97 protein-coding genes, 4 tRNA genes and 11 pseudogenes (2 of these 112 cut by a window edge) are annotated in these 115,343 nt (G+C 35.2%); 46 read left to right on the forward strand and 66 right to left on the reverse strand.

The features are described from left to right. Positions 1 to 813, forward strand: the 3' portion of a protein-coding gene (locus tag ABWU67_RS05870; protein WP_341813885.1) for an IS5 family transposase. Its footprint begins 144 nt before the window's first position; 813 of the gene's 957 nt are visible here — the last part of the coding sequence; the start codon falls outside the window, past its left edge; it ends in the stop codon at positions 811 to 813. A gap of 366 nt (positions 814 to 1,179) precedes the next feature. Then, positions 1,180 to 1,647: a Holliday junction resolvase RuvX gene (gene ruvX / locus ABWU67_RS05875; protein WP_010082183.1), complete on the forward strand. Its 468-nt coding sequence runs from the start codon at positions 1,180 to 1,182 to the stop codon at positions 1,645 to 1,647. Positions 1,648 to 1,691: 44 nt separating this feature from the next. Here the strand turns inward: ruvX and ruvC are convergent, their stop codons facing one another. The 4 genes from ruvC to ABWU67_RS05895 are packed head-to-tail and all read right to left on the reverse strand — an operon-like array spanning position 1,692 to position 4,347. Next, on the reverse strand, positions 1,692 to 2,180 hold the full coding sequence (gene ruvC / locus ABWU67_RS05880; protein ID WP_353281918.1) for a crossover junction endodeoxyribonuclease RuvC: 489 nt from the start codon (positions 2,178 to 2,180) through the stop codon (positions 1,692 to 1,694). After that, positions 2,181 to 3,008, reverse strand: a complete 828-nt coding sequence (locus ABWU67_RS05885; protein ID WP_006279354.1) for a cytochrome c oxidase subunit 3 — start codon at positions 3,006 to 3,008, stop codon at positions 2,181 to 2,183. A 47-nt stretch (positions 3,009 to 3,055) separates the two neighbouring features. Beyond that, positions 3,056 to 3,715: a TenA family protein gene (locus ABWU67_RS05890; RefSeq protein ID WP_010962391.1), complete on the reverse strand. Its 660-nt coding sequence runs from the start codon at positions 3,713 to 3,715 to the stop codon at positions 3,056 to 3,058. Positions 3,716 to 3,759: 44 nt separating this feature from the next. Then, entirely contained in the window at positions 3,760 to 4,347 is a 588-nt protein-coding gene (locus tag ABWU67_RS05895; RefSeq protein WP_223823049.1) for a TenA family protein, read from the reverse strand. A 115-nt stretch (positions 4,348 to 4,462) separates the two neighbouring features. Here ABWU67_RS05895 and ABWU67_RS05900 point away from each other — a divergent pair. Beyond that, positions 4,463 to 5,295, forward strand: a protein-coding gene (locus ABWU67_RS05900; RefSeq protein ID WP_353281801.1) for an IS5-like element ISWpi1 family transposase whose coding sequence is annotated in 2 segments (ribosomal slippage) — positions 4,463 to 4,832 and positions 4,832 to 5,295 — 834 coding nt in all. Because the reading frame shifts where the segments join, the coding sequence is not laid out codon by codon here. Between the two features lie 55 nt (positions 5,296 to 5,350). Here the strand turns inward: ABWU67_RS05900 and ABWU67_RS05905 are convergent. After that, positions 5,351 to 6,210 (reverse strand): IS630 family transposase gene (locus ABWU67_RS05905; protein WP_156518142.1). Its coding sequence is split into 2 segments (ribosomal slippage): positions 5,351 to 5,886 and positions 5,886 to 6,210, totalling 861 coding nucleotides; the frame shifts between segments, so codons are not numbered across the junction. Positions 6,211 to 6,256: 46 nt separating this feature from the next. After that, positions 6,257 to 6,450 (reverse strand): annotated as a pseudogene (locus ABWU67_RS05910) (IS4 family transposase); the annotation flags it as partial. 216 nt (positions 6,451 to 6,666) lie between these two features. Here ABWU67_RS05910 and ABWU67_RS05915 point away from each other — a divergent pair. The 4 pseudogenes from ABWU67_RS05915 to ABWU67_RS05930 all read left to right on the forward strand — a co-directional run. Then, a pseudogene (locus ABWU67_RS05915) lies at positions 6,667 to 7,533 on the forward strand (IS110 family transposase); the annotation flags it as partial. 211 nt (positions 7,534 to 7,744) lie between these two features. After that, positions 7,745 to 8,263: pseudogene (locus tag ABWU67_RS05920) on the forward strand (IS110 family transposase); the annotation flags it as partial. A 104-nt stretch (positions 8,264 to 8,367) separates the two neighbouring features. Beyond that, positions 8,368 to 8,658: pseudogene (locus ABWU67_RS05925) on the forward strand (transposase); the annotation flags it as partial. A gap of 104 nt (positions 8,659 to 8,762) precedes the next feature. Further along, positions 8,763 to 8,897 (forward strand): annotated as a pseudogene (locus ABWU67_RS05930) (IS110 family transposase); the annotation flags it as partial. 362 nt (positions 8,898 to 9,259) lie between these two features. Here the strand turns inward: ABWU67_RS05930 and ABWU67_RS05935 are convergent. After that, entirely contained in the window at positions 9,260 to 10,324 is a 1,065-nt protein-coding gene (locus ABWU67_RS05935; protein WP_006279559.1) for a 5-(carboxyamino)imidazole ribonucleotide synthase, read from the reverse strand. Positions 10,325 to 10,423: 99 nt separating this feature from the next. Between ABWU67_RS05935 and apaG the strand changes: the two genes are divergently transcribed. From apaG to ABWU67_RS05960, 5 genes and pseudogenes are all read left to right on the forward strand, one after another. Then, positions 10,424 to 10,825, forward strand: a complete 402-nt coding sequence (apaG, locus tag ABWU67_RS05940) for a Co2+/Mg2+ efflux protein ApaG (protein WP_179951370.1) — start codon at positions 10,424 to 10,426, stop codon at positions 10,823 to 10,825. A 177-nt stretch (positions 10,826 to 11,002) separates the two neighbouring features. Next, positions 11,003 to 11,248 (forward strand): annotated as a pseudogene (locus tag ABWU67_RS05945) (PD-(D/E)XK nuclease family transposase); the annotation flags it as partial. Positions 11,249 to 11,881: 633 nt separating this feature from the next. Then, positions 11,882 to 13,429, forward strand: a complete 1,548-nt coding sequence (ltrA, locus tag ABWU67_RS05950; RefSeq protein ID WP_353281921.1) for a group II intron reverse transcriptase/maturase — start codon at positions 11,882 to 11,884, stop codon at positions 13,427 to 13,429. Beyond that, a complete protein-coding gene (locus tag ABWU67_RS05955; protein WP_353281923.1) occupies positions 13,426 to 14,136 on the forward strand; it encodes an Rpn family recombination-promoting nuclease/putative transposase in 711 nt (236 codons plus the stop codon). The genes ltrA and ABWU67_RS05955 overlap by 4 nt, the downstream gene beginning before the upstream one ends. A 34-nt stretch (positions 14,137 to 14,170) precedes the next feature. After that, positions 14,171 to 15,029 (forward strand): annotated as a pseudogene (locus tag ABWU67_RS05960) (IS630 family transposase). Between the two features lie 28 nt (positions 15,030 to 15,057). Here the strand turns inward: ABWU67_RS05960 and ABWU67_RS05965 are convergent. Continuing rightward, positions 15,058 to 15,285: pseudogene (locus tag ABWU67_RS05965) on the reverse strand (ankyrin repeat domain-containing protein); the annotation flags it as partial. 577 nt (positions 15,286 to 15,862) lie between these two features. Here ABWU67_RS05965 and ABWU67_RS05970 point away from each other — a divergent pair. Then, positions 15,863 to 17,518: a hypothetical protein gene (locus ABWU67_RS05970; protein WP_353281925.1), complete on the forward strand. Its 1,656-nt coding sequence runs from the start codon at positions 15,863 to 15,865 to the stop codon at positions 17,516 to 17,518. Between the two features lie 32 nt (positions 17,519 to 17,550). Then, positions 17,551 to 18,552 (forward strand): hypothetical protein, encoded by a 1,002-nt coding sequence (locus ABWU67_RS05975; protein WP_353281926.1) that lies wholly within the window; start codon positions 17,551 to 17,553, stop codon positions 18,550 to 18,552. A gap of 628 nt (positions 18,553 to 19,180) precedes the next feature. Here ABWU67_RS05975 and purD read toward each other — a convergent pair. Next, positions 19,181 to 20,452: a phosphoribosylamine--glycine ligase gene (purD, locus tag ABWU67_RS05980; protein ID WP_353281928.1), complete on the reverse strand. Its 1,272-nt coding sequence runs from the start codon at positions 20,450 to 20,452 to the stop codon at positions 19,181 to 19,183. A 34-nt stretch (positions 20,453 to 20,486) separates the two neighbouring features. After that, positions 20,487 to 21,764 carry a serine--tRNA ligase gene (gene serS / locus ABWU67_RS05985; protein WP_038198549.1) on the reverse strand — a complete coding sequence of 426 codons (1,278 nt, stop codon included), beginning with the start codon at positions 21,762 to 21,764 and terminating at the stop codon, positions 20,487 to 20,489. 332 nt (positions 21,765 to 22,096) lie between these two features. Here serS and ABWU67_RS05990 point away from each other — a divergent pair, with 332 nt between their 5' ends. Genes ABWU67_RS05990 through dusB form a run of 3 tightly spaced genes read left to right on the forward strand, consistent with a single transcriptional unit; the run spans position 22,097 to position 24,020 of the window. Next, positions 22,097 to 22,255, forward strand: a complete 159-nt coding sequence (locus ABWU67_RS05990; protein WP_353281930.1) for a hypothetical protein — start codon at positions 22,097 to 22,099, stop codon at positions 22,253 to 22,255. Between the two features lie 54 nt (positions 22,256 to 22,309). Continuing rightward, positions 22,310 to 23,032: a Ulp1 family isopeptidase gene (locus tag ABWU67_RS05995; RefSeq protein WP_353281932.1), complete on the forward strand. Its 723-nt coding sequence runs from the start codon at positions 22,310 to 22,312 to the stop codon at positions 23,030 to 23,032. A gap of 25 nt (positions 23,033 to 23,057) precedes the next feature. Continuing rightward, positions 23,058 to 24,020, forward strand: coding sequence for a tRNA dihydrouridine synthase DusB (dusB, locus tag ABWU67_RS06000; RefSeq protein WP_010962313.1), 963 nt, complete (start codon positions 23,058 to 23,060; stop codon positions 24,018 to 24,020). Positions 24,021 to 24,026: 6 nt separating this feature from the next. Here dusB and ABWU67_RS06005 read toward each other — a convergent pair whose 3' ends face one another. The 13 genes from ABWU67_RS06005 to ABWU67_RS06065 all read right to left on the reverse strand — a co-directional run bounded on the left by ABWU67_RS06005 (position 24,027) and on the right by ABWU67_RS06065 (position 40,609). After that, positions 24,027 to 32,540, reverse strand: a complete 8,514-nt coding sequence (locus tag ABWU67_RS06005) for a DNA-directed RNA polymerase subunit beta/beta' (RefSeq protein ID WP_353281934.1) — start codon at positions 32,538 to 32,540, stop codon at positions 24,027 to 24,029. Between the two features lie 58 nt (positions 32,541 to 32,598). Next, a complete protein-coding gene (gene rplL, locus ABWU67_RS06010; RefSeq protein ID WP_007551887.1) occupies positions 32,599 to 33,000 on the reverse strand; it encodes a 50S ribosomal protein L7/L12 in 402 nt (133 codons plus the stop codon). Between the two features lie 26 nt (positions 33,001 to 33,026). Next, positions 33,027 to 33,545: a 50S ribosomal protein L10 gene (gene rplJ / locus ABWU67_RS06015; RefSeq protein WP_006279539.1), complete on the reverse strand. Its 519-nt coding sequence runs from the start codon at positions 33,543 to 33,545 to the stop codon at positions 33,027 to 33,029. Positions 33,546 to 33,557: 12 nt separating this feature from the next. Then, positions 33,558 to 34,211: a 50S ribosomal protein L1 gene (gene rplA, locus ABWU67_RS06020; RefSeq protein ID WP_065094732.1), complete on the reverse strand. Its 654-nt coding sequence runs from the start codon at positions 34,209 to 34,211 to the stop codon at positions 33,558 to 33,560. A 4-nt stretch (positions 34,212 to 34,215) separates the two neighbouring features. Then, positions 34,216 to 34,656: a 50S ribosomal protein L11 gene (locus tag ABWU67_RS06025; protein ID WP_006279541.1), complete on the reverse strand. Its 441-nt coding sequence runs from the start codon at positions 34,654 to 34,656 to the stop codon at positions 34,216 to 34,218. A gap of 2 nt (positions 34,657 to 34,658) precedes the next feature. Next, positions 34,659 to 35,495, reverse strand: a complete 837-nt coding sequence (nusG, locus tag ABWU67_RS06030; protein ID WP_070356705.1) for a transcription termination/antitermination protein NusG — start codon at positions 35,493 to 35,495, stop codon at positions 34,659 to 34,661. Next, positions 35,485 to 35,685 carry a preprotein translocase subunit SecE gene (gene secE / locus ABWU67_RS06035; protein ID WP_022626186.1) on the reverse strand — a complete coding sequence of 67 codons (201 nt, stop codon included), beginning with the start codon at positions 35,683 to 35,685 and terminating at the stop codon, positions 35,485 to 35,487. Before secE ends, nusG begins: the two co-directional genes overlap by 11 nt. Positions 35,686 to 35,704: 19 nt before the next feature. Next, a tRNA-Trp gene (locus ABWU67_RS06040) sits at positions 35,705 to 35,777 on the reverse strand. A 13-nt stretch (positions 35,778 to 35,790) separates the two neighbouring features. Next, positions 35,791 to 36,963, reverse strand: a complete 1,173-nt coding sequence (tuf, locus tag ABWU67_RS06045; RefSeq protein WP_010962309.1) for an elongation factor Tu — start codon at positions 36,961 to 36,963, stop codon at positions 35,791 to 35,793. Positions 36,964 to 36,974: 11 nt separating this feature from the next. Next, positions 36,975 to 39,050, reverse strand: coding sequence for an elongation factor G (gene fusA, locus ABWU67_RS06050; protein WP_010962308.1), 2,076 nt, complete (start codon positions 39,048 to 39,050; stop codon positions 36,975 to 36,977). Between the two features lie 21 nt (positions 39,051 to 39,071). Beyond that, positions 39,072 to 39,551, reverse strand: a complete 480-nt coding sequence (gene rpsG, locus ABWU67_RS06055) for a 30S ribosomal protein S7 (RefSeq protein WP_007549313.1) — start codon at positions 39,549 to 39,551, stop codon at positions 39,072 to 39,074. Positions 39,552 to 39,556: 5 nt separating this feature from the next. Beyond that, a complete protein-coding gene (gene rpsL / locus ABWU67_RS06060) occupies positions 39,557 to 39,931 on the reverse strand; it encodes a 30S ribosomal protein S12 (protein ID WP_006279787.1) in 375 nt (124 codons plus the stop codon). Positions 39,932 to 40,456: 525 nt separating this feature from the next. Beyond that, entirely contained in the window at positions 40,457 to 40,609 is a 153-nt protein-coding gene (locus ABWU67_RS06065) for a hypothetical protein (RefSeq protein WP_007549315.1), read from the reverse strand. 434 nt (positions 40,610 to 41,043) lie between these two features. On the opposite strand from ABWU67_RS06065, the gene prmC reads away from it, so the two are divergent. Then, entirely contained in the window at positions 41,044 to 41,883 is an 840-nt protein-coding gene (gene prmC, locus ABWU67_RS06070; RefSeq protein WP_341822025.1) for a peptide chain release factor N(5)-glutamine methyltransferase, read from the forward strand. 128 nt (positions 41,884 to 42,011) lie between these two features. On the opposite strand, the gene ABWU67_RS06075 is transcribed toward prmC, so the two are convergent. From ABWU67_RS06075 to ABWU67_RS06105, 7 genes are all read right to left on the reverse strand, one after another. Next, positions 42,012 to 42,844, reverse strand: a protein-coding gene (locus ABWU67_RS06075) for an IS5-like element ISWpi1 family transposase (RefSeq protein ID WP_353281801.1) whose coding sequence is annotated in 2 segments (ribosomal slippage) — positions 42,012 to 42,475 and positions 42,475 to 42,844 — 834 coding nt in all. Because the reading frame shifts where the segments join, the coding sequence is not laid out codon by codon here. A 132-nt stretch (positions 42,845 to 42,976) separates the two neighbouring features. Next, positions 42,977 to 43,396, reverse strand: coding sequence for a YqaA family protein (locus ABWU67_RS06080; protein WP_353281937.1), 420 nt, complete (start codon positions 43,394 to 43,396; stop codon positions 42,977 to 42,979). A gap of 6 nt (positions 43,397 to 43,402) precedes the next feature. Further along, positions 43,403 to 44,776 (reverse strand): cysteine--tRNA ligase, encoded by a 1,374-nt coding sequence (gene cysS / locus ABWU67_RS06085; RefSeq protein WP_010082300.1) that lies wholly within the window; start codon positions 44,774 to 44,776, stop codon positions 43,403 to 43,405. Then, a complete protein-coding gene (locus tag ABWU67_RS06090) occupies positions 44,769 to 45,425 on the reverse strand; it encodes an exopolysaccharide biosynthesis protein (protein WP_010962396.1) in 657 nt (218 codons plus the stop codon). Before ABWU67_RS06090 ends, cysS begins: the two co-directional genes overlap by 8 nt. A gap of 90 nt (positions 45,426 to 45,515) precedes the next feature. Then, positions 45,516 to 46,172 (reverse strand): exopolysaccharide biosynthesis protein, encoded by a 657-nt coding sequence (locus tag ABWU67_RS06095; RefSeq protein ID WP_010962397.1) that lies wholly within the window; start codon positions 46,170 to 46,172, stop codon positions 45,516 to 45,518. A 166-nt stretch (positions 46,173 to 46,338) separates the two neighbouring features. Then, entirely contained in the window at positions 46,339 to 46,506 is a 168-nt protein-coding gene (locus tag ABWU67_RS06100) for a twin-arginine translocase TatA/TatE family subunit (RefSeq protein ID WP_006013840.1), read from the reverse strand. 128 nt (positions 46,507 to 46,634) lie between these two features. Beyond that, positions 46,635 to 47,408 (reverse strand): ABC transporter ATP-binding protein, encoded by a 774-nt coding sequence (locus tag ABWU67_RS06105; protein ID WP_353281940.1) that lies wholly within the window; start codon positions 47,406 to 47,408, stop codon positions 46,635 to 46,637. Positions 47,409 to 47,555: 147 nt separating this feature from the next. On the opposite strand from ABWU67_RS06105, the gene ABWU67_RS06110 reads away from it, so the two are divergent. Then, positions 47,556 to 47,632, forward strand: a tRNA-Arg gene (locus ABWU67_RS06110). Positions 47,633 to 47,733: 101 nt separating this feature from the next. Here the strand turns inward: ABWU67_RS06110 and uvrC are convergent. The 10 genes from uvrC to def form a co-directional block, all read right to left on the reverse strand. Next, positions 47,734 to 49,551, reverse strand: coding sequence for an excinuclease ABC subunit UvrC (gene uvrC, locus ABWU67_RS06115; protein WP_353281942.1), 1,818 nt, complete (start codon positions 49,549 to 49,551; stop codon positions 47,734 to 47,736). Beyond that, on the reverse strand, positions 49,535 to 51,652 hold the full coding sequence (gene glyS / locus ABWU67_RS06120; protein ID WP_353281943.1) for a glycine--tRNA ligase subunit beta: 2,118 nt from the start codon (positions 51,650 to 51,652) through the stop codon (positions 49,535 to 49,537). The genes uvrC and glyS overlap by 17 nt, the downstream gene beginning before the upstream one ends. Positions 51,653 to 51,655: 3 nt before the next feature. Beyond that, a complete protein-coding gene (locus ABWU67_RS06125) occupies positions 51,656 to 52,495 on the reverse strand; it encodes a glycine--tRNA ligase subunit alpha (RefSeq protein ID WP_353281945.1) in 840 nt (279 codons plus the stop codon). Positions 52,496 to 52,539: 44 nt separating this feature from the next. Then, on the reverse strand, positions 52,540 to 53,298 hold the full coding sequence (locus tag ABWU67_RS06130) for a phosphatidylglycerophosphatase (protein WP_182364786.1): 759 nt from the start codon (positions 53,296 to 53,298) through the stop codon (positions 52,540 to 52,542). A 146-nt stretch (positions 53,299 to 53,444) separates the two neighbouring features. After that, entirely contained in the window at positions 53,445 to 54,440 is a 996-nt protein-coding gene (hemB, locus tag ABWU67_RS06135) for a porphobilinogen synthase (protein ID WP_353281947.1), read from the reverse strand. After that, entirely contained in the window at positions 54,433 to 55,458 is a 1,026-nt protein-coding gene (gene nuoH, locus ABWU67_RS06140; RefSeq protein WP_038199678.1) for an NADH-quinone oxidoreductase subunit NuoH, read from the reverse strand. The genes hemB and nuoH overlap by 8 nt, the downstream gene beginning before the upstream one ends. Next, complete coding sequence (nuoG, locus tag ABWU67_RS06145) at positions 55,442 to 57,511, reverse strand: NADH-quinone oxidoreductase subunit NuoG (RefSeq protein ID WP_341822062.1); 2,070 nt, start codon at positions 57,509 to 57,511, stop codon at positions 55,442 to 55,444. The genes nuoH and nuoG overlap by 17 nt, the downstream gene beginning before the upstream one ends. Next, a complete protein-coding gene (locus tag ABWU67_RS06150; RefSeq protein WP_006279675.1) occupies positions 57,496 to 57,708 on the reverse strand; it encodes a hypothetical protein in 213 nt (70 codons plus the stop codon). Before ABWU67_RS06150 ends, nuoG begins: the two co-directional genes overlap by 16 nt. A 943-nt stretch (positions 57,709 to 58,651) precedes the next feature. Next, a complete protein-coding gene (locus ABWU67_RS06155) occupies positions 58,652 to 59,473 on the reverse strand; it encodes a uracil-DNA glycosylase family protein (RefSeq protein ID WP_353281950.1) in 822 nt (273 codons plus the stop codon). Next, the gene (def, locus tag ABWU67_RS06160; protein WP_264329787.1) at positions 59,463 to 60,002 is read right to left on the reverse strand and encodes a peptide deformylase; all 540 of its coding nucleotides are present in this window, start codon (positions 60,000 to 60,002) and stop codon (positions 59,463 to 59,465) included. The genes ABWU67_RS06155 and def overlap by 11 nt, the downstream gene beginning before the upstream one ends. Before the next feature lie 138 nt (positions 60,003 to 60,140). Here def and ftsA point away from each other — a divergent pair, with 138 nt between their 5' ends. Continuing rightward, positions 60,141 to 61,379 carry a cell division protein FtsA gene (gene ftsA / locus ABWU67_RS06165; protein WP_006279680.1) on the forward strand — a complete coding sequence of 413 codons (1,239 nt, stop codon included), beginning with the start codon at positions 60,141 to 60,143 and terminating at the stop codon, positions 61,377 to 61,379. Positions 61,380 to 61,511: 132 nt separating this feature from the next. Then, positions 61,512 to 62,294 carry a type I methionyl aminopeptidase gene (gene map, locus ABWU67_RS06170; RefSeq protein WP_006279681.1) on the forward strand — a complete coding sequence of 261 codons (783 nt, stop codon included), beginning with the start codon at positions 61,512 to 61,514 and terminating at the stop codon, positions 62,292 to 62,294. 27 nt (positions 62,295 to 62,321) lie between these two features. On the opposite strand, the gene ABWU67_RS06175 is transcribed toward map, so the two are convergent. Next, on the reverse strand, positions 62,322 to 63,578 hold the full coding sequence (locus ABWU67_RS06175; RefSeq protein WP_353281953.1) for an MFS transporter: 1,257 nt from the start codon (positions 63,576 to 63,578) through the stop codon (positions 62,322 to 62,324). Positions 63,579 to 63,796: 218 nt separating this feature from the next. On the opposite strand from ABWU67_RS06175, the gene rsmH reads away from it, so the two are divergent. Both rsmH and ABWU67_RS06185 read left to right on the forward strand, forming a co-directional pair. After that, a complete protein-coding gene (gene rsmH / locus ABWU67_RS06180) occupies positions 63,797 to 64,741 on the forward strand; it encodes a 16S rRNA (cytosine(1402)-N(4))-methyltransferase RsmH (protein WP_006279684.1) in 945 nt (314 codons plus the stop codon). Beyond that, on the forward strand, positions 64,738 to 65,049 hold the full coding sequence (locus ABWU67_RS06185) for a hypothetical protein (protein ID WP_007548286.1): 312 nt from the start codon (positions 64,738 to 64,740) through the stop codon (positions 65,047 to 65,049). The genes rsmH and ABWU67_RS06185 overlap by 4 nt, the downstream gene beginning before the upstream one ends. A 301-nt stretch (positions 65,050 to 65,350) precedes the next feature. Here ABWU67_RS06185 and ABWU67_RS06190 read toward each other — a convergent pair whose 3' ends face one another. Next, a complete protein-coding gene (locus ABWU67_RS06190; RefSeq protein ID WP_010962411.1) occupies positions 65,351 to 65,650 on the reverse strand; it encodes an NADH dehydrogenase ubiquinone Fe-S protein 4 in 300 nt (99 codons plus the stop codon). Between the two features lie 145 nt (positions 65,651 to 65,795). Here ABWU67_RS06190 and ABWU67_RS06195 point away from each other — a divergent pair, with 145 nt between their 5' ends. Next, positions 65,796 to 66,407, forward strand: coding sequence for a 50S ribosomal protein L25/general stress protein Ctc (locus ABWU67_RS06195; RefSeq protein WP_010962412.1), 612 nt, complete (start codon positions 65,796 to 65,798; stop codon positions 66,405 to 66,407). Further along, positions 66,407 to 66,955, forward strand: a complete 549-nt coding sequence (pth, locus tag ABWU67_RS06200) for an aminoacyl-tRNA hydrolase (RefSeq protein ID WP_065094970.1) — start codon at positions 66,407 to 66,409, stop codon at positions 66,953 to 66,955. The genes ABWU67_RS06195 and pth overlap by 1 nt, the downstream gene beginning before the upstream one ends. On the opposite strand, the gene ABWU67_RS06205 is transcribed toward pth, so the two are convergent. The 3 genes and pseudogenes from ABWU67_RS06205 to ABWU67_RS06215 all read right to left on the reverse strand — a co-directional run bounded on the left by ABWU67_RS06205 (position 66,908) and on the right by ABWU67_RS06215 (position 69,583). After that, positions 66,908 to 67,834 (reverse strand): IS481 family transposase, encoded by a 927-nt coding sequence (locus ABWU67_RS06205; protein WP_410541764.1) that lies wholly within the window; start codon positions 67,832 to 67,834, stop codon positions 66,908 to 66,910. The two genes, pth and ABWU67_RS06205, sit on opposite strands and share 48 nt — an antisense overlap. Positions 67,835 to 67,856: 22 nt before the next feature. Next, a pseudogene (locus ABWU67_RS06210) lies at positions 67,857 to 68,715 on the reverse strand (IS630 family transposase). Positions 68,716 to 69,082: 367 nt separating this feature from the next. Further along, complete coding sequence (locus ABWU67_RS06215; protein WP_353281955.1) at positions 69,083 to 69,583, reverse strand: Smr/MutS family protein; 501 nt, start codon at positions 69,581 to 69,583, stop codon at positions 69,083 to 69,085. Positions 69,584 to 69,675: 92 nt separating this feature from the next. Between ABWU67_RS06215 and rlmB the strand changes: the two genes are divergently transcribed. The 5 genes and pseudogenes from rlmB (at position 69,676) to ABWU67_RS06240 (ending at position 73,852) form a co-directional block, all read left to right on the forward strand. After that, positions 69,676 to 70,440 carry a 23S rRNA (guanosine(2251)-2'-O)-methyltransferase RlmB gene (gene rlmB / locus ABWU67_RS06220; RefSeq protein WP_038199241.1) on the forward strand — a complete coding sequence of 255 codons (765 nt, stop codon included), beginning with the start codon at positions 69,676 to 69,678 and terminating at the stop codon, positions 70,438 to 70,440. A gap of 79 nt (positions 70,441 to 70,519) precedes the next feature. After that, positions 70,520 to 71,242, forward strand: coding sequence for a Bax inhibitor-1/YccA family protein (locus ABWU67_RS06225; RefSeq protein ID WP_010962942.1), 723 nt, complete (start codon positions 70,520 to 70,522; stop codon positions 71,240 to 71,242). Then, on the forward strand, positions 71,243 to 71,779 hold the full coding sequence (locus ABWU67_RS06230; RefSeq protein ID WP_010082343.1) for a cytochrome c oxidase assembly protein: 537 nt from the start codon (positions 71,243 to 71,245) through the stop codon (positions 71,777 to 71,779). It begins immediately after the preceding gene. Positions 71,780 to 71,949: 170 nt separating this feature from the next. Continuing rightward, positions 71,950 to 72,927: a quinone oxidoreductase family protein gene (locus tag ABWU67_RS06235; protein ID WP_038199239.1), complete on the forward strand. Its 978-nt coding sequence runs from the start codon at positions 71,950 to 71,952 to the stop codon at positions 72,925 to 72,927. A 66-nt stretch (positions 72,928 to 72,993) separates the two neighbouring features. Further along, positions 72,994 to 73,852, forward strand: a pseudogene (locus tag ABWU67_RS06240) (IS630 family transposase). Between the two features lie 90 nt (positions 73,853 to 73,942). On the opposite strand, the gene ABWU67_RS06245 reads toward ABWU67_RS06240, so the two are convergent. Beyond that, positions 73,943 to 74,701 (reverse strand): DsbA family protein, encoded by a 759-nt coding sequence (locus ABWU67_RS06245; RefSeq protein ID WP_341821992.1) that lies wholly within the window; start codon positions 74,699 to 74,701, stop codon positions 73,943 to 73,945. A 324-nt stretch (positions 74,702 to 75,025) separates the two neighbouring features. Here ABWU67_RS06245 and ABWU67_RS06250 point away from each other — a divergent pair, with 324 nt between their 5' ends. The 4 genes from ABWU67_RS06250 (at position 75,026) to ABWU67_RS06265 (ending at position 78,300) form a co-directional block, all read left to right on the forward strand. Then, positions 75,026 to 75,178: a hypothetical protein gene (locus ABWU67_RS06250; protein WP_007548541.1), complete on the forward strand. Its 153-nt coding sequence runs from the start codon at positions 75,026 to 75,028 to the stop codon at positions 75,176 to 75,178. A 16-nt stretch (positions 75,179 to 75,194) separates the two neighbouring features. Next, on the forward strand, positions 75,195 to 76,268 hold the full coding sequence (locus ABWU67_RS06255; protein WP_264373652.1) for a Fic family protein: 1,074 nt from the start codon (positions 75,195 to 75,197) through the stop codon (positions 76,266 to 76,268). A gap of 95 nt (positions 76,269 to 76,363) precedes the next feature. Then, on the forward strand, positions 76,364 to 77,842 hold the full coding sequence (locus ABWU67_RS06260) for a UbiD family decarboxylase (protein WP_341821991.1): 1,479 nt from the start codon (positions 76,364 to 76,366) through the stop codon (positions 77,840 to 77,842). 281 nt (positions 77,843 to 78,123) lie between these two features. Beyond that, positions 78,124 to 78,300, forward strand: a complete 177-nt coding sequence (locus tag ABWU67_RS06265; RefSeq protein ID WP_179945710.1) for a hypothetical protein — start codon at positions 78,124 to 78,126, stop codon at positions 78,298 to 78,300. A 318-nt stretch (positions 78,301 to 78,618) separates the two neighbouring features. Here ABWU67_RS06265 and ubiA read toward each other — a convergent pair whose 3' ends face one another. From ubiA to ABWU67_RS06290, 5 genes are all read right to left on the reverse strand, one after another. Continuing rightward, positions 78,619 to 79,476: a 4-hydroxybenzoate octaprenyltransferase gene (ubiA, locus tag ABWU67_RS06270; RefSeq protein ID WP_182319897.1), complete on the reverse strand. Its 858-nt coding sequence runs from the start codon at positions 79,474 to 79,476 to the stop codon at positions 78,619 to 78,621. A 3-nt stretch (positions 79,477 to 79,479) separates the two neighbouring features. Then, positions 79,480 to 79,878, reverse strand: a complete 399-nt coding sequence (locus ABWU67_RS06275; protein ID WP_006279769.1) for a ribosome-binding factor A — start codon at positions 79,876 to 79,878, stop codon at positions 79,480 to 79,482. A 9-nt stretch (positions 79,879 to 79,887) separates the two neighbouring features. After that, positions 79,888 to 82,212: a translation initiation factor IF-2 gene (gene infB, locus ABWU67_RS06280; protein ID WP_353281958.1), complete on the reverse strand. Its 2,325-nt coding sequence runs from the start codon at positions 82,210 to 82,212 to the stop codon at positions 79,888 to 79,890. 9 nt (positions 82,213 to 82,221) lie between these two features. Further along, complete coding sequence (gene nusA / locus ABWU67_RS06285) at positions 82,222 to 83,784, reverse strand: transcription termination factor NusA (RefSeq protein ID WP_353281960.1); 1,563 nt, start codon at positions 83,782 to 83,784, stop codon at positions 82,222 to 82,224. Between the two features lie 88 nt (positions 83,785 to 83,872). Continuing rightward, positions 83,873 to 86,938, reverse strand: coding sequence for an efflux RND transporter permease subunit (locus ABWU67_RS06290; protein ID WP_353281962.1), 3,066 nt, complete (start codon positions 86,936 to 86,938; stop codon positions 83,873 to 83,875). Between the two features lie 175 nt (positions 86,939 to 87,113). On the opposite strand from ABWU67_RS06290, the gene ABWU67_RS06295 reads away from it, so the two are divergent. Beyond that, positions 87,114 to 87,737, forward strand: coding sequence for a hypothetical protein (locus ABWU67_RS06295; RefSeq protein ID WP_341814938.1), 624 nt, complete (start codon positions 87,114 to 87,116; stop codon positions 87,735 to 87,737). 9 nt (positions 87,738 to 87,746) lie between these two features. Here ABWU67_RS06295 and ABWU67_RS06300 read toward each other — a convergent pair whose 3' ends face one another. Next, positions 87,747 to 88,484 (reverse strand): glutamine synthetase, encoded by a 738-nt coding sequence (locus ABWU67_RS06300; RefSeq protein ID WP_353281963.1) that lies wholly within the window; start codon positions 88,482 to 88,484, stop codon positions 87,747 to 87,749. Positions 88,485 to 88,827: 343 nt separating this feature from the next. Here ABWU67_RS06300 and dnaA point away from each other — a divergent pair, with 343 nt between their 5' ends. Next, complete coding sequence (gene dnaA / locus ABWU67_RS06305; protein WP_341822019.1) at positions 88,828 to 90,210, forward strand: chromosomal replication initiator protein DnaA; 1,383 nt, start codon at positions 88,828 to 88,830, stop codon at positions 90,208 to 90,210. A gap of 27 nt (positions 90,211 to 90,237) precedes the next feature. Here the strand turns inward: dnaA and ABWU67_RS06310 are convergent, their stop codons facing one another. Then, a complete protein-coding gene (locus ABWU67_RS06310; RefSeq protein ID WP_209473146.1) occupies positions 90,238 to 91,512 on the reverse strand; it encodes a metallophosphoesterase in 1,275 nt (424 codons plus the stop codon). A 190-nt stretch (positions 91,513 to 91,702) separates the two neighbouring features. On the opposite strand from ABWU67_RS06310, the gene ABWU67_RS06315 reads away from it, so the two are divergent. The 9 genes from ABWU67_RS06315 to ABWU67_RS06355 all read left to right on the forward strand — a co-directional run bounded on the left by ABWU67_RS06315 (position 91,703) and on the right by ABWU67_RS06355 (position 100,879). Further along, positions 91,703 to 91,790, forward strand: a tRNA-Leu gene (locus ABWU67_RS06315). Between the two features lie 29 nt (positions 91,791 to 91,819). After that, positions 91,820 to 92,902 carry a GTP cyclohydrolase II gene (locus ABWU67_RS06320; RefSeq protein WP_010082649.1) on the forward strand — a complete coding sequence of 361 codons (1,083 nt, stop codon included), beginning with the start codon at positions 91,820 to 91,822 and terminating at the stop codon, positions 92,900 to 92,902. A 72-nt stretch (positions 92,903 to 92,974) separates the two neighbouring features. Then, positions 92,975 to 93,655 carry a virB8 family protein gene (locus tag ABWU67_RS06325; protein ID WP_151807683.1) on the forward strand — a complete coding sequence of 227 codons (681 nt, stop codon included), beginning with the start codon at positions 92,975 to 92,977 and terminating at the stop codon, positions 93,653 to 93,655. Then, positions 93,642 to 94,442 (forward strand): P-type conjugative transfer protein VirB9, encoded by an 801-nt coding sequence (gene virB9, locus ABWU67_RS06330; protein WP_174515708.1) that lies wholly within the window; start codon positions 93,642 to 93,644, stop codon positions 94,440 to 94,442. The genes ABWU67_RS06325 and virB9 overlap by 14 nt, the downstream gene beginning before the upstream one ends. Positions 94,443 to 94,458: 16 nt before the next feature. Beyond that, positions 94,459 to 95,919 (forward strand): TrbI/VirB10 family protein, encoded by a 1,461-nt coding sequence (locus ABWU67_RS06335; protein ID WP_010962301.1) that lies wholly within the window; start codon positions 94,459 to 94,461, stop codon positions 95,917 to 95,919. Between the two features lies 1 nt (position 95,920). Next, positions 95,921 to 96,913, forward strand: a complete 993-nt coding sequence (gene virB11 / locus ABWU67_RS06340) for a P-type DNA transfer ATPase VirB11 (RefSeq protein ID WP_065094644.1) — start codon at positions 95,921 to 95,923, stop codon at positions 96,911 to 96,913. A 30-nt stretch (positions 96,914 to 96,943) separates the two neighbouring features. Continuing rightward, positions 96,944 to 98,947, forward strand: coding sequence for a type IV secretory system conjugative DNA transfer family protein (locus ABWU67_RS06345; protein ID WP_077188467.1), 2,004 nt, complete (start codon positions 96,944 to 96,946; stop codon positions 98,945 to 98,947). A 121-nt stretch (positions 98,948 to 99,068) separates the two neighbouring features. Further along, positions 99,069 to 99,917 carry a P44/Msp2 family outer membrane protein gene (locus ABWU67_RS06350; RefSeq protein ID WP_353281967.1) on the forward strand — a complete coding sequence of 283 codons (849 nt, stop codon included), beginning with the start codon at positions 99,069 to 99,071 and terminating at the stop codon, positions 99,915 to 99,917. A gap of 129 nt (positions 99,918 to 100,046) precedes the next feature. After that, positions 100,047 to 100,879 (forward strand): IS5-like element ISWpi1 family transposase gene (locus ABWU67_RS06355; protein ID WP_353281801.1). Its coding sequence is split into 2 segments (ribosomal slippage): positions 100,047 to 100,416 and positions 100,416 to 100,879, totalling 834 coding nucleotides; the frame shifts between segments, so codons are not numbered across the junction. A 55-nt stretch (positions 100,880 to 100,934) separates the two neighbouring features. On the opposite strand, the pseudogene ABWU67_RS06360 reads toward ABWU67_RS06355, so the two are convergent. The 10 genes and pseudogenes from ABWU67_RS06360 to atpG form a co-directional block, all read right to left on the reverse strand. Next, a pseudogene (locus tag ABWU67_RS06360) lies at positions 100,935 to 101,793 on the reverse strand (IS630 family transposase). A 142-nt stretch (positions 101,794 to 101,935) separates the two neighbouring features. Beyond that, on the reverse strand, positions 101,936 to 102,634 hold the full coding sequence (gene rnc / locus ABWU67_RS06365; protein WP_353281969.1) for a ribonuclease III: 699 nt from the start codon (positions 102,632 to 102,634) through the stop codon (positions 101,936 to 101,938). Between the two features lie 90 nt (positions 102,635 to 102,724). Next, positions 102,725 to 103,792: a quinone-dependent dihydroorotate dehydrogenase gene (locus tag ABWU67_RS06370; protein WP_007548704.1), complete on the reverse strand. Its 1,068-nt coding sequence runs from the start codon at positions 103,790 to 103,792 to the stop codon at positions 102,725 to 102,727. A gap of 121 nt (positions 103,793 to 103,913) precedes the next feature. Continuing rightward, positions 103,914 to 103,985 (reverse strand) — tRNA-Cys (locus tag ABWU67_RS06375). A 5-nt stretch (positions 103,986 to 103,990) separates the two neighbouring features. After that, a complete protein-coding gene (locus ABWU67_RS06380) occupies positions 103,991 to 104,887 on the reverse strand; it encodes a class I fructose-bisphosphate aldolase (RefSeq protein ID WP_353282239.1) in 897 nt (298 codons plus the stop codon). Between the two features lie 64 nt (positions 104,888 to 104,951). Continuing rightward, positions 104,952 to 107,258 (reverse strand): AAA family ATPase, encoded by a 2,307-nt coding sequence (locus tag ABWU67_RS06385; RefSeq protein ID WP_070357007.1) that lies wholly within the window; start codon positions 107,256 to 107,258, stop codon positions 104,952 to 104,954. A 203-nt stretch (positions 107,259 to 107,461) separates the two neighbouring features. Continuing rightward, positions 107,462 to 108,688 carry a DEAD/DEAH box helicase gene (locus ABWU67_RS06390; RefSeq protein ID WP_038199603.1) on the reverse strand — a complete coding sequence of 409 codons (1,227 nt, stop codon included), beginning with the start codon at positions 108,686 to 108,688 and terminating at the stop codon, positions 107,462 to 107,464. A 35-nt stretch (positions 108,689 to 108,723) separates the two neighbouring features. Next, positions 108,724 to 108,975 carry a cold-shock protein gene (locus ABWU67_RS06395; protein ID WP_006279919.1) on the reverse strand — a complete coding sequence of 84 codons (252 nt, stop codon included), beginning with the start codon at positions 108,973 to 108,975 and terminating at the stop codon, positions 108,724 to 108,726. Positions 108,976 to 109,149: 174 nt separating this feature from the next. Further along, positions 109,150 to 110,484 carry a TldD/PmbA family protein gene (locus tag ABWU67_RS06400; protein WP_010081974.1) on the reverse strand — a complete coding sequence of 445 codons (1,335 nt, stop codon included), beginning with the start codon at positions 110,482 to 110,484 and terminating at the stop codon, positions 109,150 to 109,152. 18 nt (positions 110,485 to 110,502) lie between these two features. Then, entirely contained in the window at positions 110,503 to 111,375 is an 873-nt protein-coding gene (gene atpG, locus ABWU67_RS06405; RefSeq protein ID WP_010081973.1) for an ATP synthase F1 subunit gamma, read from the reverse strand. A gap of 227 nt (positions 111,376 to 111,602) precedes the next feature. Here atpG and ABWU67_RS06410 point away from each other — a divergent pair, with 227 nt between their 5' ends. Beyond that, positions 111,603 to 112,553: an IS481 family transposase gene (locus ABWU67_RS06410; protein ID WP_353281701.1), complete on the forward strand. Its 951-nt coding sequence runs from the start codon at positions 111,603 to 111,605 to the stop codon at positions 112,551 to 112,553. A 26-nt stretch (positions 112,554 to 112,579) separates the two neighbouring features. Here ABWU67_RS06410 and ABWU67_RS06415 read toward each other — a convergent pair whose 3' ends face one another. The 3 genes in view from ABWU67_RS06415 to ABWU67_RS06425 are tightly spaced (each overlapping or abutting the next) and all read right to left on the reverse strand, a layout consistent with a single transcriptional unit that may run on beyond the window. Further along, positions 112,580 to 113,800, reverse strand: coding sequence for a hypothetical protein (locus tag ABWU67_RS06415; RefSeq protein WP_007548692.1), 1,221 nt, complete (start codon positions 113,798 to 113,800; stop codon positions 112,580 to 112,582). Beyond that, positions 113,797 to 114,528, reverse strand: a complete 732-nt coding sequence (locus ABWU67_RS06420; RefSeq protein WP_038250643.1) for a hypothetical protein — start codon at positions 114,526 to 114,528, stop codon at positions 113,797 to 113,799. Before ABWU67_RS06420 ends, ABWU67_RS06415 begins: the two co-directional genes overlap by 4 nt. Further along, on the reverse strand, positions 114,521 to 115,343 hold the 3' portion of the coding sequence (locus ABWU67_RS06425) for a lipoprotein-releasing ABC transporter permease subunit (RefSeq protein ID WP_070357005.1). It continues 407 nt past the right edge of the window; the window shows 823 of its 1,230 coding nt (coding positions 408-1,230); its start codon lies beyond the right edge, outside the window; the stop codon is at positions 114,521 to 114,523. Before ABWU67_RS06425 ends, ABWU67_RS06420 begins: the two co-directional genes overlap by 8 nt.

Consider the following 115,343-nt stretch of genomic DNA (forward strand, 5'->3'; position numbering starts at 1 on the left):
AGTGATAAAGTTGTGATTTTGGTGCATATAATCGTCAGTTTCTTTAGAATTGGTTTAAGACAAACAGTCGGGTTTATAAAAGGGTATTTGCAACAAATAGGAAGAGATTTGGCAGTTATCAGCTATTCACAAGCATCAAGAAGGTTTAAGAAACTTAATATTAAGATAAATGATTGCAGAATTGATAAAAATAATATGGAAGATATCGAAATTGCTATAGACAGTACAGGAATTAGTATATACAACAACACTCCTGGTCACAGCAAGGAAAATAGCACTGACAGAAAATATCGTGGCTATGAGCAAACGAGAAAATTGCACGTAATGTTGAATATAAACAACAAAAAAGCCATAGCTGTAAAATACAGTAACGGTGTCTACTCTGATCACTATGGAGCTTGTGATTTGCTAAAAGAAGTCGATTTTCAGTATGTCATAAAAGTACTATATGCAGATAGGGCATATGACAGAGAAAAGCTCTATAAGCTGTGTAATCAATATGGTATAAAAACGAAAATTCCTCCGAAAAACAACGCAGCAGAGCATCCAAAGTTAGACTATATGGCTGAGAGAAATTCTGCAGTCAAGCTCATAAAGTCATATGATGAAGATGGTATAAAGAAGTGGAAAAAAGAGATGAGTTATGGAAAAAGATCTTATATAGAAAGTTTTTTCTCGCAACTGAAACAAACATTCGGGTTTAGTTTTAGGAATAAATCTGAGACAAATAGAGAGAAGGAACTACTTGTTAAATGCTATTTGCTCAATAAGTTCACTGATATTGGTATGGCTAAATTTGAGATAGCTTCATAAATTTATTGTGCGTTACCTACTATCCGAAGAGCGATGCAACAAAGCCCGCTGGAATCCAGTTGAGCTATTTCAACAAAAATACTGCATTTTGAGATGAACGTCTATTCTCACCAGACTTATTTACAAGTATAACAATTAAAGTCTGGATTCCAGTGTCAAGCACTGGAATGACATCATAGGGGCACTGCCCTTTTGGATGGAAACCAGTGTCAGCTACTTAGATGATACCTTTTTTCTACTTAGTTTGGGTTATGCAAGAAGTCTATTGCATTCCTGAGCAATTTGATTCATTATTCTTTTTGTAAAAAATTTTCTTAACTTTCTCTCCACTTTTTTGGTAAGGTCACTTTAAAGGAAGTCTAATAGATGCTACATAGAAATCCAGATGAGTTTCTAAAGTCTATTCCAAAAGATAAGCGCATAATGTGCCTTGACATGGGAGAAAAGCAAATAGGCATAGCATTTAGCGATAAAACACAGCTCATAGCCACAGCTCATAGCATATATCACAGAAAAAATATGAGCAAAGATTTAGGTTATCTGCATAGAATATTCAAAGAAAATGAATCTGGATCAATGGTAATAGGACTACCATTAAAAATGGACGAGCAAGAAACTAAATGGTGTAAAACTATAATCCAATTCGCAAATAAAATAATAAAAAAATATAAAGTAAATATATACTTACAAGACGAAAGCTTCTCAACATCTATCGCAACTCATACACTAAAAATTACTGGAATATCAATCACAAAATCGAAAAAAATAGATGATAAAATCTCCGCATGTATTATTTTGCAACGAACGTTAGACAAGATAAATACAATCAAATAGTTTTTCCAGATCTGGAAATCTTCAAACTGAATCCCATATAAAAGTTATTCAACAAAACAAGAACCTTTCGTATAAGCATGACAAATTGCTACAGCAAGAGCGTCAGCAGCATGGTGGCATTTTATACTCAAATTTTTAACTATTTGCTTCACCATAAATATAATCTGATCCTTATCAGCATGGCCACTTCCGGTAATGCTTTTTTTTACATAGTTTGCATCATATTCATTCATAGTTAGCTTTGTTATTTTTAACGCTAAAATTACAACCCCTCTTGCATATCCTAAAGTTAGTGAAGATTTAGGATTTTTATTAACAAAAATTTTCTCCACCGCAGCTTCATTCGGAGAGTATAGGGAAATTACTTTCTTTAATTGTTCAAAAATTATATGTAGGCGTTCACCTGTACCCAATTTACCATCAGTTGATATGGTACCGCCGCCCAAAAATTCAATATTATTTTTTTCGTTCAGGCTGATAATGGCCCACCCAGTCTTGCTTATTCCTGGATCTAGACCTATTATTTTAACCACTTAATAAACGCTTAACCAATAGACAAACAAAAATAAAAATATCCAGACTACATCTACAAAGTGCCAATACCAGGAGGCAAACTCAAAGCACAAATGGTCCTGAAGTGTAAATTGGCCTTTCCGTGCTCTAAATAAACACACTGATAAAAATATTATTCCTATTATAACGTGTGCGCAGTGAAAACCGGTAATCATATAAAAATTGGATGTATAAATAAGCTTTTCTCCTGTTTCTTGTAGAGAAAAACTCGCTTCATGATACTCTATTGCTTGCACTATTATAAAAAAAACTCCAAGCAATATAGTTATGGACAGCATTTTAATCATGCTCTTTTTATCATTTTTAAGTAAAGAGTGATTTGCCCAAGTAATTGTTGTACCAGAAAGCAATAATATTAATGTATTCATGAATGGTAGTGACCACGGATCAGGTGGCAAAATTCCCTCAGGGGGCCATTCAACTTTTTTTGCAGGAGAAAACGCCTCAAATAAAAAAACTGGATCAAGCCAGGCTTTAAAGAATGAACAAAAGAACACTATAAAAAATACGACCTCCGAGAGAATAAACAAGTACATTGCAAATTTGAGTCCATGTTTTACAATGGCAGTGTGACATTTGTCATAAATGGCCTCCCTTATTACATCTCTCCACCAATAAAACAGCACCCCTGATACTGCGGAGATTCCCAAAACTAAACAAAACATTCCGACAATTTGTTTATGAAGCGCGCCAACTAATCCAAGTGCAAGAATAAGAATTGCTGCTGATACAGCAATTGGCCAAGGGCTTGGATCCACTAAATGAAAATCATGTTCTTTACTTTTCATAGCATTTTAAAAAATACTTATTAAGGATACAAATTAGCTTAAAATTGTCAATGTTCCTTAGGAAATTGATTGAATCTTGAAAAATTATATGCACCGTTCAAAAAATCTAACACAAATTGTGCAGTTATTCTAAACAACTCAAGCATTCTGCTCTTTTCGTTTTCTCTTGCTCTGCTGCAATATCCATCAACAATATTTTCCAAAATAATGCATCCAGACTTTACTGAATCACTGTAACAAAAATTAAACCAATCCCTATATCTATTATTTTTCTTGAATCTATTTTTCATGCTATCAACGACAGTCTCGTATATAAACATGCAAGAATACAAAACCGTCATAGCCTCATAGGTATTACTATGCGAGATGGATAAAAGAAAATTAGTGAAATTAAAACACTCAAGAGATTTCTTTTCGCGACTTATACCGTACATAGTAAAGTAGTAGTCATATAGCATTCTATTAACAGTCACTACTCTTTGGGCTACTTCAGCAAGCGAGATAATACTACTATAATCTTCCATTTTGGATGCAGTAATTAAGGTGGTACGAATATAATCACCTAAGAACAACGTCTTTTGTTGAGCATAGAATTTGAAGTTCTCTATATTTAGGGTGTTATTCGCTAACTCAACATTAAAAGGATGCTCAATTATATCCTTTAAAAGATTTGACCCGTAACAGCTCCTAATTATGCCACTGAACACTGTAGTTACCGATAAAAGATCAAGTTAACGTAAATAATCCGCTGCTAATATTCTTTGCTAGATATATTAGAGTAATATGCCTCATCCCAAAACATTATTTCTAATTCCAGCCCTTTCTTAAAAAACTCATACATCCTCTTTTTTTCACAGTCACTAGCTTTTTTATATAGCTTATTTGTAATATCAGTAACCTCATCAATTACAGCATTTACTGTTTCGCTACTATAAATGTTGATCCACTCTTTGTATTTGTTATTTTTAACCCCTTTAGTTGTTATCTCATTTACCATATGGCGTATAACGATTTGGTATATGTTAAAGCAAGAATAAGATGCTACTAAAGCTTCATTAACAGAATTGTGATATGCGGCACTCATGAAAAAGTCAGTAAAGGCAGAACAAGCTCTTGACTTTTTGTGATCATCAGATAGATCACAATCTTCAAAATATTTTTTATACTGTTCTCGAACATAAAATGCTCCTTGTGCCAAATTGATTAAACTACTCATCATTTCAATATCATCAACTCTAGCTGCAACAATTAAAAAAGCACGAGCGCAATCTATACAATACAGAAAATCCTGCTGAAGGTAGAATTTGAATTTTTCATAATCTAATGTATTATTTATCAATTCAACATTAAAAGGGTGTTCTTTTATTTTATCAATAAGATCAGAAAACTCTTTTAGAGGTTGTCCGGAAACAAGTAAAAGGCTATAATATCTGAAATTTTAGTACGGGGTAAAGATGAGAAAAAAGTATCCAACAGATCTAAGCGAAAGGGAATGGGCAAGAATAGAAAAACACTTCAGAGTATCATACAAGAAAGGAGGAAGGCCGCCAAAGTATAGCAAAAAAGAAATATTAGAAGCAATTTTCTATGTATTGCGTACAGGGTGTCAATGGCGGTATTTACCAAATGATTTTCCGCTATGGAAGACTGTGTATGAGCAGTTCAGGCAATGGAAGAAGCAGGGAATTTTTGAGAAAATGAATTATGAAATTACAAAATATAGTAGAAGAAAAATAGGAATGAATGAGCAGCCGAGTGCCTGTATAGTAGATAGTCAATCTGTAAAGACTACAGAAAAGGGGGGATCAAAGGCTATGATGGAAGTAAAAAAGTAAAGGGTAGAAAAAGGCATATAATTACAGACACTCAGGGTTTTATACTAGGTTGTTACGTAGGCGCTGCTAACGAAAATGATAGAGATGGTATTAAAATAGCATTAAACAATATGAGAACAAAATATACTAAAGTTAAAAAAATGTGGGCTGAAATGGGATACCAAGGAAGAAATTTAAAGAATCACATAAAGGAAGAATATGACATAGATATTGAAATTGTTAAAAGGCCTCCATGTAGATTTTGGGTGCACAAAGATACTCCACCTGAGCTACTACCAACAAGAGAACAAGGGTTTAAAGTACAGCCAAGAAGATGGGTTGTAGAAAGGACTTTTGCTTGGGTTAATAGGAATAGAAGGCTATCGAAGGAGTATGATTTACTCACAACATCCACTGAGAATTTCATATACCTAGCTATGAGTAGGGTTATGTTAAAGAGGGAATATGCTTGAATTTACTAGTTTCCGGACAACCTCTTATAGCATTTCTCATAATAGTCCGAATAGGTCATAGGAAGGCAGAATCAACAGCACGACGAAAGGATTCGAATAGAGGAATGTTTTTCCTGGCTCTGTTTTTTATAGCAAACCAATGATGCTCAATTTTGTTAAAATCTGGAGAATAAGGCGGCAGATACAAAATTTCTGCACCGACTCCTTTAGCGAGCTTGATAAGCTTATCAGACTTATGAAAAGTAGCATTATCAAGAATGACAGTTTGTCCAGGTTCTAAGATCGGTGCCAAAAATTGCTCAAACCATCCATTAAAAATATCCATATTACAGTGGCCTTCAAATGTTAATGGAGCAACTATCTTTCTTCTACTTAAGGCTGCAACCATGCTGATTCGTTGAGTTTTTTTTCCAGATTTTAGGGCATAAAATCGCTGTCCTTTCTGGCAATACCCATATGGATAGTCCTCCGTGTTATCAATCCCAGACTCATCTATATACACTAAGTTTTCTGGTTCTTTTGTTGCTATAATTTTTAAGAATTCAGCACGTTTTTCTTCGTTCCTTTCCTTGTATCCATATGTCTTTTTTTGCGCGTAAATCCAATTTTTCTGAGAGCTCGGTGGATCGTTTGGATACTAACGTTGCCCCAAAGTTTAGCCATTTCCGACAGAGTTTTTCTACCGTGTTTTTTAGCAAATTCGATAAACTTATTCCAGTCGATAATTTTCTGATTGTAACCTCCATTACCGAGTTTTTTTGACTGAAAGTCGCCTGTTTCTTTTTTTCTTTGCTGCCACTCCCACAAAGTAGTTCGTCCAATTTTAAATCTTGCTGCCACTGCTTCTCTGCTTTCCCCTTCGTCTAGTGCTTCCATTGCTTTTTTTCTTAAATCATAACTATATGCTGCCGGCATCCAACCTCCTTATCGCCATCTATCCTTAATCTTATCATATCCGGACTTCTGTGGAAAGAGCTATACATGGTAATGTTGGGTTAGCTCTTGCAATTGATGTAATAAAGAAGATCCTCCAAGCAATAATACTCATAACTGTTAGATATCTCATTAGTCTTTCTGCTATTCCAAGCCTACATTCTTCAACTTTGAGACCGGATTTAAAATTTTATGTAATATCTCTATTTTCCATCTAAGGCAATTGTAAGTTAAAAACGTGATATAAAAGAGATAAGAGAGAAAGATAACCCTGCTCACTAGGAATAGCGGGCGTGCGCGACCGAAAGGAAATTGGTATTACAACCGTTGGTATCAAGGTACGCTAGCCCTATCTCTCGATACGTTTGAATAGTTGCTTGGGACATATATATGCACCCGTTTACAATCTTAAATTAACTAAAACTATCGAGGTTTATTATGGTTACATCTTATCAAAATTTTATTGGCATTGACATCGGAAAATTTAAAAATGTCGTTGCAATTCACAAACAGAAGAATGCTGTCGAATTTGATAATAATGCTTCTGGTTGGCAACAATTATTTCAAGAGTTTTCAGATATTCTACCTAATGCTTTAGTGACTTTAGAAAATACAGGGAAATATGAGCTTGGCTTATCACATTTTCTTACCGACAAAAATATTGCCGTGCATCGAGCTAATACTCGTAAAGTAAAAAGCTTTATTTTATCTCACGGAACTTTAGCAAAGTCTGATAGATCAGATGCAAGAGCTCTTGCTCAATATGGATTTGAACGCCATAGAACTATCTCTCTATTTGTACCTACCTCTACAGAACAATCAACTTTGGCTGCACTTTGTCAACGTCGTGATGATATTACGCAAATGAGAACTCAAGAAAAATGCAGACTTGAAGCACCGGAAAATGATCATATAAAAGAAAGCTGTCAAAAGACCATTGAGTTTTTCGATAGTCAAATAAACGAACTCAATGATACTATACAAAAGATTATTGATGAAAGCCGCGAATTACAACAACACCAAAAAATTCTTAAAACAGTTCCTGGAATAGGTAAAAAGTTATCACAAGATTTTTTGTGTTTAATGCCAGAGCTTGGTTACTTAAATAGAAAAGAAGTAGCAAGTCTTGCCGGAGTTGCACCGCATCCAAAAGAAAGTGGTAAAGCTGTTGGTTACCGAAGGATTACAGGTGGTAGAAGTAACGTTCGTTCAAAGCTCTTTACAGCCGCTATGGCTGCTACAAGGTCAAAATCTATACTTGGCGCCTTTTATTCTAAGCTTGTTGAAAGTTGTAAGTTAAAAATGTGATATAAAAGAGATAAGAGGGAAAGATAACCCTACTCACTATAGGAATAGGGCTATCACGGGCGTGTGCGACCGAATGAAAGTTGGTATTACAACCGTAGCCATCAAGGTAAACTAGCCCCATCTCTCGATACGTTTGAATAGTTGCATGGGACATATGTATGCACCCGTTTACAATCTTAAATTAATTAAACTATCGAGGTTATTTATTATGATTACATCTTATCAAAATTTCATTGGCATTGATATCGGAAAATTTAAAAATGTTGCTGCAGCTTATAACCAAAGGAGCGCTATCAAGTTTGACAATGATGCTACTGGTTGGCAACAGTTGTTTCAAAAATTTTCAGATATCCTACCTAATTCTCTAGTAACTTTAGAAAACACTGGAAAATATGAGCTTGGCTTAGCACATTTTCTTGTTGATAAGAATGTTGCTGTACATCGAGCTAATACTCGTAAAGTAAAAAGTTTTATCATATCACATGGAACTTTAGCAAAGACAGATCAATCAGATGCAAGAGCCCTTGCTCAATATGGTTTTGAACGCTATAGTGCTCTATCTCTATTTGTGCCTATGTCAAAAGAACAAACCGCCTTAGTTGCACTCTGTCAACGTCGTGATGACATTACGCAAATGAGAACTCAAGAGAAATGTAGGCTTGCAGCACCTGAAAACGACTATATAAAGGAAAGTTGCCAAAAAACAATAGACTTTTTTACCAGTCAGATATAGCTCTTTTTACAATAATCCGAACAGACCGTAATATGCTACTGGCCTGCTATAGCCATAAACACATATCTTATCGCATTCGGACTATTATAAGAAAGGCTATAAATGAGTTCAACGATGCCATACAAAGAATTATTGATAAAAATCCAGAGTTACAAAAGCGTCAAAAAATCTTGAGAACAGTGCCAGGAATAGGTCTCAAGTTATCACAAGTTTTTGTGTGTCTAATGCCAGAACTTGGCCACCTAAACAAAAAAGAAGTTGCAAGTCTTGCTGGAGTTGCTCCACATCCAAAAGAAAGCGGTAAAACTATTGGTTACCGAAGGATAACAGGTGGTAGAAGCAATGTTCGTGCAAAGCTTTTCACAGCTGCTATGGCTGCTGCAAGATCTATAGCCTTTCTTATAATAGTCCGAATGCGATAAGATATGTGTTTATGGCTATAGCAGGCCAGTAGCATATTACGGTCTGTTCGGATTATTGTAAAAAGAGCTATAAATCTGCACTTGGTGCTTTTTATTCTGATCTTATTGGTAGAGGTAAAAAGAAGATGGTAGCTATAACAGCTCTAATGCGAAAAATCATAGTAATTGCCAATGCAAGACTTAAAGAAGCAATTAATATGAAATAAAAAAAAATCTGCATAGAAAATAGGTTAACGGATATGTGCGTCTACACACATTTAAAGCACATATTCGTTAACCATAAAATCTAAGCAGTGGTTGCTGTTTGATATAAATTTCTTTCTGTATAAACTAGGATCTTTGTTACCAAAATACATTTTTCAATTGAATAAAAATACAAAATTATCAACAAATGAGACTAAATTCAAAAAATTTTAAAAAACATAGTTGATGGTTACAACGTTTTCGATGAGATTATATGGAAAACTGGATCCCAGTGTCTGGGCACTGGGATGACACCCTTCCTGGCGGAGATTATTCTCATATCACAATGTTCGTACAGTTGTGGCGGTATGACGTAGAAAAACTGTTAACTTAAATCTATATTGACATGTCCCATTTTACGCTTATCTCTAACCTCTTTTTTCCCATATATGGTTAAACTAGCTTTTTCGTTGCTCAAATACTTATGAGAATCATATATATCATTACCTATTATATTTTTTGTCATACAAGGAAAGCGTAATACTACTTCCTGCATAGGTAGCCCGCATATTATCCTAACTAGCTGTTCAAATTGACTAACGTTACATGCATCCAAGCTCCAGTGGCAAGAATTGTGAGGTCTGGGAGCTAGTTCATTAACTAACAATTCGTTATCTTTAGTAACAAAAAATTCAATAGCCAGAATTCCTATTACATCAAGCGCATTTGCTATTTTCTTTGCAGCTCGTTGTACCTCTTGAGTTAATTTGCTATCTATTTTAGCTGGCACTGTTGAAGTATCAAGTATTCCATCAACGTGGTAATTTTCTGCTATAGGAAAAAAAGCTACTTTACAGTTTTTATCTCTTGCAACGACTATTGAAACCTCTTTCAGTAAATCAACACTTGCTTCAAGAATGTACTCTGTATTCCAATCAAAGGAAGCAAATTGCTTCACTTCAGAATCATTCTCAAGCACATATTGTCCTTTTCCATCGTAACCCATTTCTGTTGTTTTCAGCCTTATTGGATAGCCAAAAGCTCTACTGCTTTTCAGTAGCTCATTATAATTTTGTATACTCTTATAGTTAGCAGTTTTTATACCCAAGTTTTTAATAAAATCCTTTTCTCTCAGTCTGTTCTGCGAAATGTGTAACGCTTTTTTACCCGGATAAAAATTTACATCGATATCAATTGCACTACATGGAATATTTTCAGACTCAATAGTAACTAAATCCACACTCTGTGCAAAAGATTCAAGAGCTTTCTTATCAGAGAAATCTGCTATTGTGAAATCATCAGCAACAGAGCAAGCCGGATCGTCTTTAGCACTGGCAAAAACATGTGTTTTTTGTCCAAGTTTTGTTGCAGCGATAGCAGTCATTTTACCTAATTGTCCACCACCTATTATTCCTATTACTTTTTTGCTCAGCGCATCTGGTTCATTCATACTATAAATTGATATTTCCTAATTAAAGTATACTTGAAAAATCTATGAAAAAAGTATATAATTAGAATGTTATCTTTTTATCATGAATATTCTATAATGATTCTAGAATACACATTGACTACCAACTTTGTTGAAGTTACAGTTTTACCAATTTACATTGAAGAGCAATCCATTCCTTATGAAAATTGCTATGTATGGATGTATAACGTTAAGATAAAAAACAAAAGCCAATCAACTATTCAATTGTTAAGTCGTCATTGGCAAATAATAGATTATAAGGGCAAAGTAAATGAAATTGCCGGAGTTGGTGTTATCGGAGAACAGCCTGTGATAAAATCTGGAGAGGTATTTAAATACACAAGTGGAACCTACTTAAATGTACCGTCAGGAATAATGCAGGGTAAGTATGAATTTCTGAATGAAGAAAGCATAAAAGTTTTTGAAGTTATGATACCACCCTTTTCTTTGGATAGTCCATACATCAAAACTAGACCCCATTAACTGTCAAAATAGTTTATTTGTAACCAGACTGCATTCTGTGATTTTTAGCAAAGCACGATCTTTCATTTGAGCTTTCTTCAATTTAAAATAAATACAGAAACTAGCTATCTTCAAAAATATGGTTGAATAATTGTTAATAATAGTGTATAATTATTAATATTTTCAAGCATTTTTGCCATGGCTCTTTCAAAATTTCTCGATCCTCGCAATGATTTGTGTTTCAAAAAAATCTTTGGAACGGAAAAAAATAAGAATATCCTGATCCACTTTTTGAACGATATTTTAGGGTTTACTGAGATAAATGCAATACAAGAAGTTGAGTTTCTTAGCACTATTATGGATCCCGAAGTTGCCTCTGATAAACAAAGTATTGTTGATGTTCTCTGCAAGGATTCTCACGGAAATAGATATATAGCAGAAATGGTGCGACCTGAAAGTCTTCGGTCATATTGTTTAAAAGGAGAGGAATTCATTCAGAAAGAAACTGAAAGGATTCTAAAACTTATTAAACCAGATGTTTTGCCGTCTGAGTCTACGCATCAGTGCGAATCGGGCAACCGGTTGGTGCCAAGCGATGCGGACAATGAACCTCCTCTTGAAAAAGAAGATGCTCAATCGTGAGAGGGGCATAAACTGCAAGCATCATGTGGTTGGAGGGCTAGGCTAGTGGTATGGTGAACGTAAGTGAAGCTTTATAAGTACCGATACGATGAAAGAGCTAAAGATGCTGATAAGCTCTGACCAAAAGGTAATGTGGATAAGTTACATTTTTCATTTCTAGATGTACGCAAATAATAACTCCACCGGTATAGAGAAGCCACCTAACCCACTATTGTATGAATGGAGAAACAGGGTAAGCCTGTATTTTCGCCTACATGGCAAGCAAACCGCAAGGAATGCTGATGGAAGTGCAGGTAAAGGAGAATGGAGAAAGCGAATGCCATTTTGTAACGAAATGGATAGAATTTGTAACATTAATTCGCGTGAAAACGAGCAGACTTCCGTTTGGTCCCTCGTGACAAGAAACTTTGTTAACCACTTAAGGTAGGAAAGCAGATGATTACAAGTAAACCTGTAAGTGCATCTACCAAAAGCTTTGAAGCATGGAAGCAGTTGCCATGGAAGAAATGCCAGAAAGTTATTGTGAGGCTACAAAGATGTATTGTTAAGGCTGTCCAAGAAGGAAGATGGGGTAAGGTAAAAACTTTACAACATCTTCTCACACGCTCTTTTAGCGGAAAAGCTTTGGCTGTTAAGAGAGTAACTGAAAACCAAGGAAAAAACACAGCGGGTGTAGATCGTCAACTATGGTCAACTTGCAATGCTAAATTTCAAGGAATAAAGCAGTTAAAGCAAAGAGGATATAAACCTTCTCCGCTAAAACGGATTTATATCAGTAAATCTAATGGCAAAAGAAGACCTCTTGGAATACCCACGATAAAAGATAGAGCCATGCAAGCATTATATCTGTTTGCTCTGGAACCGATAGCTGAAACGATCAGTGATCGTCACTCCTATGGCTTTAGACCTAAAAGATCCTGTGCAGATGCTACAGTAGCTTGTCATTTGTTACTGGCAAGTCGTAATCAACTACAATGGATACTTGAAGGTGATATCAAAGGATGCTTTGACAACATTAATCATGAATGGCTTATGAAGCATATTCCTATGGAGAAAAAAATTCTGCATAGTTGGTTAAAAGCTGGCTTCCTAGAATCAAAAACTCTGTATCCCACAACTGCAGGTACCCCGCAAGGTGGTATAATTTCTCCAATACTAGACAATTTAGCCTTAAACGGACTTGAAAAGTTATTGGAAAGTCGATTTGGTAAACTCGGCAGTAGAAAAAGAAACAAAATCAGAAGTGGAGTGAATGTAATCAGATACGCAGACGACTTTATTATTTCAGGTTTCACACATGAAGTACTGGAAAAGGAAGTTAAGCCTTTAGTATCATCTTTTCTTCATGAGCGAGGTTTAATTCTGTCAGAAGAGAAGACAAAGATTACATCTATCACAACAGGGTTTGACTTTCTTGGTTGTAATGTACGTAGATATAATAAGAAGTTAATTATTAAACCTTCGAAAGAAAGTATTAAAAGACTTCTTAATAAAGCACGTACATTGATAAAAGCAAATATAGCGAACACTCAGGCTATAGTAATTAAGTCACTCAACTCTCTACTGAGAGGATGGGGAAATTACTATCACCATGTGTGTGCTAAAAAAGCGTTTAGAAAGATCGACAATGAAATTTGGCATAGTTTATGGAAATGGGCAAAGAAAGGACATCCTCGTAAAGGATTACGTTGGATAAAGAATCGTTACTTCAAAGTAATGGGTCAACGCCAATGGGTTTTTGCTGCACCCCTATGCAAGAACAAACCAAAAGAGATACGGTATTTAAGACTGCTTAAGCTGATTGATATACCTATCAGACGACATGTTAAAATCAGAGCGGATGCAAATCCCCTTGACTTAAAATGGAAAAAGTATTTTGATGAGAGAGTGAAACGAACAAGAATGTTAGCAAGCTCTTTCTCAAGAGAAGGTTCTCTACTGTTGGTGTCACCATTAAGAATGATGTTTCCTGAGGAATCATGAAGGACAAGCCGGTTCTAGAAAAGAAGAACTTAGATAAGGGGCTCAAGCGTAGTGTTGGGAAACCTGCATGCTGCGTTTCTAAGGGAGGGGGTAGTAGTAATACTGCTTCCTTACCTGACCAGCTCGCTAGAGACAAGGGCTTCGAAAAACGCGCTCAATTATATGCCGCTAAAGCCTACTCAAGACAATTAGATAAATCTGGCAACTACATTGATTTAAAGAAAGTCTTCTTTATTGCTATATCAAATTGTAACTTACTTCCTGAAGAAGTTGATTATATTTCTACTCACAATATACGTGATATAAAAACTAACGGCCATTACTTAAAAGATTTTCAGTTTGTCTTTATTGAGTTGCCTAAATTCGCAAAAAATAAAGTAGAGCAGTTAGAAAGTATAGTAGAAAGGTGGTGTTTCTTTTTTAAATACGCAGAAGAAACAACAGAAGAGGACTTAAAAGAGATAGCAGAAAAAGCGCCAATAATAAAGCTAGCATATGATGAATTAGACAAGTTTCGTTGGAACGAAAAAGATTTAGTAGCTTACGAAGAAAGGATAATGGATCTACGGAAAGAAGAAGCCATTCTTGAATACAGACTTGATCTTGCTACTGAAAAAGGCAAAAAAATTGGTAAAGAGGAAGGGAAAATTGAAGTCGCAAAAGCAATGCTGGCTAATATAGCTCTTTCCACAGAAGTCCGGATATGATAAGATTAAGGATAGATGGCGATAAGGAGGTTGGATGCCGGCAGCATATAGTTATGATTTAAGAAAAAAAGCAATGGAAGCACTAGACGAAGGGGAAAGCAGAGAAGCAGTGGCAGCAAGATTTAAAATTGGACGAACTACTTTGTGGGAGTGGAAGCAAAGAAAAAAAGAAACAGGCGACTTTCAGTCAAAAAACTCGGTAATGGAGGTTACAATCAGAAAATTATCGACTGGAATAAGTTTATCGAATTTGCTAAAAAACACGGTAGAAAAACTCTGTCGGAAATGGCTAAACTTTGGGGCAACGTTAGTATCGAAACGATCCACCGAGCTCTCAGAAAAATTGGATTTACGCGCAAAAAAAGACATATGGATACAAGGAAAGGAACGAAGAAAAACGTGCTGAATTCTTAAAAATTATAGCAACAAAAGAACCAGAAAACTTAGTGTATATAGATGAGTCTGGGATTGATAACACGGAGGACTATCCATATGGGTATTGCCAGAAAGGACAGCGATTTTATGCCCTAAAATCTGGAAAAAAAACTCAACGAATCAGCATGGTTGCAGCCTTAAGTAGAAGAAAGATAGTTGCTCCATTAACATTTGAAGGCCACTGTAATATGGATATTTTTAATGGATGGTTTGAGCAATTTTTGGCACCGATCTTAGAACCTGGACAAACTGTCATTCTTGATAATGCTACTTTTCATAAGTCTGATAAGCTTATCAAGCTCGCTAAAGGAGTCGGTGCAGAAATTTTGTATCTGCCGCCTTATTCTCCAGATTTTAACAAAATTGAGCATCATTGGTTTGCTATAAAAAACAGAGCCAGGAAAAACATTCCTCTATTCGAATCCTTTCGTCGTGCTGTTGATTCTGCCTTCCTATGACCTATTCGGACTATTATGAGAAATGCTATAATTCTATAAATTCTGGCGTATTTGCAAAAACTGCAAAGTGCATTGGTGTTAGATCATCTTTACCATGATTTTGAGTTTTTGCATTAACGTTTGCTCCATTTTTTATCAGCAATTTTGCTATTTCTAATTGTTTGCGTCCGATGGCAATATGCAGTGGCGTACGATTGCGTTCATAATGATCATTGACGTTTGTGCCACATTTTATTAGTAGTTCTGCAGCTTCAATATTATAGCCTTTCTTATAATAGTCCGAATGCGATAAGATATGTGTTTATGGCTATAGCAGGCCAGTAGCATATTACGGTCTGTTCGGATTATTGTAAAAAGAGCTATACCTTCCTGAATTGCAACGTATAAGGAAGCATATCCATCTTTTGTTTCCTCTGTCATACGAAATTGCAAACATGTTAGTTCATATATTATTAAGGATTATTATTAAGTTTTTATTAATACAATATTAATGTAGCGGGATGACGAGCTTATCGTCATCCCGCCGCGAACCGTCATACCACTGCGAACCGTCATACCGCCGCGGTATCTCTAGATCCCGCTAACAAGCAGCGGGATGACGGTTTTTCAAATTATCGTAAGTCAGTTTAGCTATAGCTACAAGTTTCATTCTTCCCTTACAAATAACTTTACTGCGTCCTTTTTTCGGATTCAGAATTAGCAAGAAACGTTCTTGTAAGGTGGTCTACTAAAATTTTGCTTTATAAAACAATGTCTGAACTATGCAATTAATACATTATCAACACAACTGATTCATAAAAGCAAATATTATAACCACGAAGAGAGAAAATGTTATGCTTAGTTTAATAAGAAAGACCTTGAGAAAAAAAATGACTCATCAGGTAAACGATTCGAAATTGAAAGAGAAAGATGAAAAAAGTATTTTAAAATTAGCATCAAAAATAGAAGGCAAAAAAAGTAGCATTGCTGAAGAACTAGAAAAAATATCTGAAAAGGAAAAACAAAGGATTCTTACTACGGAAGTAAGTAAACATCGGGGTAAAGAATCAACTATTATATCACTTGCTTATGCTATACTACGTAAAGATAGTATAGCTGTTGAGAAAATGTTAAGAGTAGCTAAAGAAAACGGTATTCTGAAAGACATTCTTGACGCAACAACAACTATAAAATATCCAGGTGGTCAGGAAGAAACTTGCACACCACTTACTTATGCCATATTATGTAAAAATAGCAAAACTATTGAAGAAACTTTAAAAGTCTCTAAAGAAAACGGTATTCTGAAAGATATTCTTAACGCAACAACAACTATAAAATATCCAGATGGTCGGAGAGCAACTGTTACACCACTTGCTTATGCTATACTATATGAAGATAGTATAGCTATTGAAGAAATTTTAAAAGTCTCTAAGGAGAACGGTATTCTGAAAGATATTCTTAACACAACAGCAACTATAAGATATCCAGATAACAAGGAAGTGACTTACGCGCCACTTGCTTATGCTATGTTCTGGAAGGATAGCAAAGCTATTAAAGAAATTCTAGTAGCAGCTGAAGAGAACAGTATTCTGAAAGATATTCTTAACACAACAACAACCATGAAATATCTAGACCGGGAAGTGACTTACACACCACTTGCTTATGTTATACTACGTAGAGATAGTATAGCTGTTGAGAAAGTGTTAAGAGTAGCTAAAGAAAACGGTATTCTGAGAGATATTCTTGACACAACAATAACTATAAAACATTTAGATAGCCGGGAAGTGACTTACACACCACTTGCTCATGCTATGTTCTGGGAGGATGGCAAAATTATTAAAGAAATTCTAGTAGCAGCTGAAGAGAACAGTATTCTGAAAGATATTCTTGACGCAACAACAACTATAAAATATCTAGATGGTCAAGAAGAAATTTACACACCGCTTACTTACGCCATATCATGTAAAAATAGCAAAACTATTGAAGAAATTTTAAAAGTCTCTAAAGAAAACGATATTCTGAAAGACATTCTTGACGCAACAACAACTATAAAATATCTAGATGGTCAGAAAGAAATTTACACACCGCTTACTTACGCTATATCATGTAAAAATAGCAAAACTATTGAAGAAATTTTAAAAATCTCTAAAGAAAACGGTATTCTGAAAGATATTCTTGATGCAACAACAACTATAAAATGTCCAGATGGTCATGAAGAAACTTGCGCACCGCTTACTTATGCTATACTACGTAAAGATAGTATGGCTGTTGAGAAAATGTTAAGAGTAGCTAAAGAAAACGATATTCTGAAAGACATTCTTGACGCAACAACAACTATAAAACATTCAGATAGCCGGGAAGTAACTTACACACTACTTGCTTATGCTATACTGCGTGAAAATAGTATAGCTATTGAAGAAATTTTAAAAATCTCTAAGGAGAACAGTATTCTGAAAGATATTCTTAACGCAACAATAACTATAAAATGTCCAGATGGTCGGAGAGTATAGCTCTTTTTACAATAATCCGAACAGACCGTAATATGCTACTGGCCTGCTATAGCCATAAACACATATCTTATCGCATTCGGACTATTATAAGAAAGGCTATAACTGTTACACCACTTGCTTATGCTATACTACGTAAAGATAGTATGGCTGTTGAGAAAATGTTAAGAGTAGCTAAAGAAAACGGTATTCTGAAAGACATTCTTGACGCAACAACAACTATAAAATATCCAGATGGTCAGGAAGAAACTTGCACACCACTTGCTTATGCTATACTACGTAAAGATAGTATAGCTGTTGAGAAAATGTTAAGAGTAGCTAAAGAAAACGGTATTCTGAAAGACATTCTTAACACAACAATAACCATAAAACATAAAAATAATCAAAAAGTAACTGATAAGTTACTTGCCGCATTACATGATCGCAAAGTTATTCAAAAAATTTTAGACATAGCTAGAGAAAATGATATTCTGAAAGACATTCTTAATGCAACAATAACTATAAAATATCCAGATAGTGAAGAAAAAATCTACACACCACTTACTTATACAATATCATGTAAAAGCAACGAAGCTTTTAATACAACAAGAGCTATAAATCAAGATGGTCAGGAAAAAACTCACATCCCATTTCCTACCCTTGATAAAAGAGAAACTGAATTAAAATTAAAAGAAAAAAGACAAAGTAGAAGAGATGAGGGATTAAATTTTAACAATGGTAGTAGTGACAAAAATGTTGAAATAAAAGTTAATGGGGATATCTTGTTGCAGCATAGTAGTGGAATTGAAAATGAAATAAATCATACTGCTGTACGTAATGATGTAAGGGGGGTAAAGCCTCTAATAGAAAGTAGAGTAAATGTTAAAGTACAGAATATAAATGCAGTGATTGCAACTTCTGTGACATTTAAAATGATTGCAACTTCTGTGACACTTGAGTTGGTAGCTAGTAAAATAACATGTGTACTGTCAAAACCCACCACTAAATTGGAAGAAGTAGCTATAACATATTTTCAAGGTTTAGCACTATATTTGTGAAACTTAATTTATATGTGCTAAACAAGATGCTGATTAGTTTTATAGCTAACCCAAGAAAGGTTTCCCTACGTCATACCGCCGCGGTATCTCTAGATCCCGCTGCGGGATGACGATTGTCGTTTAGCCATAAATATTTAAGAAATTTACCAAATGAAAAAAAAGGCAAAAGAAGCCCTGGGGTTATTATCTGCTTTAAAATATTGGCGTTTTTTATGTTTTAAACGCTTGACAAGCAAGATTTAGCTGCTTTTAATTGCAACTAACCTATGCTGCAAATGTTTAAGAAATTTACTAAGCAGAAAAAAAGACAAAGAATCCCCGAGTTAGCTAGTCTTTTACTATCTCTGTCGAGTATTGGCATTTTTTGATGTCTTGTAACGCTTTATAAGCGCGTTCAGCTTATTTAGATAAAAATCTAGATGTAGATGAAGTTTTGTAAAGACATACAGTATCTATATACTGCAAAAAATTGAACATAAGACGCCGATACATTAAGTAATCCTTACCTTTTAATCTGCAGATTGGCGAAAGCAAATACAATAGCTTCAGTTTCATGATAAGGGGGCTGGCGGAGTTTGTCAAGGAAGTTTTTCGTTTCTGTGAACCACCTGCTAACCGACAGCTAACATTAACTACCGATATCGTATCTGAAGAAGCCCCCTGGCCATTCTAAAAAATTTAATGCTGAGTACACCTTACTTTTGGCTTCCTCTATAGTGCTCCCTTCTGCTACTATATTTAGCACTCTTCCGCCATCGGAAACTAAGTTACCACTTTCATCGAATTTAGTACCAGCATGAAACACCAACACACCAGGAATGCTTTCAATCTTATCTAATCCTTTAATTACTTCTCCCTTTTGATAATCACCCGGATAGCCTTTACTTGCAACAACTACACAAACTGTAGATTTGTTGTTAAGTTCCACCATTTTGACATTTAACTTTCCTTCTGCAACTGACAACATCAATTTTAACAAATCGCAATTTGAATCAAATCTAGGTAATATAGATTGCGTTTCTGGATCACCGAATCTAACGTTATACTCGAGAAGTTTTGGGCTATCTTTGCAAATCATTAAACCAGCAAAGAGTACTCCTTTATAAGACGTACCCATGTTAACCAATGCTTGAGCTGTAGGGTATATTATTTTTTGGATAATTTTTTGCTCCATGTCCTTACTTATAATTGAAGGTGATGAGTACGACCCCATACCTCCAGTATTTTGGCTTTCATTACTTTCATCAACTCTCTTATAATCTTTTGCACACCCAAGAGTTACTACTTTCAACCCATCAATAAGAGCAAAAAAACTTACTTCTTCTCCAACTAAAAACTCTTCTATGATTATTTCTTGACCTGATTCACCAAATTTTTTCTCCACTAGCATTGAATTTATTGCTGAAAAAGCTTCGCTTTCTGTATTACATATAACCACCCCTTTTCCTGCTGCAATTCCATTTGCTTTCACTACAAGTGGAAACTTTATTTTATTGCTACGTACAAAATCTTTAGCTAACCCTTCATCAACAAAACACTCGTACTTGGCAGTTGGTATACCATATCGTTTACATAGTCCCTTGGTGAAAGACTTCGATCCCTCAAGTTTTGCAGTTGCTTGACTTGGAGCAAAAACATTTATTCCCTCTGCAACTAAATCATCAGCAAGCCCATCAATTATTGGTTGTTCTGGACCAATAACAACCAACTCTATATTTTCTCTCTTGCAAAATTGTGTAACATCCACTGAATTTTGAATATTTACATCCACAAGAACTCCCAAATTTTCCATGGCCTCGCGACCAGGAGTTACATATAACTCAGTCAAGATAGGAGATTTTTTTAGAGCCCAAAGTAGAGCGTGCTCACGCCCACCAGAACCTATAACCAGAACCTTCATCTTTATTTCCTCGCTTTTCTATATGTCAAAATTATTATTTGCTTATAACAGTATCATTACTCATGTATTTTTGCAACACGTTTGGTATTGCAATCGACCCGTCAGAATTTTGATAATTCTCCATTATGGCAATAATCGTTCTTCCTATAGCTAAAGCTGAGCCGTTTAAAGTGTGAATATATTTTTTCATCTTTTTATCAGTTTCTGAAGAGTATTTAGCGTTCATCCTTCTTGCTTGAAATGCACCACAATTTGAGCAGCTTGATATTTCTCTATATTTATTTTGCCCAGGTAACCATACCTCTATGTCATAAGTCCTTTGTGCAGCAAAACCCATATCGCCACTGCAAAGCAGCATTACTCTGTATGGCAATTCTAATTTTTTTAATATCTCTTCAGCAACACTCGTCATACGCTCAAGCTCATCATTTGATTGGTCTTCAGTTGTGATGCTTACCAACTCCACTTTACCAAATTGGTGTTGCCTTATCATGCCCCTGGTATCGCGACCTGCACTACCTGCTTCTTTACGAAAGCACTCCGAATATGCAGTAAAGCGAATAGGCAGTTCTTTTTCTTCCATTATTTTGTCAGCAACTAAATTTGTTAAAAACACTTCACTTGTGGGAATCAACCTCAATTCGTCGGTAGTTAAATACGAATCGTCAGAAAATTTCGGTAGCTGACCAACATTATACATAGCTTCGTTTTTCACCAAAGCCGGGTGGTACACCTCAGTATAGCCAAATTCATTAACATGCATTTCAAGCATACAATTTATTAGCGCTCGTCCAAGCTTAGCTAACTGTCCTTTTAATATCGTAAATCTTGATCCGGAAATTCTCGCCGCTTGTTCGAAGTCCATTAAACCTAATTTTTCTCCGAGTTCATAATGAGATTCTGGTACAAAATCAAACTGTCTTTTTCCTCCATATCTTCTCACCTCTAAATTAGAGTTCTCATCTGCGCCTATTGGCACATCTTGCGCAGGAATATTCGGCAAGTTAGATAAAACATTCACTAACTTATCCTTTTCTGCTTGTTCTTTTAAGCTGATTGCCTCTATCTCATTTGTGATGCTTTTTGACAACTCTATTTGCTCTTCACAGGGGCTCTTGCTCATTTTAAGCTTTTTTATTTCCTCTGTGATTTCATTGCGCTGCCTATTCAAATCCTGCAGTTTAGTGGTTAATGATCTTTTCTCGTGATCGATTTCTAATATCTCTTCCGCAGTAGATTCTCTAATTCCCCTGCTTTTCATTGCCTTTTCAAATCCTTCAGGGTTTTTGCGTATATATTCTATATCGTGCATATATTGTGCTATTACTAACATTGTTACTGTACTCCAAAAGCTCTTAATATTCAATATATTCTCATACTACTAAAATTATTATGGTTGATTTTTTTGTTAGAATTTGTTTAAATTTAATTAACTTAGCGTTCATAGGGTGTAGTATGTTGGGCATTACAAAAAATAATCAGAAAGAGAGCACTTACTTTGCTGGTGAGGAATTCGTTATCTACGCTACTTGTGTATGCCTAGCAGCCACATTCGCTGCTGGCTGTTTAGGGGCGGTAATAGGGTCCCCTCTATTGACCTTTCCACTTGCTATGCTCATCTCTAACCCCGTAGTTTGGGTTTTAATGGGAACAATTCTTACAGTAGCATACAAAATGGTTGTTGAACCTTTATTTTACTTAGCGAAGGGTTATATTAATGGAAAAAGAGCAAGTCAAGGTGAGCAAAAAACTCCAGATGAGGATAGTGGTATTTTTCCTGGACCAGATAATGAAGATGGGTAAACTGTTTCAGAGAACAGTAGTCGCAGAAGTTCTATTGCTTCAAAAGATAGTGGTTTGGGTGGTAAAGAGTTTCATGAAAATTTGGACACTCTTGTGCATCAGACAAACAGAGGAAATTATGCTTACTGGTTATGTGATGATGACATTACACATATTGCAAGAGTTGTGTATGGGTACTCACAAAGTGAACATAGTAATAATAATGTCTATTTTCTTGCTCCTAGCTATTCTAATGGTTGGGACGAACTCACAAAAGAATTTCTTCAGAATTATAGAGGTGAATTAAAACAAAATTCTAAATTGATATTTACTTCGGTTCTTCATATTAACAACAATCATTGGGTAACTTTGGTTATTAAACCTGATGCAGGTGATAAAAAATTTAGAGCTTATTACTGTGACTCATTTGGTAATCAATTGCCAGATAATGTGCTAAATATTGTTAAAAGAGAACTGCAAAAAGAGGAATGGGTATTAGACATAAGAATTTCCCCAACTAAGCAGCAAAGTGACGGGTATAACTGTGGAATATTTGCGTTAGAAAATGCTCATAAAATTACACAAATGCTTAACGAAGACAAATCATTTGACGAAATTGACAAAAAGTTATCAGAATATAAATTTGATTTGAATGAGAAAAGAGAAGAATTTACAAGAGCGCTTATGGAAGATGAGAAATGTAAGGAAGATCTAAGAAATCGTAAGCGTCCGCCAAGGACGAAAACATCTCAGTCTTCTATTTCAAGGGAGAATGCAAGTTTGTGTTGCATTATGTAATCAATGAAAAATTACCATTGACCTTATGCCCCTCCAAATAGGAAATTTGACAATTGATTCTCCAGTTATTTTAGCTCCAATGTCTGGAGTGACTGATTATCCGTTTAGAAGTATTGTGAAGAAACTTGGTGCAAGTTTGTTAGTTTCAGAGATGATCGCAAGCAGAGCTATGATTATGCAAACTCGCCAGAGTTTGCAAAAAGCAAAAGTCGATGCATTAACTGCTGTGCAGCTTGCTGGGTGTGAGCCAGATGTTATGGCGGAGGCTGCAAAATTAAACGAGGACATGGGAGCAAAAATTATAGACATAAACTTTGGTTGCCCTGTTAAAAAAGTTGTAAACGGTTATGCAGGATCAGCGCTAATGCGTGATGAGAAAAAAGCCGCTGAGATAATTGAAGCTGTGGTCAAAGCAGTGAATATGCCAGTTACGGTGAAAATGCGCACTGGATGGAACGATGAAAATCGCAATGCCCCGAGACTTGCGAAAATTGCCGAAGACTTAGGAGCAAAAATGATCACTGTGCATGGAAGAACAAGAGCGCAGCTTTATAATGGTCAAGCAGATTGGAAATTCGTTAGAAATGTTAAAGAGCAAGTGAAAATTCCAGTTATAGTAAATGGCGATATTAAAAATTTAAATGATATTCAGAATGCTCTCAAAGAATCTGGAGCAGACGGAGTGATGATAGGTCGTGGTGCCTACGGTAAACCTTGGCTGATTAATCAAGCAATGAACTTTCTCAGTGGAAGTGAAACTTCTGAGCCAACAGCTTCAGAGAGATTAAGCATCATACTCGAGCATTACGACAATATTCTTGAGTACTATGGAAATGACACAGGAATAAAGATGGCCCGCAAACACATAGGTTGGTACAGTAGCGGGCTTCAAGGCTCATCTGAATTTCGTGTGAGAGTAAATAACATGACAGATAGCACAGAAGTGAAAGAAAATATTATTGGCTTTTTTGGTCAAGAGACACACTAGCTGTACTCAATTCGACTGATCGTATGCCACTACGCTCTCTTCCTCACCAGAGTGTAAATGACAACCATTATCCATCAACCATTCCTCGTCATAAGTTTCAATATCAAAATATTTTTCATATTTATCCACATTATCACAAAGTGAAAGTGCTCTGATCTTATTCATAATCAAACCTGTACCAGCAGGAATTAATCTTCCTACTATAACATTTTCTTTTAATCCACTTAAAGGATCACTCTTCCCGCAGAATGCTGCTTCTGTAAGTACTTTTGTTGTCTCTTGGAAAGAGGCAGCAGAAATAAAGGAGCTAGTTTCAAGACTTGCCCTAGTAATCCCCTGCAGAATAGGAAGATAATGAGTAGGCCGTTTGCCAGAGTTACTCATAGCATCATTTTCCCTATCAACTTCCAGCTTGTCAATGCTTTCGCCAACCAAGTACATAGTATCACCAGGATCAGTAATTTCCACTTTTTGTAGCATTTGTTTTAAGATCACCTCTAAATGCTTATTGTCTATACGAACACCCTGCAATCTATAAACTTGCTGTATTTCAGAAATCATATAGTGCGCTAAAGCTTCTAACCCAAGCACACGTAAAATATCATGGAGATCAGGGTCACCATCCATCAATAGATCACCTTTACGTACAAAATCACCTTCATTGACTATTACATGCTTACTTCTTGATACCAAATATTCAACTGGAGAAATTTGTTCATCTACAGGTTTAATTAACATACTGCGTTTTCCTCTACGGTCTTTTTCAGAAAACGCTACATAGCCATCTATCTCACTAACAATAGCATGCTCTTTAGGACGACGTGCTTCAAATAACTCTATAACCCTCGGTAAACCACCAGTAATATCACGAGTTTTAACTGACTCTCTTGGTGTTCTTGTAATAACATCACCTGCATGAACCTTCTGGCCATCTTGTACATTGAGCACTGCACCGATTGGTATAAAATAACATGCTTCAACGCCACTTGCGAGTGTCATTACTTTACCATTATCGTCAAGCAGCACAATACGAGGACGTAAATTAGCTCCACCAGAATGCAATTTCCAGTCTTTTACTACTTTGCTTGATATTCCTGTAGATTCATCCATCACTTCAGTGATCGAAATTCCATCTTTTAAGTCCTGATAAGACACTGTACCAGTCTTCTCCGTGATAATAGGCAATGTATAAGGATCCCATTCCGCAACTTTATCGCCAATTTTTACTGACCCACTCTCATCTACATAAAGCTTAGCGCCGTAAGGTACACTGTGCTTCAACTTCTCACTACCAAGGCTATCAATCAACACGACTTCACAGGAACGGCTTATCACAATTTTATTTCCGTTTCTATCTATAATTATATTACTATTGTTTAACTTTATTTTAGCATTAATAGAAGCTATAATATTCGAGGATTCAACGCCTCTAGTCATTACTCCACCTATATGAAAAGTACGCATCGTTAACTGAGTACCTGGCTCTCCAACAGATTGAGCAGCTATAACACCAACTGCTTCACCTATTGAAACAATTTTACCAGTTGCAAGGTCTCTTCCATAACATAAAGAACATACACCAGGACTTATTTCACAAGTTAAAGGCGATCTAATTTTTACAACATCAAGACCTGCAATGCTGATTTGCTTTACTTTATCCTCATCAATTAATTCCCCTGCTTTTACTAATAATTCTTTTGTCACTGGGTTATATATATCATTTGCAGCTGTTCTACCCAGCACAACACTCTCTAGAGATGCAACTATAGTACTTCCTTCAACTGTAGCTCTCACAACAAGACCATTTTTTGTTTTACAGTCATGCTTTGTAACTATGCAATTTTGAGATACATCAACTAAACGACGAGTTAAGTATCCAGAGTTTGCAGTTTTAAGTGCAGTGTCAGCTAAACCTTTACGCGCACCGTGAGTAGAATTAAAGTATTCAAATACGTTCAATCCTTCACGGAAATTAGAAATTATAGGTGTTTCTATAATCTCACCAGAAGGTTTGGTCATGAGCCCTCGCATTCCTGCTAGCTGTTTCATCTGTGAAGTAGAACCCCTTGCACCAGAGTTAACCATCATATACACTGAGTTGTACTTACTATTTCCATCATATATAGATATTGCTTTTAACATATCATTAGCTATCATATCCGTACACTTAGACCATTCATCTATAACCTTGTTATACCTCTCACTTCTAGTTATTAGCCCATCTTGATATTGCATAGAGAATTTCTTAATTTCACCCCTCGCGTGATCAACATGTGTAGCTTTAGTTTCAGGTATAACCATATCACAACGACCAAAAGAGACACCAGAAAATGTGGCATACTCAAAGCCAAGTACCATTAATTTATCAGAAAATGCCACTGTAGCACTTTGACCACAGTTACGATATACCAAATCAACTATACCAGTTATTTCCTTGACTGTTAATATCTGATTTATTAGATCGAAGCCTAGATTCTCATGCTTAGGAAAAATTTGCCATAATATTAAACGGCCAGGAGTTGTACAAACAGTTTTATAGTGAGTTTCACCGCTGCTATTAATATACTCCATCCTATACTTTATACTAGAATGAATATGTAAAGTACCATCACTCAAGGAATGCTCAACTTCACAAAAAGCACCAAAAGATGGTAAATTATCTTCCTTAGGTTCTTGTAAAGTCAGATAATATATACCAAGTACTATATCTTTACTAGGAACTATAATCGGTCTGCCATTAGAAGGACTTAAAACGTTATTAGTGGACATCATCAACACCCTAGCTTCAAGCTGAGCTTCCAATGAAATTGGCACATGCACTGCCATTTGATCACCATCAAAATCAGCATTAAACGCCGTACAGACAAGCGGATGAAGCTGTATTGCTTTGCCTTCAATAAGGATTGGCTCAAAAGCCTGAATACCAAGTCTATGTAGCGTAGGCGCTCTATTCAACAAAACAGGATGCTCTTTTATTACCTCTTCAAGCATATCCCAAACTTCTGGTTTTTCTGCTCTTATCAACTTACTAGCAAACTTAATAGTTGGAGCCATACCATACATCTTAAGCTTTGAGTAAACAAAAGGTTTGAATAGTTCAAGAGCCATTCTTTTTGGTAATCCACACTGATTTAGTTTCAAAGTTGGACCAACAACTATTACAGAACGTCCAGAGTAGTCTACCCTTTTTCCTAAGAGGTTCTGGCGAAAACGACCCTGTTTTCCTTTTAACATATCACTAATGGACTTTTTATATCCAACAGCACCAGCTTTATTTACCAAAGTATTACGACGACTATTATCAAAAAGAGAATCAACTGCTTCTTGTAACATCCTTTTTTCATTACGAATCATAATCTCAGGAGGATTTAAGCTCAACAATTTCCTCAACCTGTTATTTCTATTAATAATAGTCCTATAATGATGATTCAGATCAGAAACTGCAGGACGACCACTCTCAAGCGATACCAAAGGACGCAAATCAGGTGGTAAAATAGGTATAGTTGTAAGTATCATCCACTCAGGCCTATTTCCAGATTTAATGAAGTTTTCAACAATACGCAATCTCTTTATAATTTTCTTTCTTCTTATCTCAGAAGCAACAGATTCTAATTCTAGTCTTAAATCCTTCCTAATTTCATGTAAATCAAGGCGCGTTAGCAACTCTCTTATAGCTTCAACACCTTGCATAGCTACAAAACTATCGATCCCATAGCTATCTTTAGCTTCATTATAAGCTTTTTCACTAATAATCTCACCTTTTTCAAAAGGCGAAACAAGAGGATCTATTACGATATAATTATCGCTATATAAAATATTCTCAATATCTCTGAGAGACATATCCAATAATGCTCCAATTCTTGAAGGAAGCGATTTCAAAAACCATATATGAGCAACAGGAGATGCAAGCTCTATATGACCCATCCTTTCTCTTCTTACTTTAGAAGATGTAACTTCTACTCCGCATTTTTCGCATATGCGACCTCTGTGTCTTCTTTTTTTGTATTTTCCACATAAACATTCATCGTCATTGACAGGGCCAAAAACCTTAGGGCAAAATAATCCACCTTTCTCAACTTTGAACGTACGATAATTTGCAGTTGAAACATCTTCTATCTCACCACAAGATATACGCTTAATACTTTCAGGGCTAGCAATCGATATGCTAACCTCATTAAAAGGTTGTGCAATGTTAGTGTGAGATATATCTTCAATCACTACATCATTTTGCTTTAAATCTACATTTAAACATAAAGAACGTAGTTCTTTTATCATCACATTAAAGGATTCAGGAATTCCACATTCAAAATTACTGTCACCTTTTATTATCGATTCATAAATCTTAACTCTACCATTAATATCATCAGACTTCACAGTTAACATTTCCTGCAAAGTATAAGCAGCACCATAGGCTTGTAATGCCCAACATTCCATTTCACCAAAACGCTGACCACCAAAATGAGATTTTCCTCCAAGAGGTTGTTGAGTAACCAAACTATAAGGCCCTACTGAACGCGCATGAATTTTACCATCAACCAAGTGGTGCAACTTAAGCATGTACATGTAACCAACTGTAACCTTGCGGTCGAATTTTTCACCACTGCAACCGTCATATAATACAGCTTGTCCAGAGTTATCTAAACCAGCAAGTTCAAATAATTTTGCTATTTGTTCATCTTTTGGACCCTCAAATACAGGTGCAGCAACAGGAACGCCATCACGTAATTTGCGTGCAAATTCAATGAGATTATTATCACTAATATTACGAATATCATTACAGATAGATACGTTACTGCCATAGCTATAAACCTCAATCAGGAAGTTACGTAAATTGCTGTATGAACTTTTACAAGAGTTCAAATAGTTCTCTACTAACTCATTCAACTCGTCATTTAGTGCATTCTTATTAGGTGTATTTAAAACAGAAGCCGTTATTTCATCATCATCAATATTTTCAATTTTTTTATTATCAAGGTATGCTACTGCAAATTGTGTAAAATTATCATCGTTAAGGGACCTAATTCCCTTGCAAAAAGCACTTTTGATCTTATTGATCTCATCGAGAATATTACTTACCTTTTCCCCTAATTTTCTACAAGCCCAACCTACATGCGTTTCCAGTATTTGCCCTACATTCATTCGTGAAGGAACACCAAGAGGGTTAAGAATAATATCAACAGGAGTACCATCTTCAAAATAAGGCATATCTTCCACTGGCACAACTCGAGAAATCACACCTTTATTTCCATGTCTACCAGCCATTTTATCCCCTGGTTGCAGACTATGTTTCACAGCAATGAAAACTTTTACTGACATCGACACACCTTGAGGCAGGTCATAACCTTCATGTAATTTTTCTACTTTTCGCTTAAACTGTGCTATTGCATGTGATACTTTTTCATCAAAATCTTTTTTTAAGCTCTTAACTTGCTCAGAAATGGATTGGTTTTTTAATCCTATACCCCACCATTGCTCACGTTCAATAGAGTCAAATTTTTCTCGATCTTGAGAACCAGAATTAATAAGAAGTTTCTTCAGTTCATCATAGAAATATTCACTAGTAACATTGATTATATAATCTCGCTCTTCCTCAAAGTCATTTATCTCTTTTTGTTTGATGAGTAATGCCCTTTCATTTTCTTCAACCCCCCTGCGTGTAAAGACTTGTACATCAATTACTGTCCCTTCAACATCTGGAGATGTATATAAAGAGGAATCCGCACAATCGAATGACTTTTCACCAAAAATTGTCATTAATAACTTCGTTTCAGGAGGCAATGAAAGAGAAGGTTTAGGTGTAACTTTACCTACCAGAATATAGCCTGGACCAACTCTTGTACCAATTTTCACTATACCACTATCATCCAAGTGATATAGATTTTCTTCATTAACACCAGGTATAGCACGAGTTATTTTTTCTGATCCTAAAGGGGTATCATGTACAACACAGTCAAATTCTTCTATATGAATAGAAGTAAAGAGATCTTTTTTAACAACTTCACTAGAAATAATAATAGAGTCTTCAAAATTATAACCTTGCCAAGACATAAAAGCGACTAGCAAATTTTTACCAAGCGCCAACTCACCACTGTTAATTGCAGGACCATCAGCTATTACATCACCCTTTTTAACATAATCACCTACGCACACTAGCGGTCTTTGATTAATACAAGTATTATGGTTAGAACGCTGAAATTTCCTTAGATGATAAATATCTACGTCCAAGTAGTTAACCCTTTCTTTATCAAAAGCACGTATAACTATAGAGTTACTATCAGAACTATCAACTATGCCATCGCGTTTTGCTAAAACTACAGCACCAGAGCCAGAAGCTACAAAAGACTCCATACCAGTAGCAACCAGAGGAGCGGTAGGCTTCAATAAAGGTACGGCCTGACGTTGCATATTTGAGCCCATTAATGCTCTATTAGCATCATCATTTTCTAAAAATGGAATCAAGGAAGCTGCAACTGATATTACCTGCTTAGGAGATACGTCAATGTAACTAACTTGGTCGCTACTTACCATGACGAAGCTACCAGCATATCTACAGTATAGCATGTCATCAACAAAGCAATTATTTTCATCAAGCTTTACGCTAGTGTCAGCTATATGATGTGAGCCTTCGTCTATAGCAGAAAGATACTCAATTTGATCAGTAACAACCCTATTGACTACTTTTCTATAAGGGCTTTCAATGAAACCATATTTATTAATACGCGCGTATATAGCTAAGCTGTTGATTAACCCTATATTTTGCCCTTCAGGAGTCTCAATAGGGCAAATTCTTCCATAATGAGTTGGATGAACATCACGCACCTCAAATCCTGCCCGTTCTCTTGTTAAACCGCCAGGACCTAACGCGGATAACCTTCTTTTATGTGTTATTTCAGATAACGGATTAGTCTGATCCATAAATTGAGATAATTGAGAAGAATTGAAGAAATCTCTTAAGACATTAGTTAACACTTTTGGATTAATAAAATCAGATGGAGAAACTTTATCTAAACTAGAAGTGGACATATAATCAACTATTGCGCGTTCCAATTTCAACAACCCAGTTCTAAATTGATTTTCTATAAACTCTCCAACTGATCTTACTCTTCTGTTTCCTAAATGATCAATATCATCTACAGATCCTTGACCGTCACGTAACAATACTATTTTTTTCACAATTTCAATAATATCTTCATGCGTTAAAACAGTTAAATCCTCATCATAATTTAATCCAAGGTAAGAGTTAAGCTTCAACCTACCAATGTTAGACAAATCATAATATTCCGGACTGAAGAAAAGATTACGGAAAAACTCTTCTACTATCTCTAAAACAGGAACTTCACCAGGACGCAAAACTCTATATATTTCATATAGTGCATCCTGATAAGACATGTTTTCATCTAAGAAAAGCGTATTTAATATATAAGGTCCAACAAACAAATTATCTATGTTCAACACTGATATTTCATCTACAGATAATAACTCAAGCTTCTTTATGTCTTCCAGCTTTATAGATTCACCAGCAGATAAAATTTTCGTAGAGCTAGCACTATCCATTAAATCTTCTGCGAGGAATAAACCACATATAGAATTAAAAGGAACCAGATACTCTTTCAATTCATTATCATATAGCTTTTTAGCTAGTCTTGAGGTAATACGAACGTTAGCTTTAAGCAGCACATTACCTTCAATATCCATTAAGTCGAAAGGCAGCCTCACTCCTTTAAATTTATCAGGAACAAAAGGCACTTTCCAACCATCTTTATGTTTTACATACTTTATTTTCTCATAAAATCTATCGAGTATATCATTATTTGATAGACCCAACGCCTTTAATAAAACTGAAATTGGCAATTTTCTTTTTCTATCAACACGAAAATACAAATGGTCTTTAACATCAAATTCAATATCAAGCCAAGAACCCCTATAAGGAATAATTCTAGCAGAATAGATCAATTTACCAGAATTGTAAGTTTTTCCCTTATCGCTATCAAAAAATACACCAGGAGACCTATGCATTTGTGAGACGATAACTTTTTCCACACCATTAATGATGAAAGTGCCCTTATCAGTCATCATAGGCAACCCACAAAAGTGGACTTTCTGCTCTTCTATAGATTTTACAACGGTTGCAAGTTTAGAATGATCTCCACTCTCTTTAATCGATTTATATTCATCAAGAGAAATACCATCCTGCATAACAACAAGACGTATAGAAGCAATAACCTGAGCAGAAAAAGTTACGCCACGCTTTATACACTCAGATTCATCATACTTAGGATCATCTACCCTACAACTTATAAACTCAATAGTAGCCCTACGCAAAGGATCATTTATTGGAAAGATTGTATGAAAGATAACTTCAAGTCTTTCATTACCCTTATTCTTAGGAGTAAAAGAATCATATGATTCTTTTTGAACCTTAACCAAATCCAATAAAGAATCTTTTAAATCAATCGACCTAGAATAAGAAACTCTAGGAACAAAAGCACCAGAAGCGTACATATAAGAAGAATCAACCATTAAAATACCCCAAACTAATTAAAAGAGCTATATCAATATAAAATTAATACATTAAATATTATTCAAGCTCCACTTTAGTTGCTCCTGCTTCAATAAGTTTTTGCTTGATTTTTTCTGCTTCGTCTTTAGGAACATTAGCAGTCAAATCTTTAGGTAAAGATTCAACCAACTCTTTTGCTTCTTTTAAACCCAATGTAGAATTAACCTCTCTCACAGCTTTAATAACTCCTATTTTTTTACTCGCATCAATTTCTTTAATCACAACTTTATACTCAGCCTTTTCTTGAGCAGCAGGAGCAGCAGCATTATCACCAATAGGCGCCCCAGCACCAACAGCTCCACCAAGAAAAGAACCAGCAGGCAACCCTATTTTCTCTTCTAAAACTTTTACAAGTTCAGAAGCCTCTAATAGGTTTAAAGATAATATTTTATCAACCAAATCACTTGTTACATTACTCATAATTACCACCTTACTTAACAACAAATTTATTTTTTAGAACTATAATAATCCAAAACTCTCATAAGCCTCATAGAAGATGAATTAATAGACAACGCTAACCGAGCAGGAATATCATAAGATATTAAACGCATAATTTTAACACGCAATTCATCCAGAGAAGGCAACTTAGCCAGTTTATTAACATCTTCCACTGTTAACAATTCATTTAAATGAGCTGCGCAAATCACAGACATTTTTTCTTTGTTAGCATTAGTAAAATCAACTATTAATTTTGCAGCTTCTACTATGCCACTAGAGTATATAATAGCAACAGGACCGGAAAATTTGCCTGATAAATAAGAGAATTTACCAGTCCTTTCCAAAGCCAAGCGCGCTAGAGTGTTTTTAACTACTAATACCCCACCTGCTATAGACTTCAGACTATTCCTCAGAGTTAATGAATCATTAGCATTTATAGATTTAAAATTTACTAATATCAAGAAATCATTATTTACAAATACGTTTATTGTGCTCTGTATAAATTCATCCTTATCTTTACGCTTCACGGTATCACTCCCTTAAATTATATCTTCCACTTTGCCTATCTTATAAGCTTTACCCATAGTTGAATTTAAAAAAACACCCTTAAAGTAAATTCCTTTCGCAGAAATAGGTTTATTATCTTTAATTACTTTAAGAAAGGCTTTTAAATTTTCTAGCAAGTCATCAATATCAAATTTAATATTTCCTAATTTACCATGAATAACACCATTTTTATCTGTTCTAAATTTTACCTGACCAGACTTAATGGTTTTAATAGCTTCTGCAATGTTAGAAGTCACAGTACCAAATTTAGGGTTAGGCATCAGCCCTTTAGCACCCAATACTTTTGCAATAGGAGTGATTTTTGCCATAAAATCAGGAGTAGTAATGCACCAATCAACATCTAACTTTCTACCTTTTTTTATTTCTTCAACTAAATCCTCTCCTCCTGCAATATCAGCACCAGCTTTTTCAGCTTCTAATAAATGTTTATCTTGAGCGAAAACAGCTACTTTAATATTCTTCCCGATACCTTTAGGCAAAACTACTGTACCACGCACCTGCTCTTCAGATTTACGTGAATCTACGCCTAAATTGACCGCAATATCAACTGATTCATTAAATTTTGCTGAAGCAGACTCAACAATCTTCTTCAAACACTGCTTAGGATTATCATTATATGTATTCATTTACCTAACCTTCCACAACTTCTATACCCATAGATTTTGCAGTGCCTACAACCATTTTCACTGCTGAATCTTCATTATCCACTTTCATATCAACCATCTTGCACTTTGCTACTTTAATTATAGCAGACATAGGTAATTTAGCCACTAATTCTTTACCAGGATTACCAGAACTTTTACTTAATTTAGCCTCCTGCTTAAGTAAATAAGCCACAGGCGGACCGCTGACAGTAAAATCATGAGAGCGATCATCCTTTATGGAAATTCGCACTGTTACTAAATCGCCTACTTTATAATTAGCGTTAGCAGCACTAGTAACTTTATTAAAAGCTTCACAAAACTTAGGAACAGGTATACCACGTGGACCAAGTACTGAAGCAATTTTCGGTCCTGGAACTGCTTTCCCAGCTTCCATAAGTAAGTTAATCTTAGCAACTATAACACTCATAATTAATCCTCTATTTTCTCTACTTGAGCCAGATCAAGCTCTATTATTGTCGGCTTACCTAAAATCGATACTTCCACATTAATAATTTTTTTCTCATCGTTTACCATATTTACCTTACCAGTAAAATTTTGAAAAAGACCATCATTAATTTTCACTTTTTCACCTTTTTCATAACCATAACCTAACTTCTTTGTCTCTTGAGCATTATAAAGTGCATTACACATTGAGTGAATCTCATCATCCAAAATCACCTTTGGAATATTACCGTTTTTCAAAAATCCATAAACCTTAAGAGATTTTGGTATATTATTGATAAAATTCAATACTTCATCGCATAAATTCACGTATAAAAAGACATAACCAGGAAAGCATTTCCTTCGTGTAGCAATTTTCTTAGATTTCAGCTCTACTTCACTTAGCTCTTCATATGGAATAAAAACTTCCTTAAAGTAATCATTAACACCCAATCTCATAGAATTTTCCAATATATGTTGGCGCACTTTCTCTTCACAATTGGAAGCAACTCTCAAGATATACCATTTATATCTATTAAATTCTTTACACTTTAAACTTATCTCATCATCTGAAATCATCTCAAAATCACCAGATTCGCCACTGCAGAATCCAGGCGTTTGATTCAAAATATTTTTGCTTTCATCACACAGATGCATATATACATACACTTCACATAATTCTTTTATATCAGACTTTGAATTACATACCGTTTGATAAGGAATAAACACTTCCTTAAAATAAACAGCATTACTTACCAATTCGCGTATGTTTTGCTCATATCCATAATCAACTTTAATGATATACCATTTATATTCACATTCCATAAATAATTCCAAATAAAGCCTTAATTACGTAAAGAGACATAAAATCCACAAAACAGAAGAAAATCGAAAAGCATAATATAACAATCATTACAACAAATAGAGATGACAACACCTCCTGTTTCTTTACCCAAGCAATTCTTCGTATTTCTTGCTTTATATCACAGAAAAAACCACACAAACTTTTTAACATTTCCACCACAACATTAATGCAGGAGCGATAGGAATTGAACCTACAACCTCTGGTTTTGGAGACCAGCGCTCTACCAATTGAGCTACACTCCTATAACTCAAACTCTCACTCCAAAATTTCAGAAACAACACCAGAACCAACAGTTCTACCGCCTTCTCTTATCGCAAAACGCAATCCCTTATCCATTGCTATCGGTACTTGCAATTCTACTTCTACACTCACATTATCTCCTGGCATTACCATCTCCTTCCCATCTAGCAATTTTATGCTCCCAGTTACATCCGTTGTCCTTAAATAAAACTGTGGCTGGTAATTCGCAAAAAATGGTGTATGCCTTCCTCCTTCCTCTTTCTTTAATATATAAACCTCCGCCTTAAACTTTCTATGCGGTGTTATCGTCCCCGGTTTCGCTAATACTTGCCCTCTCTCCACTTCTTCTCTTTTTGTTCCTCTTAACAATATTCCTACATTGAGTCCTGCACTTCCCTTATCCAGCAACTTCTTAAACATCTCAACACCTGTGCATATCGTCTTTTGCGTCGCTTTCAGACCTATTATCTCTATCTCTTCTCCCGTCTTTATCTCTCCCTTCTCTATTCTTCCTGTTACCACTGTTCCTCGCCCCGATATCGAAAATACATCTTCGATTGGCAATAAAAATGGTAAATCCACAGGCCTTGGTGGAACCGCTACATATTCATCTAACTTTTCCATCAATTTATCTATTGATTTCTTTCCATATTCGCTGCTGTCATCCTCCAGCGCCTTGAGCGCTGAACCAACCACCACAGGCACTTCATCCCCTGGAAATCCGTATTTACTCAGTAATTCCCTCACTTCCATTTCTACTAAATCTATCATATCAGCATCAGCAACATCAGCTTTATTTATATACACCACGATATATCCAACACCTACCTGCTTCGCCAGCAATATATGCTCTCTCGTTTGTGGCATTGGCCCATCAACCCCCGACACTACCAATATCGCCGCATCCATCTGTGCTGCACCTACTATCATGTTCTTTACGTAGTCAGCGTGTCCAGGACAATCAACGTGTGCATAATGCCTTTTTTCCGTCTGATACTCAACATGCGCTGTTGCTATCGTTATCCCCCTCTTCCTTTCTTCTGGCGCTTTATCTATCTGATCGTACGCTACAAAATTTCCATAATGCTTCGTTATCGCCGCTGTTAACGTCGTCTTCCCATGATCCACATGTCCTATTGTTCCCACATTTACATGCGGCTTTCCAAATGCTTCCACTACTGCTGTCATAATTATTACCCTTAATTATACTCTAACTTTAACTCATCAACCACATATTGTGGCACTTGCTCATAACAAGAAAAATGCATACTATACTGTGCCCTTCCCTGAGACATAGAACGCAAAACGTTGATATAACCAAACATATTTGCAAGAGGTACCGAAGCAGTAATTATTTTACTATTATTACCTAAATCGAGCATATCAGCAACATTTCCTCTTCTACTATTTATATCACCCATAACATCACCCATATATTCTTCAGGAGTAATGATTTCAACTTTCATTATAGGCTCCAGCATTTTTGGACCAGCTTTATTTGCCATCTCTTTAAAAGCACCTTTAGCAGCAAGTTCAAAAGCTAAAGGACTAGAATCAACCTCATGAAAAGCACCATCAAGAAGGGTAGCCTTAAAATCAATCAACGGAAATCCCGAAATTATACCACCTTCTTTTATCAACTCCAAGCCATTTTCTACCCCAGGAATATACTCTTTTGGAATAGCACCACCTACAATTTTACTTTCAAATTGAAACCCAGAACCAGGCTCAAGAGGTTCAAATTTTATTTTAACCTTAGCAAACTGACCAGCTCCACCAGATTGTTTTTTATGAGTGTAATCAATTTCAACAGATTTAGTGATAGTTTCACGATATGCAACCTGAGGAGCACCGACGTTAGCCTCAACGTTAAATTCGCGCTTCATTCTATCAACAATAATCTCAAGATGGAGCTCACCCATGCCTTTCAATATAGTCTGGCCACTTTCCGCATTTACTGACATTCTCAAAGAAGGATCTTCTGCAACCAACCTATTTAGAGCAATACCTAATTTTTCCTGATCTGAAGTGGTTTTAGGTTCCACAGCAATTTCAATAACAGGCTCAGGAAATTCCATACGCTCCAATAATATAGGAAAATCAACAGAACATAAAGTATCTCCGGTGGTTGTTTTCTTTAGCCCAACTAAAGCAACTATATCTCCAGCCCTAGCCTCAGTTATATCTTCTCGGTTATTTGCATGCATAAGTAACATTCTGCCAATCCCTTCAGTTTCGTTTTTTAACGCATTTGAAACGGTAGATTTAGACTTTAATTTACCAGAATAAATACGGATAAACGTCAAGCTTCCTACAAATTTATCCGTCATCACTTTAAATGCAAGAGCAACAAATTTCTCTTTTTCTGAAGGTTTGACCTCAATTTTCTTTTCTGAATCTTTAGGATCAATTCCAACAATTACATCAACATCAATAGGAGAAGGTAAAAAGTCAACCACACCATCTAAAAGTGGTTGTACGCCTTTATTTTTAAAAGCTGATCCACATAACACAGGAACAAATTTTCCTTTAATGGTCCCATTTCTCACGCATTTTTTCAGTAAATCCACTGGCAGATCATTAGACTCAAAGTAAGTATTCATCGCTTCATCATCCATCTCAGCTGCAGCATCTAATAAAAGATTTCGATATTCTTGAGCCTTATCAAGCAAATCAGAAGGAATATCTTCATAAGAAAATTTAGCGCCCAACGTTTCTTCTTGCCATATAATGGCTTTCATAGAAATAAGGTCAATTATACCTTTGAAATCTTTCTCACTCCCTATTGGTAAATGAATAACTAAAGGTGCTGCACCAAGCTTCGTCTTTATCATATCAACACATCGATAAAAATTTGCCCCTATTCTATCCATCTTATTAACAAAGCAGATACGAGGAACGCTATATTTATCAGCTTGACGCCACACTGTCTCAGATTGAGGTTCAACTCCAGCAACTCCATCAAATACAGCAACTGCACCATCCAAAACCCTTAAAGATCTCTCAACTTCAATAGTGAAATCAACGTGACCAGGAGTGTCTATTATATTGACCCTATGATCATTCCAAAAACATGTTGTTGCAGCAGATGTGATTGTAATACCACGCTCTTTTTCCTGCTCCATCCAATCCATAGAAGCTGCACCATCGTGCACTTCACCAATTCTATTTTGCTTACCAGTATAAAATAAAATACGCTCTGTTGTGGTAGTCTTACCAGCATCTATGTGAGCCATTATCCCTATATTTCTGTATTTAGATATTCCAATTTCCATATCACAATTAATTAGCTAACATTAAAAACGAAGATGAGAAAATGCCTTATTAGCTTCAGCCATTTTATATTTTTCTTCGCACATCTTAAACGCACCACCGCGTTTATTATAAGCATCCAGTATTTCAGATTGCAAACAATCAACAGTGGTTTTTCCACTCTTTTTTCGAGCAGCAGAAGTTGCTTTAGCAATCCACCTTAACGCTAAAGAAACCGCTCTATCTTGTCGAACTTCAACAGGTACTTGATAAGTTGCACCACCAATGCGTCGAGAACGCACTTCTATAGAAGGAGTAACATTTCCTACTGCTGTCTCAAAAATTGATAACCCACCTTCGCCTATTTTCTTTTCAGCTAAAGACAAAGCGTCATAGATAATCTTTTCTGCAGTAGATTTTTTACCACATTTCATGATTGTATTAATGAAACGCATCAGCAAAACACTGCCGTAACGCGAATCAGGACTTATTTCTCTTTTTTTTGCTTTATTCCGACGAGCCATAAACTTTAACCAGATTTCTTTACACCATATTTTGAACGAGCTTTCTTTCGATTTTGCACACCACGCAGATCAAGAGCACCTCTTATTATGTGATAACGCACACCTGGCAAATCTTTAACCCGCCCACCACGTATCAAAACAACAGAGTGTTCTTGTAAATTATGACCTTCACCAGGTATATAAGCCGTCACTTCACCATACCCACTAATTTTTACTCTGGCTACTTTACGGAGTGCTGAGTTAGGCTTTCTAGGAGTTGTAGTATACACCTTAGTGCAAACACCTCTCCTTTGAGGGTTGCTTTCTCCCAAAGCTGGTACCTTTTTCTTATGGGTCAATCCTAATCTACCCTTACGTATTAATTGATTTATCGTAGGCATATGTTATAAACTCAAGCTCATTAAAATAACTAAGTTTTTAGTTATAAAATAATAAACCTCAATAGTCAATATAAAAATAAACATTACTACTCTAATAATTAAGCTCAACTGCCTTGAAAGCCATCAGTAGACTTCTTGCACTACCTCCCAAGCCACAACTGTCATTCAGTAGAAACGAAAAAACTTACTTGACACCCTTCGCCAGCCCCATTATCATGGTACTGAAGGTATTCATTTATCTTCAATCTGTGCAGATTAAATGACAACAGTATTACGTGATTGGCGTCTTATTTTTAATTTTTTGCACTATGCACACTTTACTTCTTCACAACATTTCTGGGTTTTTACCTATATAAGCTGAAACGCGCTTATAAAGCGTTTAAGACAGTATAGTACGCCAATTTGCAGGATTAGAGAGTGACAACTAGCTAATACGGGATATCTTTTGCCTTTTTTTTGCTTAGTAAATTTCTTAAACATTTAAACTAAGGTGAGTTGCATTTAAAAGCAGCTAAATTGCAGTGTTTAAGACTTAAAAAACGCCAATACTGAAAATAGACAATGACTAGGGCTTCTTTTGCCTTTTTTTTGCTTGGTAAATTTCTTAATATTTATGGCAACATGAACTGGGCAGGAAGGTGTCATTCCAGTGCTTGACACTGGAATCCAGTTTTCCATATAATCTCATCGAAAATGTTGTAACCACTTTCTGTGCTAGTTTGCTTGCTTACAAGCAAACTTTTCTGGATCCCAGTGTCTGGGCACTGGGATGACAGGGGAGGGAGGCTACTTGGATGACACCATTCTTTTTCCTGGATCCAAGTAGTCAGGGCACTGGGATGACAGGAGAAGGTACTAGGATGACACCCTGACCTCGTCGTCCCGCTACGTGTTAGCGGAATCTAGAGATACCGTGACGGTATGACGTAAAGCTCGCATTAGCTATACTTTTATGCTCACCAACTTAGCTGGATCCAAGTAGTCAAGCTACTTGGATCTGCAAATTGCAATGTTCGTACAGCTGCGTGCTTGACACTGGGATTTAGTGCAGCTACCCTAAACTGGAAGCTCATCTTGCTATTTTTGGCTGAAAGAAACATATTTTTAGAATAATGAAAACAATCAGCACTTTAATTCAAGAAGGATCGGAGTTATTATCGTCACATAAAGTTGAATCACAACATTTAGATTGTGAAATCATCATGCAGCACGTACTTGGAGTGGAAAGATCATTTATAATTGTGAACCATGCTGATCAAGTGCCGATGGAGAAAGAACTTTTATTTTGGAAATTAACAAAAAAAAGAGCGGAAAGATATCCAATATCGCAAATAATAGGTAATCGTGAATTCTGGAGTAAAAATTTTATAGTTAACCAGCATGTTTTAGATCCAAGGCCAGATAGTGAAACAATAATCCTAGCAGTGTTAAAATATTACCCAAACAAAAAACAGAAACTAAAAATTGCAGATTTTGGTACAGGCACAGGTTGTTTATTGATATCCGCACTTAGTGAGTATGAATATGCTGTTGGCGTCGGTTTTGAAAAAAGCTTGGAAGCATATAAAGTTGCCTATCAGAACACAAAAAAACATGATCTTCTCAGCAGAGCCAAAATATTTCCAAGTTCGTGGACAGAGTGCAGAGGTTCATTCGATCTTATAATCAGTAATCCTCCATATATTAAAAGAAGCAAATTGAAAGACTTGCAAGCTGAAGTGCAAAAGGAACCAAGAATTGCCCTTGATGGTGGTATTGATGGTTTGAGCTGTTACTTGAGCATTTTTCCAATATTAAGGAGGTGCCTTAAAAAAAATGGGTTTGCGATATTGGAGATAGGTGAAGATCAAAGCAATATTGACAAAATAATCCCCTCATACGAATTAGCTTTTCAGGAATATGTATACGACTTAGCGGGAATGAAGAGATGCATTGTTATGCAAAAAACATAGCTAATGTTTTCTTGTATTATCTCCTTCATCCCATATTATCCTATGTCATTCCAGTACCCTCTACCTCGTCATCCAAGTAGCGTGACTACTTGGATCTATATTTAGAGGTTGTCCGGAAACTAGTAAATTCAAGCATATTCCCTCTTTAACATAACCCTACTCATAGCTAGGTATATGAAATTCTCAGTGGATGTTGTGAGTAAATCATACTCCTTCGATAGCCTTCTATTCCTATTAACCCAAGCAAAAGTCCTTTCTACAACCCATCTTCTTGGCTGTACTTTAAACCCTTGTTCTCTTGTTGGTAGTAGCTCAGGTGGAGTATCTTTGTGCACCCAAAATCTACATGGAGGCCTTTTAACAATTTCAATATCTATGTCATATTCTTCCTTTATGTGATTCTTTAAATTTCTTCCTTGGTATCCCATTTCAGCCCACATTTTTTTAACTTTAGTATATTTTGTTCTCATATTGTTTAATGCTATTTTAATACCATCTCTATCATTTTCGTTAGCAGCGCCTACGTAACAACCTAGTATAAAACCCTGAGTGTCTGTAATTATATGCCTTTTTCTACCCTTTACTTTTTTACTTCCATCATAGCCTTTGATCCCCCCTTTTCTGTAGTCTTTACAGATTGACTATCTACTATACAGGCACTCGGCTGCTCATTCATTCCTATTTTTCTTCTACTATATTTTGTAATTTCATAATTCATTTTCTCAAAAATTCCCTGCTTCTTCCATTGCCTGAACTGCTCATACACAGTCTTCCATAGCGGAAAATCATTTGGTAAATACCGCCATTGACACCCTGTACGCAATACATAGAAAATTGCTTCTAATATTTCTTTTTTGCTATACTTTGGCGGCCTTCCTCCTTTCTTGTATGATACTCTGAAGTGTTTTTCTATTCTTGCCCATTCCCTTTCGCTTAGATCTGTTGGATACTTTTTTCTCATCTTTACCCCGTACTAAAATTTCAGATATTATAGCCTTTTACTTGTTTCCGGACAACCTCTAATTTATAGCTCCGCTTCTATCAGGGCATAGGATGACAGAAGTGGGCTTTAATGGCTGTAGTACTATAGCTGTTATACTCCAAAAGTAAGTATTAGATATAACAAATAGAAGAAATTAGATAGAATGATTAAAGGGGCAAGGGTATAAAGGTTTAACTTAAAATAACCTGATAAAATTTGAATCACACTTCCAAGTGCTGGCACCCATGAAAGTAATGTAACTGCACAAATCAGTAGATTTTTTACGATTTTTGGTGTTTTATGCTCGTTCTCTAGTTTGCGGTATGATTTTCGTATAGAGATTGTTATTCTACCTAAATACCAGTTAACTATTCCACCAAGGCTTGATCCTAGTACTCCAAAAAATAACATCAGTAGTGGAGTCTGATACGACCTGAAATAAAGCATGGTATTGAACACAAAACCTTGATGTATGGGTAAGACTAATGATGATACTAGACTATCTGTGAATAACAGAAAGTAATTTTCCATATGAGTTTACCAGGTTGTTGTACCATCTTCATTGTCAGAAATTGTAATCCCCATTTGTTTCAACTGATCCCTTATTTTGTCTGCAGTATCGTAATTTTTATTTTTTTTTGCAATTTTTCTTAAGTCTATCAACCTTTCTATTTCTTGATGATTTACATCCACAGCAAACCACTTTTCATAACTTGACTCAAGAAGACCAATAAATCTGGCACTCTTAACAAAACTCTCAGTTAATTTTAGCTTTTCACTTTCATTACTCATTTTGTTAATTTTTGCAGCCATTTCATGTAATATAGCTAGAGCTTCAGGAATGTTTAAGTCGTTTTTTAAAGCGTCTATAAAATCTTTAGAAATCTCTGCGTTACTTTCATCAATATTTATTGTATCTAAACCACGTGATAGCCGATAAAATTTATTTAAGGTTTCCTGTGCGTCAGAAATAACGTTTTCTGTCCAATCAAGTGGTTTTCTGTAGTGAGTTTTGAGCAGTGCATAGCGTATTACTTCACCCTTTATTCCACTATCTAGCAAATCTCTTACTTTGACTATATTAAATAAGGACTTGCTCATTTTCTCTTCATTTACTGTAAGAAAACCGTTATGTATCCAGTATTTTGCAAACATTGATCCAGCAAATGCAGACTTACTCTGTGCAATTTCATTTTCATGGTGAGGAAATTGTAAATCTATGCCGCCACCATGAATATCAAAATCTTTGCCAAGGTAAGCATATGACATTGCTGAGCATTCTATATGCCATCCAGGTCTGCCCTCTCCCCATGGGCTATTCCAATAACTTGAAAGTTTGTAGTCAATATCATTTGCAGGCTTCCACAGCACAAAATCTCCCGGGTGCTTTTTATTTTCATTAACTTCAACTCTGCTACCTGGAACCAATTCATCAGTTTTTTTTCCTGATAAAGCACCATATTCATGGTAAGATTCTATATTAAAATACACATGTTTGTCAGATTCATAAGCGTGGCCTGATTGCAGCAAATGTTCAATTAATTTTATAATATAATCTACGTTTTTCGTTGCTTTTGGCTCGTGTGTTGGCTCTGCACAATTTATGCTTCTCATATCTTCATGAAAAGCCTTGGTGTAATATGTGCTGATACTTTCTATGTTGCTATTTTTTTCACTTGCTGCATTAATTATCTTATCATCAATGTCGGTTATGTTACGCACATAGGTAACTTTGCCATAACAAAACTTAAGTAGCTGAAATAACACATCATACACAACAACAGACCGTGCATTGCCTATATGTGCTGTGTCATATACTGTTGGTCCGCAAACATACATTTTCACATGATCTTTATCGATAGGTGTAAAAAGCTCCTTTTTTTTTGTTAAGGTGTTGTAAAGCCTAACCATATACGAAGCTTTTGAGAAAAGAAAATGCCCCAATGATAAGTTGTGGCCCTTTGACTACTACAACAAGAGTAAGCAATAGCCCACACAATGATATTAAAACTCCCAATATGGATAGAAACCCATCTTTACTCATAATGCCAAGCGAAATAAGAGTCGTACCAATTGCAGGAATGAAGTTAGTAAGAGGCAATGGAAGAGCTATCGATAATGCAGAAAGCAACATTACAAAAGCTAAAATCTTTTCACCGGGCCCATAGAAAATAAAAGACATTCTTGGTTTCATGAACTTTTCTATTTTTTTTAATGCTGGAGAAGTTTTCTCTACCACAAAAGCTAGTGTTGAACGCTGAAAAGACCTTCTTTCCAACCAATGCGGCATCCAAGGAGAATCAAATCCAAATAGAAGCTGCAGTGAGAATAAGATTAAAGGTATAGAAAGAATAGTTGTATAACCAGGTGGAACCGGTATAGGCACCGATAGCGGCAAGGAGAAGATGATTATTAAAATACCAAAACCACGCTCATGCAAAGCTGTTTTAATGTCAAACAAAGTTACTTTATCGCTATCATTGTTATTGGTATCTGCAACTTCTTTTAGAATATCAGAAGCTAATTTATCACTTTTAGTCAACTTATCATTTTTTGACACGAAAAACCTTTGATAAAAATAATTCTTAACACAATTATTGTTTTATTTCAATATGCATTATTCATTTTGCGCTAGTAATTCGTTCTTTTGTTAAAGTGTTGTAAAGCTTTTAAGAAGAGAAAGTGCTCCGGTTATAAGTTGTGGTCCTTTGACTATTACAACAAGAGTAAGCAACAACGCGCACAATGATACTAAAACTCCCAATATGGATAGAAACCCGTCTTTACTCATAATGCTAAGTGAAATAAGAGTTGTGCCAATTGCAGGAAGGAAGTGAGTAAAAGGTAATGGAAGAGCTATTATTATTGCACAAAGCAACATCATAAAAGCCAGAATCTTCTCACCAGGCCCATAGAAAATGAAAGACAGTCTTGGCTTCATGAATTTTTCTATTTTTTCTAATACAGGGGAAGTTTTCTCTACCACAAGAGCTAGTGTTGAACGCTGAAAAGATCTTCTTTCTAGCCAACTGGGCATCCAAGGAGAATCAAATCCAAATAGAAGCTGCAGTGAGAATAAGATTAAAGGTATAGAAAGAATAGTTGTATAACCAGGTGGAACCGGTATAGGCACCGATAGCGGCAAGGAGAAGATGATTATTAAAATACCAAAACCGCGCTCATGCAAAGCTGTTTTAATGTCAAACAAAGTTACTTTATTGCTATCATTGTTATTGGTATCTGCAACCTCTTTTAGAATATCAGAAGCTAGTTTTTTATCTTTAGTTAGTTTCTCACTTTTTTGCACAATTATCCTTTAATAAAATATTCCTCTTAAGCTAACATAGTTGTTGCTGTATTTCAATATTTGTTATTTATTTCATACCAACACTTCATCTCTTTCATTCTTTAACCTGACTAAGTTTTTAAACAGATGACATGCACTAAGGTGCATGTCACGAAGTATGAGGACGCTAACGATCTGGTTCATTAGACGATAATTTTTCTGAGTCCTTAAGCTCCTGTTTAAGGTTTTTGATGCCTTTTCCTAAATCACCCATAACTTGCGGTAATCTGCCTGCACCAAACAGAACTAAAATTATTATTAAGACTAGAAACAATTGCCATGGTCCTAAACTCATTTTCACCTCCATTTAAAATATTGACCTTTAAATATTAAAACTTGACTGAAGTCAAGTAACACATAGATTATATCACCTTTATTTAATTATAAATCAAGGTTTTTTAATTATTTTATAACAATCCCAAACTAGATTATTTTCTTGCAGCGAATAAGTGGAAACTTTTCGCTTAACTGTAGATTAGAAGAGAGCTCACTAAAAAACTTTGCTAGCGTATCATCTTTAGGCTTATGGTATATATCGCTAGAAACTCCTGATTGAATAATTTTACCATTTTTCATTACGTAGATAAAATCTGCAACTTTCAATGCTTCTTGCGGGTCATGAGTTACCATTAGCACAGGGATATTTTTACTTCTAAAAAGGGACAATATATGTTGTCTTATTCGGCACTTGAGCAGTATATCTAAATTAGAAAATGGTTCATCTAACAACACAACATCAGGGTTTTGTGCCATCACTCTTGCTATTGCAACTAATTGTTGCTGTCCTCCAGATAAGGCGTTAGGGTACATATTTTCATATTTTTCTATATTGAGTAACTTCAAGATTTCCAATGCAATTAGGTGCTTTTCTCTCTTGGAAGAGCTGCGGATAGCAAAGGTTATATTTTCTACTACTGTTTTATGAGGAAATAATGCAGAATGCTGAAAAATCAATCCGATATTTCTATGCTCTATAGCGACTGATGCCTTATTACTTGCAACTAACCTATCATTTATAAAAATAGTTCCAGATTTTGGATTTTCTATCCCCGCAATTAATTTCAAAATTGTTGACTTGCCACAGCCAGAATGCCCCAATAAACATGCAACATTTCCTTTCTTTACTTTAATGTTTATATTGCTTAAAGCAAAGTCGTTTTGATTGTTATAGAAATAACCAATATTGTTAACTAGCATTAATCTTACTTAAACCATGTTATTAAATATAATAGCATTATACTCAAGAAGTACAGAAATGTTTTTTGTCGTCATAAATTGGTTATGCAAGAAATCTAGAAAAGAAAGGATTTTTTGCTATAACTTTACATGAATGGTAGGAAATACGGGACTATAGCTCAGCAGGATAGAGCGTTGGACTCCTAATCTGAAGGTCGTGCGTTCGAATCGCACTAGTCCCACCACATTGCTTCACAAATTTTATGGAGATTTTTTTTCACAAATACGCACACCTTTTTTTGCGGTTTTAAGATATAAATTCCCTAATAATAAAACGGGTTTTGTGTCATTCCAGTACTCCTCTCTTATAATTTACGTGTTTAAGAATAACTTCTGCTAAACCTTTACTAATTCCAGGTATGTTTTGAATTTCAGCCAGAGAAGCTTTGCTTATATTTTTCACTGAACCAAAATAAGACATCAACGCTTTTTTTCTTTTGTTGCCAATGCCGGGTATTTTGCTTAATTGTGAAACTATAAACTGTTTATCGCGTTTTTTTCTATGTGAAGTTATCGCAAAACGGTGGGCTTCATTACGCAGCGATTGTAAGTAAAGCATGACTTTGCTGTCATTTGCCAGACTGAATTCTTCCCTGCCCAGCATATAAAATCTTTCATTTCCTGCGTTACGATCAGGACCTTTTGCCATACAAGCAAAAGGAACGTTTATATTCAATACTTCCAGTACATTCTGTACTATGGAAACATGTCCTGGTCCACCATCAATCAGTAAAAAATCAGGTATTATGCCTTTTATATTGCCGGAGAAACGTCTGGTTAGCACTTCCCTCATCATTTTATAGTCATCGCCTGAAAATTTTTCCTTTATAGTAAATTTTCTGTACTCACTTTTTAAAAAACCCTCCTGCCCTGCAACAACCATTACACCAATTTGTTGGTTTCCAAATATATGGCTATTGTCATAAACCTCAATACGCTTTGGAATATTTGGTAACAAGAAGATTTTGCTAAGCTCCTCAAGCTTTTCTAGGTTATTTCTATAATCGATAAGCTTCTGCTCTAAGCTATGCTGAGAGTTATCATAAACAAATTTCAATAAATCACGCTCTTTTTTATTCTTTGCATGCAGAACTTTTACTGGCTTTTGAGCAACCTTATATAGTGCTTGTTCTATAATTTCCTTATCCACAATAGAATCTGGAACGTAAATTTGTATTGGAGGTATGTTAGCTGAATTATAAAAATTGACCAAAAAGGTGGATAAAATTTCATCATTTGAGTGATCACCACAGTTCTCGGCAAAGTAAGGAGTGCTGCCGTAGTTGTCTTTATTTCTGAACGATAACACACTAATACATGCTAGATCCTCTTCACGTACAATACTGAAGAAATCTGCATCTTTTTCAAAAGAAAAATCCTTGTGCTGTATTTGAATTTGCTCAAGAAACTTTACCCGATCTCTATATATAGCAGCAAGCTCATAGTTTTCTTCACTGCTGCACTTTCTCATTGTGAAAAGTAACTGTTCTTTCACTTCCTTATTTCTTCCAAGCAATGTATTTCGTGCCTGTTTTACTGATTGGCAGTAGTCGTCTTTTGTGATTTTGTTTATGCATGGTGCTGAGCAGCGCTTAATTTGATATTCAATACATGGTCTTTTTGTTGAGGAAAAGTATTGATCTGAACATACTCTTAGGAGAAAAGCTTTTTGCAATGACAATATAGTTTGCTTAACAGCAGCGGCAGATGTAAAGGGACCATAATAATGAAACTCATTTTTCTTAAATTTGCCTCTATATTTTGCTATTCTTGGATAATCGTGCTTGGAAATTGTCATATAAGGATAAAATTTTCCATCCTTGAGCACAATATTATAAAGTGGTTTCAATGATTTTATTAGCTGTGCTTCAAGAAGCAGTGCTTCGATTTCATTCTCAGTGATGAATATTTCAACCTTAATAACCTGTAAGAGCATAACTCTAATTCGTTCAGAAAGGTTTTCGAATTGAAGGTAGTCGGATAACCTTGACTTTAAGTTTTTTGCTTTTCCAACATATAAAACTTTATTCTTATCTCCAACCATCTTATACACGCCACAGGATTGTGGAGATGATTTGATTTGTTCTTTATATTGCCTGAGCATTTATCCATTGTTTAACCTGTATGAGGTTAAAATCTGCTACTAAATGAAAGATGGAAACTACATTTTCAAGCAAAGATAATCTGTTTCTTCTCAGCTTATCAGAATCACAGTTAATCTTTATACTGTCCATAAACTGATTGATAAACGGATCAAAACCAGCAAGTTCATCAAGTGCTACATTAAAGTGGTTATTTTTTATCGCTTGTTTTATGTTTTTACAAGCAGTTATAGCACAATTTGATAGCGCAATTTCTTCACTTTCAATCAAAAACCTCTTACCGTAAGATGCACTATAAGTAGTGCCATCACTTTTCCTTGCTTTGCTCATCATGTTACTGACTCTTTTGTAAGTGCTTAGAATTTGTTCACCTTCTGGAGTACTAAGATAACGATCCAATATAACAGTTTGCTTTTCTGCTGTCAGCAGATCATTAATATCGATTTTATATAGTATTGAATCTACAACATCTTGCCTTATATCTCTATTTTTTAAAATAACCTTGAATCTTTCTAAGCAAAATCTAAATACTAGTTCTGAAATTTGTTTTCTATTCGGCTTATCAACTGACGCTGTATTTTTATTAAATAGAAGCCTTGAATATAAAGATACTGACTTGTCTATCATTAGCCTAATTGGAACATGCAAATTATTTTCAAGTATTGTCCTAATTATACCAATTGTCATTCTCCGCAAACCAAATTGATCATACGAACCAGAGATTTTCTCACCTGCTGCAATTAAACCAACTAAGCTATCCACTTTGTCTGCAATTGACACAGCAATTGCAGAAGGAGATTTAGGACACTCCTGCTCTGGCCCGATTGGCTTATAATGCTCAGTTATAGCTTCCACTATTTCTCTATCTTCTTGAAAATAAGAAGCATAATATCCACCCATTACTCCTTGTAATTCTGGAAACTCTCTTACTATCGATGTTGCCAAATCAGCTTTTGCCAAATATGCAGCACGTTCAACTTTTATCAGCGAAGCATGTGGAATAAATATAGCTATATACTTTGACAAAGCCGTAATACGCTTCACCTTTTCCCCCACGCTGCCAAGTGAAGCATGAAATAATATTGAACCTAATCTTTTGACATAATAATCTAGATTTTCCTTTTTATCTTGAGATATTAAAAATTGGGCATCAGCAAGACGTGCTTCTAATATTCTTTCGTGTCCTTTAACAACTTCACCATTGTTGACGTTGACAACAGTGACAAAGTGTGAAATTCTCTTTCCATTACTTAAAGCAAGGTATTTTTGTTGTGTATTAACTATACTAAGTATTACTTCCTTCGGTAATCCAAATGACTTTTCTTGATTCACTTCACCAAACAGTACGATTGGCCACTCTATAAGCCCTGTCAATTCATTTAGTAAATAATCATTTTTCTCAAGTTGTAAATTCTGCTCTTTTGTGAATTTATTAATCTGATCTAGTATAAATTGCTTTCTTTTGTCCATTTGGAGAATTACACTGTTTTTTTCTAGCAATTCAAAATAGTCTTTAGGTGTTTTAACAGTAAGCGCCGTACCACTTGAGAGAAATCGATGGCCATATGTTGTGTTAGATGCTGTAATCCCTGCAAAAGATACAGGTATTATTTCATCATTTAAAATGCATAAAATGTTTTTAATTGGCCTAACCCACCTTTCTTTTCCTTTGCCCCATCTCATACTTTTTGGCCAAGAGAAATTTTTTAATATTTCTCCTAGTTGATTTTTAAGAAACTCTTGAATGTTAAATGAGCAGCTTTCTCTTTTAATGAAGTAAAAATCCTCATTATTTACTTTTCGAACGAGCAAATCTTCTTCATTTTTCTGATATTTTCTTAAAAAACCTTCGATAGCACTTTTTGGTGCGTTAATGTTTGGTCCCTTAACTTCGTTATTGGAATCCTTTAGCTCCAAAGCATTTATGTTGTCGACAAATAGGGTAATGCGACGTGCCGTTACAAAAACCTCCATTGATGTAAATTTTACATTATTTTTGTTAAAAACATTGGCAATACAGCTCTTAACTTTAGTTGCAGCTACATTCTGCATTCTCGGTGGTATTTCTTCTGAAAGGCACTCAAATAATAACTGCAACGACATACGCTATTTACTCATGTACAATTCACAACATTTTTTTGTTAGCTCTCTAACTTTACCAATATAAGCTGTACGTTCATTCACACCAAGCACACCTCTTGCATCAAGCAGATTAAGTAGGTGACTAGTTTTAATACATTGGTCATAGGCTGCCATTGGTAGCTCCTTTTCAATAAGGAACTTACACAATTTTTCCGTATCTTCGAATTGCTGCTGTACCACTTTAGTATCATAATAGTCTAACGCTAGATAAGAAAATTCATATTCTCTTTGTTTAAAAATATTTCCGTAAGTTACACCGTTATCGTTCCAAATTATATCGTAAACATTATCTACACCTTGTATGCACATTGCTAAACGTTCCAACCCATATGCCACCTCACCAGGAATCATCTTGCAGTCAATCCCTCCAACTTGCTGTATATAAGTAAGCTGTGTTACTTCCATTCCATTGCATGTAACTTCCCAACCAAGTCCTGATGCACCAACACTCGGATTTTCCCAATCATCTTCAACAAACTTAATATCATATTTTTCTGTAGATATGCCAAGAACTTTTAAGCTATCTAAATAGACGTCTTGTAAATTATTACCAGATGGCTTTATTATAATTTGATATTGGTGATGTTGATACAAACGATTAGGATTATCACTATAGCGCCCATCTGCTGGCCTAATTACTGGTTGTAGATATGCAATTTTTGCCGGTTTTGTATCAATTGCAGACATAATTGTTGCAGGATGTAATGTGCCAGCACCAACTTCAGATGTGTATGGGTGAAGTATAACACATCCTTCACTAGCCCAAAAATCTTGTAACTCTTTTATTATACTTTGTAAGTTCACACAAATTGTACACTTTTTATACTAAATATATAAATAAATAAGTACTATTCAATACCTATTTTTTTAACAGTATCATGTAAATAATCACCTAAAACTGCTGAACTTTCCCTCACATACTGAATTATGCTTTTATTTAGGACAATTGCATCATGCATAGTTAAATCGCAGAATATAAATGCTGTTAAATACAGTAAAATCACCGCATAAAATGTGTGAAAAATCCCCTCAAATGTAATTGACATTGCATTATTATAGCTGAGCTGTATTGAACTTATTGGCCATGGTTTTATCACTTCTACGACATTAAAAAATACGTAAGGTATCATAAGAAAAAAGAAAAAGTGCATAAAATCATTAAACCAAAATGGGCATTGAAACATCTGCTTACATATATTCCCATAGAGTTTACTTACAGCATAATAAATTGACATTATTGCTGGCATTGAAAGTGCTACAGTCAGTACTTGCCCTGACGCTATTTGTATTACTATTTCTTCACCACTGTTTGCTGAAGGGTCTTGAGCATGAAAAATAAATATTCCAATTAATTGCATTACTAACATAACTATTGCCAATTTTGTAAAAACAGCAGCTACAACTATTCCTGAGTCTGGCATTTTATATAGTAAGTATTCGCCTCCATATGTAAGAATTAATATAACATCGACAATAAATAATATTAAAAAAGAAGACCAATAGTTCTGCCAACTTGGTAAATATCCTATTCCTAAAAGAGAGCTTACTGTTTTAGCAGGAAAAACCTTGCCTAGCATCTTTCCCAAAAATTTAAAAAAAATCCCCATGTTCTAAGTAACACTTGGTTTATATTATTTATAATACTGTATTGTAACGGACTTATCAACAACTTAAAACATGTATTGGAAAACTTTAAGTAATATGCAGCAACAGTAGAAGAACGTGCGCCAAAAATTTAATAATTTTATAGGGCTTATGCACTTAAATTTTTTGCAATATCAAGTGCAGCGTAAGTGAATATTGCACTTGCACCCGCACGTTTGAAACCAATCAAAGATTCATAAATCACCTTGTCATAATCTAGCCAGCCATTATTTGCAGCAGCTTTTATCATTGCGTACTCACCGCTTACTTGGTAAGCAAAAATCGGAAAATTAAACTTATCACTTGCTGTTTTGATAATATCTAAATATGGCATACCTGGTTTAATCATAATAAAGTTTGCACCTTCATTTATATCCATTTCAATTTCGCACATTGCTTCGCGCGCATTTTTATAATCCATTTGATAACCACTTTTGTCTATAGAATGTGATAGCCCACATGAACCAACGACTTGCCTGAATGGAGCATAGAAGCTAGAGCAATATTTCACTGCATAAGATAATATTAATACGTCTTGAAAGTTGTTATCATCTAATGATTTTCTGATTCTTCCTACTCTACCATCCATCATATCAGAAGGAGCAACTATATCACATCCTGCCTTCGCTAAAGCAAGTGCTTGCTTACACAGTACTGATATAGTTTCATCGTTTTCTACATCCATCTGATTATCTTTTAAAATGCCGTCATGGCCATGAATAGTGTATGGATCCAGTGCAACGTCTGCAATAATACCAATTTCAGGTACCTTTAATTTTACAGCACGGATTGCTTTGCAGATTAAGTTGTCAGAATTATATGCTCCCTCAGCGTTTTCAGATTTTAGTTTACTATCAACTACAGGAAAAATTGCAACAGCATTAATTCCTAAATCCTTAGCTTCCTTAACTATAGACACTAATCCATCTATTGAATAACACTTTACGCCTGGTAAGCCAGAAATTGGTTCAGTTGTTTCTTCTCTGTCATGAACAAACAGAGGAAGAACCAGATCATTTACTGATAAACTATTTTCACTTGTTAAATTGCGAACCCATTTGCTCGAGCGCCTGAGTCTTAATCTTGTATTTGGGAAATTAAACATTGGATCCAGGCAAATTCCCAGTAAAGAGCAACACCCCTGAAATGAGTATCACCCAAAGCACCGATATTGGTAGAAATACTTTCCAACCAAGGCGCATTAGCTGATCATATCGATAACGAGGTATTGTTGCTCTAATCCAAATAAATATAAACAAAAGTATAACTATTTTCAAAATGAACCAAATTAAACCTGGAATTTTGTAAAGTAAACTGAACTCCAGCGGCGGATACCATCCTCCTAGAAAGAATATCGTCATCATAGCACTTGCTAGAATCATATTTGCATATTCTCCAAGAAAAAAGAGGGCAAAAGGCATGGATGAATATTCAACGTTATATCCAGAGACAAGCTCTGCTTCAGCTTCTGGTAAATCAAATGGGTGACGATTAGTTTCTGCAAGCAAAGAAATAAAAAATATTATTCCTATAGGCATTAGTAGCAAATCAACCCAAAATGGCATATTGTGTTTCGCTACCACCATCTCTCCAAGATTTAATGTTCCAGTGGTAATAACGACTGCAGCAACTATTAAGCCTATTGAAACTTCATATGAAATCATCTGAGCAGCCGACCGTATAGCGCCAAGGAATGCATAATTGGAGTTGCTTGACCAGCCTGCAATAATCACGCCGTATACTCCCAGCGACGATATAGCTAGCACGTAAAGCACTCCAACATTAATATTTGCTATAACCTTAGGAATAACTACTTGCTGGCCATTTTCTACAATTACTTCAGCACCAAACGGTATAACTGCCCAGGCAATTAATGCCAAGATAAAGGTAAGCATTGGAGCCATAATGAACAGTATGGTGCTCGCTCTAAATGGTATTATCGGCTCTTTAATCAGTAGTTTAATAGCATCTGCAAATGGCTGCAATAGTCCAAAAGGTCCAACTACACTTGGGCCGTGCCTCAGTTGAATTGCAGCAAGGACCTTACGCTCAAAGTATGTCAAATATGCAACTGAAAGTAGTAGCGGTACTAAAATAAATAAAATATTAACTAGCGTGTTCATAAAAAGCTTTAGTACAATCTGCCATTATTTTTGAAGCGCGACTTATTGAATCCGTCATATAAAAATTACACTCCTTTAAAGTAAAAGGTGTATTACTTAAATTTATTTTACCATTGCTAATTGGCACCCATGTGTTTTTTATCACTTGATCAGCATTTCTAAACTGTGGACCGATAGTATCTAATTTTTTTCTCACGTCAAATAAACTATCATATGGTAAGGAGAGATCCAAATATTGCGAGAGATTTTTAATAATTAACCAGTCCTCCTTTGCTTCACCTGGAGGAAATACAGCTAAATTTGTTCTTTGCACTCGACCTTCAGTGTTTACATAAGTTGCATATTTTTCTGTATATGCAGCACCAGGCAAGATAACATCTGCCACATGTGCACCCTTATCACCGTGATGACCTTGATAAATTACAAATGTGTTTTCTAACTTTGATGTGTCAATTTCATCTGCACCAAGAAGATAAACCACTTCTATTTCACCACTTTCTGCATGTTCCAATATTTGATTAATATCCCTTTCGCCTTTTTTAGGAACAAACCCAGTATCTAGCCCACCAACTCTTGCTGCAGCTTTATGTAGCACATTAAAGCCATTCCAGTCATCTCTGACCATGTTAAATTTTTCTGCAATTTTGCCAACTAGAATTAGAATTGATTCAGAATCATCTCTTATTAATGCATCTTGACCAATGATCAGCATAGGGTTTTGAGCAGCCACCAGCAGCTCACAGAATTTATGACTTCCATTTGCTATTTCACTCAAAATATCAGGATTATCGCCCAATTTCTCGACATAATATAAATATTCAATGTTAGGACCAACACTTGCAATAGGAAAGTTGCCCTGTAAATATCTCTTTCTCAATCTTACGTTAATGATCGGTGCTTCTATCCTTGGATTTGTATTTATAAGCAGGCATAAATCTGCATTTTCTATACCTTCAATAGTGGTATTGAACACATACGATCCACGATTACTTGGTATAAGCTTTGCACCATCTTGCCTGCAGTCTATATTCCCCGAGCCAAGCTTCTGCATCACTTCTTTGAGTAGAAGCATAGACTCACAATCTGCTAAATCACCTGCAATTGCAGCTATTTTATTTGATTTTGTATTCTTTAATTTCTTTGCAGCAACAGTTAATGCTTCATTCCAATCAACTGGGGCTAATTTACCATCTTTTTTTACATAAGGTCGATCAAGACGCTGAACTTTTAGTCCATCATAGGCAAAGCGGGTTTTATCTGATATCCATTCTTCATTTACCTCTTCGCTCAGCCTTGGTAATATTCGCATAACTTCCAGGCCACGATAATCAACTCTAATGCTACTTCCCACAGCATCTAGCACATCTATAGTCTCACAATGTGATAGCTCCCATGGACGCGCTGTAAAGGAGTAAGGCTTTGAAGTTAAAGCCCCTACCGGGCAGAGATCTATGATATTTCCAGATAATTCAGAACTAATATGCCTTTTTATGTAAGTGCTAATCTCTACATTTTCTCCCCTTCCGATTCCTCCAAGTTCATTTGTACCTGCAACATCGGACAAAAATCTAACACACCGAGTGCAATGAATGCATCGATTCATCGCGGTCTCAATCAGTGGTCCGAAGTGTTTTTTTGGCACAGCCCTCTTATGCTCATCAAGTCTGCTGGTTCCTTTCCCATAAGCCATCGTGATATCTTGCAAATCGCATTCACCACCCTGATCGCAAATTGGGCAATCAAGCGGGTGGTTAATTAGCAAAAACTCAAGCACACCTTCACGTGCTTTTTTAACCTTAGGGGTATCAGTGTGAATAACCATCCCTTCTGCAACTGGTATTGCACAAGAGGCTACTGGTTTTGGAGGTCCACCCTCCACTTCAACCAAACACATTCTGCAATTACCAGCAATTGCTAAACGCTCATGATAACAAAAACGTGGAATTTCAACGCCCACAACTTCACAAGCTTGAATTATAGTGAGCCCATGCTCTACTTCACATTCCTTAGAATTAATAGTAACTTTAACCACAACTATTATACAGCTTCCCACTTTATAGGATTGCCGCTTACCTCATCTTCAACCAGATTGCCGTTGTCATATTGAGCAGACATATAATTCATGCGCGAATCACGATCTATATATCTAACAGGTTTTACCGGTTTATCTTTATACATTTTTTGCTCAGCTTTCTTACGCTGAGTAGGGTTATTTTTACTAGCTGTCTTTGCTTTCCCACCTGCTGCCATATAAACTCCTAAAAACTTTTCATTCTATTTTAACACTTAAGTATATAGCGTCAATATTTAATAACTTTAAAATTTCAATAGATCTCTTATTATAATCATTTTACAATCATTGTTTAAATAAAAAGTTACCCCTTGATGCCATTCCAGCGCATGACGCACAGCTGTACGAACATTGCAATTTGCAGGCAATTTGCGTGGCAGATTCAAGTAGCTGACACTGGTTTCCATCCAAAACAGCAGTAGCCCTTTTGGTGTCATTTCAGTGCTTGACACTGAAATCCAGGATTTTGATTGGATACTGAGTTGGTAAGCATAAAAGTATAGCTAACGCGAGCTCTACGTCATACCGCGATTTATTCGCGGTATCTCAAAGCATAGATCCCGCTAACAAGCAGCGGGATGACGATTGTCGTTTAGCTATAAATATTTAAGAAATTTACCAAATAAAAAAAAAGGCAAAAGAAGCCCTGGGGTTATTATCTGCTTTAAAATATTGGCGTTTTTTATGTTTTAAACGCTTGACAAGCGAAATTCAGCTGCTTTTAATTGCAACTAACCTACGCTGCAAATGTTTAAGAAATTTACTAAGCAGAAAAAAAGACAAAGAACCCCCGAGTTAGCTAGTCTTTTACTATCTCTGTCGAGTATTGGCATTTTTTGATGTCTTGTAACGCTTTATAAGCGCGTTCAGCTTATTTAGATAAAAATCTAGATGTAGATGAAGTTTTGTAAAGACATACAGTATCTATATACTGCAAAAAATTGAACATAAGACGCCGATACATTAAGTAATCCTTACCTTTTAATCTGCAGATTGGCGAAAGCAAATACAATAGCTTAAATTTTATGATAAGGGGGCTGGCGGAGTTTGTCAAGGAAGTTTTTTCGTTTCTAACGATTGTTAACATGCTGCAAAAAACTATGCAAGAGGTCTACCACTTTATTAGGTATTTGTGCAGTTATTGGTGTTATCAAGATACTCCCTAATCTTTTTCAAATCCTCCCAAGCTAAACGTTTTTGTGCTGGTTGGCGAAGTAGGTAAGCTGGATGAAATATAGCAGCTGTGGTGATTGAATTGGACAAATATTGGTTAGTGTACGTATGAAATCTGCCACGCAAATTCGATATAGTTTTTGTGCTGTCAAGAAGGCTATAACATGCGATTCCCCCGACCAAAATTAAAATTTGTGGTGAAACTAGTGCAACGTGTTTTTCGACAAATGGTCTGCACATATCAAGCTCTAGGTCGGTTGGCTTTCTATTGCCAGGTGGACGCCAAAATACAGTATTGCTTATGTATACCTTAGTGCGATCAAGATTGATTGCATTTAACATTTTATCGAGCAACATTCCACTTGCACCACAAAATGGTATGCCTTGAAGGTCTTCATTTGCTCCTGGAGCTTCACCAACGAGCATAACTTTTGCGTTTGGATTACCATCGGAAAAGACAGTATTAGTTGCAGTTTTTTTTATCTCACAACCTTCAAATGATTCAACTGCACTTCTTAGTTCATCCACACTATTACATTTGCTTGCAAGTTTCCTTGCTTCGATTATCCAGTCACTTGGAAACATGTCTTTTCCATCTTTAGTGTCACCCCAGCGCGTATCTGCATCTTTCTTCTGGGTCCCAGTTTGGATAACAGAGGGTTGCACACCCTCTTTGCTCTCCAACTTTTTTTCCTCTTCACCCTCTGTTAGTGTGCAATCAACGCCCACTTCATGGTAAAATTTTAATAATTCTAGGTCTTCATTGCTCATAATGCTTTTTAACCTTTTGTGCTTTTTTCATGGCCATATCATACTTTAATTTAGATAAATGTCTAATATATAATATGCCGTTTAAGTGATCTAATTCATGCTGAATACACCTTGCAAGCCAACCACTAGCTTTTAGCGTCTGTTCTTCGTTATTTAAGTCTCTGTATTTCACAGTTAAATACTTTGGACGCTTAATTTCATGACTTTGCTCTGGAATTGAAAGGCATCCTTCCTTGAGAATTACTTGTTCATCGGATAATTCTGTAATCTCAGGATTAATCATGTAAAATTTGCCAGTTGAGCCATATCCTGCTGGCTCATTTTCAATCGTTTCTAGCTGAATATCCATAACAAAAATTCTCTTTAACACTCCAACTTGCACTGCAGCAAGGCCAAGACCTTCTGCATCATACATAGTTTCGAACATGTCGTTTACTAATTCTTTAATTTTATCGTTTATATCTGTTACTTCACTGGCACGTGTGATTAGTCTTTCATCAGGGGCAATTACAATTGGTAATATGGACATAAAAATTATAATTCTATGTTTTGCTTTTCCTTTTGTCCAGAATTTAGTGTATATTAAAATGTTGCTATATCTATAATAGAAATATAAATTATTAAAGAAAGCTACAATTTAAATGAAATTGCGTAATAAGGTTAACTAATGTACTCTGCAGTAATAGCAAAACCAAAGAGAAACGTTTTTGCTGTTTTAGACATAGGTACAACAAAGATTATTTGTCTAATCGTTAAAATAAATAGCAACTTCAGCTATAAAGTAACAGGAACGGGTTATAAGATTGCAGAAGGTGTAAACGGTGGGTCGATAACTAATGTAAAACACGCAAATTACTCCATCTCATCAACTATAGGTTTAGCTGAGCAAGTATCAGAAGAAACCATAGATCAGATATATGTGAACATTGCTGGATGTGGCATCTCATCTTTCAATGTACATAATGAAATTATTGCAGCTAACCATGAGATTTCTGAGCGTGATATAAGACGTGTAGTTTTTCAAACATTTGAGAAATATATTGAAGACAATGTTATCATTCACAATATACCACTAAAATATCACTTAGATGACATGACTGACATAAAAGAAGTTGGTGGATTGTACGGAAAAAGACTATCTGCTGATGTTAATGTTGTCACTGCTTCGCGTCCAGCGCTTACCAATATTGAAAACTGTATTACCAATAATGGTGGATTAAATATGGCAGGTTGTATTGCTTCTGCATATTCTGCAGGTCTTGCCTGTCTGAGTGGAGATGAAAAAGAGCTCGGGACTGCTATTGTTGATATAGGCGGTGGGTGCACTGCAATTGGAATTTTCAAAAGAGGGAAACTTGTGTATGCAAGCAGCGTTCCAATTGGTGGTGTTCATATCACTCGAGATATTGCTTACGGGCTATGCACAAGCATAGAACGTGCAGAGTATATAAAAATACTGTATGGCAGCACTATCGTAACTTCAATAGATGAGAATGAGTACATTACAATGCAAAACAACGAAAATGATGAACCTACTCAAGTATTCAAATCTGAGCTTATTAACATCATAAGACCAAGAGTTGAAGAAATACTTGAAATGGTAAGAGAGCAATTTCAAGAGCAGAAAGATCCAATTAATAAAGTAGTGATCACAGGTGGAACTAGTCAACTCACAAGCATGAAGGAAATTGCAGGCTATATATTCAATAAGCAAGTTCGAATTGGGTGCCCTGAGTCTTGTAGCGGTCTTGATGGCGAATATGATAAAAATCCTGTATTTTCTGCTGCTATAGGCTCTATAAAGCTAATAGTTGACACTTTTTATAAAAATAATTCTGGTATTTTAGGTCAGGATGGTAAAATGAGTAAATTGTATAATTGGGTTAAATCAAAAGTTACAGTCTAGATTTCTGTTTTACCACCTTTCATACAAATGACTTGACACTAGGATCCATAGGGCTTATTTTTATAATATGTAAAATTATTATGTTTATGTACTTGCGAGTAAGCGTACCAATTACAATAAGACATGGAAAATATGAACATAACTATACACTCACAAGAAGATTTTGAATTTATGCGCAAGGCTGGCAGGCTTGCTGCTGAAACTCTTGATTTCATTGCACCGTACGTAAAGGTAGGGGTGACAACTAATGAGTTAAATGATCTATGTCATGATTTTATAATTAATGCAGGTGCAATTCCAGCACCACTAAACTATAGGGGGTATCCAAAATCGATTTGCACTTCAAAAAATGCAGTTGTGTGCCATGGTGTTCCCGATAATAAACCACTTAAAGATGGAGATATTTTAAATATTGATGTCACGGTGATTTTAAATGGCTGGCATGGTGATACAAGTCGCATGTTTTGGGTTGGCAAGCCATCAATAAAAGCAAAACGCTTGTGTGACGCTACTTATCATGCATTGATGGAAGCAATCAAACAAGTTAAGCCCGGCAATAAGTTAAATGAAATAGGGCTTGCTATAGAGAAATATATTAGAGATTTTGGATATTCTATCGTACGCAGCTACTGCGGACATGGTATAGGAAAAGTCTTTCATGCTCCACCAAATGTAGTGCATTTCTATGATCAAGATGAAAATCTCGTCTTGAAGGAAGGTATGTTCTTTACAATAGAGCCAATGATTAATGCTGGAAAACATGAGACTCTGCTCAGTAAACTCGATGATTGGACAGTGACAACACGCGATCTTTCACTTTCTGCTCAATTTGAACATACGCTCGGAGTAACAAAAGATGGTGCTGAAATATTCACATTATCACCTAAAAATTGGCACTTCCCGCCTTATAATTAGATTTTTTTAAATTCTGCTATACTGCAACTATACTTGGTTTACTTTGGGTGATTTTGAAGAAAGCTCACCCTTAATTTGCGATATAGCAACTAGCCCAATTAATGCACAGAAAATCATGTAAAAACTAGCTGAAGTCTCTTGTCCTGTAACCTTGATAATTGTTGTGCATATAAATGGTGCAAGGCCGCCAAAAAATCCAGCAGCTATATTTCTTGACAAACCAAATCCGCTGTACCGAACCTTTGTTGGAAATAATTCACACATAAATGCACTGACAGGGCCAAGCGATGCAGCTATTGGAATTATAAAAAGAATATGTGCCATAAAAGTGAGCAAGTAATTGCCACTACATAACATTGAGAAAACTGGATAACTCACTATTACAAAAGCTATAAATGCAAATTTCATAACTTTTTCTCTTCCTATCTTATCAGAAAGTATAGCAAATAATATTGTCAACCCTCCGAGCGCAATTTGACTCAGTATTTTCACTATGTGATTAAAATGAGTATTTACTGTTAATATTTTATTCGTAAGCACATTGAAAAATACCAGATATATGTAAAGAGATGAGTTTTCAACTATATCAACCCCAACTGATATCAGAAAAGGTTTTTTATAGCTATTTAATAACTCTTTTAATGGCAATTTAGATGGATTTTTCTGTCTTTTATACTCTGGGCTTTCATCAAGTATATATCTCATATATATGCTGATTAATCCCATTGCTAAACTGAAAATGAAAGGTAATCTCCACCCCCAAGATTCAAAATCAGATACTTTTTTGCATATGAGTACCGCTATCAAGCTTAATACTGAACCAAAAATTGCGCTTAATACTTCAATGCTGCCAAAAAATCCTTTTTTGTTTTTAGGAGCATGTTCTATTAAAAATGGTGCATTTCCTGCTTCTCCTCCAAGAGATATACCCTGCAATAATCTTAAACACACTACCAGCATTGACGCTAGTATTCCAATGCTTTGATAACCTGGAACAAAAGCAATTAATACGGTTGATAAAGTCATTAATATAATCGAGAGCAATAAGGCAACTCTTCTGCCATGTTTATCACCAATGTGACCAAATATAGCAGCACCGACTGGTCTCATTAAGAAACCCACTGCAAACACTCCAAAAGCCTTCAATACGCTGGTTAGTTGATCATCCGATGGAAAAAACACACCACCTATTATGTTGATTAAGTGGCCAAAAAGCATGTGGTCATACCACAATAAAGTGTTACAAATCAAACTTGAAAATATTACTTTTGTTATTTGCTGCATAATTTCCCTATAGCCTGTTTGATCTTATATATAAAAAAAAATGTGAACGTTATGTGAATATTATATTAACAATATTAAACCTTAATTTTAATATTATTGCTCATATATTCCGATAAGATACCATATTTTGGCAAGAAAATCTATGTACATAAATAAAATTGATGTGAAGAGTAGAGTAGAGTAGGATATCTACACCAACTGTACTTAAATTTTTTGATATGACACACACTCCAGTTTTGTTAAAAGAGATGCTATCACTACTATCACCGCAGGATGGTGGCATATACGTGGACGCCACATTTGGAGCTGGAGGGTATAGCAAAGCAATATTGGAGTCAGCTGATTGCAAAGTATATGCAATTGATAGAGATGAAACGGTAACTAAGTTTTATGATGATTTAAGCGTTAGATATCCAGATAGAATAAAACTATTCATTGAGAAGTTTAGTAATATTAAAAGTATACTAAGCAGCGTTGAGCCATCTCCTGTCATCCCAGTACTTGATACTGGAAAAAATAACTGGTCACGCGCTGGAATGACATCAAACGGGGTGGATGGAGTGGTCTTTGACATCGGAGTTTCATCTATGCAGCTTGATAACGGAGATAGAGGGTTCTCATTTTTACATGATGGTCCACTCGATATGAGCATGGATAACTCTTCTTATATAAACGCTTCAACGTTTGTTAACGCTTTACGCGAAGAAGAAATCGCAAATACTATATATAACTACGGAGGCGAACGTCATTCTCGCAAAATTGCAAGAGCAATAATAAATGCACGGAAGAAGAAAACTATCAAAACTACATTTGAGCTTGCGGATATTGTACGTTCCGTGGTATTTCGTGGAAAAAGCAAAATTGATCCTGCAACCAGAACATTTCAGGCAATCAGAATATGGGTAAACGATGAGCTGGGAGAACTTGAAAAGGGTATTAAAGCTGCATCTGAGATTTTAAGTGAGAATGGCAAATTAATTGTCGTCACCTTTCATTCCTTAGAAGATCGTATAGTCAAAACTTTTTTTAAAGATTTATGTGCTACTGATTGCAAGACATTCTCTCTGCTAAATAAAAAAGTGATCGAAGCAAGTATAGAAGAAGTAAGTGCAAATCCGCGTTCACGCTCAGCAAAACTAAGAGCTATACAGAGGTTGTCGTGAGAACTTTCTGCATCATCTCAATAGTTATGTTTTTTCTTAGCATTGTAGGACTATTTAAGGTAAAATTACATGTTCAGTCGTTAAATAGAGAGCTAATAAAAATAAAAAGTGAAATTAATTTAGTACAAAGTGATATAAAAGTTTTACAAGCAGAGTGGAGCTATTTAAATAATCCAAAAAGACTTGCAAGCCTTGTAAAGAAATACCTGAAAAATAACTCTTTAATACTGGCTAGCCAGGTTAAAAATCTTGACTCTTTAAATGGCCGCAGTGTGTTAGCACAACTTAAAATCCATGATCAACAGTGAGATTAAGTCTTATTTTTTACAGATGAGCACATCACAATAAAACTTACTTTGTATCCGTTCAGGATAGCGGCAAGGTAGTATAACCATAGAGTAAAAGTGAGTTTACAACAAATGGTGTCATCCCAGTGCTTGACACTGGGATCCAGCCTTTCCATAATCATCAAAAACATTGTATTTTAACGTAAAACAGCTATTTTTATGCTTACCAACTTAATAAAATTCCTGGATCCCAGTGTCTGGGCACTGGGATGACAAAGGAGAGCAGTGTCAGCTACTTGCATAACACCATTTGTTGTGCAACTTACTTTAGTATGAAATTGCTTGCGTAAGATTTTGGCAGCCTCTTAACATTTTTTGGCATTTCAATTATGTATTTAACGTTGCGTTTTTTTGCGTAGAATACTGCTTTTTCAAGAGAATCAAACTTTAATACAATCTGTTTTTTTGGATCTTTTGAGCCAACCCACCCCATCAAAGGTTCAATGTAGTAAGAGCCAGATTCAATTTTTAGGTGCCAGAAATTTGTATTACCTAAACCAGATTGTGTTGCAGTTCTTGTTGGTTTATAAATCCTAAAAACTACTTTATCGTCAATGCCCATAGTTCTTGTTAAATAAGCTTAAATATATATCTAAATAAATCCTTTCACAAACAATTAGTATGAAAGAATGAAGTTTGAAATAAATATTTTTATGTTATATTATTATTAAATTATATTAAAAGGATTAGCTGAATAGGAGTAACCGATGACGCAACAGGAAATAGTAACAATTAATGCAGAGTTACGTGATATAACAAAAACAAAAGCGATGCATTCTCTAAGGAAGAAAGGAAACATCCCTGGAATCATATATGGAAAGGGCCATGATAATGTAAATTTGACATTGTCTGCAAAGGAATTCACAAAGCAATATAAGTCAGGCTCTCTTTCTGCACATTTGATAGAGCTGAATATTTCGGGCAAAAAGGAATATGCTCTTGTTCGCGATATCCAATTGCATGTAGTAAAGGATACTGTGCAACATGTTGATTTTCAGTTTGTTGATAAAGGCAGTGAAATTAAAATAGACATACCTCTATCATTTGTGAATGAAAGTAAAGCTCCAGGAATCAAATTAGGTGGAGTGCTTAATGTTTTGTGTCGTTCTATTGCTGTTAAATGCTCTCCTGATAAAATACCTCAGGTCATTGAAGTTGATTTATCCGGTAAAATGATTGGCCAGTCTATACATATTAATGATGTAAAATTACCAGAAGGTGTTAAGTTTGTAGCTCATGAAGAAGAAAATTTTACCATTGTTACAATTTCTGCTGCCGATAGTGACGTTGAAGAACCTCAAGCAGAAACAGAGGAATAGTGCACCTGATAGTTGGGCTTGGTAACCCTGGTGGTCAATATGAGTTAACTTATCATAATATCGGCTTCATCGTAGTTGATACAATTTGCAAATATTGGAATTTCCAGTCGTTCTCTAAAAAAGCCGATTATCTAATAACCTCTGGCATAATTAATGATAATAAAATCATGTTAATAAAGCCTTATTCATTTATGAATAATTCAGGCATCCCTGTTGCAAAAATACGAAATTTTTACAAATTATCGCTAGATAATATTGTTGTCATACACGATGACGCTGATTTGGAACTTGGAAGAATAAAAATAAAGAAAGGTGGTAGCTCTGCTGGACATAATGGACTTAAATCCATAGATAGTTTTATTGGCAACGATTATTGGCGCTTGAGATTTGGAGTGGGTAGACCTGAAGATCAAAGAAGCTTAGCAGATTATGTGTTATCAAAATTTTCAAATTTTGATAATGTTACTCCCTTAGTGGAAAAAATAGCAAAAAATATACACTTAATGCTGCAAGGAGATAATACAGCTTTTATCAATTTGATTGTATAATATTACGAAACACAGGAAAGTGTATGGTCCCAGAGTGTGATGGTGTGGATTTAGTATGAACAATTCAGGAGATTTTGTCCACTGTAAAGATATAAACTCAAAAGGTGTAAGACCCTTAAGAGTTTTGAGTCTTTTAGCATAATTGTAGGCCATAACAAAGTCATAAAGATGCTCTTTGAGTTGCTGGTGAGACTGATAGTAATACTTCTTAACAGTGGCATTCTTTAAAGTTTTGTTCATACGCTCAACTTGCCCATTTGTCCAAGGATGGCTAACTTTTGTTAGACGGTGTTCAATGTCATTTTCTTCACAAGCTCTATCAAATATATGTTGAAAAGCGTATTTATGGCGTTTTTGGTTGGTAAATTGTACACTGTTATCTGTCAAAATAGTGTGGATTTTATATGGTAAAATTTTAATCAAATTACGTAGAAACTCAGCAGCTATAGGTTTTGTAGCACTTTTATGCAACTCAACATACGTAAATTTGGATGTTCTATCTATTGCAACAAACAAATATAACTTTCCTTCTTCTGTTCTAACTTCTGCAATATCAATATGGAAATAGCCTATAGGATATTGTTTGAATTTCTTTTTTGGTTTAACTTCGCCATCAACATCTGGTAGTCTGCTAATGCTGTGCCTCTGTAAGCAACGATGTAGACTAGAGCGAGTCAAGTGTGGGATTGAGGTTTGCAAAGCGTAGAGACAATCATCTAATGGCAATAGAGTATGCTTACGAAATGCAACAATTACAGCCTCCTCTTCTAAAGTTAAAACAGTTGATCTTGCATGCTTCGGACCCATATCAGCGTCTTTGGCAAAAGACCGTTTTCTCCATTTAATGATAGTTTTTGGATTAAGGTTATAGTATAGCATTTCTCATAATAGTCCGAATAGGTCATAGGAAGGCAGAATCAACAGCACGACGAAAGGATTCGAATAGAGGAATGTTTTTCCTGGCTCTGTTTTTTATAGCAAACCAATGATGCTCAATTTTGTTAAAATCTGGAGAATAAGGCGGCAGATACAAAATTTCTGCACCGACTCCTTTAGCGAGCTTGATAAGCTTATCAGACTTATGAAAAGTAGCATTATCAAGAATGACAGTTTGTCCAGGTTCTAAGATCGGTGCCAAAAATTGCTCAAACCATCCATTAAAAATATCCATATTACAGTGGCCTTCAAATGTTAATGGAGCAACTATCTTTCTTCTACTTAAGGCTGCAACCATGCTGATTCGTTGAGTTTTTTTTCCAGATTTTAGGGCATAAAATCGCTGTCCTTTCTGGCAATACCCATATGGATAGTCCTCCGTGTTATCAATCCCAGACTCATCTATATACACTAAGTTTTCTGGTTCTTTTGTTGCTATAATTTTTAAGAATTCAGCACGTTTTTCTTCGTTCCTTTCCTTGTATCCATATGTCTTTTTTTGCGCGTAAATCCAATTTTTCTGAGAGCTCGGTGGATCGTTTCGATACTAACGTTGCCCCAAAGTTTAGCCATTTCCGACAGAGTTTTTCTACCGTGTTTTTTAGCAAATTCGATAAACTTATTCCAGTCGATAATTTTCTGATTGTAACCTCCATTACCGAGTTTTTTGACTGAAAGTCGCCTGTTTCTTTTTTTCTTTGCTTCCACTCCCACAAAGTAGTTCGTCCAATTTTAAATCTTGCTGCCACTGCTTCTCTGCTTTCCCCTTCGTCTAGTGCTTCCATTGCTTTTTTTCTTAAATCATAACTATATGCTGCCGGCATCCAACCTCCTTATCGCCATCTATCCTTAATCTTATCATATCCGGACTTCTGTGGAAAGAGCTATAACTCGTCACCCCGCTACTTGTTAGCGGCTGAGATACCGCGGCGGTATGACGTAGAAGCTATACTTTTATACTCACCAACTCAGTATCCAATCTGGATCCAAGTAGTCAAGCTATTCGGATGACACCCTCATAAAGTGAAATGAGATCCCGCTAACACGTAGCGGGATGACGGGAAAAGAGGTACTGGGAGACATCCTTCCTGGTAGACCCAAATCACAATGTTCGCACAGTTGTGCGTCACGCGCTGCCGAACACTGTATGGTTATACAAGAAAAATTAAGGCTTAAAAGGAATTTTAAGTATCAGGACTCAAGGTTTTTATTCCTTCTTAATAAAACATAAAAAGCCCCTTTACCACCATGTTTTTTCGTAGCTTGTTGGTAGTATAGAACCATATACTGGATTTTAGTATCATTTAACCACTTATTTAAGTTATTCTTTATAGTGTCTGTTTTATTTGTTGCACTGCCGTATCCCGTAATTACCAATAAACATCTATTTCCTGCTCGATAATTTTTGATAATAAAATCTATCAATTTACAGTAAGCATCCTCTATATTATAGCCATGCAAATCGAGCTTATCGCTTATAAAATATTTACCCCTATCAATCTTTGATTTTGTGTTGTAGTCAAGACAAAATGATGAGTTACCATTATTGGTATTAAGAAAATTCCCTTGTAAGTCGGGGGTACCTTTATCAACCATAGACTTTATATTTACTTTATGATCAACTTTCAAAGTAACTTTTCTACATTCTATTGGCTTAACATTTTTTTGCCAATCCAACTCATCGTCCGACATAAACGCATTAATCGAATTGTATAATTTTACAACAATATCTAAACATAGTAAAATGTTGCTTATTCTATAAAAACCCGATTTTCAATAATACGATGAAATCGTCAAAAACTAATGAGAATTTTTGGCTGTATGGAAAGCACACCTGCATGTCAGCACTGAAGAATAAAAATAGGCGGTGTATAGAACTGTTAGTAACAGAAAATTTCTATAGAGAACACGAAAAAGAAATTAAGCAATATGCAAATAGTAAGGGCATTAAAGTTCGATTAGTAGAAAACAAAATACTTAATGACGTTTTACCCAAAGGTGCTAACCATCAAGGAATTGCTTTAAATGTTGCCCCTATTCTCTATAACTTAAGCATCGAAGAAGTAGCTGAAAGCTCAAACGACAGTTCTACTATAGTCATTTTAGATCAAGTCACTGACACGCACAATATTGGATCAATTTTAAGAACTTCAGCTTGTTTTAATGTCGACGCATTGGTTTTACCACATAACCATTCACCGAGTGAAAATGCATCTATTGCAAAAGCAGCAAGTGGGGCTTTAGATATTGTTCCGCTAATATACGTTACAAATATAGTAAAAACTATGCAGTATTTAAAAAAGGTCGGCTACTGGTGTTACGGGTTTGATTGCAATGCTAAAGAAAATATAGATGAAATAAAGAGTTTTGAGAAAAAAAGAGTAATTATTTTTGGTTCTGAAGAGAAAGGAATGCGGAGGTTAGTTAAAGAAAATTGTGATTATCTTTTAAAAATCCCAATGTCAAATGCAATTAACAGTTTAAATGTTTCAAACGCAGCAGCAATAGGCCTATATTCTATTTATATTAAAACAAATGCCAGCGCATAGCTGTTTATAATAAAAACACTTGATAAAAATATGGTTTTATATTATAATGTGTTAAGTAATGGATAAAAGGAGTTATATTATGTCTTATATGAGAAATGAACAGGATATTCGCTCTCAAGGCGTTTATTATAGTGCTGGGCTTAGAAGTTACCTAACTAAAGTATATAATTACATGGCTTTAGCTTTGGGCGTCACAGGGCTTGTTGCATTTTTAACAGTATTTTCTGGTCTTTTTCAAGTAATTTATTCTAATCCCGTTCTATCGCTTGTGGTAATGTTATCTCCGGTTGCATTGGTGTTCTACATGTCTTATAGAATTCAACACCTAAGTGCTCAGTCTGCCGTTACTATATTTTTCTCGTTCTCAGTGTTAATGGGGCTTTCCTTATCTTATGTTTTTATAGTTTATACTGCAGAAAATATAGCAAGGGCGTTTTTCATTACATCAATCATGTTTGGCTCTATGGCTTTATATGGCAATACTACAAAAAGAGATCTTACAAGTATGGGCTCTTTCTTGATTATGGGAGTTTGGGGGTTAATCATTGCGTCTATAGTAAATTTATTTCTTGGAAGTAGTCCTCTCCACTTTGCAATATCGTTCATATCAGTAATAGTCTTTACCTTAATGACTGCGTATGATGCTCAAAGAATCAAGGACGTTTATTATAAACATAATGACGGATCAGAAGTTGCTACTACTAAATTGGCAATACTCGGTGCAACTAATCTTTATTTTGACTTTATTAATATATTTCTCAATCTACTCAGGTTACTTAACTTGTTCAACAATAGGGATTAGATGTTTTCCTTTTTAAGGAAAGGCAGTAAGAATTCTATAGTTTTCTTTTTAGTATCTTTAGTTGTGTCGATGATATGTCTTGCATATGCATCGGTACCTCTATATAGCATTTTCTGTAAAGCTACTGGGTATGGTGGCACAATAAGAAAAGTAACTAACACAACAACAAATATAACTAACCAAAAGATCAGGGTCCATTTCAATGCTGATATAATGTCCGATCTACCTTGGGAGTTTAAATCAGAAACTAACTACGTTGACGTAAACATAGGAGAACAAAGTTTAGCGTTTTATTACGCAAAAAATCTATCTGATCAGCCTTCATTTGGTATGGCGGTGTATAATGTTACGCCTTTCAAAGCAGGTAAGTATTTCAATAAAGTTGCATGCTTTTGTTTTGAAGAGCAAATGTTGCTACCAAAACAAAAAGCAGCTATGCCTGTATCTTTCTATATAGATCCTGAGATAATGCTTGATAGTAATACAAAAGATTTGGGCGAAATAACACTATCATACACGTTCTTTAAGCTTAAGTAACAGAATGTTTGCAAACCGTGTCATTTCAGTAATCAATAGGGTGTCATCCAAGTAGCTGACACTGGAATGACAGGAGGTAACGCAAGAAGTCTATTGATTGTGAAAACAATAACTTTGCAAAATATTAATTGTTAGATAACATAATCAAAGTTTTTATCTTAATATTCATCATGGTTAGAGCTATACAAATTAAAAAAACTGGGGGACCAGAAGTATTAGAATTTGTAGATAAGAGTATAGGTGAGCCAAAAGGCGAGGAAGTTTTAGTACGTCACACAACTATCGGCTTAAATCGTTATGATTTAGAGCACAGAAAAGGTACGCGCAAAATTAAAAATTTACCATCAGTGCTTGGGGTAGAAGCAGTGGGAGTTATTGAAAAGCTTGGTAAAAAAATCAGTGATGGATTGAAGGTTGGAGACAGAGTTGGATATTGCACAGCTCCTCCAGGGGCATATTGTGAAAAGCGCATTATACACCAGAAATATCTGATAAAAATTCCAGATGACATATCTGATGAAGTTGCTGCTGCAGTGCTGTTTAAAGGTATGACAGCTCACTATTTAGTTAATCAATCTTATAAAGTTAGGCCTGGTGCTTTCGTGCTAGTTCATGGGGCTAATGGTGGTTTAGGACAAATAATATGCCAATGGGCAAAGGATAAAAAAGGTGTAGTGATAGGTTCTGTAAGCTCTGATGAAAAAATGAAGATAGCTTTACAAAGTGGCTGCACATACGCAATAAACTACAATGATAAAGACTTCGTTTCTAAAGTTATGGAGATTACGCAAAACAGAGGAGTAGGTGCAGTGTATGACCCTATAGGTTACGCTACAAGCAAGCTTTCTTTTGAATCTTTAGGCAGGTTCGGCATATACGTTTCCTATGGGCAGATATCAGGTAACGCTCCTATTAGTTTTTCTTTACTTAGTTCACGTTCGTTATTTGCAACTGGAACCTCAATATACCATTATAAGCATGATAGATTCACATTAGTGCTTACCACAATGGAAATCTTCGAGATGATAAGAAAAAAACTTTTAACTGTACGGATCAATAAAAAATATAAATTTGATGAAATAATTCAAGCACATCGTGATATGGAAAATAGAAAAGCGAGTGGGTTAAATATTATCAAAATCTCTTAAATATAGCTCTTTCCACAGAAGTCCGGATATGATAAGATTAAGGATAGATGGCGATAAGGAGGTTGGATGCCGGCAGCATATAGTTATGATTTAAGAAAAAAAGCAATGGAAGCACTAGACGAAGGGGAAAGCAGAGAAGCAGTGGCAGCAAGATTTAAAATTGGACGAACTACTTTGTGGGAGTGGAAGCAAAGAAAAAAAGAAACAGGCGACTTTCAGTCAAAAAACTCGGTAATGGAGGTTACAATCAGAAAATTATCGACTGGAATAAGTTTATCGAATTTGCTAAAAAACACGGTAGAAAAACTCTGTCGGAAATGGCTAAACTTTGGGGCAACGTTAGTATCGAAACGATCCACCGAGCTCTCAGAAAAATTGGATTTACGCGCAAAAAAAGACATATGGATACAAGGAAAGGAACGAAGAAAAACGTGCTGAATTCTTAAAAATTATAGCAACAAAAGAACCAGAAAACTTAGTGTATATAGATGAGTCTGGGATTGATAACACGGAGGACTATCCATATGGGTATTGCCAGAAAGGACAGCGATTTTATGCCCTAAAATCTGGAAAAAAAACTCAACGAATCAGCATGGTTGCAGCCTTAAGTAGAAGAAAGATAGTTGCTCCATTAACATTTGAAGGCCACTGTAATATGGATATTTTTAATGGATGGTTTGAGCAATTTTTGGCACCGATCTTAGAACCTGGACAAACTGTCATTCTTGATAATGCTACTTTTCATAAGTCTGATAAGCTTATCAAGCTCGCTAAAGGAGTCGGTGCAGAAATTTTGTATCTGCCGCCTTATTCTCCAGATTTTAACAAAATTGAGCATCATTGGTTTGCTATAAAAAACAGAGCCAGGAAAAACATTCCTCTATTCGAATCCTTTCGTCGTGCTGTTGATTCTGCCTTCCTATGACCTATTCGGACTATTATGAGAAATGCTATACTATACTCAGGTTCATTTGAGTTGTCAAGCAAAAAAATAAAATTTTATGGCAAACTGTAACTAGCCTTGCTTGTGACTTAATTCATCTACTTTTTTGCGTAATACATTCAAATCAGTTGCTCCTACAAACAGGCTATCTCCAATTATTAAAAAAGGTGTACCACCTACTCCCAAATCTCTTACTAGAAGCTTACTGTTGTTTATCATTTGCTCAATTTTGTCCGCGTTATCTTTTATGGAATCATTAAAATCGTCCTCATCAATCCCTATGTTTTTCACTATATCCAATATGCTTTCGTCTGAAAATTCTCCTTTGTGACTTAAAGCAGCATGGTGAAAATCGAAATATTTTTCTTTATCGAGAAAATAGACAGCTAAAGCACTTTTTGCTGCCTTTAAAGAAGCGTTACCAAGTATTGGAGCATCCCTAAAGATATACTTAATTTTGCCGTCGTTAATTAACTGCTTTATATCATTCTTTATAGCTTTGCAATGTCCACAAGAATAGTCAAGGAAGCCTACAGCTATAACACTACTATTTTCATTTCCGGAGTAAGGATAAGTAAGGTCAAATATTTGATCCTTGTATTGTGAAATTTTACTTTTGGTTACATTATCTCGAGCAGCGTAACTACTTTTAATCGACTCCTCTTTGAGAGTTTTTACGATCTTATCAAAATTTCTGCTTATATAATTATCTAATTTCTCACCTATATAATCATCGTTTAGCATTTGGCTGCGATTTGAAAGCCAATTGTTTATTATCGGCAAGCTTGCTATTGCTATTATTAAAATTAATAAAAACGATATTCTAGACATACAATTTATTTAAAAACCTACAACATAAAACTTTTAGTACACATTTATCTGTATATTAAAAGAAGCATCTAATGTTAATATATAAAAACATTTATATCAAGTGTATTTTATAGTCAGTTTTGCCTCGAATACAAACTTTACGTACAATGATTAGGTATATTGTCACAAAGTTCATCAGAAGACTTGATAATGTAGGTGACCAAACTACCCCCAGAATAGCCAATTATGAGATGCTCTATCTTTTACCGCCACGCTGTAAATACGGCGGTAAAACAAAGTTGATAATTTTATTCCGCTGTGTATAATTTTCCGTGGAATAAACATATGAGTGAACCAATAATTGGCAGAGAAAAAGAAATAGCTATTCTACAAGACAAACTTCTTTCTCAATCAGCCGAATTTATTGCTGTTTATGGTCGGCGTCGTGTAAATGTTGTATTATCTGCATTTTATCAGCATAATATAGAAGTAATGTAATGCAGATATTATGCCGATGCCAAATTATACGATTACTTCTAAAATTGCTAATTGCCTTATGAAGATTGAAGCAGCAAAAGAAAAAGTGTTACATTTGCCACTCACTGTATCGATGCTCTCGTCCCTTCGTGAAACTGCACGGCTTTATACCACACACTATTCTACTATGATTGAAGGAAATCGACTTGAACCTAAACAGATTGAAGAGGTTTTAAGTGGTAAAAGCCACTTTCCAAAATATAGGAGAGATGAAAATGAGGTTAAAGGATATTATGCAGCTTTAACTCAAGTTGAACAATGGGCAGCAAGGAGAATACCCATTACTGAGAAAGCTGTTCAAACACTACATGCTCTAGTAATAGCAAGTGGAAAATCTAAAATAAAATCAACACCTTATCGTGATGGTCAAAATGTTATCCGCGATAGTCTTACACGTGCAATAATTTATATGCCACCTGAAGCAAAGGATGTACCAAAGCTCATGAGCAGTATGATTGATTGGATTCGTAACAGTGAGCAAGTGCCTTGCCCAATTATTGCAGGTATTGCGCATTATCAATTTGTAACAATTCACCCTTACTATGACGGTAATGGTCGTACTGCAAGATTGTTGACTACATTAATTTTACACCTTGGTGGGTATGACCTAAAAGGACTTTATTCATTGGAAGAATATTATGCTAAGAATCTAGGAGCGTATTATGAAGCAATCAGTATAGGTCCATCGCACAACTATTACATGGGACGAGCTGAAGCAGATATTACTAAGTGGGTGGAGTATTTCGTAGAAGGTATGGCAAATTCATTTGAGAACGTTTTACAACGTATAAATAAAGAAGAATACCACGCTGATCAGACTGATCTTATACGTAAGCTTGATCCTAAACAACGCAAAGCTCTTGAGCTCTTCCAGGAGTTTTCCGCTATTACAGCTAGTCAGGTTGGCGAACTATTTAATTTTAAGCCTCGTACCAGTGCGCAACTTTGTAAAAAGTGGGTGGAAATGGGGTTTATCAAGATTGTAGATTTTTCCAATAGAGGAAGGAAATACAAACTTAGTAAGCAATATGAGGATTTGATCTCAAATTAGCTGAAAGCTCGCTAGGCAGGAAAGTAGTGCATAGGTCAAATTTCAATAAAGTGCTTGAAAACTAAATGTAAACTTAAAATTTTAAAAACTGGAATATGTACAACAACTTACGTGACTTCATCAAAGCCTTAGAAGAAAAAAAAGATCTGATTAGGATTAAGGAGGAAGTTTCAACAGTTCTTGAAATGACAGAAATTCATCGCAGAGTTTTGTCAAGCAAAGGGCCAGCGATCATTTTTGAAAATGTTATCACAGAAAATGGCAAAAATTCGATTCCAGTTTTGGTGAATTTATTTGGTACTATTAAGAGGATTGCATTGGGGTTGAACATAAACCCTGATGAACTAAGAGATCTTGGTAAACTTTTAGCATTTTTGCAATCACCTGAGCCGCCAAAAAACTTTAAGGATGCTATAAAAATGTTTCCTTTGTTGAAAGTCGTGTTATCGATGCGAAGTAAAGTCGTGAGCAAGGCTCCATGTCAAGAGGTAGTGCTAACCGGAGATGAAGTGGACCTAAGTCTACTGCCCATTCAAACATGCTGGCCAAATGAACCTGCACCACTTATCACCTGGCCAATTGTGGTAACGAAAGGACCCACGAAAGAAAAGCAAGATAATTTTAATCTTGGAATATATCGTATGCAGGTTATAGATAAAAAAACAACACTAATGCGTTGGCTTGCACACAGGGGTGGCGCAACTCACCATAAGCGTTGGAAGGAAGAAGGCAGAAATATGAAATTTCCTGCTGCTGCTGTGATCGGTAGTGATCCTGCAACGATTATTGCTGCGGTAACTCCAGTGCCAGAAACATTGTCAGAATACCAATTTGCTGGACTGTTGCGAAAGAAGCCGCTTGAACTTGTAAATTGTAAGACTATTCCACTTCAAGTGCCAGCTCACGCGGAAATCGTTCTGGAAGGCTATGTGAGTTTGGATAGATATCAAGATGAGGGACCATATGGAGACCACACTGGCTACTATAATTCTGTTGAGCAATTTCCAGAATTTAATATTACTGCAATTACTATGCGTAAAAACCCGATATATCTTAGCACTTTCACTGGCAAGCCACCTGATGAACCATCGATTCTTGGTGAAGCACTCAATGAAATTTTTGTGCCCATTCTTATCAATCAATTTCCAGAGATAGTGGACTTTTATCTGCCACCGGAAGGTTGCTCATATAGAATAGCGATAGTGTCGATAAAAAAATCCTATCCAGGGCAGGCAAAAAGAATTGTTATGGGCATACTTTCTTTTCTAAAGCAGTTTTTATACACGAAGTTTATTATCGTTGTTGATAATGATATAAATGTACGTGATTGGAAGGAAGTAATGTGGGCAATGTCAACGAGGATGGACCCTGTGCGTGATACAATCATGATAGAAAGTGTACCTATTGATTATTTAGACTTTGCTTCCCCTGAAAGTGGACTTGGAGGTAAAATGGGATTTGATGCGACAAATAAAATCCCGCCTGAAACCAAACGAGAATGGGGAAAGAAAATTAAAATGAGTGAGGAAATAGTAAGAAAAGTCACGGAAAAGTGGGAGGAATATATGGACTAGACTTCTTGCATAAAAGCAGAAAAAAGTTTGGCGTTTTTTATAATGCCGTAATTAGCATTAACTGATAATTGTGCGTCACAGTGCCCTTTTTTTGTCATCCTATAGCTATACCGCCGCGGTATCTCTTAGCCGCTAACAAGTAGTGGGATGACGAGCTTATCGTCATCCTGCCGCGAACCGTCATACCGCGATTCATTCGCGGTATCTCAGCCGCTAACAAGCAGCGGGATACTTAGGGATGACGGTTGTTGTTTAGCTGTAAATATTAAGAAATTTACCAAATGAAAAAAAAGGCAAAAGAAGCCCTGGGGTTATTATCCGCTTTAAAATATTGGCGTTTTTTATGTTTTAAACGCTTGACAAGCGAGATTCAGCCGCTTTTAATTGCAACTAACTTACGCTGCAAATGTTTAAGAAATTTACTAAGCAGAAAAAAAGACAAAGAATCCCCGAGTTAGCTAGTCTTTTACTATCTCTGTCGAGTATTGGCATTTTTTGATGTCTTGTAACGCTTTATAAGCGCGTTCAGCTTATTTAGATAAAAATCTAGATGTAGATGAAGTTTTGTAAAGACATACAGTATCTATATACTGCAAAAAATTGAACATAAGACGCCGATACATTAAGTAATCCTTACCTTTTAATCTGCAGATTGGCGAAAGCAAATACAATAGCTTCAGTTTCATGATAAGAGGGCTGGCGAAGGGTGTCAAGCAATTTTCGTTTCTGCGAGTACCTGAGTTTATTGACTTCATTAGAGCCAAAACTCTTGAGACCTAGGTGATAATTCTATCTAAAAGGATGCCAAAAAAGAGAAGCAACCCTACGTAGGAATTATTTTTAAATATGGACATGCATTGACTGGGATCGTCAGGATTGAAATTTTTGTATTGGCGGTGAAATATGAACCCTACAGCAAGTAGAGCAATATAAAAAATGTTATTTAATGATGATAAGATACCAGCATATAGCCACGTCATAAGAGATATTAAATAAAATCTTTTCAACCAAGATTTTGTTGTATCACCAAAATATAATGCGGTAGATTTCATCCCGAGTTTTTCATCATCTTTTTTATCTTGATGGGCGTATATGGTGTCATAGCTAAGTGTCCAAAAGACGCATCCTATATAAAACAGCAAGGATTCTATACTGATCTGGTTTGTTATTGCTGCTGAGCCCATGAGCGATCCCATATTGAAGGTAAACCCTAAGAACAATTGTGGCCACCAAACATACCGCTTTAATAAAGGGTAAGTAGCTATCATACACATTGAGATTATTCCAAGTATGAGTGTAGTTTTATTAGTTAATAATAAGATTACCAGGGCAATAGACAGTAACAGTGAAAGTAAAGCTAAAGCCTGCTTTATGTTTAATGCACCACTTGCAAGTGGCCTATATTTTGTTCGTTCAACGTGCGCATCTATTTTTCTATCGAAGATATCATTGATTATGCACCCTGCGGGTCTCATTAAAAATGCACCTATAGTAAACAAAACAAGGAGAAAAAGAACCTGATACGATAGAGAAGTTGAGGCTAAAAGAATACCGCTCAAACTGGGAAATAGCACAAGCCACAAACCCGTTAAACTGTGCAACCTCATTAATGAAAAGTAACGATTGAAATGCATTAATTAAGTGTGATTATGTAATATTTTGCTTACATTAACAAAATTATCGAACGCTAAGTCAGGCTTGAAAACTAGTTCAGGTATAAATCGCAAATCAACATAACACAATATAGATTTACGTATTGACCATGCAGACTGGTTCATTTCATTAACAACAGTGTTAATATCACAATTATTCTCAGAAGGATCTCCAGTGCGTCTTTTTTCTGGATCTAAGTAGTCAGCTACTTGAATATTCAATGAAGATAACACAATATATACATCTGCTTTTTTCAAATCTTTACTTAATTTTACGTCAGATACCGCTACATTTTTATTGAACACCTTACCTTCCATTAGAACTCTTGATATTGCTCTATGCAATACCGATGCTATCTTTAGGTTTCTAATTTCCTTTTTCATATCCAGCTACTATAACACCCTTTCTTCTTGCACTAATTGATAAGCTTCCAAAATATCTCCAACTTTAATATCGACATTACCCTCTAGTGATACTCCGCATTCAAAGTTTACACCTACTTCTTTAACATCATCTTTAAATCTACGTAGTGCTTTTAACTTTCCTTCATGCACCAATTTGCCACCACGCATTACCTTAATTAAAGAATCTTTTCTTATGACTCCATCACTTACGTAACATCCAATGATATTACCAGCTTTAGATACATTAAATATTTGCCTTACAGATGCAGAACCAACACGAACCTCTCGTGTAACAGGCTTTAACATTTTAGTTAAATACATTCTCATGTCATCAATGAGCTCGTATATTATGTTATAAGTATGTATTTCTACACCTTTTTGTTTTGCCAAGTCCCTTATTTTTGAGTCCACTTTTACATTAAAAGCTAAAATTACTGCACTTGATGCTTCTGCAAGCAGCACATCTGAATCTGTTATCCCTCCTACTGCTTTGTGTAGGATATTTAATTTCACTTGATCTTTACCGAGTTTATCAATTGAACTTGATATTGCTTCAATAGAACCAGTTACATCGCACTTTAAAACTACAGATAGTTCTTCTATTTCACTGTTATTACGGCTGAATATATCTAAATTATTGTCGCCCAAATCTTCTTTCTTTTTCTTGATCAACTCTAGCCTGTATTCAACAATTTCACGCGCCTGCTTTTCAGAATTTACAACAACAAATTTATCTCCAGCATTTGGTACACCATTTAGACCAGTAATTTCAATTGGAGCGGAGGGTAGTGCTGCTTTTTCTCTTTGACCAAGGTGATTAACCATACTACGTACTTTACTGTATGTTGTACCAACTACCAATATATCACCAACCTTTAACGTTCCTTCCTCAACTATCAATGTAGCTGATATTCCTTTCGCTTTATCTATTTTGGATTCTATTACCCATCCAAGTGCTCGACAATCTTCTATTGCTTCTAGCTTCATTAATTCAGCGATTAACAAAATCGTCTCTTCTAGTTTATCTAAATTAGTTTTCTTTTTTGCTGATACTGGCACAATCATAACATCACCACCAAGCCCTTCAGGGATGAGATAATATTGAGGCAAACTATTAATTATTTTTTCTACATCACCAGGCTCAGATTTATCAATTTTATTAATAGCAACTATAATGGAAACATTTGCTGCTTTTGCATGATTTATTGCTTCAACTGTTTGTTTCATGATTCCATCGTCAGCTGCAACCACTATTACAACTATATTAGTAATATTGGCACCACATGAACGCATCGCAGTGAACGCTTCATGTCCTGGTGTATCAATAAAAGTAATTTTTTGCTTATCTTTTGTCGTTATTTGATAAGCACCTATGTGTTGAGTTATGCCACCTGACTCTCTTTCTGCAACATTAGATTCACGAAATGCATCGAGCAATGAGGTTTTACCATGATCGACGTGGCCCATAAAAGTGACGATTGGTGGTTTAAGTTTTTTAAGCAGGCTTTCTCTGCCTTCTATAAAAAATAAATCCTTTTCTTTGTTGACATCGCTCACTCGTTTGGCCGTATGATTAAATTTTTTCACTATTTCACATGCTATATCTGGATCCACCAGATCATCTACTCTATAACTCTCACCAACTTCTTCTTTGAACATTTTTAGCACACTCTTGCTATCTTCTGCCATACGAATAGATAACTCCCTGATAGTTATTTTGTCTGGTACAATAACTTCTCTTGATATATTTTTACCCTTAGTAAACTTTGACTTTCTACCTCTTATACCAAACCTTTGCTTAAATACAGGGGGTTGTTCAGTTTTTTCATCTATTGCCTGTGCAATTACCAGTTTAGAATGCTTAGAATATATATCTTTGTTGACTTTAAAAGACTTTTTATCGTTGTCCTCATGGTCAATACTATCTTCTTTTGGTTCAACTAAGTGGGTATTACTTAAAACTTGCTTATTTATTTCCTTAGATAAAGCGTCCGCTTCATTTTTCTCGTCAATCTCTTTATTGCTGTCTTCTTTTGCTGTTTTCTCTTTTTCTTCTCTCTGATTTCTTTCTTTCAGCAAAGCAGCATTCTGCACAGCATTAATGCGAAAAATTTGTTCTTTCTCTGTTAAAGAACATAATTTACTCTCGTCAAATAAATTATGTTCTTCTGCATCATGAGATTTTTTTCTTCTTTTTTTTACTACTGTAGCTCCAGTACTTGGGCTAGCTGAAGAGTTTAAATTGAGGTCTAATTTAAGCTTGCTTAAACCTTGGAGCGTTAATTTTTTATCACTGATATCTTCATTATTCATATTATTTTATTATATTAATCCAAGCTTTTTACGTGCTTCTATGATTATTGAATCTACTGTATCTTTTAGATCTTCTTTGCTATCGGATGAGGAAGAGAGTATGCTGCAAAACTCATAACTTGATAAATCTGCTATGTCCTCTAAAGTCTTAATATCATGCTTACTAAGAGCAATTTTATTGTCTATTGATAAAGTTAAATTGATTACATCATCCTCCATACCTAAACTTTTTAGCTCTTCTATTTTTCTATCATTTTCTGCTTTCAGGTACTTATTTGCTCTATTGTGAAGTTCGTTTGCAATATCTTCATTAAAGCCCTCTATTGAAGCAAGCTCTTTAATTGAAGCGCTAGATATGTCTTCTACACTTGAAAAACCTTCTGTTACCAATAGCTGACCCATAATCTCTTCTAAGTTTAAAGCTTCAGCAAATAAAGCTGAACATTGACTAAGTTCTTTACTTCGCCTTTCTGATTCTTGCTGAGTGCTTAATATCTCAATTTTCCATCCAACAAGCTCTGAAGCTAATCTTACATTCTGGCCCTTTTTTCCTATCGCTAAACTCAATTGATCTTCAGCAACTATTAACTCTATGCAATTTTCATTTTCATCAATAATAACCTTCGATACTTCTGCAGGAGTAATGGCTTTAATAACAAATTGACCCAAATCTGAGGAGTAATTTATAACGTCAATTTTTTCACCATTTAATTCGTGTATAATAGTTTTTATTCTATCTCCCTTAACTCCAACACAAGCACCTACTGGATCAATGTTCTTGTCGGGAGAGAAAACGGCAACCTTAGACCTTGAACCAGCATCTCTAGCTATACCTTTAATTGTCACTAATCCGTCAGCAATTTCTGGTATTTCTTGATTTAATAATGCCTCCAAAAAGCCTTCATGAGTCCTAGAAAGAATAATTTGACGTCCATCATCAGAGCGCTTAACAGTCTGTATGTAAGCTTTAACCTTATCACCTTCACGAAATGATTCACCACCAGTTAAATTTCGCAATGGAAGATATGCCCTAGTGCCATTTATGTCTATAATAAGATCTGAATATTCTACTTGTTTAACAATACCATACCTTATTTCTCCCACCTTATCTTTAAATTCCTCATATTGCTTTTTTGACTCTTCATCTTTAATTATTTGAGCAATCTTTTGCTGGGCAATTCTTGCTGAAGCAAGATCAGTGTTAAGAGAGAGTAATTCACTAACAGTATCTCCAACTTTTGCATCTCCTTTTATTAATTTAGCTTGTGTAAGCGTAATTGATTCACACTCGGTATTCTCTTTTTCATTTGATTCATCATCAATAACTTTTAGTTTTCTATATGAAGTAACTTTGCCTGTGTTTCTATCTATATCAACTACAATTTTACTTTTGCTACCATATTTTTGATGAGCCACTGCTTCTATAGCACTTTCTAGTGCCTTTATTACAACATCAAAATCTAAACCTTTTTGAAGTGAAAGCTCTCCTGCTGTTTTTATTACATCAAGGCTTCCAACTATGTTATCCTTGTTACTTTTCTGCTTAACACTGCTTTTACGATTAGCAATCATAATAAATAAATCCAATGTAATTAGTTATAATTATAGCTCCAACGGGCAAAGAACACTACCTTAAATGTTAAATGATTGCTAATTTAAGTCAAGTTTTTTCATGTTTTTGTATAACAAGCAACGCAGGAGTAAAGAATAAAGTTAAAACCGTTGCAGCCAATATTCCACTTGCTATGGTTGTTGAAATGTCAACCCACCACTGGCTTGATGGAGCATCATATGTGATTTGTAGCGTAAAAAAATTGATATTTAACCTGGTAATCATCGGTATTAAACCAAGAACTGTGGTTGCAACGGTAAGCAATATTGGCCTAACGCGAGAAATTGCAGCGTTTATTACACATCGCTTGATGTCATTTTTGTGTACCTTAATTTGGTGATGAAAGGCATCAAGCAATAGTATGTTATTATTTACTATAATTCCCGCCAAAGCAATTATCCCCACTCCACACATAACAACTACGAAAACTTGTTGGATAAGAAAGAAAACAAAAAACACACATGTTGTGGATAAAAACACTGCTGTCATTACGATAAATGTATGGTATACATTATTAAACTGTGTCACTAATACCAATATCATTAGTGTAATCGCTAATATAAAAGCCTTTAACAAAAATGCTCCTGATTTTTGTTGATCTTCTTTGTCGCCTTTAAAATAAATTTTTACTCCCTTGTCCCAATCCTGGGCAATAGAATTCTGAATGAACTTTACTCTTTCATCAACAAGATAGCCAGTATCAACGTCAGCAGAGATTGTCACTATGCGTAATCCATCAATCCTGTTTAGTTTGTTTACCTTTTTTTCGGGAGCATATTTTACTATATTGCTCATAGGATACGGGCCATTAACTGTATTGATAAAAAGATTGTCTATAGTCTTCATGTTGCGATCCTTTCCAGGGAAACGGAGTACAATATCGATTTCTTCATCCGTGTTATTTGGTCTATATTTTCCAATCAACACTCCATTTGTAACCATCTTTATAAAATCGCCAATGGTTGCAACACTTACTTCAGAGCTTGTAGCCTTATTCTTATCAACACTCATATTCCACTCTATTTCAGGTGCTGATCTGCTATCTTGAATATTTATAAACCCGGATGAAGGTTGGTTCATAATTTCTAGAATTTTCTCTGCTGCTAAATTCAAACTGGATGCACTCCCGCTGAGGTTGATTTGTATTGGCTTGTCAGCCGACGGTCCTGGCTTTTCCTCTTGAACATTAATTATTATTCCTTTCATGTCTTGCACACTGCTCCTTATATCATTTAGTATGTGCTTAGCTTTGCGCCTGAAGAGCCAATCCATAAGTTCTAGTTGTATTCTGGCGATAACGTTGTCTGAAAATGCTCCTGATCTAGCATAAGAAACATGAATTTCTTTTTCAATGCTCAAAATGCGTTCTTCCACTTCTTTGAGTATCAGATCTCGTTCTTTGGCTGATAAGCTTTCTTTTGCTTTAACACTGATTAAAATATTATCTGAATCCACTTTCGGAAAAAACTTTACTCCAGGACCAAAAGTAAAGTACAGCACACTAAATGAAAACAAAACGAATACAGTAGCACATACGAATTTTTTAGGATGATCCAAAACCTTCTCTAGCATGCGTACGTAAGCTCTTATTATAGGCCCAGCATTTTTTATTTCACCACTTTCTATAGCACTCATTTTTTTTATTTCTTTTTTTGAAGTTATCGAAGGCTTACCAAATATTGCACCAAGTGTTGGTATAAAAACCAAAGCCATAATGAGCGATCCAGTCAAAGTTAGAATTATTGTAATTGGTATGTACTGCATGAATTTACCAACAGTATCAGGCCAGAATAATAGAGGAAAAAACACTGCTAATTTAGTTAACGTTGATGATAGAACCGGATAAAACATATCACGAACTGAAGTGTAAAAAGCTTCTACTTTGTCCATTCCGCAGATCATCTTTCTATCGGCATATTCGCTGATCACAATTGCATCATCAACCAGCATGCCAACAGCCATAATTAAACTGAAGAGCACAACGATATTTAAGGTTATACCCATAAAGTAAAGAGCTATTATCCCAATGAGAAAGGAACCGGGTATCGAGAGTGCCACAAGAATAGCAATCCTTGTTCCCATAGAAAGCATCATTATGATCAATATTAACAACACAGCAAATATTATGCCGTTTTCCAAGTCATCAAGCACATCGCGGACGTTTTTTGACTGGTCGTTTAAGTACACCACTTTTAAATTTTCAGGTAATTGATCTTTTGCCTTATCCATTAAGTATTTTACTTGATTTACTGTGTCTATTATGTTTTTTCCGTTACGTTTTGAAATTTCTAGCACGACACTAGGTAATCCATTAATGCGAGCAAATCCTTGGTGATCCTCAAACCTAGGGTATACTTTTGCTATATCTTTGATTCTCAAAACTGCATCGCCTTGAGATCTAATAGGAATATTCATAATATCTTCTATATCTTTTAATAACCCTGATATTTTAATCGAATATTTACCGGCCAGTGACCCAGCTCCCACTAGTCTATTATTGCTTGATATAGCTTGGAATATTTCGTTTGATTGAATGTTATATTTTGTTAGAACTGTGGGCTCAATTATAACTTCCACTGTTTCTTTACGAATACCTGCCACTTCAACTTTGAGAACATTTGGCAGAGATTCTATTTCTTTCTTTAACTTGCGTGCTATTTCAGTTAAGGCTCTTTCTGGCAGATTACCAATTAAGCCAACATTTAATATGGGAAATAGACTCAAGTTTATTTCATTTATTATTGGAGATTCCGCTTCAACAGGTAACTTCGATTTTATGTTTGAAAGCTTTGAACGGACATTATCGAGCACTTCTTTATTATCATACTCTGTTCCAAATTCGAGTATCATGTGAGCACCATCATTAGTTGCAAAAGCTCTCAATTCTCTTACACCTTCGATGGATCTTAGTTCATTTTCTATAGGAAGCACTAATAGCTTTTCACTATCTTGAGCAGAAATCCCAGGAAGTCCAACAAACACGCTGATTATAGGAATCTGTATATCAGGATTGCTTTCCCTTGGCATTTTTACATAAACGTATGAACCGAAGATAAAAATTACTATAAGTAATAATACCACCGCCCTGTTTCGCTCTATGAGTAAGCTCTGCATGTTGAATGTTAGCTGAATATGTGTGTTTGTACAATATTATAGTCGAGATACATTGCATATTAATTAATCCTTGTGTAGCTTTAAAACTTTATGCAAATAATTAAAATTTTCGCAAAATTGCAAGTATAAGAAAATTCCTGTATAATAATTCTAGAACAGTATTTGAGAGGTTATTATGGTGGCAATTCTAAATATAACAAAAGGCAAAAATAAAGTTATTGTGTCTGGATTAGCTGGAGCTTTATCAGCTTTAATATTTTTAACAGCAATCCACATTGCCGCAAAGATAGCCATTATCGTTTCTGCTGCTGCAGTTACTTACTTATTACTTTCGCTGATTCATAAAATAAGAACTAAAGCTGAAATTACTCGTGTTTCAGGAGATAAAGTTTCAGAAGATGAAGGTGAAGAAAAAGATACCGTAAAAGAACCAAAAAGAACTGAAACTGAGCTAGAAGAAGAATTAAAAAATAAAAGAGCAGAAGAAGAAATGAAAAATGGACTACCTAAACATATGGATTTCAAAGGTAATTCACTTTCTAAAAGCGCTGATACTAAAGATAGTCATTCCGTTTCTAGTGCTACAAATATTGTTATGGAACCTTTACCTAAACACATGGATGCGCTTGGTAATCCACTTCCTGAAAGACCAAGTGCAAATATTAGTATAGAATCTAAACCTGAGAGAAAACTATCTCCTGCAGAGTGGCTATTACAGTGCGGGAATGTAAATAATGATGTGAGGGAAGTGCTAAAACAGCCAATTATCCAACAGCCATTTAACGGGTTAGGGTTTTAGATGTAGTTGCTATATCAAACTCTCCATCTTATATTGAGGATCAGATGCAATGCCATACACTCTATTTGGCGGAGCAATTTTGTTCTCTATACCAAAAACTATACCTTCAATTATTGCTGTGAGTACTTTTTCAAGGTTGCAATCTGCTCCAGGAACACGGTGCTCTAGGCGGCATCTTTTGGAATCGTTGCCAAAATAGGGAATTCTTATTGCAGCAGTTCTGTTATTTATTCCCCAACTAATCGTAGTTGGAGTGTGAATATCCGGGTACTGAAATCTTAAATATGAATCATCATTTGGAGCAAAAAACAACATATGTTTTTTCATCATTGCACATAATCCACCAATACTATGAATCAGATAGTCACTGTACTTTTGCTCATTGATATAAAATAAGTTACCGTTATTTGAATTCACGAGATTAACATGCACATTTAATGCACTGCCTGCTCTATCCAAATAAGGCTTTGCTTTAAAAGAAACATTCCCACCTAGTTTTTGTGCTGTTTCAGTAAGTGATTGTTTTGCTAACTCAAAATGCTTAATTAAATTGTAGGAGTTCGCATAACAACCACTTTTTATCTCATACTGATGTGTAGAATTCTCCTTCTCGCAAGAAAATTCAAGAGATGCTATTTTATTTTTGATGCTATTCAGAAATAAGTATTCTTTTTCTATTCCTTCAATGTAAAACTCTAGTTCAATACCGAATACAGCATAACAACTCAAATTACTTAATATAATCATAAATTTGCTTCAGTAAATCTATATTAGGTTAGCTATATTTATATGAATACTTTATTTATATGAATACTTTACTTATTTGCCAGTAAATTTAACATCTTATTTATACATAATGTATTACTGTTTTTAATAGCATGCTTCTAATCCTCGATACAAGCGACATTTACAAATTTTTCATTTTTTTGAAATAAAAATGATCAATTTTAATGTTTTTATACCCTTTACAACCCATCAAAAAATCACCATAATTTTTAGTATGTATTAAGTAGTATTAGCTTTTCATTTTGCAGTAAGCTATTGATTATCTTATATTTTTCTAATTATTGCTTTTTTCTTGGTGTGGTATATGAACTTAACTAGCCCTAAGGTTTCTACTATGTTTTTTGATCAGATTATTACAGTAACGGATCACAATGTTACTTGGGAAAAAATCCAAAATTGTCTTTATAATCTTTATGGAGAAGCAACATATAATAGCTGGCTGAGTTCACTAAAATTTGTCAGTAGCAGAAATGGGGAAGTTCTTTTATCCGTGTCAACAAGGTTTATAAAAGAGTGGATTACAGTTCATTACATGAAAAAAATATTATCATTATGGCAAAGCGAAGATAAAAGTATACGTTCTATTGATATTCAAGTAATTGAGGAGAGGAATTCAAATTTTAATGTTATACTAAAAAACAGAGAGGAAAGTAATCATAATCTTGGTTCGCCGCTGGATCCAAGGTTCACCTTTGATAATTTTGTAGTGGGAAAGCCAAATGAATTAGCATTTACGGCGGCAAAGCGTGTGGCAGAATCTATAGATCCAATATTAGGCAGCAATCCTTTGTTTCTATATGGTGGAGTGGGACTTGGTAAAACACATCTAATGCATGCTATAGCTTGGCACATAGTCAATTCCCCATCAGCAAAAAGAAAAGTGGTGTATTTATCAGCAGAGAAATTCATGTACCAATATATTACAGCGCTGCGAAGCAAAGATATTATGTTATTTAAAGAGCAATTTAGATCAGTAGATGTATTGATGGTAGATGATGTGCAATTTATCAGTGGTAAAGATAGTACACAAGAAGAATTTTTTCACACTTTCAATGCATTGATAGACCAAAATAAACAATTGGTTATATCAGCTGATAGGTCTCCTAGTGATCTTGATGGAGTGGAAGAAAGAATAAAATCACGACTCGGTTGGGGGTTGGTGGCAGATATTAATGAAACAACTTTTGAATTAAGGCTTGGTATATTGCAGGCAAAAGTGGAGCAGATGAATATGTATGTTCCGAAAGATGTCCTAGAGTTTTTAGCAAGGAACATAAAATCTAATATAAGAGAATTAGAAGGAGCATTAAATAAGGTTACCCATACCTCATTAATTGGAAGAAGTATGACGGTAGAATCAGCTAGTGAAACCCTAATCGATCTTCTTAGGTCAAATCATAGGTCAGTCACAATAGAAGAAATACAAAAGAAAGTAGCTGAATTTTTCAATATAAAGGTTGCAGATATGCAATCCAATAGAAGGCTTCGCAGTCTTGCAAGGCCAAGACAAGTAGCTATGTATTTTGCCAAAAAATTTACGCAAAAAAGCCTACCAGATATTGGGAGAAACTTTGGTGGCAGAGACCATGCTACTGTTATACATGCAGTAAAACAAGTAGAAAATTTTATAAAGACCGACTCAAAATTTGCTGATGAAATCAATCGATTAAAAAAAATGTTTAAGTAGCGTTTTTAAAATAGCTAATAACAAATCCTAAAATGAATCGACTATAGTTTTAATCCGTTTAAGTTTAAAATCTTCTGTTAGCTTCGCAGAATACATTTCCTTATTGTGTTGATTATAGAAGGTAAATTCGTGATCATCTAAATTTAGTATTGCAAAGCCAAAGCCAAAAAAGTTTCTAACCTCGTGTGCTAAGTAGTTTTTACCATTTGAATAGTCAAATTCTACATTTTGATAAACAGATTCTTGATCTTGAGCGTGTAATGATGCACCACCGTTTCCAACTATAATTTGGTCTGGAACATTATCCATTAATAAAATCTGGGCTATATGAATGTGGCCAGAAATTATGGTAGTAACATTGCTTGGAAATTTATCTCCAAAAGCTTCGATTTGTGTAAGATTACCATGGCTTTTTAATGTCAAAAATTCTTTTTTTGGAGATCTCCAAAGCGGTTTATGAGTTAAAAACCACATGGGCTTGTCAGAACTATTTTGTATCAATTTATCAAATTGCCTCTCAAAAGCATCAATTGTGCTTTGGGTTGTAAAAATATCCTCACCGGATGAAGAGTCGAAGATAAAAAATTTCATCGGTCCAGCATCTAAGGACCAACTAGAAACGAAGTTTCCACATTTTTCAGACGAAAAGGGGTATGAATCTAGATACCTGAACCATCCTTCATAAGCTCTATCACAACTCTCATGGTTTCCACGAACAAAAAGGAAAGGGGATTGTGATAAAATATCCTTTGCAGGCTCAAACCAATCAGCGTACCAAACTTCTTTATTATATCCATAAATATCGCCACACTTTTTTGTATTTCTACATTTTGTTTGTCTATAATGATAATCACCAACATGGATAATTAAATCTGGTTTATGAAGGGCGATTGAATCTAAATTTTTTTTTAAAGGCCAGCTATCTACCGAATTACATTCCTGCTGAAATAACATATTTATTCTACAGCCCGTGTCACCAATGAAAGCAATTTTATTAACCTTTTTTGGTAATATAGGAACCCGTAGATCCTCAATACTAATGTTTTTGGCACTTGTTTGTACTGTCAGTTCACAAACTGTTTCGTTATGATCACCATTGTTAATTGAGCTGCGATTCAGCATTTCTGTTTCCTCGCCATCAACATAAACAATGGGACACATGTCATTGTCCGTAATTGCGCGTATGCTTAGTTTATTTTCTGGGATAACTTGAGACCATGTGTATAATATTTGTGCATGGACGAAATGAAAGCTAGTTATAAGAGAGAGAGCTAAAAAAATAAAGATATTAGCTATATTCATTTGTATAAAAACCTAAGTTAAAAATTAGTAGTAAGGTTATCTTAAATGATTAAAATTTATAATCACAAAATTCATAATCAAATTATACAAACAATTTCTAAATTATTCTAGTATCAGATTGACACTCTAGATGAAAAATTCTAAAATGATTAAGTAATTTAAAATAATTATATAAAAACTAGAATATAGTGCGGCCGTGGTGGAATTGGTAGACACGCAGCGTTGAGGTCGCTGTGGCTCATAAGGCCTTGGAAGTTCAAGTCTTCTCGGCCGCACCAGTTTTTATCGCTGTTTAATATGGGTAAAAATGTTTATAGGAAATCAGAGTAGCAATAAGGTAGAAAGAGCTATCAGCGAAATCAGGCGCGGTCGGCCAATTGTAATATATGATGAAAGTAATTACCTATTGTTTGCTGCTGCTGAGGCTTTAGAAAGAGATTTATTTAATCAATACAAGCTTACATCAAGTAATGTATATGTTACTTTAACTTCAAGTAAGGTAAAATACATATCTCAGAATAAAGAACATAACAGCAAACGTCTGTTGGTGAATAATTTTGATGAACTGCTCTATTTAATAAACTGTTCAAAGGAAGATTGCATAAAAGAGTTGCAATGCTCAAAGACAATAGATGAATGTGCTATTGCCTTGCTTAAGTTCTCAGAATTATTGCCATACGCGTTAGTGGCTGATATGACTTTTGAGAATAACCATGAAATGCGAAATTGGTGCGAGAAAAATGACGTTATTGCACTGGACACGTCATTCATAAATAATTTTCAAGAAAATCAGGATGTATATGAAGTGTGCAAAACATCATTATTTTTAAAACAGACTCAAGAAGTAAATATCATATCTTATAGAACCGAAAGTGGTGGAAGAGAACATCATGCAATTATCATTGGCAATCCAGATAAAGATGACGAACCATTAGTGAGAATTCATTCTTCGTGCTATACGGGTGACTTGTTAGATAGCTTGTCATGCGATTGCAGAAGTCAGTTACATCAAGCAATTCAAATGATAGCTGACTCTGGAAGTGGTATTATATTGTATTTGATGCAAGATGGAAGAGGCATTGGTTTAACTAATAAGTTAAGAGCGTACAGTATGCAAAGAGGACATAATCTTGATACTGTTGATGCAAATAGAATATTGGGTTTTGAAGATGATGAAAGGAGTTTTGCTGTTGCAGCTAAAATGCTTAAGAAATTGAACATTAACAAAATCCAATTACTTACAAACAATGATAGGAAATTGTCAGAATTGGAAAGTAGTGGTATAGGAGTTACAAAGTGTCTACCACTTATTGTGGAACGTAATAAATATAACGATTCATATATGGAGACAAAGTTTGGTAAATTAGGCCATAGATTAAGAGTTTTTTAGCTTTTTTGCTGTAACTACTTTGTTAATTTGCTATGTTTATTAACATAAGTTAAGATTTTTAGGAATACTAAAATGCTAAGATTTTTTAAGCGAGAAAAAAATACTGAATCCTTAGATAAGGATATAAATTGGAATTCAAACCGCTACAGCACAGTTATTGCTCAAAGGAATATTCTACTTTTATTTGCATTAATATTATTAGCAACGATCTCTATCAGCATATTAGTCATATTTAAAATTAGCACAAGTAGCACTATTGAGCCATTTGTTATAGAAATTGACAAGAAATCAGGAATAGTGCAATTGGTTGATCCTGTCACAGTAAAACAGTATTCTGCAGATGAAGCGCTAAACGATTATTTTATTTCAGAGTATATAAAAGCAAGGGAGGTTTTTGATCCATATCATTATAATTATAACTATTATACAAAGGTGAGGTTGTTTTCCTCACCTAATGTGTATAATGAATTTAGAAATTATGTAGGATCGCAGAATATGGATGATCTTTTTAATTTATATTCAGATACCAAAAGTGAATTTAAAATTCGCTCAATTCAAAAGTTGGGTAACGATGCTCTTCAGGTGAGATTTTTTGTGGAATTTACACGGAAAGATGGAAGTTCTACGAGAAAAAATAAGATAGTTATTATGTCATATAGATATGCATCGCTTGAAATGGATGATCAGCAAAGATATATTAACCCATTAGGATTTCAAGTTATTTCATATAGAGTAGATGATGAATATGTATAGGATATTATTAGTTTTAGCTTTACTTGTAAGTGGCAATTTAAACGCATCCATTAATTATAATGAGCCTATTTCTATAGATAGTAGAATAAAGACTTTTGTGTATAGCCCTAATGAAGTATTTACGGTGGTTTTTAGTCAGGGTTACTATTCTTATATTGAATTTGCGGAAGGAGAAAAAGTTAAAAATATCGCTGTTGGTGATGCATCAAGTTGGAAAATTAATCCTTATGACAATAAATTGCTTATCATGCCATTTGAAGTTAGTAGTCGCACTAACATGATTATTACGACAACTAAAAAAAGAAATTACATTTTTGATTTAATCTCAAGGCCAAACTACGATAAATACCCGGATACTGATGCTAAGAAAGTAGATCACGATTATTCTGCTGAAAAGGATATATCTTACGTAGTACGTTTTTATTATCCTCAAGAAGAAGGTGAATTTGATGTTGATTTAGATGAGGTTTCTTTACCTACTCAAATGCAATATACTACAGACAAGCTAGAAAAAATAATACAAGAAAATGATACGAAGTACAATTATACATATATTGATGAAGGTGGTAATGCGGATATAGTTCCGATCGAGTTATTTGATGATGGTTATTTAACCTATTTAAAATTTAGAAATAATAATAAAATACCTCAGGTTTTTGTAGAAGGGGAGGATAAACCTTGTAAAAGGCTGTTATTTGATGATTATGTTATAATAAAAGGAGTACATAAAAAGCTATTTATGCGTTATGAAGATGGTGAAGTTGAAATTATAAATAGGTCACTTTAGCTGTGGTACATGCAATATGAATAAAGAAAGGCGTAACAATTCAGAAGATGAATCAGAAATAGAGAATAAGGTAGTAACAGTTGGCTCTAATCAAGGTCATAGGGCATTGATGGTCATTATTTTAGTGCTTCTGGCTGGTGGAGTGTATTATCTCTATTTTAGTCCTTCTCCTAAAGAGGGTTCAGAAGTTATTAAAAAAGAGGAAACAAAGCAAAACGTTCAAGAATTGAAAGGAAAGTTGGAACAAGTTCCAGATAATGTAATGGTTCCTGAAAGAATAATAACTGATCCCTTACCACCCTTACCTCCTCTTCCTACACCACTAATCATACCAGAAATAAAACAAATTAGAAAAGAAGAAGTGATGAAAAAAGAAGAAGAGAAACCAAAAGAAACTCCTGTGTCAAATATACCTATTTTGCCAAAGCAAAATTTTCCTTCTAGTAATGTTATGGGCAATTTACCTACCTCGTTTCCTACAATAGGGGGTGGCGGTTATCCTAGAGACAGACGTAGTGCACAGATGTTGACAATTTCAGGTGGTAGTGGAGAGAACAAGGCTGCTGATGCTATTTTATCCGACACTTCAGCACAATCGAGCAAAGCTACCAGAGTAGGAAAGCTTGGTTTAATGATTACTCAAGGTAAAATTATTGATGCTGTTCTTGAAACTGCAATAAACTCTGATCTGCAAGGAATGCTGCGTGCTATGGTGAGTAGAGATGTTTATGCAGAAACTGGTGATACAGTTTTAATACCTAAAGGCTCAAGATTGATAGGCAGTTATTCATTTGACTCGAATGTTGCTAAATCTCGTGTAAATATAAACTGGAATAGAGTGATTCTGCCACATGGAATAGATATTGCAATCTCATCACTTAGTACTGACGAGCTTGGTAGAGCAGGAATAGCAGGAATAGTTGATAACAAAATAGTAAGTGCGTTATTCTCTTCAGTGACACTTGCTGGTGTTTCGATTGGTTCTGCTGTTATAGGGCAAAAGGCTTCTAATCTTGTTGATACGCTAACTGTCAGAGATGCAGTAAAGTCTATCACTGCAACCGAAATAGATTTTTCTTCTCTCCAACTCATTATTGACCCAGAAAAGAAGATATCTAGTGACAAATGGAAATTAGGCCTTGGGGCTATCGGAAGAATTCGGAGTGCCAAAAGCAGACAAGATTTACTAAAAATAATGAAAGAGGAAATAGCAAAAGCACTAGGAATTGAAGAAGACGAGGTAAATATAAGCCTGGAAATTGTAAATCAACTGTTAGAACAAATTCAAAGAAAAAGCAAGTCTGTTTATGATGAAGCAATCGGGAAATCAATCGAGGATTTTTCTAAAGATATGCGGGATGTAGTGGGCAGATATACAGATAAAAAACCAACTATTTATGTTGATCAAGGCACTGCATTGAAAGTATTTGTTAACCAAGATATAGTATTTCCTCCACAGGCAATATTAAATCAATGAAATGAACTATGCTGCACTTGATACATATTTGGAGCCATTACAAGGCATATTTCAAGAAGAAGGCGTAAATGAAATATCAATAAATAAGCCAAAGGAAGTATGGATTGAAAATCGCGGTGAAATAAGGTGTGAAAAATTAGAAGTATTCGATCTTAACCATTTGAAATCTCTTGGCAGACTGATTGCTCAAGCTACAGAACAAAAACTTAGCGAAGAAGCGCCGTTACTTTCGGCAACATTACCAAATGGTTATCGTATACAGATAGTATTTCCGCCAGCATGTGAACCTGATAAAGTAGTCATGTCGATTCGTAAGCCTTCTAGCATGCAGTTAGCACTCGATGATTACGAAAAAATGGGGGCTTTTTCTGAAACTGTTACAGAAGCAACTGATAATCCAGTTGACCGTCATTTGGATTTATTGTTAAGGCAAAAAAAAATAAAAGAGTTTTTAGAATACGCTGTAATAAGTAAGAAAAATATTATAATTAGTGGTGGAACTTCCACTGGTAAGACTACTTTTACTAATGCTACTTTGCGTGCTATTCCAGCTGAGGAAAGAATTATTACTGTTGAGGATGCAAGGGAAATCGTTTTGAACGATCATCCCAATAAAGTCCATCTAATTGCCTCTAAAGGAGGGCAGGGCAGAGCAAAAGTAACCACTCAAGATTTGATAGAAGCGTGCTTACGTTTAAGGCCAGACAGAATAATAGTTGGTGAGCTCCGTGGAGCGGAAGCTTTTAGTTTTCTCAGGGCGATAAATACTGGTCACCCTGGATCAATATCAACCCTTCATGCAGATAGTCCAACAATGGCCCTTGAGCAAATAAAATTGATGGTTATGCAGGCAAATCTTGGCATTCCTCCAGACCAAATTATACCATACATTAGAAATGTGATTGATATTGTTATTCAGCTAAAAAGAACCGGTGGGGGCAAAAGAAGCATCTCTGAGATATTATTTACTAGATCTGCGAGCGAAAATGCTTAAATTTATACATAAGTTAAGGAAGAGTAGTTTATGAGTAATGGAAATCACCTACGTAATATTCTCATAGGAGGTGTAGTAGCTTTTAGCGTACTTGAGTTTTGCTTCTATCTATCTGGTATATTGTTTGTTCTGTTTGCTGATGGTCCGGATGCTGTGGATTTTAAGGCAATTAATCCTAGTTTGACGCCTTTCCCTCAAGCTCTTTGGCCAACGATTTTTGATCATATACAATATTGTTGGCATCATCCAGAGTTATATAGCCTTGAGCTCAAAATCACATTAATTATATCTTCTGCACTGCCTATCATTGTTTTAATGATTATCTTATGGAATTTAAGAGAAAGGATAATTGAGTGGCGACCATTTAAAAAGAAGGAATCACTTCATGGAGATTCGCAGTGGGCATCAGAGAAAGACATACGAAAAGCAGGATTAAGAAGCAAAAAGGGATTATTGCTTGGTAAAGATAAAAGAGGATACTTCATTTCTGATGGGTTTCAGCATGCATTGTTATTTGCACCTACAGGTTCTGGTAAGGGTGTTGGCTTTGTAATTCCTAATTTATTATTTTGGACTGACTCGGTAATTGTACACGACATAAAATTAGAAAACTATGAAATAACAAGTGGTTGGCGAGAACGACAAGGACAAAAAGTATACGTATGGAATCCAGCGCAGCCAGATGGAATAAGTCACTGTTACAATCCATTACAATGGATTAGTGAAAAACCTGGGCAGATGGTTGACGATGTGCAGAAAATAGCTAACCTAATCATGCCTGAACAAGACTTTTGGCAGAATGAAGCAAGAAGCTTATTTGTTGGAGTGGTATTATACTTACTTGCTGCACCAGAGAAAGTTAAATCTTTTGGTGAAGTTGTGCGTACGATGCGTAGTGATGACGTGGTTTATAATCTTGCTGTTGCTCTTGATACAATGGGTAAAATACTACACCCTGTAGCATATATGAATATTGCAGCTTTTTTACAAAAAGCTGATAAAGAAAGGTCAGGTGTTGTATCAACCATGAACTCATCACTTGAATTGTGGGCAAACCCATTGATTGATACTGCAACTGCGTCAAGTGATTTTAATATTCTAGATTTTAAAAAGAAGAAAATTACAGTTTATGTTGGTTTAACTCCTGACAACTTGACTAGGCTCAGGCCTTTAATGCAGGTTTTTTACCAACAGGCAACTGAGTTTTTATGTAGAAAATTGCCATCGGATGACGAGCCTTATGGCGTATTGTTTTTAATGGATGAGTTTCCTACACTTGGAAAAATGGAGCAATTTCAAACAGGTATTGCATATTTTCGTGGTTATCGAGTTAGGTTATTCTTAATTGTTCAAGATACTGAGCAGCTCAAAGGAATATACGAAGAAGCAGGGATGAACTCCTTTTTGTCAAACTCGACTTACAGAATAACTTTTGCAGCCAATAATATTGAAACAGCTAATTTAATATCGCAACTTATAGGAAACAAAACTGTACAACAAGAATCGTTGAATAAGCCTAAATTTTTAGATTTAAATCCTGCTTCAAGGTCATTACATATCTCTGAAATACAGAGAGCATTGCTATTGCCTCAAGAAGTTATTATGTTGCCACGTGACGATCAGATAATTTTAATAGAGTCGACTTACCCAATTAAATCAAAGAAAATTTTGTACTACAGTGATACCACCTTCACAAGAAGGCTGCTCAAACAAACTCGTGTGCCTACACAAGAACCATATGACCCAAACAAAGTTCTTTCTGCCGCTGCGAGCAAAGATAAGGTTAATAACGAGGGGAATAATGTTCTTGAGGGACCTAATTCAGTTGATTATCCTGCTGAAACTAAAACCGAAGATGCAGTATATGATGAATCAGATGAATTTGCAGACGAAGATATTGATGATGAAGATATCGACGATAAGTTTGAAGATGATGACGAGGAAGATGAGGATAGGAGCGATGATGGGTTTGATGACGAAGAAGAGGAGGATGAATTTGAAGATGAGGATAAATTAAAAAATGACGAGAAGTAAGGTTAACTTTGCCTATTTTTAGCTCAGAAAAGTGCAAGTTATGCAAATAATTAGGTTTTTCATATTAAGCCATTTTTAATTAATTAGTATTAGATTAGCTATTTTAACTAGGGGAGTAGTAATGATTAGTAAAAAAACATTAGCGGTTACAGCATTTGCTTTATTGTTGTCACAACAATCTTTTGCAAGTGAAACAGAAGGGTTTTACTTTGGTAGTGGGTATTACGGTCAATATTTAAATAACACAAGCGTACTAAAAACAAGCACTACAGGTATCAAAAATTTGTCTATAAATGACAGGGGTGCTCAGAACACAGAAGGTCAGTCACTAAGTGAGTATAAAGGAGATTATAATCCACCTTTTGCTGCAAATGTGGCATTTGGTTACACAGGGGAATTGGGTAACAACAGCTATAGGGCTGAATTGGAAGGGATGTATTCTTCTGTAAAAGTGGATAATATTGGTTTAACAAGTAGCCAAATAACTGTTTCATACCTAAAGGAGACTGGTGAGGATCCTGATAAAGAAACTTATCTCTATAGTGCTGCAGTTAGTCATGGCCAAATTGAGAACATATCTGTAATGGCAAATGTTTATCATCATTGGAAAAGTGACCGTTTCTCTTTTTCTCCTTACGTTGGTATTGGGATCGGTGCAACAAGAATGACGATGTTTGAAAAACCGTCAATAAGACCCGCAGGTCAATTAAAAGCTGGCTTTGACTATCGCATAAACGAAGATGTAAATATGCATATCGGATATAGAGGTTTTGGTGCTATTGGTAGCGATATTAAGCTTACAGCAAAAAGGTTAGGACAAGTGGTAGACGACCCTAATAATGATAAAAAAAAGAAGCTTGATCCTAGCTCAGGTAGCAAAGTAACTGAGGAAATAAATATAGGTAATCAACTATTTCACACACACGGTATAGAGGCTGGTCTTACTTTCCATTTTGCCAGCAAAGCTTAAACATGTTGCCCTTTAAAAAATGCATAAAACCGTTCCTGTCATCCTATGGCTTGACCATAGGATCTAGTTAGAGGTTGTCCGGAAACAAGTAAAAGGCTATAATATCTGAAATTTTAGTACGGGGTAAAGATGAGAAAAAAGTATCCAACAGATCTAAGCGAAAGGGAATGGGCAAGAATAGAAAAACACTTCAGAGTATCATACAAGAAAGGAGGAAGGCCGCCAAAGTATAGCAAAAAAGAAATATTAGAAGCAATTTTCTATGTATTGCGTACAGGGTGTCAATGGCGGTATTTACCAAATGATTTTCCGCTATGGAAGACTGTGTATGAGCAGTTCAGGCAATGGAAGAAGCAGGGAATTTTTGAGAAAATGAATTATGAAATTACAAAATATAGTAGAAGAAAAATAGGAATGAATGAGCAGCCGAGTGCCTGTATAGTAGATAGTCAATCTGTAAAGACTACAGAAAAGGGGGGATCAAAGGCTATGATGGAAGTAAAAAAGTAAAGGGTAGAAAAAGGCATATAATTACAGACACTCAGGGTTTTATACTAGGTTGTTACGTAGGCGCTGCTAACGAAAATGATAGAGATGGTATTAAAATAGCATTAAACAATATGAGAACAAAATATACTAAAGTTAAAAAAATGTGGGCTGAAATGGGATACCAAGGAAGAAATTTAAAGAATCACATAAAGGAAGAATATGACATAGATATTGAAATTGTTAAAAGGCCTCCATGTAGATTTTGGGTGCACAAAGATACTCCACCTGAGCTACTACCAACAAGAGAACAAGGGTTTAAAGTACAGCCAAGAAGATGGGTTGTAGAAAGGACTTTTGCTTGGGTTAATAGGAATAGAAGGCTATCGAAGGAGTATGATTTACTCACAACATCCACTGAGAATTTCATATACCTAGCTATGAGTAGGGTTATGTTAAAGAGGGAATATGCTTGAATTTACTAGTTTCCGGACAACCTCTTATAGCATTTCTCATAATAGTCCGAATAGGTCATAGGAAGGCAGAATCAACAGCACGACGAAAGGATTCGAATAGAGGAATGTTTTTCCTGGCTCTGTTTTTTATAGCAAACCAATGATGCTCAATTTTGTTAAAATCTGGAGAATAAGGCGGCAGATACAAAATTTCTGCACCGACTCCTTTAGCGAGCTTGATAAGCTTATCAGACTTATGAAAAGTAGCATTATCAAGAATGACAGTTTGTCCAGGTTCTAAGATCGGTGCCAAAAATTGCTCAAACCATCCATTAAAAATATCCATATTACAGTGGCCTTCAAATGTTAATGGAGCAACTATCTTTCTTCTACTTAAGGCTGCAACCATGCTGATTCGTTGAGTTTTTTTTCCAGATTTTAGGGCATAAAATCGCTGTCCTTTCTGGCAATACCCATATGGATAGTCCTCCGTGTTATCAATCCCAGACTCATCTATATACACTAAGTTTTCTGGTTCTTTTGTTGCTATAATTTTTAAGAATTCAGCACGTTTTTCTTCGTTCCTTTCCTTGTATCCATATGTCTTTTTTTGCGCGTAAATCCAATTTTTCTGAGAGCTCGGTGGATCGTTTCGATACTAACGTTGCCCCAAAGTTTAGCCATTTCCGACAGAGTTTTTCTACCGTGTTTTTTAGCAAATTCGATAAACTTATTCCAGTCGATAATTTTCTGATTGTAACCTCCATTACCGAGTTTTTTGACTGAAAGTCGCCTGTTTCTTTTTTTCTTTGCTTCCACTCCCACAAAGTAGTTCGTCCAATTTTAAATCTTGCTGCCACTGCTTCTCTGCTTTCCCCTTCGTCTAGTGCTTCCATTGCTTTTTTTCTTAAATCATAACTATATGCTGCCGGCATCCAACCTCCTTATCGCCATCTATCCTTAATCTTATCATATCCGGACTTCTGTGGAAAGAGCTATACTATGCTTCTCCTTAAATTGACCATTTACCCTAAACGCTATTAGCTTCCTTAAAATTTACATTAATGCCTATTTTGCCTAAACTGAAGCGTCTTTTCCAATTTTTTCTAGCATCAACTCAGAAGCTTTTTGTTCAGCAATCTTTTTACTAGAAGCGCATGCAGAAACTTTACCATAATCTTCTATGCAAACTGATATAGTAAATTCAGGATTGTGCGCTGGTCCAGTTTGTTTTACAAGCTCATACTCTGGTAAAGGCAATTTGTTTTTCTGAGTCCACTCTTGCAGTGAGGTTTTAGGATCTTGAGGGGGGTCAAGCATGCCTTTAGCTAGCTTTTCCCAATATTGGATAATAAATTTTTCAACATTTTCAAGCCCGCCATCAATATAAATTGCACCTATTAGTGCTTCAAGCGAGTTTTCTAAATTTTTTAAGTTACATCTCCCTCCATTGCAGCGTTCACTATTATTCATGATGATAAAGCTGCCTAATTTTATTTCTTTAGCAACATTAGCAATGGTGTTGCCACAAACTAAATCCGTCTTTCTTTTTGCCAATGCTCCTTCTTTTTCTTCAGGAAATAGTTTAAACAGTGTGGCAGATACAACCATATTCAAAACACTATCGCCCAAAAACTCTAGTCTTTCGTAGCTTACAATCTGGTTTTTGCTATTCCTTTTATTTACGCTTGGGTGAGTTAGTGCCTCTTCTAATATTGCATAATTTGTAAATTTATAATCAATGATCTTAGATATTGCATCATTCAAACTCTTCATACCAATTATTTAAAAGAAAAGCACTTTCTACCACCTTTATACCAGAGAATTAGTTTTATTTTATTAAAATAATACCACCAACTTCCAAAATTAATGTATACAACCCACCACCTCACTAATGTTACTAAATCCATCTCTCCTTATTAGTTCTGCAAGTTCTAGATTAATTTTGTTTACAACTTGAGGTCCGTGGTATATGAGAGCAGTGTACAACTGCACCAAAGAAGCTCCTGCCTTTATTTTTTTATATGCATCAGCACCACTTGAGATTCCTCCGCACCCTATCAATAATATTTTGCCCTTAGTAAATTTGTACATATCGCCCAATAACTCGGTTGAAAGTTTAAACAGCGGTTTGCCACTCAACCCACCACTCTCATTATGGTGAGAATGCAGATTATCTCTACTTACCGTAGTGTTGCTTACTGTTAATCCGTCAATCTTATATTCCAACGCAAGCTCAGCGATATTTTCTTTCGTTTGCTGATCTACATCTGGTGAGATTTTTAATATTATTGGTATGGATTTAGAATTATCAATTGATTTTCGGGTTAGAGTTACGGATTTCAACAATTCCGATAATTCTTGCTTATTGTGCAGATTGCGTAAATTAGGCGTGTTTGGGGATGAGATGTTCAGCACTATATAATTGCTCTTTCCATATACTATCTTTATTAAGTCAACATAATCGCTGATTTGGTCCTTTGATGTACTGTTTTTTCCTATGTTGATGCCAAAAATGCAGTCATCAAGCTTGGTTTCACCTATTTGTTTAAGAAAATAGTCTATTCCTTTATTGTTAAATCCCAATCTGTTAATTACCCCTTGATCTTTAATTAACCGAAAAATTCTTGGCTTTTTGTTTCCATATTGTGGATTACGAGTTACAGTACCAGTTTCAATAAACCCAAAACCAAATGAGAGCATAGGCCTTATAACTTCTGCATTCTTGTCAAAACCTGCAGCCAGACCTATGGGGCTTCTGAGCTTATTACCAAAAAAATTCACACTCAAAGATTCTGGTAGCTCTATAGGATTCTTATAAGGCATTTTCTTTAATGCCATAATTGCCAAAGAGTGAGCAACTTCGGGCGGTAGTAAAAATAGTAAATTACGTTTGTAAAACACTTTGCTTATTTTTAGTTTATTTTTTACCATGAAACGCTATAAGAGTATAACCATAACTTGAAAAGAAATTGATTTTACTATGGACAAGCTTTCTCTATAGGTTACACACTTAAAGCTACTGTTAACTTTTACAAGATATAGAGAATGAAAGAGGCCGGGACCGGAATTGAACCGGTATAAAAGGATTTGCAGTCCTCCGCATAAGCCATTCTGCCACCCAGCCGTTTTTTATGTGTAGATATCCATTATATCTTTTAGCATAGATAAAGCCTCCTCCCTTTTGCGTTGAAAAGTGTTACGTCCAATGATTGAACCATTACCGCCACCCTGCTTAATTTCTTTCGCTTCATTGTATATGTTATCTACTTCCTTCGATTCACCACCAGAAAAAACTACTATTCTTTTCCCTGCAAAACAAGACCTTTTAACATATTCAATTCTTTTAGATAATGATTCAATATTTTCTGTTTCTATTTTCTCCCTTTCCAAATATTTAGTTGGAAGTTTTACTTTTATTATATTAGCGCCAAGCAAAGCTGCTATGTGTGCAGCATAGGCAATAACATCAACTGCTGTTTCACCTTCTTTGGAAATCCCTTCACCGCGTGGATAAGACCATAGCACTACTGCAAGCCCGTAAGATTTGGCTTCAGCTATGATTCCACGGGCTTCCTCCATCATATCGAAACACTTAGCAGAACCAGGATATATAGTAAATCCGACAGCTAAGCAGCCCAAACGCAGCGCATCTTTCACAGAAGAGGTTATTGCCTGATCAGAGGTTAGATCCTTTGAATGTAAAGAGTTGGAACTATTAAGTTTCAAAATAAGTGGGAGCATTCCAGCATAAGTTGCAGCACCAGCTTCAATCATACCAAGTGGAGCAGCATATGCACTTACTCCCGAATCAACCGCAAGCTGAAAATGATAATGTGGGTCATAAGCATCAGGGTTAACTTCAAAACTTTTAATTGGACCATGCTCAAATCCTTGATCTACTGGCAGAATCACTAACTTGCCAGTGCCGCCAAGCTTTCTATGCATGAGAATACGAGTAAGATTTGCTTTTACCCCAGGGTTTTCACTTTCGTAGTAGCTTAGGACTTGTTTTACTTTATCACTTATCACTATAATTCAAATTGAATTTAAGTTATAGATTGTAACAAAGATGAAGTTCAATACAAGGATTTTAAACTATATCAAAAGCAATTTTATTTTCTACTTTATTCATATAGATTCTTAATTTCTTTCCTTTTATTAATTTACGATTCAGTATTTCTTCCGCTAAGTAACTTTTTATCTCTTTTTCAATAAGTCTCTCTATCGGACGTGCTCCCATTTCCTTACTATAACCTGTTTGTGCAAGATAAGATTTCACTTCATCTTCTACCAAGCAGTTTATGCCTTTTTGCGTCAGCTGCTTTTTCAGTTCCTGAATAAATTTATCTACAATATGCAGAATTATATCCGCATTTAAGTCAGAAAAAGAAATAATCGCATCAAGACGATTACGAAATTCAGGGCTAAAAACCTGTTCTATCGCTTTTTCACTATCACCAGTGTTAAATTTTTTATGCCCAAAGCCAACAAAACTTTTGCTGCGTTCAGCTGCTCCTGCATTAGTTGTCATAATTAAGATTATATTGGAAAAGTTAACTTTACGTCCGTAAGTGTCTGTAACGCAACCATAATCCATAATTTGTAGCAATATATTATAGATATCGCTATGAGCCTTTTCAATTTCATCAAGCAGCACAACACTATATTGATTATTAGATACAGACTCTGTGAGTAATCCACCCTGATCATAACCTACATATCCAGGAGGAGAACCAATCATCCTTGATATCGTATGAGACTCAATATATTCGGACATATCAAAGCGTATAAGATTCATGCCCATGCTTTCTGCTAATTGTTTTGCTAGCTCGGTTTTACCAACACCGGTTGGCCCTGCAAAAAGATAATTTGCTAAAGGCTTATTGTAATTTCTCAACCCAGATTTAGCAATTTTAATAGAATTAACAAGAGATTCTATTGCCTGCTCTTGGCCAAAAATCACCTTCTCTAGATTAGCTTTTAAAGACTTTACTTTCTGCAAATCATCAGATTCAGATCCGCAAGGCACATTTGTAATTCTAGTAATGGTATTCTTAATATCTCTACTATTTACAATTTTACCCCTGTTTCTTAGCAATTTACAATATGCCCCTGCCTCATCAATAACATCAACCGCTTTATCAGGTAATATTCGCCCAGTAATATACTTATGCGAAAGTTCAGCCGCAGACCTAATGGCATTCTTTGTATAATATACTCCATGATACCCTTCATAGTAGTGCTTTATACCATCTAGTATCTTTATCGTTTCGTTAACAGAAGATTCCTTAACATTAATTTTTTGAAACCTCCTCGCTAATGCTTTATCTTTTTCAAAACTATTGCTGTATTCTCTATATGTAGTTGCACCTATACAACGCAGTGTACCTCTTGCAAGCGCAGGTTTGAGTAGGTTACCTGCATCAAGAAAGCTACCACTTGTAGAACCTGCTCCAATGATAGTGTGTATTTCGTCAATAAAAAGGATAGCACCTGGTTTTGCCTCAATCGCTTTTATTATAGATTTTATTCTCTCTTCAAAATCACCTCTATAGCGTGTCCCTGCAAGGAGTGACCCTAAATCCAAAGCATAAATTATACTGGACCTGAGCGCACTTGGAACACTGTTTTCAATGATTTTGAGTACCAAACCCTCAACTATTGTGGTTTTGCCAACACCTGGATCTCCAACATATAAAGGGTTGTTTTTTCTACGCCTCAATAATATTTCTATAGTGCGATTTAATTCATAATCACGACCAATAACATAATCTATTTTTTTGCTTCTTGCATAGTCATTTAAATTTTTACAATAACTTTGTAGAATTTCCTCATCTTTTAGTAGCTCACCTTTATTTACTGTAGTAGGAGCATCATTATTTTTATCAAGTTTTACTTTATGATTAGTGGTGTATTCATCTATATCGTTAGAGTATTTCATGTTAGATATGTGGTAAATCAAATTGGAATCTTTCGCACTTTGTTTCTGCAATAGATCTTCAACGTATAAATCTTGCCCAGACAAAATTTCTACTAGAACACTTGCTCCATTTATTTCTTTTTTCCCCAAGCTATGAGCCCGTATTATTGCTCTGTGTATTATGCATTGAAACATTGAGCTAGGTTTAACTCCACTGATAATCAATTCAGAACTGCTTTGTAAAAACCCTTTTATATTATTATTATAATCATTAGCCTTAATATTGCATCTTGATAGAATGTTATCCATACTGATGATTTCATCGGCTCTGATATTACATCTTGATAAAACGTAATTTACATCCACGTCTTTAGTTAACGCCAGCAATAAATGTTCTACTTTCGCATATTTAAGATTAAAATTAGAAGCAATGAATAGTGCTCTATTCAAACTTGCCTCTAAGTTTTTGGAAATCATCTCCTATTCTCTTTAAAAGTGGGAACTCATATATAATGAATAGCACACAATTATTAAAAAAATTGAAATCCAGCAGTTCGCTGTAGCCAATTTGAATCCCACTCTGGATCTACGTCATAGCACCGCAATATCTCAGCATAGATTCCGCTAATGAGTAGCGGAATGACGAGTTTTACGCTTATCAAATTGTAGGTAAATCCTATTTAATACGCTTTTTCTAGTACTCTGCTTTTCTTCTTAAATGCATTGATCTTTTTTCTACCGTATTTAGTCTTTAACGTACTTGGCCTTTTAAAGACCTTTTTGCTGTTACGTTTTTTAAATTGCACACTACAATCAAAATTTAGCTCTCCTTCTTTGTCTGCCAGTGCAGGCAGTCTTCTCTTATCTTGAGGTGTAACAAAAGATAGCGCATACCCTTCAGCTCCAGCGCGTGCAGTTCTACCTATACGATGAATATAGTCAGCTTGCGATTGTGGTGCATCATAATTGATAACATGTTGAATGTGGGGAATATCAAGGCCGCGAGAAGCAACATCTGTTGCAACCATGATTTGATTACGGCCACGACGAAAAGAATTAATGACCCTTTCGCGCTTGTGCTGCCTTAAATCACCATGAATTGCTAAAGCGCTATAGTCATCTTTGTGCAATCTGTTAGCTAGCTGATCCGCTCCTCGCTTTGTTTTGACAAAGATAATGATTGATCCTTCGCGCTGACATAGTTGTGTAACAAGCTTTTCATATTTTTCTGATTCTGATGCATAAACAATTTCTTGCTTAATTTTTACAGAAGTTGTAACCTCACAATCAACAGAAATACGTTCTGGTCGATTAAGGTACTTCTCAGCAAGTTTTACTATATCTCCAGGAAGAGTTGCAGAAAACATAAGAGTTTGCCTTATTTTAGGCAAATGCTTCATAATTTCTTCAATCTGAACTCCAAAGCCCATATCAAACATACGATCCGTTTCATCAAGCACAAGAACGCTAACATTGCGAGTAATCAAAGTTTTACGCTCAATATGGTCTATAATACGACCAGGAGTACCTATTACAATTTGTGGTTTTTTCTGAAGCTGATTTAGCTGCCTAAAAATAGGCTCACCACCAATCAACAAAGCGACCCTTAGTGCAGAATTTTGAGATAAGAGTTTTCTTATCTCATTTGTTACCTGATGCGCAAGCTCTCTGGTTGGCACGATGACTAAAGCTGAACCAGTGTTAGGCTCATTCAGCAACTTAGCAACCAACGGAATAGCAAATGCTAAAGTTTTTCCAGTCCCCGTTTGAGCAGATCCGAGAATATCTTTACCTTGTAGCGCTAAGGGAATCGCTTGTATTTGAATCGGAGTTGGGACGAAAAGATTATTTTTATCTAGAGCTTGTCTAAGCGAAGCTGGGAGACCCATCTCATGAAAATTATTCACAATACGTTAATCCTGTTAAAAGACTTCATAATAGATTAATCTTCCAATCTTAAATTTATTGCAGATTTTTTATCTTCTCCGTTTCTACCGCGCTCCTCTTTAACCTCATAACTCACCCTTTCTCCTTTTATTCCCTTCTCTTTATTCTCTCCTTTAAGTGCCTCAGGTCTTATTCCCGAACGTTCCAATGTGCTAATATGTACAAAAACGTCACCCCCTTTACCTTCTGGCTTGATGAAACCATAGCCTTTTTCGGCATTAAACCATTTTACATTACCAAATTCCATTTAAACAACTCCTAAATTATTAACTAACATTACTAATGTGATGAAAAACTTTGAAATTACGATTGAGAATGCTTTAAGCTTAGCTATTGAAACTAAACCTTTATACTCCATAGTCTATTCTTAACATTACATGACAATAATACACAATTGTTGTACTTGATGCAAATAAATTTTTTAATCGTTAAGCGAACCTGCAACCGTCATTTCGCTAACTTTAATCGTTGGTGAATTAAATTGCCCACAAAAAGTTAGATCATCTGCAACGACTAAATTGCTAAACATATCCTTCAAATTGCTAGCAATGGTAATCTCATGTATTGGATACGTTATTTTTCCATTTTCTATAAAAAATCCGGAAGCGCCTTGGCTGTAATCGCCATTGATTAAATTGACACCAAAACCAAATAAATCAGTTACATATATTCCCTCTTTCACTTCCTGAATTAATTCTTCAAACGATACATCACCATTCTCAATGTAGAGGTTACTAGCTGCAGGAATAACTGCAGCATTACTTGCACGAGTTGCACTTCCGGTTGTTTCTGAGTCTAATTTTCTAGCCGAGTATAAGTCTAAAATCCAATTTTGTAATATTCCGTTTTTTACAAATATATTTTTCTTGCTAGTTATCCCTTCTCCATCAAATGGTCTCGATGCTATGCCTCTTGGCAACAATGGATCATCGATAATATTAATTCTATCGTTGAAAATCTGAGCGTTTAAACTACCCCTCAAGAAAGAACTGTTGCTTATAATACTGCTCCCATTTATAGCAGAAGCAAAACTTTTTACTAGCCCTTTTGCTGCTCTTTTTTCAAAAATAACTGGAAATTTACCAGTTTTCATTGTACGTGAATTCAATTGATCAACTGCTCTTTTTGCTGCTTCTTTTCCCATTAACTCTGGCAACTTTAAATCACTAAAATTACATGCTATATCATAATCGTAACCAACCTTCATTTCACTTTCTCTTCCAGCAACAACAGAGACCTGATTAGCAAAGGTTGATTTACTAAACGAGCCAATAAAACCAGAAACAGTCGATAATACTGTATTCACTAAAGCGTATGAAGAAGAGGCTCCTTCAGAATTAGTGATACTCTTATGTGCAAGGGCTGAATTTTCTGCAGCTTCAGCAATTTCTTTTAGGTTATCAACGGTTACAACATTATTATCTGAGATACTTAAATCTGCAGAAGAGATATAATTACTACCATTTACAGCAAAATTAATGCAAGGATCTTCTGGCGCATTCTTTGCCATTTCTACCACTTGGCTTACTGTATCACTCAGATTATTCAAATCGTTTGTAGAAATATACGCAGCTTTGTTTTTACCTGCTATAGCTCTGATTCCTACAGTGCAATTTTTAGATTGTGATATTTGCTCAATTTTTGATAGACGCTGAGAAACTGAAGTCTTATTAGTTTCATATATTGTAACTTCCGCATCTTGATTTTGCTTTTTTATTAGTTTAGTAATATCTGCTGCAATATTTAATATATTCATTTTCTATTCCTTAGATTTCTATAAAGATTCTGCACCACCTATAACTTCAATTAAATCAGTCGTAATCGCTGCTTGACGAGAACGATTATAAAGCAATGCTAATTTGTTCAGTATCTCTTTAGTGTTTCTGTTTGCTGATTCCATAGCAACCATTCTAGCACTATTCTCACTCGTTGCACTTTCAAGTAAAGCAGAGTAAAGAGCAATTACAACGTAATCTTGAACCAAAGATTTTAAAATAAATTCAATATTTTGTGGTTCATACTCATAGCCGTAATCTGTTGTTGGACCAGCCAGAGAGCTATCAATCAAGGATGAGTCTTTACTCCATGGTTTTATTGTTTCCAACATTGGTTTTTGCGTGAAGGTATTATAGAATTTACTATAAAAAACTTTAACTTTATCGTATTTACTTAAATCTATACCATCAACCAAAGCTTCTACGTGCTTTAACGTGATTCCCTTACTATTTTCAATTTTTAAGATACTTTTAGAGTCAAATCTATTTTTACCTACATCAAAAGCTTTTTTACCAAGAAATACAATATCTACTTTTTTGCCATTTGCGATTGACTTATTTACACGCTCTTGACTAAATTTGACAATAGAAGAGTTAAAGTTGCCGCACAAGCCACGATCAGACGCAATAATGAATACTAGGTAAGAACCGTCGTTACTGACATTTAGAATTTTTGCCAGTAATTCTTGATCAACTGATAGCATTAATGAAAAAATAATGTTATGCAGCTTAGATACATATAATTTTGAATTTAATAACTTCTTTTGGCTTTGTAACAACTTTGCTGCAGAAACCATTTGCATTATTTTCGTGGTTTTCTGTACAGACCTAATATTCTTAATTCTTAAGGATAATTCCTTTAAGCTCTTCATTTTGTATACAACCCTGATTTATTAAAATATATAACTGTTAGTGTCTAAAAGCAAGTTTTTTTGACATTAAAACCAAGTCTAGCTAAGAAACTTGCAGGTTTATTGTTTGGAGATAAGGATTATATTAAGAAAGTGCTCTAACTTCAGCAATATCAATGTGAAAGTAGCCTAAGATGTATGGTCCCAGAGAGTGATGGTATACTATCATCATCATTTAAGGAGTCATTATGGGACAGATATTACATGGGTGCGCCAAAACAACACAGACGATTCGTAGAGCAATACAAAATAGAAAAGAGAGCATAGCAAAACTCTCCAAGCATTATAACCTTAATCCAAAAACTATTATTAAGTGGAGAAAACGTTCATTTACGAAAGATGCTGATATGGGTCGAAAGCATCCAAGATCAACTGTTTTAACGCTAGAAGAGGAAGCTATAATAGTTACATTTCGCAAGTATACACTACTGCCACTAGATGATTGCCTTTACGCTCTGCAGTCTACAATTCCGCATTTGACTCGCTCTAGCTTGCATCGTTGTTTACAAAGACACAACATTAGCAGATTACCAACTGTTGATGGAGAAGTTAAGTCAAAAAAGAAATTCAAACAATATCCTATCGGTTACTTTCATATTGATATTGCTGAAGTTAGAACTGAGGAGGGCAAATTACATTTGTTTGTTGCTATTGATAGGACATCCAAATTTACCTATGTTGAGTTGTGTAACAGTGCTACAAAACCCATAGCTGCTGAGTTCTTACGTAATTTGATTAGAATTTTACCGTATAAAATCCATACTATTTTGACAGATAACGGTATACAATTTACAAACCAGAAGCGTCATAAGTATGCTTTCCAACATATATTTGATAGAGTTTGCGAAGAGAATGTTATTGAACATCGTTTGACAAAAGTTAGCCATCCTTGGACGAATGGGCAAGTCGAGCGTATGAATAAAACTTTAAAGGATGCTACAGTTAAGAAGTATTACTATCAATCGCACCAGCAACTTAAAGAACACCTTTATAACTTTGTTATGGCTTATAATTATGCAAAGAGACTCAAAACTCTTAAGGGTCTTACTCCTTATGAATTTATATGTTATCAGTGGACACAGTCTCCAGAATTATTTATACTAAATCCACACCATCACACTCTGGGACCATACATCTAATGGTAATTTCTACACTTTGTGGAATTTTATAATATATAATAAACACAATTAAAACTATTACAACTTGAACACTTATGATCCCATTGTTCTAGTTCCCTGTTACAATTTTTACATTTCCAGCCTGGATCAGGCAAAGCTTCTGAGCCCATCTTGTTTAGCCAATAAATTACCTTGTCGTGTTCTTGCAATGTAACCTTGAGTTGTATTACAATAAAGTAGATTGACATGTAATTAGCTTTTTTCATAGCAGTGTCTAAATATTGACTTGCAAGATCATATTTACCTGAACTCATTGAGGACAAAGCAAGTAAACAGTAACTAAAATAATAATCAGGGCGTAAGTTGTATAGTCTTTCAGCACCTTTACTATTTAAATTGATGTACATTTTAGCTGACTGAGGAGTAGGATTTACTGTATACTCTGCCTCTAGCACTGCAGAAGCTTTTCTGATTTTTCCAAGTTTAATATATAATTCTGCCTTTAAATAATTGATGGGCTGAAAAATTGCACTATAACGTTGTGCTCTAAATAAAGACTTTATAGCCTCCTTAAAATTTCCTTTACTTTCATATTGCTTTGCTAAAGCGCAATAAAACACTGCAAACATTTCTTTATGATCAAAGGGGAGAAAAATATTGGACTTAACTGCTTCCTTCAACCTCAAAATTGCATTAATCCAATCTTCTTTCAATATGCAATGCTCTATTTGAAAGGGAATAGATAGCATTTTATCGTTAATTGAACTAGAGCAATATTCTATAAATTTTTGAAAGACTACTTTTTCTTGTTTGAGGTGGACAATCAGCTTATTGGCTAGAAGTAGAGCTAAGTTACGATTTTTATTTGCAATATTTGTTAAACCGTTACTGAAAAAGCTGTAATTTCCCGTCTTACCTGAGTTAAAGAGCTTTATTAAAGACAACCTATCGCTCTCCTCACTCAGACTTTTAACTAGCTTTTGGGCATTCTCTATATTGTCTAAGTCTATGCTAAAGAAAGCTTCAAAGAGAAGCAATTCTTCCCTATCCCTTCTTCTATTTCTTATGTTGGCAAATGTTGATGAAATGGAGGAAAAAAAGCGTACAAGTGTAATTAATAAAAATAATAAAACTACACAAGTAAAAATAATGAAATATAGATCAATACTTATAGTGTAATTGCCTAATTCCAATTTTATTACTTCACCACTTACCTTGACCCATATACCAAATAAAAACGAAAAAGCGAAAATTATAAAATAAATCATGAGATATATTGTAATAAGTGATGATATATTGTTGAAATATTCTTAGAAGCTACAATAAAACCATTCAATTTATTCAGCCATGGCTTGAATTCTGAATGCGTTAAATTGCTTACTGTAACAGTTATATTTTGCCAATCATTATCATTTATTGACTCCTCAATTTCTGCGAATTTTACTCTTAATGGATCATTTCGGTCGTCTACCTTTATCCAGTTTGAAATGATTTTTTTAGACAATGTACTTTTGTTGTAATCGATAGTATCAATAGTTTTTTCAAAAGATAACTTCAATTCGTGTAAGGTATTTATCTCTTTCAAATTTTCTAATTCATCTACTGCATTTTCTATCTCTGGATCGTCAAGCTCTGATATCAAAGGCTTTATTGAATTTATATGGTTATCAAATTTTGCTTCTCGCAATAACGAATTCTTCATTTTAACCACAAGTAATAGCAATTTTGCAAGGTTCTTACATCTTGAGTTATTATCACCTTGCTCACATTGAGTATGCTGACTTCTCTTGAGGTCAAATATCTTTTTTTCTATTCTAGATTGATTAACTTCAAGCAACATTCTAAATTCATCCATGTTTTCCGTTAAAGCTTTCACATTGTTTTCACTCTCTTGCTGATTTATTTTTAAAAAGATTATGTTATTTATTGTGATGTAACCGGTAAATAACAATACAATTAAGAACCAACCTATGTACTTTTGCTGAGTATCATTCATAACGTAGTATCTCCGCAGGATCTTGTGCAGCTGCCTGCAACGCAGGAGCAATTGTCGCTAAAAATGATAAGAGTAACGCAAGTGCAGAAATATTTACTACGTCTTGGGGTACTAATATCACTGGCAAACTTGAAAAAAAGTATATCATAGGATCAAACAGCTTGACGTTAGTAATGTTTTCTAAAAACACTCTAATGCTTTCGATATTGAGAGAAAAAACGACACCTATAATACAGCCAAGACAAGTTCCCGTAAAACCGATTAATAGACCACAAGCGCAAAATATACGCATAATGCTTCCACTTGTTGCACCAAATGTACGCATAATTGCAATCGCGGATTTCTTTTCTTGCACTATCATCATTAAATTTGAGATAATATTAAACGCTGCTACAACTATAATCAAAGTGAGAATTAAAAACATCACATTTCTTTCAGTTTTTAAAGCACTAAAATAATGGCTTTGCTGTGATTGCCAACTTTCAGCTTCCATTCCTATTTCTTTTTCTATAGCATCTGCCAGCTTATCAGCTCTAGTAACGTCGTCTACAAGTACTTCTATATTTTTTATGCTATTTTTATAATTAAAAAAGGCTTGTGCTGATTTTAGAGGCATATATATCAAGGTATTATCATACTCAAACATACCCATATCAAATATTGCTATAACTTTATATTTTTTCATTCGCGGCATTTCACCAAGTAATGCATCAAATTCTTCAGATGATATAAACGTAATTTCGTCGCCATAGTCAATGTTCAAAACTTCTGCTAAGCGTGCTCCTATTATTATCCCTTCATCAAATTTTTTTACA

The organism is Wolbachia endosymbiont (group A) of Aleiodes leptofemur, from assembly GCF_964028465.1.
In the GTDB taxonomy this organism is placed as follows: Bacteria; Pseudomonadota; Alphaproteobacteria; order Rickettsiales; family Anaplasmataceae; genus Wolbachia; species Wolbachia pipientis.

Bases quoted from the DNA above. Each gene is read 5' to 3' on its own strand.
- rsmH (WP_006279684.1), top strand. From the start codon at position 63,797: ATGACACACACTCCAGTTTTGTTAAAAGAGATGCTATCACTACTATCA.
- uvrC (WP_353281942.1), bottom strand. From the start codon at position 49,551: ATGCTCAGGCAATATAAAGAACAAATCAAATCATCTCCACAATCCTGT.
- ABWU67_RS06275 (WP_006279769.1), bottom strand. From the start codon at position 79,878: ATGAAAAAGGAAATTAGAAACCTAAAGATAGCATCGGTATTGCATAGA.
- rlmB (WP_038199241.1), top strand. From the start codon at position 69,676: ATGAAATCGTCAAAAACTAATGAGAATTTTTGGCTGTATGGAAAGCAC.
- ABWU67_RS06350 (WP_353281967.1), top strand. From the start codon at position 99,069: ATGATTAGTAAAAAAACATTAGCGGTTACAGCATTTGCTTTATTGTTG.
- rplA (WP_065094732.1), bottom strand. From the start codon at position 34,211: ATGAATACATATAATGATAATCCTAAGCAGTGTTTGAAGAAGATTGTT.
- ABWU67_RS06290 (WP_353281962.1), bottom strand. From the start codon at position 86,938: ATGCAGAGCTTACTCATAGAGCGAAACAGGGCGGTGGTATTATTACTT.
- purD (WP_353281928.1), bottom strand. From the start codon at position 20,452: ATGAAGGTTCTGGTTATAGGTTCTGGTGGGCGTGAGCACGCTCTACTT.
- rpsL (WP_006279787.1), bottom strand. From the start codon at position 39,931: ATGCCTACGATAAATCAATTAATACGTAAGGGTAGATTAGGATTGACC.
- ABWU67_RS06415 (WP_007548692.1), bottom strand. From the start codon at position 113,800: ATGATTTATTTTATAATTTTCGCTTTTTCGTTTTTATTTGGTATATGG.
- ltrA (WP_353281921.1), top strand. From the start codon at position 11,882: ATGATTACAAGTAAACCTGTAAGTGCATCTACCAAAAGCTTTGAAGCA.
- ABWU67_RS06245 (WP_341821992.1), bottom strand. From the start codon at position 74,701: ATGTCTAGAATATCGTTTTTATTAATTTTAATAATAGCAATAGCAAGC.
- nusG (WP_070356705.1), bottom strand. From the start codon at position 35,495: ATGGAATGTGAATATAAATGGTATATCATTAAAGTTGATTATGGATAT.
- ABWU67_RS06300 (WP_353281963.1), bottom strand. From the start codon at position 88,484: ATGATTATATTAAGTAATTTGAGTTGTTATGCTGTATTCGGTATTGAA.
- def (WP_264329787.1), bottom strand. From the start codon at position 60,002: ATGTCCATATTACCAATTGTAATTGCCCCTGATGAAAGACTAATCACA.
- ABWU67_RS06325 (WP_151807683.1), top strand. From the start codon at position 92,975: ATGCTAAGATTTTTTAAGCGAGAAAAAAATACTGAATCCTTAGATAAG.
- ABWU67_RS06065 (WP_007549315.1), bottom strand. From the start codon at position 40,609: ATGGAAAACTGGATTCCAGTGTCAAGCACTGGAATGACACCTTCCTGC.
- ABWU67_RS06310 (WP_209473146.1), bottom strand. From the start codon at position 91,512: ATGAATATAGCTAATATCTTTATTTTTTTAGCTCTCTCTCTTATAACT.
- cysS (WP_010082300.1), bottom strand. From the start codon at position 44,776: ATGGTTAGGCTTTACAACACCTTAACAAAAAAAAAGGAGCTTTTTACA.
- ABWU67_RS06175 (WP_353281953.1), bottom strand. From the start codon at position 63,578: ATGCAGCAAATAACAAAAGTAATATTTTCAAGTTTGATTTGTAACACT.
- ABWU67_RS06215 (WP_353281955.1), bottom strand. From the start codon at position 69,583: ATGTCGGACGATGAGTTGGATTGGCAAAAAAATGTTAAGCCAATAGAA.
- ABWU67_RS06005 (WP_353281934.1), bottom strand. From the start codon at position 32,540: ATGGTTGATTCTTCTTATATGTACGCTTCTGGTGCTTTTGTTCCTAGA.
- ABWU67_RS06150 (WP_006279675.1), bottom strand. From the start codon at position 57,708: ATGGCAGCAGGTGGGAAAGCAAAGACAGCTAGTAAAAATAACCCTACT.
- ABWU67_RS06385 (WP_070357007.1), bottom strand. From the start codon at position 107,258: ATGATTTCCAAAAACTTAGAGGCAAGTTTGAATAGAGCACTATTCATT.
- ABWU67_RS05935 (WP_006279559.1), bottom strand. From the start codon at position 10,324: ATGAATGAACCAGATGCGCTGAGCAAAAAAGTAATAGGAATAATAGGT.
- dusB (WP_010962313.1), top strand. From the start codon at position 23,058: ATGCCCCTCCAAATAGGAAATTTGACAATTGATTCTCCAGTTATTTTA.
- serS (WP_038198549.1), bottom strand. From the start codon at position 21,764: ATGCACGATATAGAATATATACGCAAAAACCCTGAAGGATTTGAAAAG.
- ABWU67_RS06420 (WP_038250643.1), bottom strand. From the start codon at position 114,528: ATGAATGATACTCAGCAAAAGTACATAGGTTGGTTCTTAATTGTATTG.
- ABWU67_RS05975 (WP_353281926.1), top strand. From the start codon at position 17,551: ATGCTACTGGCCTGCTATAGCCATAAACACATATCTTATCGCATTCGG.
- ABWU67_RS05990 (WP_353281930.1), top strand. From the start codon at position 22,097: ATGGGAACAATTCTTACAGTAGCATACAAAATGGTTGTTGAACCTTTA.
- ABWU67_RS06195 (WP_010962412.1), top strand. From the start codon at position 65,796: ATGACGCAACAGGAAATAGTAACAATTAATGCAGAGTTACGTGATATA.
- fusA (WP_010962308.1), bottom strand. From the start codon at position 39,050: ATGGAAATTGGAATATCTAAATACAGAAATATAGGGATAATGGCTCAC.
- dnaA (WP_341822019.1), top strand. From the start codon at position 88,828: ATGAACTTAACTAGCCCTAAGGTTTCTACTATGTTTTTTGATCAGATT.
- virB11 (WP_065094644.1), top strand. From the start codon at position 95,921: ATGAACTATGCTGCACTTGATACATATTTGGAGCCATTACAAGGCATA.
- ubiA (WP_182319897.1), bottom strand. From the start codon at position 79,476: ATGCATTTCAATCGTTACTTTTCATTAATGAGGTTGCACAGTTTAACG.
- ABWU67_RS06105 (WP_353281940.1), bottom strand. From the start codon at position 47,408: ATGCTAGTTAACAATATTGGTTATTTCTATAACAATCAAAACGACTTT.
- ruvX (WP_010082183.1), top strand. From the start codon at position 1,180: ATGCTACATAGAAATCCAGATGAGTTTCTAAAGTCTATTCCAAAAGAT.
- hemB (WP_353281947.1), bottom strand. From the start codon at position 54,440: ATGTTTAATTTCCCAAATACAAGATTAAGACTCAGGCGCTCGAGCAAA.
- ABWU67_RS06335 (WP_010962301.1), top strand. From the start codon at position 94,459: ATGAATAAAGAAAGGCGTAACAATTCAGAAGATGAATCAGAAATAGAG.
- rnc (WP_353281969.1), bottom strand. From the start codon at position 102,634: ATGAAGAGTTTGAATGATGCAATATCTAAGATCATTGATTATAAATTT.
- glyS (WP_353281943.1), bottom strand. From the start codon at position 51,652: ATGTCGTTGCAGTTATTATTTGAGTGCCTTTCAGAAGAAATACCACCG.
- ABWU67_RS06295 (WP_341814938.1), top strand. From the start codon at position 87,114: ATGGTGGCAATTCTAAATATAACAAAAGGCAAAAATAAAGTTATTGTG.
- map (WP_006279681.1), top strand. From the start codon at position 61,512: ATGAACATAACTATACACTCACAAGAAGATTTTGAATTTATGCGCAAG.
- ABWU67_RS06410 (WP_353281701.1), top strand. From the start codon at position 111,603: ATGGGACAGATATTACATGGGTGCGCCAAAACAACACAGACGATTCGT.
- ABWU67_RS06205 (WP_410541764.1), bottom strand. From the start codon at position 67,834: ATGCTATACTATAACCTTAATCCAAAAACTATCATTAAATGGAGAAAA.
- ABWU67_RS06130 (WP_182364786.1), bottom strand. From the start codon at position 53,298: ATGGGGATTTTTTTTAAATTTTTGGGAAAGATGCTAGGCAAGGTTTTT.
- nusA (WP_353281960.1), bottom strand. From the start codon at position 83,784: ATGATTGCTAATCGTAAAAGCAGTGTTAAGCAGAAAAGTAACAAGGAT.
- ABWU67_RS06025 (WP_006279541.1), bottom strand. From the start codon at position 34,656: ATGAGTGTTATAGTTGCTAAGATTAACTTACTTATGGAAGCTGGGAAA.
- ABWU67_RS06100 (WP_006013840.1), bottom strand. From the start codon at position 46,506: ATGAGTTTAGGACCATGGCAATTGTTTCTAGTCTTAATAATAATTTTA.
- ABWU67_RS06225 (WP_010962942.1), top strand. From the start codon at position 70,520: ATGTCTTATATGAGAAATGAACAGGATATTCGCTCTCAAGGCGTTTAT.
- ABWU67_RS06255 (WP_264373652.1), top strand. From the start codon at position 75,195: ATGCCAAATTATACGATTACTTCTAAAATTGCTAATTGCCTTATGAAG.
- rplL (WP_007551887.1), bottom strand. From the start codon at position 33,000: ATGAGTAATGTAACAAGTGATTTGGTTGATAAAATATTATCTTTAAAC.
- ABWU67_RS05970 (WP_353281925.1), top strand. From the start codon at position 15,863: ATGCTTAGTTTAATAAGAAAGACCTTGAGAAAAAAAATGACTCATCAG.
- prmC (WP_341822025.1), top strand. From the start codon at position 41,044: ATGAAAACAATCAGCACTTTAATTCAAGAAGGATCGGAGTTATTATCG.
- ABWU67_RS05955 (WP_353281923.1), top strand. From the start codon at position 13,426: ATGAAGGACAAGCCGGTTCTAGAAAAGAAGAACTTAGATAAGGGGCTC.
- virB9 (WP_174515708.1), top strand. From the start codon at position 93,642: ATGAATATGTATAGGATATTATTAGTTTTAGCTTTACTTGTAAGTGGC.
- ABWU67_RS06395 (WP_006279919.1), bottom strand. From the start codon at position 108,975: ATGGAATTTGGTAATGTAAAATGGTTTAATGCCGAAAAAGGCTATGGT.
- infB (WP_353281958.1), bottom strand. From the start codon at position 82,212: ATGAATAATGAAGATATCAGTGATAAAAAATTAACGCTCCAAGGTTTA.
- ABWU67_RS06400 (WP_010081974.1), bottom strand. From the start codon at position 110,484: ATGAATATATTAAATATTGCAGCAGATATTACTAAACTAATAAAAAAG.
- secE (WP_022626186.1), bottom strand. From the start codon at position 35,685: ATGTTAAAAAGTTTGTGTGGTTTTTTCTGTGATATAAAGCAAGAAATA.
- ABWU67_RS06235 (WP_038199239.1), top strand. From the start codon at position 71,950: ATGGTTAGAGCTATACAAATTAAAAAAACTGGGGGACCAGAAGTATTA.
- ABWU67_RS06230 (WP_010082343.1), top strand. From the start codon at position 71,243: ATGTTTTCCTTTTTAAGGAAAGGCAGTAAGAATTCTATAGTTTTCTTT.
- ABWU67_RS06250 (WP_007548541.1), top strand. From the start codon at position 75,026: ATGAGTGAACCAATAATTGGCAGAGAAAAAGAAATAGCTATTCTACAA.
- nuoH (WP_038199678.1), bottom strand. From the start codon at position 55,458: ATGAACACGCTAGTTAATATTTTATTTATTTTAGTACCGCTACTACTT.
- ABWU67_RS05885 (WP_006279354.1), bottom strand. From the start codon at position 3,008: ATGAAAAGTAAAGAACATGATTTTCATTTAGTGGATCCAAGCCCTTGG.
- atpG (WP_010081973.1), bottom strand. From the start codon at position 111,375: ATGAAGAGCTTAAAGGAATTATCCTTAAGAATTAAGAATATTAGGTCT.
- ABWU67_RS06320 (WP_010082649.1), top strand. From the start codon at position 91,820: ATGTTTATAGGAAATCAGAGTAGCAATAAGGTAGAAAGAGCTATCAGC.
- ABWU67_RS06155 (WP_353281950.1), bottom strand. From the start codon at position 59,473: ATGAGCAATGAAGACCTAGAATTATTAAAATTTTACCATGAAGTGGGC.
- ftsA (WP_006279680.1), top strand. From the start codon at position 60,141: ATGTACTCTGCAGTAATAGCAAAACCAAAGAGAAACGTTTTTGCTGTT.
- ABWU67_RS06265 (WP_179945710.1), top strand. From the start codon at position 78,124: ATGAAAAAAAAGGCAAAAGAAGCCCTGGGGTTATTATCCGCTTTAAAA.
- rpsG (WP_007549313.1), bottom strand. From the start codon at position 39,551: ATGGCTCGTCGGAATAAAGCAAAAAAAAGAGAAATAAGTCCTGATTCG.
- tuf (WP_010962309.1), bottom strand. From the start codon at position 36,963: ATGACAGCAGTAGTGGAAGCATTTGGAAAGCCGCATGTAAATGTGGGA.
- ABWU67_RS06190 (WP_010962411.1), bottom strand. From the start codon at position 65,650: ATGGGCATTGACGATAAAGTAGTTTTTAGGATTTATAAACCAACAAGA.
- ABWU67_RS06370 (WP_007548704.1), bottom strand. From the start codon at position 103,792: ATGGTAAAAAATAAACTAAAAATAAGCAAAGTGTTTTACAAACGTAAT.
- ABWU67_RS06345 (WP_077188467.1), top strand. From the start codon at position 96,944: ATGAGTAATGGAAATCACCTACGTAATATTCTCATAGGAGGTGTAGTA.
- ABWU67_RS06080 (WP_353281937.1), bottom strand. From the start codon at position 43,396: ATGGAAAATTACTTTCTGTTATTCACAGATAGTCTAGTATCATCATTA.
- ABWU67_RS06260 (WP_341821991.1), top strand. From the start codon at position 76,364: ATGTACAACAACTTACGTGACTTCATCAAAGCCTTAGAAGAAAAAAAA.